This window comes from Bradyrhizobium sp. JR4.1, from assembly GCF_040548605.1.
Lineage (GTDB): Bacteria > Pseudomonadota > Alphaproteobacteria > Rhizobiales > Xanthobacteraceae > Bradyrhizobium > Bradyrhizobium canariense.
Genome location: NZ_JBEPRY010000006.1, coordinates 165,503 through 277,085 on the forward strand (window position 1 = coordinate 165,503; position 111,583 = coordinate 277,085).

Sequence of the window (111,583 nt, forward strand, 5' to 3'; positions counted from 1 at the left end):
CGCTCAATTCTTCATCCCTCCCGTCACCTGCTGTCCCTGCACCAGCTTTCCGTAGACGAGTGCGAGCAGAATAGTGGCGAGCAGCAGCACCGCACCCAGTGCCGAAGCAAGACCCCAATTGGCCGTCTCGGTCGTGTAGAGCGCGATGAAGTAGCTGATCATTTGATCGGCGGCGCCCCCGACGAGGGCCGGGGTGATGTAATAGCCGAGCGCCAGGATGAAGACGAGCAGGCTTCCCGCGCCGATGCCGGGCAGCGTCTGAGGCAGGTAGATCCGCAGAAAGGCGGTGAGCGGCGGCGCGCCGAGCGAGGCGGCGGCGCGCATGTAAGCAGGCGAGATCGCCTTCATGCTGCTGTACAGCGGCAGGATCATGAACGGCAGCAGGACGTGGGTCATGGCCACGCAGACACCGAAGCGGTTGTAGATCAGGCGCAACGGCGCGTCGATGATGCCAAGCCAGAGCAGGCTGTCGTTCACGACGCCTTTGCTCTGCAGCAGCACGATCCAGGCGCAGGTGCGGACCAGCAGAGACGTCCAGAACGGCAGCAGGACGAAGATCATCAGCAGGTTCGACCGGCCGGGCGGCAGCGCCGCCAGCAAGTAAGCGACCGGGAAGCCGAGGATCAGGCACAGCACCGTGACACTGAGGCTGATGAGAAAGGTGCGGACGAAAACGTCGCGGTAGATGGCCTGATCCGGCGGGGCTGCGACGATCGTGCCGTCCGCGTTCCGCGTCAGATCGAGCGCCGACAAAAGATAGAAGCCGGTCATGGGACCACTGGCGTCCTTGATCGTGGTCCAGGTGGCGCGTTCGCGCCAGGCCGGGTTGATCTTGCCCAGCGTCTCCCTCGCCGTGCCGGGGTCGGGCACGGTCTTCAGATTGCGTGCGGTGCTGGTCAGGATCGTACGGAACCCGTTCAGCGCGTAATTGAGCCGCTTGGCCGCAATCGCAATGGTGCCGGAAGCGCGCGCCGCCATGATGTCGCCTGCCAGCGCCGCGTAGGCCTTTTCGTCCGGCAGATCCCTGCCGTCCCAACTGGCGAGAGCCGCGATGGTCTGAGGCAGAACCAGACGCACCTCCCGGTCATCGACGGCACGCCACAGCATGCCGGCGATGGGCCCAGCGAAGGTGAAGAGCAGGAAGACGAGAAGCGGCAGAATGAGTGCCAGCGCCTTGGTCTGGCGCGCGCGCTCCGCCTGCTTCAGCCGGCGCTTGAGCGGCACCTTGGCCAACGCGTCGGCGCCGATTGAGGAGGCTGCCGTCATCGGGAGCCCCATTGTGACTGGACATCTCTCGTCATTTTGGCTGTGGCAATCGCGTGCGGCCTTTCGGAGCGATCTGAGCAAGCGCCTCGTCCCTCGAGACGACCGCGGAGCCTGTCATCGGGCCGCGCTTTGCGCGGACCCGGTGGCGGTCTCCTCAGGATGAGGCTCTCCGAAGTCGCTGCCGCGCACGTCCTCATCCTGAGGAGCCCGCCTAAGGCGGGCGTCTCGAAGGATGGCCGCGACGAAACTGCTGTCAATGCGCGCCGCACGCCGGTTCGGCCGCGCGCTATTTCGCTGCCCATTTGTTGAAGCGCTCGGTCAGGCGGTCGATGTTCTCGAGCCAGAAGGCAACGTTGATTTCGACCGCGTTCTTGATGTTGTCAGGTGCTGTCGGCAAATCCTTCAGAACGGCAGGCGCGAGCAGAGCGGCTGCGTCCTTGTTCGAGGTGCCATAAGCAATGTTCTCCGACAGTTTCGACTGGTTCTCCGCCTTGCCGACGAAGTCCAGGAACTTGTAGGCCGCGTCCTTGTTCGGGCTGCCTTTCAGGATCACCCAGGAGTCGATGGTGAAGAGGGCTCCGTCCCACACCATGCCGAAATTCTTCTTCTCGTTCTTGTTCGCGGTGTCGATGCGGCCATTGTAGACCGAGGTCATCGCCACCTCGCCGGAGGCGAGCAATTGCGGCGGCTGGGCGCCGGCCTTCCACCAGACGATGTCGCCCTTGATGGTGTCCAGCTTCTTGAAGGCGCGCTCGACGCCCTCGTCGGTCGCCAGCACCTTGTAGACGTCCTTTGGCGCGACGCCGTCGGCCATGAGGGCGATCTCGAGCGTGGTCTTCGGGCCCTGACGCAAGGCGCGCTTGCCCGGAATCTTTTTGGTGTCGAAGAAGTCGGTCCAGCCTTTGGGAGCCTCCTTCAGCTTGTCCTTGTCGTAGCCGAGAACGAAATCGTAGAGGATGGCACCGACGCCGCAAGCGTTGACTGACGGTGGGATATAGGCGGCCTCGCCGCCGATCTTCGAATAGTCGAGCTTTTCGAACAGGCCTTCCTCGCAGCCAACCGCCAGTTCGTCGCTCTCGACCTGCACGACGTCCCAGGTGGCGGCACCACCCTGCACCTTGGCGCGCAACACGCCGACCCCGCCGTCCCAGGACTCGTCGTTCATCGCAACACCGGTCGCTTTCTTGAACGGCTCGAAATAGACCTTCTTCTGGGCATCCTGATACGCGCCGCCCCACGACACGACGGTGAGGTCACGCGCCTGCGCGACCGTGGCCAGCGCCGCGCTGGCGGCGAATGCCGCGGCGAACCCCAGTACAATCTTGCGCTTCAGCATGGTCTTTGTTCCTTCTTCTTCACGTGACTTGCGTTGAGCTTGGTCGATGTAGGTCCGCCCGCGTTGGAGCGTTGCTGCATGGTTGGATCAGACGGGATCGAGGGCGAGGCAGTCCTCCGGGCGGAAGGTGATGAACACGTCATCGCCAGGTCTCAGGCTGCCAGCTGTAAGGCTGCCAGCTCTCAGGCTGTCATGCGTCCCCGGCTGAAGCTTGACCATAAACTCCCTGTTGTCGGCGACGTCGAGCACCGCCAGCGCGTGGTCGCCGAGATAGATGGTGTTCTGCACCTTGGCCGGCAGTCGGTTCGGTTCGTCGCTGGAGGTGCCATTCGGGATAATAGCGATCCGCTCCGGCCGCACCGACAGCGAGGTCGATGCGCCCGCGCCTGATACGTTGACCGCTCGTGCGGTCACGGCGCCGCCGCCAGCCAGCGCAACGCGGCAATAATCTTTCTCGACCGTCTCGACGGTGCCGGCCAGCACATTGTTCTCGCCGATGAAATGGGCGACGAAGCTGTTCACCGGATGCTCATACAGCCTGTCGGGCTTGTCGATCTGCTGCACGATGCCGTCGTTGAATACGGCGATGCGGTCCGACATGGTGAGCGCTTCACTTTGATCGTGGGTGACGTAGACGACGGTGATGCCCATCGTCTCGTGCAGTTGCTTGATCTCCAGTTGCATCTGCTCCCGCAGGCGCTTGTCCAGGGCGCCCAGGGGTTCGTCCATCAGCACGAGTTGCGGATTGAAAACCAGGGCGCGGGCCAGCGCCACGCGCTGCTGCTGACCGCCGGACAGCTGCCCGGGCCGGCGCTGTGCCAGGTTTTCCATCTTGATCATGCGCAATGCCGCTTTGACACGATCCTGCGCTTCGGCCTTGTTCGTGCTGCGGACGGATAGCGGGAAGGCGATATTCTCCGCAATCGTCAGGTGCGGAAACAAGGCGTAGTTCTGGAACACCATGCCGATGTCGCGCTTGTGCGGCGGCACATTCTTGATCGGCCGGTCCGCGAGGTAGATCTCGCCATGGGTCGGAACCTCGAAACCCGCCAGCATCATCAGGGTGGTCGTCTTGCCCGAGCCCGACGGACCGAGCAGGGTGACGAACTCGCCCTTCCTGATGTCGAGATCGAGGTTCTTCACCACGAGGTGCTCGCCATCGTAGGTCTTCTGAATGCCGGAAAAGCGCACCAGTGCCGGCGCAGGCGTGACCATGCCGGCTTCCATGTCGTCCTCGCGTTATCAGCCACAGTGCTGTCGGCACCTCGTCCGAGTGTGCGAGGAACAGCTTAGCATCCTCCGACCAGAATGCCAGCGGCGCAAGTAACGACGCGCACGGACCCGTCGAGGAAAGGCGCGCGCTACATTCCCGACAGTTTCGTCACAGACACATTCAGCGATCCGCCAGCTTCCGCGATCACGCGCAGCGTCTTGGAGTCAAAGGCGATGTCGGCCAGCGTCAGGCTGTCGATCTTCGCCTCGACCTTGACGCCGTCCTCGCTCTTCTGGAAATCGGCGATCGCGGCTGCGATCTTCTCGCGTGCATTGGCGGCAATCGGCTTCAGATCGATCGTTGCTTTCTGCACCAGCGCCTGCTGCATCTGCGGCACCACCGCGCGCGCCGCGGCACCCAGCAGGCCGAAGGCCGCCTCGGACTCCACCGCGAGCTGGATGTCGGCGAGCCGCAGCGTCTGCTGCGCCTGGTCGAGCATCGGCCGGCCCCAGATGTGCACGGTCGCTTCGGCGCCGAGACCAAGCCAGCTCTTCTTCTCCTTGGCGCGCACCAGCAGCGAGATCAGGAGGCGCTCGCCCGACGGGATCACGTTGACGCTTTTCACAGTGACGTCCACGGGACCGGAGCCATCCTCGGGATAGGTATGGCCGACCATCTGCGCCGCGATCAGCTTGTTGATCTCGGTGAAGGGCACGTCGATGGGTACGCCGATGTTCACGCCGGTGCCGGTCGGCGGCACGATCGAGATCTTGTCGGGGAACGGGCAGTCGGGCTTGGTCGGCGTGGAGGTGACGCGCGTCTCCGCTTCCAGGCCCATCAGCAGCGTCACGGCCTGCGCGTCGACGCGCGGCTGCGCGGCGATGGCGCGGATCGGCTTCATCTCCAACCAGAGCGGCGGCAGTGCGGCCGAGGAGTCCGAGCCTTGCAGCGGGATCGAGCGGCAGGCCTTGGCCCATTGCAGCTTCGCGTTCTCCCGCAAGGTCGGATCGTTGCGCATCCGTTCGGAGACGGCGTTGATTTGTTCGCCGACGGTCTTGTCGATCAGCGGCTTTACCTGCGCCGGCACGTTGACCTTGGCACCGGAGATGTTGAGGTTGGTGTCGCCAAGGTTGACCTGGGCGCCGAGATTGGGCTCGAGATGCCAGTTGGCCGCGAGCTTCGGTCGCGAGGTGACGACGACGTTGCCCTTGATCTCGGCGCTGGCGTTCAGATTCTTGATGTTGACCGCGCCGATCTGTTTCGCGGCATTGCCGCCGAGCACGCTGCCGAGCGCCTCGCCGAGCGCGCCGGTGGCTTTCGACGACAGCGAGCCCGTCACATTCAGCTTGCCCGTGAGCGGCGTCGAGATCGTCAGCACGTCCTTGTCGCCGACAGCCGACATCGGCCCGCGCACGGCGGACCAGCCGATGTCGCCGTTCTCCAGGATTTGCGAGATCGGGTTCTCGGCCTTGCCGGCGAAATTGCGCGGAGCGGCCTTCTCGGCCTGCTCGCGGATCGCCGACAGCGCGATGGCGACCGGCGCCACCACGATCGAGCTCTTCGAGACCGGCGGCAGCGGCGGCAATTGCGCAACCGGCGGCGCGGAATTCGTCGCCCGCGGCGACAGCCAGTCCATCGCCTTGAGGCTGATGAAAAACGACGCCGCGAGCACCGCGACGGCGATCAGGACAGTTTTCAAGTTCAGCGTCAGTCGCATCAATCCCCCAGGCCGCCCCAGGGCAGAAGTCTACAGGGCAGGCGAGGAGGGCGCTAGAGCCCACCGATGGGGTGGAATTGGGGCAAACATATTAACGGCTGCGAACGCGCAATTGCCGCGCAATCGTCATGGCGCATCTAGCCGCGCTTCGGACGGCGCACCGCTCTCACATTGCCGCGATCTCCGCCACCGCAGAAGAAACGGTCGCCGCCATCGGACTCCAATCCTGACACCATCGTCCCGGCGGGCAGGTCGAGCTGCTCCAGCACCTTGCCCGTATCAGGGTCGATCCGCCTGATGTCGCTGTCCTCGCCTTCCCAAGTGCCGTGCCAGAGCTCGCCCTCGACCCAGGTCACGCCGGTGACGAAGCGCTTGCTTTCGATGGTGCGGAGAATTTTTCCCGTCTGGGGATCGACCTGATGGATCTTGCGTTCCCGATACTGCCCGACCCAGAGCGAGCCCTCGGCCCAGGCCAGTCCGGAATCGCCGCCGCCGCCAGGTGCAGGGATGGTGGCGAGCACCTTGCCGGTCGCAGCGTCAATCTTCTGGATGCGGTCCTCGGCGATCTGGAACAGGTGGCGGCCGTCGAACGCCGTTCCCGCATGCGCAGCGACATCGATGGAGCGGGTGATCTTGCCATCGGCCGGGTCGACTGCGTTCAATTTGTCGCCGGATGCGAACCACATATGGCTGCCGTCATAGGTGACGCCGTGCACGGCTTCGACGCCAGCATAGGGCCCGTATTCCCTGACGATCTCGGCGGCTGAACGTTTCATCTGCTCGGTCCCTGTAGTGTGAATCCCACTTTACGTCTTCAGGAGCGGTCCGGGGAGTAACAAGCCTGTCGGGAAACCCGGCACGGGCGGCGTCATCCAGCGCCGCGCCCGTCCGTGTCCGAAGGACTGTACCTTGTTCGATCGCGCCAGTTCTTCGAGGGCCCGCTGCACGGTGCGCGCGCTCGTTCCCAGCGCCAGCGCGAGCGCCGAGCTCGACCAGGGCTCGCCGTCGGAGAGGAAGGCGAGCACGGCGGCGTGCTTTTCCTCGACGGGCCGTGCCAGCACGAGGACGTCGCGCGTGTTGCGCGGCGTCAGCGCAAAACCTTGCCTGGTCGCGCTGACATCGGCGAGAGGCTTGAGTTTTGCGCGGAGCCGTCCGATTTCGACGCGCAGCCGGGCGCGATGCGATTCGTCGACGTGCCTTGCCTGAAACGCGCCCGTGATCAACGTTTCCCGCGAGACGTCCGCGGGCCAGGCCTGCGCCAGGATGCGGGCCAGCGCGAACAGCACCGGCCGCGTTCCGAGCGGCACGAGGATGCCCTGCCTGCGAACCGCGTGATGGAACGTGTCCACCACGAGCGCCTCCGATGTCGCGAGGTCCTCGACCTCCTCGAGCAGTAACGGCCGTTCGTGCCCGCGCGTGATCAGGCGCGCTGCGGGCGTGTCGAGCACGCGGCTCGTGCTTTCGACCTCGGCTGCAAGCGCTGCAATGCCGGCCTGCCGTGCTGCGCTCGCCGCGCGGCCGAGCGCCGCGCGCGCGTCCTTCGTTCGGAGCCGCCGGATGGCGATGCCGGCGATCACGAGTTCGCGGGCGACCTGCGCGGCCGGGGGCAGCGGCGTGGTGTTGATCTCGGCCAGCGTGCGCTCGGCCTCTTCGAGGCGCCCGAGAAGGAGAAGTCGGCGCGCCTCGATGTGACCCGCATGGGCGGCGTTGGCGAGGTCACCGTGGCTTGCGAGCGTCGCTCGCGCCGCCGCGAGCGTGTTGGCCGGCCAATTCAGGTCGCGCGAGACGAGTGCGATCTCGGCTTCCGCGACCACGCACCTGGCGCGCGCGACCGCCTCTCTCGGGCCGAATGCGCGCGCGGCGCCGCGCAGCAATGTCTTTGCCTTGGCGAGATCGCCGAGCTGCGCCATCGCGATGCCGCGCAGCGCCAGCGACGGTGCGTCGTTGCGCAGCGCAACGCGGTTCAACGCGCCGAGCGGATCGCCGGCTTCGAGCGCGCGCGCCGCGGCGGTGATCAGCGACTCCATTCAAATCCCGCCACACTTGTTACTCCCACCACGCAACCGTCCGGTGCGAGAGATCGTTGACGGCCGACAATGTGCGGCGAGGGGCGAGCGGTTCCGCATCTTGCACAGCGAGATACGGAACGGCCGCCCGGGAAAAGTTGGAGAGCCATGATGACATCAGCTGACAACGCAGGAAATAACGGACAGGCCGCCATGCAAACACCGCCGGTGGTGTCGCCGCAGGACTGGGAGGCTGCCCGTCAGCAACTGCTCGTGAAGGAAAAGGCGCATACCCGTGCCCGCGACGCCCTGGCCGCCGAGCGCCGGCGCATGCCGTGGATGGAAGTCACCAAAACCTATGCGTTCGAGGGGCCCGGCGGCAAGGTCAGTCTGCACGACCTGTTCCAGGGCCGGCGGCAGCTGATCGTCTACCGCGCCTTCTTCGAGCCGGGCGTGTTCGGCTGGCCCGATCATGCCTGCCGGGGTTGCTCCATGGTCGCCGACCAGGTCGCCCATGTCGCGCATCTCAATGCCCGCGACACCACGCTGGTGTTCGCCTCGCGCGCGCCGCAGGGCGATATCATCAGGCTGAAGCAGCGGATGGGCTGGACCATGCCATGGGTCACCGTCACCGACAGTTTCGATGCGGATTTCGGCGTCGACGAATGGCACGGGACCAACGTGTTCTTCCGCGACGGGACGCGCATCTTCCGCACCTATTTCGTCAAGAGCCGGGGCGACGAGCAGATGGGCGGCACCTGGAATTACCTCGACATCACGCCGCTGGGACGGCAGGAGGTCTGGGAGGATTCGCCGAAAGGCTATCCGCAAACGCCGACCTACAAATGGTGGAACTGGCACGACAGCTACACCGAAGGCGCGGCGCCCGACAAGAAATGGGTCGAGATCTCGACCGCCGGCGAGAAGGCGTTTCGCGAGGAGGCGGCTGAAGGACGTGACTAGCCCCGTCAGCGCAACGGCCGGCGCGAGCCGCAATGGTGTGGTGGCCGCGCGTCACCTCGCCAGATGGCTGGCGCTGGCGGCGACGCCGACCTTCGCGATCATGGCCGTGCTGACGGCCATGGTCGATGGCCCGGCGGACATGCTGTGCGGCTCCGGACATGGGGCGATGCTCGGCGGGATGGTGCCGATGTATCTGCTGATGAGCGCGTTTCATTCGGCGGCGTGGCTGAGGCTGATTGCGGAGCGGTGGAGGGCGGTTGGTCGTTAAGACGGCCGCCGCGTCACCGCGGCCGCGTCGCTTCCGTCGAAGAACATGGCCATCAGGGTCTCGTCGTAATATCGGCCATTGTATTTCAGCGCTTTCATCCCGCGGCCGTATTCGACAAATCCTGCGGCCACGTAGAGCCGCAACGCGGCCTCGTTGTCGCTGACGACGACGAGATGAAGCTGCTCGACGCGCTTTGCGGCATGCGCCGCGACCGCGTTGACGAGGAGCCTCCCTGTGCCGGACTTCCGTGCCCGCGACCGCACATACATGCCCCAGAGCACCCCCTTGTGTGCGGTCTTCGCGCCGTCCTCCCGGCGGAAGCCGGCGGTCCCCACGAGCTCGCCCGCGATGAACGCGCCGAACACGTCCGATATCGCGAGGCGCTCCTCGAACCATGCGAGTGGCTTGTCTTGTTCGCGTTCAAGCGTGCTGGTGAAAGCCTCGGGATTGCTCGCGAGCGCCTCCAGCCGGACGGGGCGGTAGAGCGCGGCGTCGGCTGGTGTCAGCAGTCTGATCATGGTTATGCGAGATGTGCCAGCGGCAGGGGTGCGCCGGCCTTGAGCGTCTGGAGTGCGATGCTGCTGCGAACCTCTCGCACGATCGACAGGTTGAGCAGCTTGTCGACGAGAAAGCGCTGGTAGTCCTCGAGCTCGGGCACGACAATTTCGAGGAGGTAGTCAGCTTCACCGGAGACGAGGTGACAGGCAACGACCTCGGGCATGGCAACGACTGTCCTTTCGAAGCTCAGCGCCTGGTCGTTGGCATGGCCGTTGATCTTGACGCCCAGAAAGGCCGAGAAGCCGAGCCCGAGGCGGCCGCGCCGGAGGGAGGCGCGGTAACCGTCGATATAGCCGTCGCGCTCCAGCCGTCGCACCCGTCGCAGGCAGGGTGACGGGGACAATCCGACCTTGTCTGCCAGTTCGATGTTGCTCAGTCGCGCGTTGGTCTGGAGTTCGGTGACGATGCGCCGGTCGATCGCATCCAGCTCGCATTTTGGCATGAACCGCATCCCGTTTGATCAAGAAGGGCGCAATGTTGCGCCGGAGGCTTCGAGATTAGCCTAGTTCGCAAGGACACGCCTCGGCTTTCCGTGGGATGGATTGCTCCGACTTTGCTGCTGATGGAGCGAGCCATGACCGAGAGCCCGAACCTTGCGCCTCTGCTGGAGGCCGTCGAACGCTACTTTGTGCTGATGTACGACAATGACGTTTCGCAATTCGACCGCGTCTTTGCACCGACTGCGCAACTCCATGGATTTCGCGACGCCGAATTGCGGATCCTGCCCGTTCGCGACTACAGGACGATGCTGGCGTCGACTGCGTCGCCCGAATCGAAGAATGCCCCGCGCCTTCAGGAGATATTGCTGGTCGATCTGGCGTCGTCAGCGCAAGCCATGGTGAAAGTTAGCATTCGGATCGATGTGCTCCAATACGTTGACTATCTGGCGTACCACTGCATCAATGGGACCTGGCTGATTACCGCGAAATCGTTCCACGTGGAGCGACGGTATGAGCCGGCGGATACGTAGCGCCACCGCGATCCTATTGGCTGCCCATCGCCTCCAGATAGGCAATCACCTTCGCCGCTTCCTCCGCCGAGACGCCGCCATAGGGCTGCATCTTGTTGCCGGATACGACTTCGTCCGGCTTGACCATGAAGCGGATGAGTTTGTCCTTGTCCCAGACGAAGCCGGCTTCTTTCATCGACGCGGAATAGTTGTAGTTCGGCAGCGAGCCGGCCTTGCGTCCGACGATTTTATTGAGGTTGGGGCCTAGACGATTGTCGCCCTCTTTCACCGAGTGGCAGGTTCGGCAGGAATTGTTGAAGGCCTGCTGGGCTGCGTCGTCGCTCGCCGGCTGTTGTGCGAGCGAAGCGGGCGCGGTCAGCAGCAGTGCCACTGCGCCAGCTCCGACGATCGCGCGCAGCCAAGTGCCTTGCGGCGTTTGCGGATTTGATTGCACTCGCGCCTCCATCGGGGATCGCGTCGCAGCACGCGCGCGCTTGGGGATGCCGAGGGCAAACGAAAACGGCCCCGGTGGGTTCCGGGGCCGTTTGCGTCACAATGTCCTGTCGCTTACCGCGTCGCGGCGCCGAGATCCGCGCGGCGTTCCGTCATCGGCAGCACGATCACCTTGGTGCCGACGTTGACGCGGGAGTAGAGGTCCGCGACATCGTCATTGGTCAGGCGAATGCAGCCGGAGGAGACGTGCTTGCCGATGGTGTCGGGCGCGTTGGTGCCGTGGATGCGGTAGATGGTGCCGCCAAGATACATGGCGCGGGCGCCGAGCGGATTGCCGGGGCCGCCGGCCATGTGGCGCGGCAGATAAGGCTGGCGGGCGATCATCTCCGGCGGCGGGGTCCAATCCGGCCACTCGGCCTTCTTGGTCACCGACTGGGTGCCGGACCAGGTGAAGCGGTCGCGGCCGACGCCGATGCCGTAGCGTATCGCCTGGCCGTTGCCGAGCACCAGATAGAGGTAGGTGTTGGGTGTATCGATGATGATGGTGCCGGGCGCCTCACGCGTTGCGTAGGAGACGGTCTGGCGACGGAAGCGGGCCGGCGTTTCGACGGCGTCCTGATCTTCGGACGGCGCGGCCTGATAGGGTGTGGCTTGATAAGGCTGGTATGGCGCCGCGATCGGCGGCAGCGGCTGGAAGAAGGGGAAGAGCTGCACAGGCGCGGCCTTGGCCGGGCCGGCGAACGCGATCGCGGTGACAGCCACTGCGCCAAACGCAACGGCGCGCGAATAAGTCTTCAACGTCTCCGGATTGATCATTGGTCGCCCCTGTTTGCGCGGTGTTTTTTGGTCACCCGGCACCGTTTCGGTGCTCTGTTGCGGAAATCACTAACGGAAAGAAGTTTCGGGACGTTTGCGCGGAAAACCGAAAACGGCTTCATGGCGGCAAGGATTGTTTCATGACGGTTTCGTGGCTGCGCGGACCCGTTAACGAACAAAACAGCGGGCCGACACTTCCATGACGTCACACGCCTGAAATATCCGTGGTTGATGGTCCAAAGCCGAGAATCATAAAAATCTCGGGATTTCCCCATGCGGGTATTAATCGCGACTGACGCCTGGCATCCGCAGGTCAACGGTGTGGTCCGGACGCTGACCTCGCTGGCTGGCGCGGCCAAGGCATTGGATGTCGAGATCGACTTCCTCACCCCGGACGGTTTTCGGTCGTGGCCGCTACCGACATATCCGGGGCTGCGCATTGCGCTGCCGAGCGGCAAGGAGATTGCGCGGCGGATCGAGAGGGCGGCGCCGGAGGCGCTGCACATCGCGACCGAAGGGCCGATCGGCTGGGCGGCGCGGGCTTATTGCCGTCGCAACCGGCTCGCCTTCACCACCTCCTACACCACGCGCTTTCCCGAGTACGTCTCGGTGCGGACCGGCATCCCCGCGAGCGTCGGCTACGCCGTGCTGCGCCACTTCCACGATGCCGCCGCCATGACCATGGTGGCGACGCCCTCGTTGCGGCAGGAGCTCTCCGAGCGCGGCTTCAAGCGGCTCGGCTTCTGGACCCGCGGCGTCAACACCGAGCTGTTTCATCCCGACTCTCCGGCGAAGCTCGATCTGCCCGAGCCGATCTTCATGACGATGGGCCGCGTGGCGGTGGAGAAGAACCTGGAAGCGTTCCTCTCGCTCGACCTGCCCGGGACCAAGGTCGTCGTCGGCGACGGCCCGCAGAAGGTTGCGCTCGAAAAGAAATATCCGGACGTTGTGTTTCTCGGCGAGAAGAAGGGTGCTGACCTTACCGCGCATCTCGCCGCCGCCGACGTGTTCGTGTTTCCGAGCCTGACCGACACGTTCGGCGTGGTGCAGCTCGAAGCGCTCGCCTGCGGCACGCCGGTTGCGGCGTTTCCGGTGACGGGTCCGAAGGACGTCATCGCGGATCACCCGATCGGCGCGATCGACCACGATTTGCGCGCCGCGTGCCTGCGCGCGCTCACCATGTCGCGCGAGACCTGCCGCAATTTCGCGCTGGAGCGCTCCTGGGAAAACAGCGCGCGCCAGTTCGTCGGCAACCTCACTTCACTTCAGCCCAGCCGTGCCTTGCGCGCCTCGCCGATCATGGCGCGTCGGCCGGTGCGCGGTTGACCCAAAACGTTTCGAACCACAGCGAGAACCTCATCGATGGCTAAGATCATGAACCTTGACGGCACCCAGCAGCTCGACCTCACCCGCGGCACGGTTGAGCAGGCCTATGACCGCTGGGCGCCGGTCTACGACCTGGTGTTCGGAGGCGTGTTCGCCAAGGGCCGGCAGGCTGCGATCGCGGCCACCAACAAGATCGGCGGCCGGGTGCTCGAAGTCGGCGTCGGCACCGGCATCTCGTTGCCGCTCTACGCGCCGCATCTGCGCATCTTCGGCACCGACATCTCGGAGGCGATGCTCGACAAGGCGCGCCAGCGCGTCGCCGAGGGCAAGCTGAACAACGTCGAAGGCCTCGCGGTGATGGATGCCGAGAAGCTCGAATTCCCCGATAATTCCTTCGACGTCGTGATGGCGCAATACGTCGTCACGGCCGTGCCGAATCCGGAAGTCGCGCTGGACGAATTCGCCCGCGTGCTGCGCCCCGGCGGCGAGCTGATCATCCTCACCCGCGTCAGCGCCGATACCGGCATGCGCCGCTTCATCGAGCAGAAGCTGCAGCCGGTGGTGCGTCCGCTCGGCTTCCGCACCGCCGAGTTCGCCTGGTCGCGTTACGCCAAATGGCTCGCCGGCGCCAACGGCATCGAGCTTGCCGAGCGCCGCCTGATCCCGCCGCTCGGTCATTTCTCGCTGGTGCGCTTCCGCAAGGTCGACGTCGCCAAGGCGGCGTAACCCAAGCTCACGCGTCGCATGCGTCACCGCGCCGCTGCACATCGCCACATGACAAAATGATGATGTCACACGGCCTACATCGAATCTCTGTAAATCCTGAACCCGAAAGCATTTGGGGGAGAGCATGATCAAGAATTATCTCGAGCAGCTGCGGATCCAGCGCTGGGACGACCATCGCTACTATCACCACAGCCGCATCAATCAGAGCCTGCACTTCGTCAGCGCGCTGAGCTTCCTGTTCGCCTATGTCTGGCTGTTCGTCGACCCCATGATCTCGGCGCTGGTCGGCTGGCTGGTCTCGATGACCTCGCGCCAGGCGGGTCACTTCTTCTTCGAGCCGCACGGCTACGACCAGATCAACCAGGCGACGCACGAGCACAAGGAAGAGATCAAGGTCGGCTACAATCTTCAGCGCAAGGTGGTGCTGATGTCGATCTGGGCGCTGTCGCCACTGGTGCTGTTGGTCGATCCCACGCTGTTCGGACTGTTCACGCCCTGGGTGGGCGCGACCGACTTCATGCGGCAGGTCGCCAAGATCTGGCTCGTGGTCGGCGGCGGCGGTCTCATGTTCCGCACGGTGCACCTGTTCTTCATCCGCGACGTCGAGACCGGCCTCGTCTGGATGACGAAGATCCTGACCGATCCCTTCCACGATCTGATGCTCTACCGCAACGCGCCGCTGGCGCTGATGCGCGGCGAGCTGATGGACCCCGGCTTGCACCTCAAGCCCGAGCACACGCTGGGCCTGATCGGCGAGCCCACGCTCGAAGAGCAGCACGCCTGAGCGCGCCGTTCTCACCAAGGCCTCCGATGTCTGATGGTTGCGTCATGCCCGGGCTCGTCCCGGGCATCCACGTGTTGGGCCCGGCCGCTGCGTTTTCTTCGCCTCGCCCAGCGTGCGGGGAAGTGGAATTGAGCGCCGCCACAGACGCCGTCATTCCGGGATGGTCCGAAGGACCAGACCCGGAATCTCGAGGTTCCGGGTTCGGCTCTTCGAGCCGCCCCGGAACGACTGTGTGTTGGAGCGGAGAATCGACCTTAGCGTCCGAAGCGCTTGGCCAGCATCTCTTTCAGGATCTGCCGCTTGATGGTCTTGTTGGTGAGGACGCCATCGTGCCACCAGAAGCCGTCGGCCTTCATCTTCTCGGCGGCGCGAACGAAACGTTCGGCGACCTCGGTGAAATCGGCATCGGTGTAGTTCAGGCTGAAGATCAGCCGGCCGGTGCCGACCCAGCTCAAGGACAGGCCTTCGGCGCGCAGATAATATTGCAGCATCCAGTTGTAGCGGGACGGGGTGGTGTATTTTACCGTCCAGATCGACGAGAAGTTGGCAAACCGCACCGGCAGGTCGGCATCGCCCATCATTTGGTTGAGCTTCTGCGCGCGGCCGTTCCAGGTCTCGTCCAATCCGTCATAGATGGCGCGGAAGTTCGGGCTGGCGAGCCGGCTCAGGAACTCGTCCATCGCCGTCATGACGTAGGGGTGCGAGTTGAAGGTGCCGCGGGCGAAGCAGACGTCGGCGGGGCGGTCGTCGCGGAAGCGGCGCATCAACTCCTTCTTGCCGCAGACCACGCCGACCGGCAGGCCACCGGCGAGGCTCTTGCCGTAGGTCACCATGTCGGCCTTGACGCCGAAATACTCCTGGGCGCCGCCTGCCGCGAGACGGAAGCCGACGAAGACCTCGTCGAAGATCAGCACGATGCCGCGCTGGTCGCAGACCTCGCGCAGCGTCTTGAGCCACTCGGTGTAGGCGGTGCGGTCAAAATTGCCGCCGCGAGAGGAATCAACCAGCGAGGAGTCGCCGGGCGCGTTGCCATTCGGATGCAGCCCCTGCAGCGGGTTGACCAGCACGCAGGCGATGTCCTTGCGCGTCCGCAGCACGTGCAGCGTCTTCTCCGACATCTCGGCGAGGGTGTAGGTCTCGTGCGCGGGAATCGGATTGCCGACTCCAGGCTGCACGTCGCCCCACCAGCCATGATAGGCGCCGGCGAAACGAACGAGATGGGTGCGCCTGGTGTGATAGCGCGCGAGCCGCACCGCCTGCATCACGGCCTCGGTGCCGGACATGTGGAAGGAGACTTCGTCGAGGCCCGAGATCTGGCACAGCCGCGCCACGTTCTCGAGGATGACGGGATGGTAGGGGCCGAGCACCGGTCCGAGCGCGTGCGCGCGCTTCTCGGAGCCCTCGATGCATTCCTTGTAGAAGTCGTTGCCGAAGATGTTGACGCCGTAGGACCCCGTGAGGTCGTAGGAGGTGTTGCCGTCGACATCCGTGACGGTGACGCCGCGCGACGACTCCAAGAAGGTCGAGGTGCCCAAATGCTCGCGGACGAGGCGCGAGAACTGGAACGGCACGCGGTAGGTTTCGGTGAAGTGCAGGTCGGAGATCTTTTCCGCCGCGTCCTTCGTCATCGCGCGGCCCTTGGGGTAGCGCTCGGCGTAGAGACGCGCGAGACGGAAGAAGCCGTCCTTGCGCTGGGCTGCGACGTTCGCCGGCGCGCCGTCGCAAGCGAAGTACGCATCGCCTTCGAATTCGTAGAACGGGAGCAGCTTTGCCACCCGCCGGGACATCTTGGAGTGCCCGGCGAGCGAGCGGTGCTTGGCGCGGGACAATTCGATCCGTGCCTTGATTTTCGGGAAGGCGGCGGCAGCGGACGCTGCGGCGGCCACGGACAAAGAAAGAATCGGGAGTGTCGTTTCCATGACAACAAGCGCTAATACTGCGAGCTGACAGATTCATGACAGTCAAAGCCCTGATCGCCTCTTTCACCCAGCAGGAAGACCTCAACTTCCTGCTGACCAACCGCATCCCTCGCGCGGCGCTAACCCGCTTCATGGGCTGGTTCTCGAAGATCGAGAATCCGCTGGTGCGGGACGGCTCCATCGCGCTGTGGAAGCTGTTCTCCGACCTCGATCTGTCGGAGGCGCGGAAAACGCATTTCAAGAGCCTGCACGACTGCTTCACCCGGGAGCTCAAGCCCGGCTTGCGCCCCTTTGATCCGGACCCCTCCATTGTCGCCAGCCCGTCCGACGGCATCGTCGGCGCCCATGGCCGGATCGCGGACACCGAGCTGTTCCAGGTCAAAGGCGCGCCGTACTCGCTGCTCGATCTGCTCGGCGATTCCGCCCTTGTCGATCAGCACCGCAACGGCTCCTTCGTCACCCTGCGGCTGACCTCGAGCATGTATCACCGCTTCCACGCGCCCTTTGACGCGCATATCGAGCGTGTCACGTTGATCCATGGCGACGTCTGGAACGTCAACCCGATCGCGCTGAAACGGGTCGAGCGTCTGTTTTGCAAGAACGAGCGCGCAGTGATCCGCACGCATTTGCCGACGGGCGAAGCCGTGACGCTGGTACCGGTCGCCGCGATCCTGGTCGCGAGCATCCGTCTGCATTTCCTCGACATGGTGCTGAATGCCCAGACGAGAGGGCCGGTCAATTTTCCCTGCGACGTCAACGTGAGCAAGGGCGAGGAGCTCGGCTGGTTCGAGCATGGCTCGACCATCATCATCCTCGCGCCCGGCGATTTCACCTTCTGCGACGACATCGCCGAGGGCACGCGCATTCGCGCAGGTCAAGCGCTGCTGAGAAAAAACTAGCCTTCAATCAGCCGCGTCGGCCGCCTATATCGTCCCTGGGACGTTTCTGCGACGACGGATTTGGTGATGGCACGGGCGCCGGTGATGGCGGCGGGTGGTATTGTGCTGCGGCGAGGTGCGCCGCCGCTGATCGCCGTCGTGCGCCAGCGCAAGCGCAACGAATGGGTTTTGCCCAAGGGCAAGCTCGACGACGGCGAGACGCCGAAGCAAGCCGCGCATCGCGAAGTGCTGGAAGAGACCGGTCACGAGGTCGCCATCCACGAATTTCTGGGCACGCTCGTCTATCAGTCCGGCGGGCGCTCCAAGGTCGTGCATTTCTGGCGCATGGAGGCCGGGGACGGTCCCGTCCGCAAGCTGATGAACGACATCAAGGCGGTCGACTGGTTGACGCTGGAAGACGCGCTCGCGCGCCTGTCGCGCGAGTACGAGCGCGTGTTTCTGACCCAGGTCGGCCCGATCGCGCTCGCGGCGGCAGGGCTTGCGCCGGTGGATACCGACGTCACACCGCCGCTCGCGACCGAGGATGTCGATGCGGCCTTGCAGACGCTGACGCCAGCCGAAGCGGCTTCGGACGAGTTGCGGCATGGTCTGTTGCAGAAGGTGAAGGCTTGGCTGCGCGGCGAGGCGTGAGTTCTCCTCGCGCGCAGCGTGACGGTGCACCCTCGCCCCTTGCGGGAGAGGGTGGCTTTGCGAAACAAAGCCGGGTGAGGGGTCTCTCTCCACGCGTCAAGCTGTCGATGAGTTTTCGCCGATAGAACCCCTCATCCGGCGCTTCGCGCCGCCTTCTCCCGCAAGGCGAGAAGGAAGAAAGTCACCGCCGCTCCTTCTCCTTCGGAACTGGTGCTGGCCTTCGCGGCGCTGCGGGGCGTTGCGCGGCGGGGAGGCGCTGCTGGAATCCGCCCGGGCGTTGCATGCCCGGCTGTCGAGCAGCGGGCGGCTGGCCGGGCTGCATGCCGGTGCGCGGAAGCTGCGGCTGCAGGCCCGGCTGCTGGTGCGTTCCGCCCGGCTGCGGCGGCGCGACTCCGCCGGGCTGCGTCGGAATCTGCCCACCGCGTTGCGGCCGGGTTTGCGGCGTGCCGTCAGGCTGCGTGCCTTGACCGGTGCGCGGTGGGCCTGCCGGACGTCCCGCGCCTTGCTTCTGGCCTTGCTGTTGCTGACCCTGACCCGCGCTCGGCGTACCGGGCTGGACGGCGCCGCCTTGGCCCGGCGCTTGACCCTGTCCTTGGCCCTGCCGCTGGGGCTGGGCGCCTTGGCGGCCTGGCGTGCCGGGCTGCTGCTGGCCTGGACGGTTGTTCTGACCGGGCTGACCGTTCGGCCGCTGCGGCTGTTGCGGCTGTTGTCCTGGCGCCGTATTCGGCCGCAATTGTTGCTGTTGCGGCGGCTGGAACGGCCGCGGAATGCGCGGGCTCGCGGTCGGATTGGCACGGCGGAAGTCGCGCTGCTCGGTGACGATCTGCCGGCCCGTGGTCTGCGCCAGATGCACCTGGCTGACGAAGCCGCGGTCGCGTGCGATCTGCTGTGGTGCGATCGTGATCGGCACCGCGGCAAAGCGCATGACGCCTGCCGCGGCCGCGCCCGGCCGGATCGCAAAACCGCTCGCGCCTTGCGTCAGCGCGCCGAGCCGCGTCCCGCTCGTGCGGTCGTCGACGTCGATGTGTCCGACCCGGCCGTCGGCGTCGGGATAGAGCTTGATGTTGACGTTGTTGGCGTTGTTCGCGGCCGGGCCTTCCGGCACCTCGACGACGCCGGTGGTGCCGCGGATGCCGAGCGTCGCCGTCGGCGTCGTGATCTTCATGTCGCCGGTCTTTGCCACCGCCGCCGCGACGAAGGCGACCGTGCCCTTGCCGATGTCGAAGATTCCTGCGTTCTGTTTGCCGCCGTCCTCATAGACGTAAGTGTCGATGGTGATCTTGGCGCTGGCCGAGAGGTTGAACGTGGTCGCGTCGTTGAAGGTGATGCCGAGCGAGGAGTTCGACGAAGTCTGCACGACGTCGTTGAGATAGATGTCGTCGCGTACCCGCAGCGGATAGGAATTTTTGTCGCGGATCACGGTCGCGATGCCCGTCACCGTCGCGACGTTGCCGATCGGCTCGATGGCGGCGGGCTGCGCCTCGGTCGCGGGAACGGGTGAAGCCGATGGCGTCGGCGAGGGGGCGGGCGACGGCTGCGCTTGTGGCTGCGCCTGCGCAAGCTCGATCGCATCGGATGCGAACGCAACGCTCGCGCCGGCCGGCGGCAACGCCAGCAGCACAAGCGCGAACATGAAGCGGCGCCAGGCCACGATAAATGTCACGAAGAGTCCCGGTGAGAAACGCGAGGCGAGATCGACCGATATCAGCCGGGTACAGCTGAACGGCGGATGAATGTCTATCGCACGGCGGCGGTGAACGTTCAAATCCAACTCTTTCCCCTCATGGTGAGGAGCGCGCCCTTGCGCGCGTCTCGAACCATGCAGGCCCGCTCGCGATCCGGGCCTTTGCCCTTCGAGACGCCTGCTTCGCAGGCTCCTCAGGGTGAGGGGATAAACTGAGACTGTCGCGCATGATCCCGGGTCGATGCTTCGCATCGCCCGGGATGACTATAGAATGGGACGATGGTGGTGCGTCAGCTCACGCGCTTCCAGGTCTGGCCGCCGCAGAACATGCCGCCGAAGGCGCAGCCCTGCACGCGCATTGCATTCGGGCCCTTCATCGCGATCGTCGAGTCGTAGTTGCGGCCGGAGTCGGGATCGTGGATGCGGCCGCTCCACTTCGCGCCGTCGGGCTTCATGTTGATCAGGATACGCTCGTTGGTCTTCGCGGCGTAGCCGCAGAGATTGACGCCACACTGTTCGACGCGGACATTGCCCTTGTTCTCTTCGGTCGCCCAGACGCCGATCGGCGTGTTGGCAACCGCGACAGGCGCGGCGGGCACCGGCGCCGGAGCGGGGGCCGGAGCAACCGCGACGGGCGCGGGAGCCGCAGCGGGCGCGGTCTGCGTCGTGGCGTCGTAGCCAGCGGACGGAGCAGCGGCAACCGTCGTGCTCGGTACCGCGATAGCGGGCGCTGCCGGCGCGGTCGCCTGCACGGGGGCCTGCTGCACGGGCTGCTGCTGCTGCACCGGAGCCGGCGCCGGCTGCGCGGTCGTGGCCGGAGCCGGCGTGGTGTCGACGTCATCATCCTTCGAGCCAAGGCCCTTGAGGTTGATGTTGTTCAGCTTGATCGGCTTGTCGGACAAGCCCGGCGCGACGATGGTCACGCAATTGAGCGAGGCGCAGTTGCGCGGCGTCTCGATGCGGATGTTCTGGCCTTCGATCTGGAACGAGATCGCATTGCCGGCATGCGCGGCGGCGGTGGACGCGAGGAAGAGAGCGGTGGCGGCGATGGTGAGCTTGTTCATGACAACCTCCGAAGAATGTGTGGGTCCCGATGGGACTGAAGTCGCGGGTGGATGAAGCGTGGTTCGACCCTACGCCGGGCCGGTCGGACCTTCTGTGATGGGCGTCACAACGGCTCCCCGGTGCTGGGTGACGCCGCGCACATTCAGCCGCGATTGCATCTGTGTAATGTCGTCGCCACAGAGAGGGAGGCGCCGATGATGCGGCTTGTGACTTCGCTTGGCACATTGATCGCGCTGATGGCGATTGCGCCCGCAGCCGAGGCCGGGTCCTTCGCGTTCTCGATCGGCGGTCATCGATTCCAGGTCGACTCGCCCAGCCATTGCCGATCGGCTTCCTGTGTTTCGGTTTCCTCCCATCGCAGCTTTCGGCCGGACGATGACACGACGCCGGCCCCTGCGCCGGTGCTTCCGCCGCCGCAGCCGCTCTATCCCGCGGCTCCGGTCAGGCCAGCGCAAGCGATTGCGGTAGCGCCTGCGGCGGCGCAGACGGCTCCTGTCCTTGCCTCAACGACGTCGCAGCCAATTGTCCTGCCGCAGGCGCCAAGCTCCAATCCGCCGCGGGTCGAGCTACCGCGGATGGATCCGCCGAAGACCGTCGCGCTCGATCCGCCGCGCATGGAGGCACCTGTCGTCGCGCCAAGGCCGGAGCTCGAGCAACCCGTGACGAGCCCTGAGCGTGGCGACGACGAGCCCGCCTATTTGCCGCTGGGCGAATGGGAGAGCGCAGGCGCCAAGGGCACGGTCCGCATCGAACGCTGTGGACCGGCACTGTGTGGCTTCGCGCTGACTGAAGCGTCGGCCAGGGGCGAGAGCGTGCTCGTCAACATGAAGCCGAAAACGCACGACGTCTGGACCGGCAACATCTACAGCCGCTCCAGCGGCAGTACCTATTACGCGAGGATGACGCTGAAGAGCTCCGGCAAGCTTCACGTCGAAGCCTGCGCACTGGGCCACTTCTGGTGTTCCGGAAACGACTGGACGGGAGCCGAAGAGCGGCCGGAGAAACTGATCACGACGTCGCGGCAGTGGAGCGCGCGGTCGTAAGGGAAGCGTTCGATACCTCCGGCTGAAGCCGCCTAGATCATGCCGAGCACGATGGCACCGACAAAGGCCATGGCGAGGTACGCGGTGATAACGCTCAGTCTCCCGGCGAACGTCATGATGTCGCTCCCGCTGTCGCGCCGCCTTGCGCGAGAGCGTCATGGTTAACAGAAAGTCTCTTTCCGAAAAAGTCAGCCTTGCTGTCACTCGCCACGGGCAGGTGCTCCTGCTGGCGCGAGCCGATATGGTTAAAGAACACTGAAATCAACACGTTGAAGAGTCTTTAAGTAAATTCACCGAACGTGCGTGCATGACGCGCGGAGTTCGTTTGTATCTCGTCGGCTCCATCGTCCTTGTTTCGTTAGCAGGTTGCGGACGCGGCGTCTTCCAGGCCGAACGTGAACCGTGGCGGGCCGAGGCCGAAGCCGCATGCCTGAAATCCGGCGCGGTGAAAGAGGGGCCGGATCTGGTCCGCATCGACCCGATCTCCGGGCCGGGCATGTGCGGCGCAGAGTTTCCGCTCAAGGTCGCCGCCCTCGGCGAAGGCTCGAGCAGCTACGGCTTTGCCGATGAGGAACTGCGTCCGCCCGGGAGCGTGGGCAGCCAGCCGCGCTGGCCGGTGACGCAGCCGCGATCGAATTACCCGCAGAGCCAGAACACTCCGGCATCGTCCTATCCGCAACGCTCGAACTATCCCGAGAGCGCGGTGCGTCAGCCGTCCGGCTATGGCGCTTCCCCTGGTCCAATGCCTCTGAATGCGCCCGGCGTGGCGCAGCAGGAAGACGAGATCGATTTGCCGCCCGAGGGCACCGATGCCGCGGGCGCGTCGCGCTACATGAATGCGCCGAGCTATCCGGCACGGCCGGCGCCCTACTCGCAGGCGCGCGCGCAGCAACCGCTGCCGCGCCTTGGTCCGGCACAGGGCAATCCCGTCACCGCCGTTGGCCCCGTTGCGATCAAGCCGGTTGCGACGCTGGCCTGTCCGATCGTGTCCGAGCTCGATCGTTGGCTCGCCGACACCGTGCAGCCCTCGGCGATGCGGTGGTTCGGCACCCGCGTCGCGGAGATCAAGCAGATCTCCGCTTATTCCTGCCGCGGCATGAACGGCAATTCGCACGCCCATATCTCCGAGCACGCCTTCGGCAACGCGCTCGACATCGCCGCCTTCGTGCTCGCCGACGGCCGCCGCGTCACCGTGAAGGATGGCTGGCGCGGCATGCCGGAAGAGCAGGGGTTCTTGCGCGACGTGCAGTCGGGCGCGTGTGTGCATTTCACCACGGTGCTGGCGCCGGGCTCGAACGTCTATCATTACGATCACATCCACGTCGATCTGATGCGCCGCGCCAGCCGCCGCCTGATCTGCCAGCCCGCTGCCGTCTCCGGCGAAGAGGTCGCCGCGCGGGCGGGCGGGCGCAATCCCTACGCGAATGCGCGTGATCCCTCCGTGACCGGCTCGCTGGGTACGCGCAAGAGCATGGCGCGAAAACACGAAGAGGACGAGTACGCCGACGATTGAGGCTTGCGCGTGATGCGTAGCCCAGGAGGAAAGGGGCCCGATCTCGCTCGGCCGTATCACGCCAGGCCAACTCGCGCGCATGATCGGCGCGACGCGCCTGTCCATCAGCCTGATCCTCAGCCGCCTCCAGGACGACGGCATCGTCTGGACTGGCCGACCAAGACGGCCGTCAACGATCTCGCCGCGTTGAGGAAGCAGGTGACCGACTAGAGCCCGCGCCGTAGAAAAATTTCAGGTCGAGTTCGACGGTGCTGGGACCAGTCCCATGCACAGCTGTACCTCGGCGGGGACATTGTAGGTCCGCATGATGTGGCGGCTGTCGCGCAGGCCGGTTGCCTCACGCTGCACCACGAACATCCAGAGCGCGTGGCCGGCTTCCATCACCAGCTTTCGCCTGGCCGGCTGCATCGCGGCCGGCACTTCCGAGCTTGCGTGAGCGGCGTCGAACTCGCGCAAGCGCGCCAGCGCCCGTTCGAGCGTGCGGCCCATCCGTCCGAGCGCGGAGGCCTGTTCCTGGACAATCTCGTAATGGAGGATATCGACCGGCGGGCGAAGATCACGGGACATGAGCCCCAATATAGGACCGACGGAACGGCCTGCAACGCGTGGCGCTACTTCGCCCGGTACGCCGCCAGGAACATCCGCGTCGCGCTGTCGACGACTTCGCTCATGCGCTCTTCCGACGGCGCGGGCGCGGCCTGGAAGACGAAGGGCAGGAACAGCGAGGCCTTGCACAGTTCCATGAATTGCGACGCCGCCAGATCACAATCGTCGATCGCGAGATCGCCGCAGGCGACATGGGTGTTGAGATAGTCGGAGAGGCGGTTGATGGACTTGTCCAGCACCCGCGCATAATAGCGGCGGCCGAGATCGGGCATGCGCTCGGCGATCGCCATCACGGTGCGGATCGCCGATCCGCCGCCGGGCCGGCACAGCAGACGGTTGTAGGCCCGGCCGAAATCCTTCAGCGTGGTTTCAACATCGCGGGCCGGATCGAAGTTGAACGCGACCTGACCGTGCTGGAGCGCCTCCTGCTCGAGGATGGCTTCGAACAGCGCGCATTTGTCCGCGAAGTAGACGTAAAGCGTGCCCTTCGAGACCTGCGCCGCGCGAGCGATCTCGCCCATGCTGGCACCGTCAAACCCGAGATCCATGAACACCTTGCGGGCCCCGTCCAGGATCTGGCGGCGTTTGGAGCTGTCCTCCTCCTGGATGACGTGCAGATGTTCGCGGTCGGCTACAACCATTGGTTCAGGGTCTCGGAAGGTTTTTGCATCGGTCCAGGATCATGAAACCGAAATAAAGGGTTCGGGCCAGTAGGCTCTGCCCGGGAATATTATCTATATTGACCGAACCGTTCGGTCAATGATATTTGGGATAAGCGAGAGGGACCGGGCCGCACGCGGCTGTCCCTCATCGCGCTTTTTTGTTGGGGGAGGCCTCCATGGCCGTAGTGAGAGACCAGGCTGCGCGCGTCCTTCGCCCGGACGCCGTGGAGACGCCGACGCCCGCGGGTGGTGAGGCTGCCACCGAGACGTCTGTGGCTCTCGCCGAGCAGTTGCGCTCTCATGTGGCCGAGGAAACCAAGCGCCGCCCCAGCGAGGCGCCGGAGCAGCCCGTGACCGACAAGCCGGCCGCAGCCCCAGACGCGCCCGCCGCCGGCGCGCCGAAGTCCGGCAAGCGTAAATTCGTGATGATGGGAGTAGGGTTGGTGCTGGCGCTCGCTGCCGCGAGCTATGCCGGCTATTACACGCTGGTCGGCCGCTTCTACGTCGCGACCGACGATGCCTATGTCCGCGCCAACAACACCATGCTGGGCGCGCGCGTTGCCGGCCACGTCTCCTCGATCCTCGCCGGCGACAACACGACGGTGCGCGCCGGCGACATCGTCTTCCGCATCGACGACGGCGACTACAAGATCGCGGTCGACGCCGCCGCGACCAGGATCGCGACCCAGCAGGCCACCATCGATCGCATCGGCCGCCAGGTCGCGGCGCTCGACAGCCAGGTCGCGCAGGCCAAGGCGCAACTCGTCTCCGCCGAAGCCGGCCTCAAGCGCGCCGACCTCGATTATGAGCGCCAGCAGGCGTTGAGCAACAAGGGGTTTGCCTCGCGCGCCACCTTCGAGAGCTCCGAAGCCGGGCGCGACCAGGGCGCCGCCGCCGTCAAGGCTGCGCAGGCCGCCTACGACGTCGCGCTCAGCAATGTCGACGTCGCCAAGGCGCAGCAGGCCGAAGCGCAGGCGCAACTCGCCGAGCTCAAGACCACGCTGGCCAAGGCCGAGCGCGATCTCGCCTTCACCGCGGTGCGCGCGCCGGTCGACGGCACGTTCTCGAACCGCCTCGTCAGTGCCGGCGATTTCGTCGCGGTTGGCCAGCGGCTCGGCAACGTCGTGCCGCTTGACAACGTCTATATCGACGCCAATTTCAAGGAGACCCAGCTCAAGCGCATCCGCCCCGGCCAACCGGTGACGATCAAGGTCGATGCCTACGGCATGCGCAAATTCTCCGGCGTCGTCGACAGCATCGCGGCGGGCGCGGGCTCGGTGTTCACGCTGCTGCCGCCCGACAACGCCACCGGCAACTTCACCAAGATCGTGCAGCGCGTGCCGGTCCGCATCCGCGTGCCGAAGTCGGTCGCGAAGCAAAACCTGCTCCGCGCCGGCATGTCGGTCACTGCGACCGTCGATACCAACAAGGGCGCGGCCGACGCCGACAGCGAGGTCGATCTCGACGACGCCACCATGATCCATCCGCAGTAGCGCGCCTGCGCCGCGAGGTCAGACGATGGCGAACGCCACGACCGTTTCACCTGCCATGATGGCGGACCCCGCTTCGGAGCGCATCGCGCCGAAGCGGCTGTTCGCCTTCATCATCATGGTGTTCGGGATGTTCATGTCGATCCTGGACATCCAGATCGTCTCGGCGTCCCTGAGTGAAATCCAGGCCGGCCTGTCGGCAAGCTCCAGTGAAGTCTCCTGGGTCCAGACCGCCTATCTGATCGCCGAAGTGATCGCGATTCCGCTGTCGGGATTTCTGTCGCGCGCGTTCGGCACGCGGCTGTTGTTCGCGATCTCGGCGGCCGGCTTTACCGTATCGAGCCTGCTCTGCGGCTTCGCCACCACCATCGAGGAGATGATCGTCTGGCGCGCGCTGCAAGGTTTTCTCGGCGCCGGCATGATCCCGACGGTGTTCGCTTCCGCCTACACCGTTTTCCCGCGCACCAAATTCCACATCGTCGGTCCCATCATCGGGCTCGTCGCAACGCTGGCTCCGACCATCGGGCCGACCGTCGGCGGCTACATCACCGACCTGATGTCCTGGAACTGGCTGTTCTTCATCAACATCGTGCCCGGCATCGGTATCACAATCGGCGTGCTGGCGCTGGTCGATTTCGACGAGCCGCATTTCGAATTGCTCGATCGTTTCGACTGGTGGGGGTTGCTGTTCATGGCCAGCTTCCTGGGCACGCTGGAATACGTGCTGGAGGAAGGCCCGCAATATGAATGGATGCAGGACCCCTCGGTCGCGATCTGCGCCTGGATCTGCGGCATCTCGGCGATCGCCTTCTTCTGGCGCGTCTTCACGGCGGCCGAGCCGATCGTCAATTTGCGCACCTTTTCCAATCGCAATTTCGCGATCGGCTCCGTCCTTCAGTTCTGCATCGGCATCGGCCTCTACGGCCTGACCTACATCTACCCACGTTATCTCGCCGAAGTGCGCGGCTATAGCGCGCTGATGATCGGCGATACCCTGTTCGTCTCGGGCATCACCATGTTCCTGGTTGCGCCGGTGGTCGGCCGCCTCATGGCGAAGTACGATATGCGCTACATGATCGCGTTCGGGCTCGTCGTATTCGCGCTCGGCTCCTACCAGATGACCTGGATCACGCGCGACTACGATTTCTACGAGCTGTTGATTCCGCAGATCCTGCGCGGCGTCGGCATGATGTTCGCTATGGTGCCGACCAACAACATCGCGCTCGGCACGCTCGCGCCCGACCGGGTGAAGAACGCCTCGGGGCTCTTCAACCTGATGCGCAATCTCGGCGGCGCCGTGGGCCTCGCCGTCATCAACACCGTGCTCAACGACCGCACCGACCTGCACATCTCGCGCCTGCAGGAGCGCGTGACCTGGGGCAACGCGACCGCGACCGAAACCCTGACCATGTTCATGCAGAAGTTCCAGGGGCTCGGCGATTCCACGCTGATGGCGATGAAGCAGCTGTCGCAGCTCGTGCATCGCCAGGCCGTGGTGATGGGCTTCGGCGATGCCTTTTTCATCCTGACGGTGTTCTATCTCGGCCTCACCCTGCTCGTCACGCTGTTGAAGAAGCCGGCCTCGCCGTTCGGCGCCAGCGGCGACGCGCACTAATTTGCAACACTCGTGCGTGATCTCGCGCGAGCCCCGTTGCAAATCACCAGTGACACATCTATAAAGCGCAACTCATTCCATCGAACCGGGAGGATTTGCATGATTTCGTCGCATTCGCAGATCGCACGCCCGCGCTCGATGATGTTCTGGCTCGGTATCTGCTCGGCCTCCTAGAGGCCTCTTCCGCCAGCTTCGATTGGGCTTCCAGTCCCGATCGCTCCGCTCCCCAAGTCCAAAGCCAACTTTAAGTGACGCCGTCTCGGCCCTCGCGGCCGGCCTGCGTCCATCAATGGAGCCGGCCCGCGCCAGAAGCGGCCGGATGACGCCATGACCGCTCTGTCAAAAAGGCCCGCGGCGATACGCGTGGTGCTGCCATTCGTGTTCCGGCACTGGCTGAAGCAGCCGGGGCGTACCCTCGTCGTGGCCGGCGGCTTGTTGGGCGCAACCGTCGCCGACCTGTTCATGCCGGTCTTCTCCGGACATCTGGTCGACGCCTTGACGCGCGGCCCATCCGATCCCGCCGCGCGTCACGCGGCGCTGATGGCATTGGGCGGTATCGTGGCGCTCGGCGCTGCCTCCATGGTGCTGCGGCTGACCGGCCTGCAGGCCATCGTGCCGTTCTCGCTGAAGATCATGTCCGAAGTCGCGCAGGAAGCCTTCATGCGCGTGCAACGGTTCTCGACCGACTGGCACGCCAACTCCTTCGCGGGTTCCACGGTGCGCAAGGTCACCCGCGGCATGTGGGCGCTCGACCTGTTGAACGACACCATTCTCATGGCGCTGGCGCCGTCGCTGCTGGTGCTGATCGGGTCGATGATCCTGCTCGGCATGCACTGGGCTTCTCTTGGCGCGGTGATCGCGCTCGGTGCGCTGGCCTATGTCACGATGACGGTGCTGTTCTCGACGCGCTACATCGCGCCAGCCGCGCGCATCTCCAATGCCTGGGATACCAAGGTCGGCGGCACGTTGGCGGACGCGCTGACCTGCAACGCGGTGGTGAAATCCTTCGGCGCGGAAGCGCGCGAGGATGTGCGGCTTGCCCGTGTCGTCAACCGCTGGCGCGTGCGCGTGCGGCGGACCTGGCTGCGCTACAACTACACCAATCTGGCGCAGCTCTCGGTGCTGCTGGCCCTGCGCGCCTCCGTGATCGGCGGCGCCGTGCTGCTGTGGATGTCGGGGCGGGCCTCGCCCGGCGACGTCACCTATGTGCTGACGAGCTACTACGTCATCCATGCCTATTTGCGCGACGTCGGAATGCACATCAATAACCTGCAGCGCTCGGTCAACGACATGGAGGAGCTGGTGGCGATCCACGACGAGCCGATCGGGATTGCGGATGCGCCGGACGCGCGGCCGATCGCGATCGAGCGCGGAGAGCTCCTCTTTGACGACGTCACGTTTCACTATAGCGGTCATCACGCGCCGCTCTATGACGGGTTGTCGGTCACGATCCGTGCCGGCGAGCGCGTCGGTCTCGTCGGCCGCTCCGGCTCCGGCAAGACCACCTTCGTCAAGCTGGTGCAGCGGCTCTACGACGTGACCGGCGGCCGCGTTCTGGTCGATGCGCAAGACATCGCCAAGGCCACCCAGCACTCGCTGCGCAGCCAGATCGCGATCGTGCAGCAGGACCCGATCCTGTTTCACCGCTCGCTCGCCGAGAACATCGCCTATGGCCGGCCCGGTGCCAGCCTGGAGGCGATCGAGCAGGCGGCACGGCTGGCCAACGCGCACGACTTCATCCTGCGCCTGCCCAAGGGTTACGGGACGCTGGTCGGCGAGCGCGGCGTCAAGCTCTCCGGCGGCGAGCGCCAGCGCGTGGCGCTGGCGCGCGCCTTCCTGGCCGATGCGCCGGTGCTGATCCTGGACGAAGCGACCTCGAGCCTCGATTCGGAAGCCGAGGCGCTGATCCAGCAGGCGATGGAGCGGCTGATGCGAGGCCGTACCTCGATCGTGATCGCGCATCGGCTGTCGACGGTGAAGAGCCTCGATCGCATCCTGGTGTTCGACCGCGGCGAGATCGTCGAGCAAGGCACGCATGCCAGGCTCGCGGCTAAGCCCGGCGGCATCTATCGCGGCCTGTTCGAGCGCCAGGTGGTGGAGCTCGGACATATCGCAGCAGCGGAGTGAGTGGCGCGCGGCTGGCGGGACGAAAGTCCCGCCGTCGCGCCGCCAGAGGATGAATGACATGAAAGACCTGACACGCGGCTCCATCGTGGGCCACATCCTGAGCATGGCGCCACCGATCGTGGTCGGCATGATCACGATCATGATCTGCCAGCTCGTCGACCTGTATTTCGTGTCGGAACTGGGCGATGCGGCAATCGCGGGCGTCGCCGCGGCCGGAAATGCCGGCTTTCTCGTCAATGCGCTGATGCAGGTGCTCGGAGTCGGCACCGTGGCGCTGATGGCGCACGCGGTGGGGCGCAAGGATCGCGGCGACGCCAACCTCGTCTTCAACCAGTCGGTCCTCCTGTCGGTGCTGTTCGGGCTCCTGACCTTGGGCGCGGGCTTCGCATTGTCGCGTCCATATATGCGCGCGGTCGCGGCCGATGAGGCCACGGTCGAAGCCGGCGCGATTTATCTGCTCTGGTTCATGCCGGCTTTGGCGCTGCAGTTTGCGTCGCAGGTCATGGCGTCTGCGTTGCGGGCCACGGGAATCGTGCGGCCGAGCATGCTGGTTCAAGCGCTTGCAGTGGCCATCAACATCGCGCTGGCGCCGGTCCTGATCTCGGGTTGGGGCACCGGGCACGCGCTCGGTGTTGCCGGAGCGGGCCTCGCAAGCTCGATTGCCGTCTTCATCGGTGTGCTCATGCTGCTGGTCTATTTCCTGAAACTGGAACGCTATGTCGCCTTTAATCCCGCGCAATGGCGGCCGCAGCTTCGACAGTGGAAGAGGATCCTCAATGTCGGCCTGCCTGCAGGCGGCGAGTTCGCGATGGTCTTCATCATCATGGCCGTGGGCTATTACGTGCTGAGCGTTTTCGGCTCGGCGGCACAGGCCGGATTTGGCATCGGGACGCGTCTCCTCGGCCTGATGCAGATGCCGGCGCTCGCCATCGCTCTTGCCGCAGGGCCGATCGCCGGCCAGAACTTCGGCGCGGGCAATGGCGCGCGCGTGAGGGAGACGTTTGTCAAGGCGGCGCTTGTCGCGACCGCCGTGATGATTGTTTTCTTGATCCCGGCGCAGCTCGTGCCTGGTCTGTTGCTTACCGGCTTCTCGAAGGATCAGGAGACGATGGCGGTTGCGTCGCTTTTTCTGCGCATCGTCTCGCTCAATATGGTGGCGCAGGGGCTGATCTTCACCTGCTCCAGCATGTTTCAGGGGCTCGGCAATACCAAGCCGGTGTTGTTGACCTCGGCAACGCGGGTCCTCACCTATTCCCTGCCGTCGATCTGGCTCTCGACATGGCCGGGCTTCCGGATGGAGCATGTCTGGTACCTGTCGATCGCGACGACCACGCTGCAGGCTGCCTTGAGCTTATGGCTGCTACGGCGTGAATTCAGGAAGCGCCTTGTGGTGCTTCGGCACGAGGAGTCCCCCGAGCAGGCTGCCCCCGAGCCCGTGGCGTCTCCTGTACGCGCACCCGCGTAGCGAGCGCTTGTCCCCGGATCTGGGCGGCGCGCTCTCGCGCGCCAGCCGCTTCGTCGCGCTGATCGCGTTGCTGTTGCCGAGGGCTGGATCTACGTGCTTTCCGTCGGCGTTGCCGGCGGCATAGCGCTCGCCGCGAAGACAATACGGAGTTAGTGCGTGCCCAAACTGTTCCAGACCAGGCCGAGGCCCGACAGGAACAAGAGACCGAGGACGACATCGCCGAAATGCTTGTCGCTCAGCGCGTGATAGACGCGCGCGCCGGCCCATGCGCCGATCAAGGTGCCCGGAAAGGCGACCACCGCGAGCCAGACCACCTTGAACGCGACGAGGCCCGAGGCCGTCTGCAACACCAAAGCGGTGGCGAGCACGGTGAAATTGAAGAGCTGGAAGATGCCGCGCCGCTCGTGCTTGTTCCAGCCGCGGATGTTGGCCCACAGGATCGGCAGCGGCCCCGACAATCCGGCAAGGCCACCAAGAATGCCGCCGGCGAAGCCGATCGTACCGTCGGCGATGCGACCGCCGAAGGTGATGGCGAGCGGCTTCTTGTTGAGGTACAGCGCGGTCGAGAAGATCAGCAGCAGCACGCCGACGCTCAGCTTGAACACTTTTGGATCGGCGGAGGCGACCAGCATGGTGCCCAGCGGCACGCCGATCAGTCCTCCAATCAGGAACGGCCAGACCAGCGAGAGATCAAAACTCTTCCACATCGACGGCAGCGTCGAGCTCTGCGCGATCACCGAGCAGATCAGCACCAGGGGCACCGCGAGCGAGGGCGGCAGCACGTAGAGCCAGATGCCGAGTGCCATCAGCGCGGTGCCGAATCCGGCGAGGCCCGAGACGAAGCCCCCGGCCAGTGCGCCGAGCAGCAGCAGCGCGTAGGTGAGTATTTCCAACAGATTGTCCCTGTCGCCTGGGCGATCCCGAATTGTTGATCCCCATCGCTCGCATAGCACAGCTGCGGCCGTGCAGGTCAATTTCAAAACCGCACGCAAGCGTGATCCCCAGCGGCGGGCGTTCGCGAAAGACAGGTCTAGATGATGCTCGTACTTCCACCTGGGGGCCCGCTCGACGCCATCATGCGGTCCGATCGGCCAGCATCCCGGCTGAGCATATGGAGAAGGACGATGATCCGCACGAAGATTGCCGTCGCGGCCGCGCTGGTGTCGGCGGCGGCCTTGATGCCGACGATGGCGCAGGCGCAGTTTTCCGAGCCCGCGGCCTATCAGGCTGCCCATCCCGACCGCGACGTTCTGAATGGCGGCCAGCTCACACCCGCCGCGCGCGGGGCCCGCGGCGAGTCCGTCGCGCCGAGCGAAGCCTATGCGGCCTATCCGTCCCCCGTCGCACCAGTCGTTCGCTCGCGGCATCGCCGTCAGCATCGATAAGTATTGCTAGACGATCTGTCTGGTGTCGGCGGGGCTGTCCAGCGCGCTCACGAGGATGCGTAGCGCTTCCGTCAATTCCGCCCTGTTGCGCGCCGCGCCAAGCGAGACGCGTGCCGCGTGTGGCGGCGTTCCGTCGACGGTGAAGGCCTCGCCGGCGACGACGGCTAGTCCATTCCGCAGGAGATGCGCCGCGACGTCGGCGCGGCCCTCAGGCAGCCGTAGCCACAGATGGTGAGCGGCGGGTTTGGCCTGGAACTCGAATCCTTTGAGCGCCCGTTGCGCGAGCTGCTGGCGGCCGACCGCCTCGCTCCTGATGGCGGTGATGATGCGGTCGGCGATCCCGGTCTCGATCCAATGCGTCACCAGCGCGACCATCAGCGGTGCCGGCATCTGCACCGTCGCCTGCAAAGAGTTGCGCATCTCCCGCTGCGAGCTGCTGTCGGGCGTCACCAGATAGGCGACCCGTAGCGCGGGCGCGATGCATTTCGACAGCGTGGTCGCGAGATATGTCCGTTCCGGAATGAGATTGGCGATCGGCGATGCCGAGCGATCGAGCAGCCCGTAGGCGTCATCCTCGATCAGAATCGTATCGGCATCGTTGATGATTTTTGCGATGGCGCCGCGGCGCTCGGGAAGAAGCGTCGCGGTGGTCGGATTGTGCAGCGTCGGAATGAGATAGACCGCTTTCGGTCTATGCGTGCGGCAAGCTTCCGCCAGCGCGTCGGGCAGGATGCCGCCGTCATCCATGGCGACGCCGACGAGCTTGACTCCGAGCCGCGCCGCGGCGGCCTTGATGCCGGGGAAGGTGAGGGCCTCCGTCAGCACCACGTCGCCGGGCCGGGCGAGATGGGCGAGCAGGTTGAACAGAATCGTCTGCGCGCCGGGAAAAATCACGAGCCTGTCGGCATGCGCATGCGGCACGCGTGCCCGCATCCACCGCGCCGCGACCTCGCGCTCATGTGCGCTGCCGCCGGGCGGCTGGTAGTTGAGATGCGCCGTCAGACCCGATTGCGCGCGGATGGCGTCCATCCCGGCGATGATGCGCTCGTCGAGCTGCGCTTCGAGAGGCTGCGGCGGCACGTTCATCGAGAGGTCAATCGCGACGGGATGCGGCAGGTCGACCGCGCGGCGCGCGCTGGTCTCCGACACGAACGAGCCCTGGCCGACCCGGGCCTCCATGATGCCGCGGCGCCGCGCCTCGGTGTAGGCGCGCGTCACCGTGGTGAGGTCGACGCCGAGCGCCTTTGCCAGCGCCCGCTGCGTCGGCAATTGTTGGCCGCGCACCAGCCGGCCGGCGGCGATGTCGGCCTCCATGGCCTCGACGATGCGCTGATAGCGCGGCCCGCTCAGCTCCGAGATTGTAGGGGTCCAATCCATGCAATTAAGGCCTATATCCTTTGAATGTATGGATACAAGATATTATTGTATGGATCGTAGAAAAGGAAGAGGTGGGGTCATGGCGACCGGTTCAGTCTCTCTGGCAAAAGCGATGTGGCGCGGATTTCGCGGCAAGTGCCCGAACTGCGGCGAAGGCCATGCGTTCGGCCGTTTCCTGAAGGTGGCGGATACCTGTGACCATTGCGGCGAGGAGCTGTTCCACCAGCGCGCCGACGATTTTCCGGCTTATCTCGTGATGGTCGTCGTCGGCCATCTCGTGGTCCCGGCAATCCTCGCGGTGGAGACCGCCTATGCCCCAGCAGTTTGGCTGCAACTGGCGGTGTGGCTGCCGGTGACCTTGTTCGCTTCGCTCGCGCTGTTGCAGCCGACCAAGGGTGCCATCGTCGGGCTGCAATGGCAGATCGGCATGCACGGTTTTGAGACGGGCAAGCTGCGGCGCGAAGCTGGTCGGCCTGCACCCGCCCTCGTGAAGGTGACCACTCGCGCGGCTTAAGAAGCCATAGCGTTTACATCGCGCGCTCGCCCGCTACACTCCATCGTACAAACAAGAACGATGGAAACGGCGATGGCCGCACGCTCAAAAACCTTCCTGCTCTGTCACGGCGCGTGGTCTGGCGGGTGGGCCTGGAAGAAGATGCATCCGCTGATGGCGCAGGCCGGCCATCGCCTGATTGCGCCGACCTATACCGGGCTCGGCGAGCGCGCGCATCTGGCCAGTCCCGCGATCGATCTCGACACGCATATCCAGGACATTCTCAACGTCATCAGGTTCGAGGATCTCAGCGACATCGTGCTGCTCGGCCACAGCTATGGCGGCATGGTCGCCACCGGCGTCGCCGATCGCGCGCGCGAGCGGGTGACGCAATTGATCTACCTCGACGCCTTCGTGCCGCGTGACGGCCAGTCGCTGTTCGATCTCAACGAGAGCGGGCGCGAGCCGATGCGCAAGGCGGCAAGCTCAGGCGACGGCTACCGCATCCCGCCAAACCCGCCACCGCCCGATACGCCGCAGGCCGATCTCGATTGGCTCAACGCGCGCCGGATCAACATGCCGATCAAATGCTTCGAGACAAAGCTGAAGCTCGAAGGTAGCGAGCCGGCGATGCCGCGCAGCTACATCTATTGCACGCGCATTCCGCCGGGCGACGTGTTCGGGCAATTCGCGAGGCGCACGAGGAGCGAGGACGGCTGGCGTTTTGTCGAGCTCGACGCCAGCCACGCGCCGAACGTGACAGCGCCGGACGCGCTGATGGGCGTATTGCAAGAGATCGTCGGATAGTGAGCGCCCAAATGGTGAGGGGCTCGATGCGGTCAGCATCGAACCCCTCGTTGCAAGATATCAGCCGGCCTGTAAGCCGGGTTCTGTAAGGCACCGTCCGCTTGCGCGAACGATACGTGACGGCCATTCCTCTGGGACCATGTTTGCACATGGCCTCGAGCAACCTACCCGGACGGCGGGCCTGACATCGCCCCGCGGCGTTATCGCTTTCGCGAACAGCCCGCTACGCCGTCCCTATTCGGTTTTGCTCCCGGTGGGGTTTACCATGCCGGCTCCGTTGCCGCAGCCGCGGTGCGCTCTTACCGCACCTTTTCACCCTTACCTGCCTACGCAGCTTGCGCTGCGAAGGCGGGCGGTTCGTTCTCTGTGGCACTTTCCCTGGGGTCGCCCCCGCCGGACGTTATCCGGCACCGTATGTCAAGGGAGCCCGGACTTTCCTCCCCGGCGGCCTTTCGGCACCTGCCGGAGCGGCCGTCCGGCCGACTGACGGGGCAGGCATGGGGCATTTATGACGGTTCCGTCAAGCTGATATCGCCGCGCATGCGGCCTGCAAATAATTTATCCTGAAGATGTCGTTTGGTGTGTGTCCCGTTCGACTGGATGTCGGCGATCCCGCCGAACAACAGGAGTTAAGCGATGCAATATTTGCTGATGATCTACCAGAACGAAGCCGAGTACGCGAATATGCGTCCGGCGGCCGGCCAGCAGATGACGGCGGAATATCAGACCTTCACGCAAGGCATCATTCAGAGCGGCAATTTCAAGGCGGGCGACCGTTTGCAGCCGACCACGACTGCGACGACGGTCCGCGTGCGCGACGGCAAGACTCTGACGACCGACGGCCCGTTTGCCGAAACGCGCGAGCAGCTCGGCGGCTATTACCTCGTGGAGGCCAAGGATCTCGATACCGCGATCGAGATTGCATCGCGGATTCCGTCGGCGCGTATCGGTTCGATCGAGGTGCGGCCGATCTGGGTCTACGACAAGTGACGGCGCAGCCGCGCATCGGCGCATGACACTGTCCGAGATCGACAAGATTTTCCGCGACGAGGCGGGGCGGGCGCTGGCCACGCTGATCCGCCTCGTCGGCGATTTCGATCTTGCCGAGGACGCGCTCCAGGACGCCTTTGCGGTGGCACTGGAGCGCTGGCCGGCGTGCGAGGTCCCCGACAATGCGCGTGCCTGGCTGGTCAATGTCGCCAGGCACAAGGCGATCGACCGTATCAGGCGCCAGGCCGTCTTCCGCGGCAAGGAGCAGGCGCTCGTGCACGAGCTCGAGCTGAACGCGCAAGCGCCCGCCGAGCCGCCGGCGACGCTCGACGACGATATGCTGCGGCTGATCTTCACCTGCTGCCATCCTGCATTTGCGCCCGAAGTCCAGGTCGCGCTGACGCTGCGCACCGTCTGCGGGCTCTCCACGGCGCAGGTCGCGCGCGCCTTTCTCGTCAGCGAGGAGGCGATGGGGCAGCGTCTGGTCCGCGCCAAGCAGAAGATCAGGCTCGCCGGCATTCCCTATGAGGTCCCCGAGCGCGACACGCTGGTGCCGCGGCTCGACGGTGTGCTTGCCGTGATCTATCTGGTCTTCACCGAAGGCTATGTGGCGACGTCGGGTGCGGATTTGATGCGGCCCGATCTTGCGGCCGAGGCGATCCGGCTTGGCCGCTTGCTCGACCGGCTGTTGCCCGATCGCGCCGGGATCAAGGGCCTGCTGGCGCTAATGCTGCTGCACGATGCGCGCCGCGCAGGGCGCCAGACCGCCGCCGGCGACATCGTGCTGCTGGAAGAGCAGGATCGTTCGCGGTGGGACCATGCACAGATCGAGGAGGGTCTGAGCCTGGTCGACGACGCGCTGCGCGTGCCCGGCCGGCCGCAGCCCTACGCAGTACAAGCCGCGATCGCCGCGCTGCATGCGCGTGCGCCGAGCTATGAGCAGACAGACTGGCCGCAGATTGCCGGGCTCTACGAGGTCCTGCTGCGGATCAACCCATCTCCGGTGATCGAGCTTAACCACGCCGCGTCGGTGTCGATGGTCGATGGGCCGGCACTTGCGCTCGATCTCGTGGATGCGACCGCCGCACGCGGCGGGCTTCATGGTTACGAACTGTTGCCAGCGGTGCGGGCGGATTTGTTGCGGCGACTCGGCCGGAATGAGGAGGCGCGCGAGGCTTACCGCGCGGCGACAGACGCGACGCAGTTGGAGCCGCTGCGACGACTTTATGCACGAAGGATGCGGGAGATGGAGTAGTCGCCACATACTCCGTCATTGCGAGGAGCGCTTGCGACGAAGCAATCCAGACTGCTTCCGCGGAGGCAGTCTGGATTGCTTCGCTTCGCTCGCAATGACGGGGTGCGTGGCAGTCGCCGTCACTTCGACGCGACCGTCGTTCCCTCCGCCGGCAAGCTTCCCAACAGTGCCTGCAAGGTCGACAGCGTCGAGTGATCCGCGACCCCATCCAGTCGCGCCGGGCGGAAATGGCGCTGGAACGCGGTGACGACTTCCATGGTCGCGCCGTCGTATTTGCCGGTGAGGGGAACGCCGTAGCCGTATCTGGCGAGCGCCTGCTGCAGGCTCAGCACCTCGTCGCTGATGGTGCCGAGCATCAGGCTCTCGCCGCGTACGACCGGCGCGGGCGTGACCCAGTGGCCGACCCCGGAATTGGCCAGCGAATGCCACGGAAATTTTTCGCCGGGATCTTTCTTGCGCGCAGGCGCCACGTCGGAATGGCCGAGAACCCGGTGCGCGGGCACCTTGCGACGGAGCATGATGCCGCGGCACAGCGCGATCACGGCGGCGATCTGGCGCAGCGGAAACTCCGGATAGCCCCAGTCGTGGCCGCGATTGACGATCTCGATCCCGATCGAGCAGGAATTGATGTCGTCCTCGCCGGCCCAGGCGGACACGCCGGCATGCCAGGCGCGCCTGGCCTCCGGCACGCATTGCACGATGCGGCCGTCTTCCAGCACGACATAATGTGCCGACACCTCGGTGCCTGCGGAGCAGAGCCGCGCCAGCGCACCTTCGACGTCGGGCATGCCGGTGTAGTGCAGCACGATCATATCGGGCTGCCGGCCCTTGTTGCGGTCGCCGTGGTTCGGTGAGGGGATGATGTCGGAGACGGTCGAGGAGTCCGGCTCGAACGTCCGCATGTTCGCGGCGGCCTTGGGAACCGGGAGAACACGTTGACGCTTCGAATCAGATCCAGACGGCGTGGACGAACCGGACGACATAAACAGCTCGAGACAGACAGAGAGTGGGCCAAGCCCTTCTCTTTACTATTCCTTTACCCTCCACCGTGCGCAACCGCGCGACGAGGTTAACGGATGCATTTTGGCGCATGTGTGTGGATGAAGCATCACCGCCGCGTCAGCTTTTCGACTTGTCGCGATCCGATCAACGCTTTCTTAACGCTAAGGGCCGTTACTGAGAGATGAAGAGCCGACCCGCGTCCGGAGGCGGCCAAAGCGTATTTTGGCTCGAAATCCCATGGCTGCCCGACAAATTCCAAAGGGAATACTGGGTTGGTGGCCCGGGACGACCGGGCACGGTAACCATGCTGGACGGGGATTGGGTCGTGGAACCGCCGCGACGCGGAATTATTCGAGGCGTTATGAGCTTGTTCGTCCCCGATCTCACTTGGGAGTCCGGCGGGGCGATCGGCAGGCTTGGCGCATGAGCTCGGCTCCGCACATCCCCGTTCTTGGCCGTGAGGCCATCGACCACCTCGCCCCACGCGAGGGCGGCCTTTACATCGACGCGACCTTTGGCGCGGGCGGCTACAGCCGCGCGATCCTCGACATGCCGGGAACCCGGGTGATTGCCATTGATCGCGACCGTACCGCGATCGCAGGCGGCGCCGAGCTGGTCGAACGCTCGGCGGGCCGGCTGACGCTGGTTGAAGATCGCTTCTCCAACCTCGCCGAAATCTGCGCGGCTCAAGGCGTCGATGGCGTCGACGGCGTCGTGATGGACGTCGGGGTGTCCTCGATGCAGCTCGACCAGGCCGGCCGCGGCTTCTCGTTCCGCCTCGATGGTCCGCTCGACATGCGGATGGGGCAGGCGGGCCCGACGGCGGCCGATGTCGTGGCGCGCGCCTCGGAAGGCGATCTCGCCGACATCATCTATCTCCTCGGCGAAGAGCGGCAGTCGCGTCGCATCGCCCGCGCCGTCGTCGCCGACCGGCAGGAGACGCCGTTCACGACCACACGCGCGCTCGCCGATCTCATCGGCAGGGTGGTTCGTTCCAAGCCTGGCGATATTCACCCGGCGACGCGGACGTTCCAGGCCCTGCGCATCTTCGTCAATGAAGAACTCGAGGAACTCCAGAACGCGCTCATCGCTGCCGAGCGTGTGCTCAAGCCCGGTGGTCGACTCGTGGTCGTCTCGTTCCATTCGCTGGAAGACCGCATCGTCAAGAATTTCTTCGCCGAGCGCAGCAAGACGGGTGGCGGTTCACGCCATCTTCCGGAAGTGTCGCAGGCGGTGCCGAGCTTCCAGCTCCTGACGCGGCGGCCGGTGATCGCGGGCGAGGACGAAGTCGCGCATAACCCGCGGGCGCGGTCGGCAAAGCTGCGCGCCGCCGAGCGCACCTCGGCGCCTGCGCAGGACGATCGCGAGCAATCGTCCTGGCCAAAACTCTCCGACGTCATGAGAGGTGGCTAGCGCATGCGCTTCATCCACCTGCTCGTCATTGGCGCGCTGATCTTCGCGGCGGCCTATGTCTATAGGATCAAGATGGACTCCACGGCGCGCACCGAAAAGGTGCTGCGGCTGCATGCGGAGATCCGCGAGCAGCGCGATGCGATCGCGGCGCTGCGCTCCGAATGGGCGAAGCTCGATGCGCCGCTGCGCCTGCAGGGCCTGTCCGACCGGCATCTGCAGCTCAAGCCGGTCAACGGCACGCAATATGATTCACTGAAGAACTTGCCCGAGCGTCCGCCGCGGATGTTCAGGCCGGGCGAGCCGGATCCGATCGGCGCCATGCTCAATACCATCGAAGCCGCGAGCGATCCCGATAACGTGACGGGCTCCGTGCCTCAGCCCGAGGACAAGCCATGAGTGCTGTGACCCCGGCCAAACCTGTAGGAAAGCCGACCGAGCCCTGGCGGCAACGGCTGATCCGCAGTCTGCTGTACGGGCGCAACGTCGATCGCGCCGCCAAGGCGCGGGCGCGCGTCGGCCTGGCGATGCTCGCCTTCGGCGCGGTCTACGCCCTGATCGGCGGCCGGCTCGTGATGTTCGCGATCGGCGCCGACGCCCACGGCGCGCGCCGCGCCGCGGCACAGGAGGTGGTCGCGACCGCGCGGCCCGACATCGTCGATCGCAACGGCGCGATCCTCGCGACCGACGTCAAGGCGTCGAGCCTGTTCGGCGAGCCGCGCCGCATCATCGACAAGGACGAGGCGATCGAGCTTCTGACCGCCACCGTGCCCGACCTCGATGAGGCCGAGGTGCGCGAGCGCCTGAAGACGCGCAAGGGCTTCGTCTGGCTCAAGCGCGAGATTACGGCGAAGCAGCAGCAGGATATCCACAAGCTCGGCATTCCCGGCATCGGCTTCCTGCGCGAGAACAAGCGCGTCTATCCGACCGGCAACGAGGTGGCCCACCTCATCGGTCTCGTCAACATCGACAACCAGGGCATCGCCGGCATGGAGAAGTGGCTCGACAATCAGGGGCTCGCCGATCTCCACCGCGCGGGCTTTGCCACCGACCGGCTGCAAAAGCCGATCGAGCTCTCGGTCGATCTGCGCGTCGAGCACGCCCTGCGTGACGAGCTCCTGAAGGCCAAGGAGAAATACCACGCCAAGGCCGCCTCCGGCATCGTCTCCAACGTCAAGACCGGAGAGATCGTGGCGATGGTCTCCCTGCCGGACTTCGATCCCAACAATCCGAAGGAAGCGCACGACCCCGACCGCATCAATCGCCTGACCACCGGCGTCTACGAGATGGGCTCGACCTTCAAGGCGTTTACGCTGGCGATGGCGCTCGATTCCGGCAAGATTAATTTGAACTCGATGTGGGATGCACGGGGGAACCTGCACTACGGCAAGTTCACCATCCATGACAGCCACTCGCTCGGACGTTTCATCAACACCAAGGAAGTGTTCTATTACTCCTCCAACATCGGCGCCGCGCGGATCGCGCTCGGCCAGGGAGTCGAGGCGCACAAGGCGTTCCTGGCCAAGATGGGCCAGTTGACGCGGCTGCGCACCGAGCTGCCCGAGAGCGCGGCGCCGCTGGTGCCGCGCCGCTGGAGCGAGCTGAACACGGTCACCATCGCGTTCGGCCAAGGCCTGTCGGTGGCGCCGCTCCAGGCGGTGATGGGCATCAACGCGCTGATGAACGGTGGCTACTTGATTCCCCCGACATTCATGAAGCGAAGCGAAGCTGAAGCGGCGGCGATGGCCAAGCGCGTGATCAAGCAAGAGACCAGCGACAAGATGCGGTATCTGATGCGGCTCAATGCGGAGGTCGGGTCGGCGCGACAAGCGGACGTCAAGGGCTATTATGTTGGCGGCAAGACCGGCACGTCCGAGAAAGTCATCAATGGCCGCTACGCCAAGAAGCGGGTGCTCAACTCCTTCACGGCGATCATGCCCTCCGACAATCCAAAGTATCAGATCCTGGTGATGCTGGACGAGCCACAGGCCCTGCCCGAAACCCATGGTTTCATCACCTCGGGCTGGAACGCGGTGCCGACCGGCGGCAAGGTGATCGAGCGGATCGCGCCGCTTCTGGGTGTCGAGCCGCGGTTTGACCTGCCGCCGTCCGACCGCCTTATTCTTGCAGCATCCAGGACAACCCAGTAATCAACCGGGTGGGCCGTTGCCGCTGCTGAGTCGGGATTTCCCTGGAGATTCGGCGATCCGGTCCGACATGTCGACTGGAAGACCATGAAGCTGCGCGACCTCCTCGATCAGGACGTTCAGGGCAATGACGCCGCAATCGAGCCCGCGGTCGCGGCGCTCGACGTGACCGGCGTTGCCCTCGACAGCCGCGCGGTCAAGGCGGGCGATCTCTTCTTCGCACTTGCGGGCAGCAAGACTGACGGCGCGCGCTTCGTCGATGCCGCGATTGCCGCAGGCGCGGTAGCGGTTGTCGGCGACCATGCGCCTGATGGCTGCAAGGTGCCGTTCATCACAGTCGCCAATCCGCGCCGCGCGCTGGCGCTGGCCGCGGCAAGATTTTTTCCGGCGCAACCCGCCACCATTGCGGCGGTGACCGGCACCAGCGGCAAGACCTCGGTCGCCGCATTCACCCGGCAGATCTGGGAGCGGCTCGGGCACGCCTCCGCCAGCATCGGAACCATCGGCCTGGTCTCGCCCAAACGTACAGTCTACGGCGCGCTGACGACGCCCGACCCGATCGCGCTGCACCGGCAGTTGGACGAGATCGCGCGCGAGGGCGTCACGCATCTCGCGTTCGAGGCCTCTTCGCACGGGCTCGACCAATATCGCCTTGACGGCGTGCGCGTGTCCGCCGGCGGCTTCACAAATCTCTCGCGCGACCACATGGATTACCATCCGACCGTCGCGCATTATCTCGCGGCCAAGCTCAGGCTGTTCCGCGAACTTGTCCCGCCGGGGGGCGCGGCCGTGATCTCGGCCGATCATGATTGCTCGGCGGAGGCAATCGACGCCGCAAAGTCGCGCGGCTTGCGCGTGATGGCGGTCGGTCGCAAGGGCGACGGGGCAGGCGAGGGCATTCGTCTCGCCGGTGCGGAGGTCGAAGGGTTTTCGCAAGTGCTCGCGCTCGAACATCGCGGCAAGCAATATGCGATCCGGCTGCCGCTGGTCGGCGAATTCCAGATCGAGAATGCGCTGGTGTCGGCCGGTCTCGCCATCGGCACCGGCAGCGACGCCGCAAATGTGTTTGCGAGCCTCGAAGGTCTCGAAGGCGCCAAGGGGCGGCTCGAGCGCGTCGGCGAGCGCAACGGCGCGCCGATCTTCGTCGACTACGCGCACAAGCCCGATGCGCTGGCGAAGGCGCTGCAGGCGCTGCGTCCCTACGCGAAGCGCAGGTTGGTCGTCGTGTTCGGTGCCGGCGGCGACCGCGATGCCGGCAAGCGTCCGATCATGGGCGAAATCGCAGCCGGCAACGCCGACGGCATCATCATCACCGACGACAATCCGCGCAGCGAGGAGCCGGAATCGATCCGCGCCGAAATCCTCGCCGCCGCCAAGGGCGCTCGCGAAATCGGCGACCGGGCCGCGGCGATCCGTACCGCGATCGAGGAATTGGAAGATGGCGATGCGCTGCTCATCGCCGGCAAGGGCCACGAGACCGGGCAGATCGTCGGCGGAGAGGTTTTGCCCTTCAGTGATCACGAGGCGGTCGCCGCCGCACTAGCGTCGAGGATTGCATGAGCGCGCCCATATGGACGGTGGCCGAAGTGGCGCGCGCGCTGGGCGCCGCCGGATCGTTCCCGGACACGCCGATCGACTTCGTCACCCAGGACAGCCGGCTGGTGAAACCGGGCAGCCTGTTCGTCGCGCTGAGCGGCACGCCGAGCGGCGGCTTCATCTCAGCCTTCGCCAGCGCGCGTGACGGCTGGGAGTTCGCGGAAAAGGCGGAAACTTCCGGCGCAGTCGCGATGATCGTGCCGCACGAGATCGCGGGCGTCCGCGTTCCCCAGATCGTCGTCAAGGACACGCTGATCGACGGCCTCTGGGGTCTTGCCCGCGCGGCACGTGCGCGCTTCAACGGACCGGTGATCGGGCTCACCGGCAGCGCAGGCAAGACCAGCACCAAGGAATTCCTCGCGGCCTACCCCAATGCCTATGCCAGCCCGTCGAGCTTCAACAATTTCTGGGGCGTGCCGCTGACGCTATGCAATGCGCGGCCCGATGCCAGTCTCTGGGTCGTCGAGATGGGCATGAACCAGGCCGGCGAAATCGCGCGGCTCAGCGAACTGACGCGGCCGACAGTCGCGCTCGTCGTCAACGTCCAGCCGGTGCATCTGGAGAAGCTCGGCTCGCTCGAAGCCATCCGTCGCGAGAAGGTGTCGATTGCACTCGGTCTGCCCGCGGAAGGCGTGCTGGTGCTGCCCGCCGGGATCAAGGCGCCGGACTGGAAGGGCAAGGTCATACGCTTCGGCGACAAAGCCGAGGTGCACGAGGTCGCGCACGCGCCGCATGGCGACAGCTGGCAGGTCGTGGCCGCGCTCGGCAAGAAGGAGATCGCGTTCAGCCTGACGCCGGGCGCGCCGCACCGCGTGCAGAATGCGCTCGCCGCGCTCGCATCGATCCGTGCGGCGAACCTCGATGCGGCGACGCTTGCGATCAAGCTCGACCGGGTCGGCATCATGACCGGCCGTGGCGTCGAGCAGGCGGTCGGCGGTATCACCGTGATCGACGACAGCTTCAACGGCAATCCGGCCAGCGTGGCTGCCGCGCTGCAAAGCCTTCAAGCGCGCAACACGACCGGCGGCCGCCGCATTGCGGTACTCGGCGACATGCTGGAGCTGGGCGATGGCGCGCCCGGCTATCACACCGGCCTCGCCAAGCATCTCGACGGCATCGACGGCGTCTATTGCGTCGGACCCCTGATGCGTCACCTGTTCGAGGTGCTTCCAGCAGGCAAGGGTCTCGGCTGGCACGACGACCCCGTCACGCTGAAGCCGGGCGAGGTCGCAAATCTGCTGAGGGCAGGCGATGTCGTGGTTGTCAAGGGCAGCAAGAAGATGTTCTGGGTCAACAAGTTTGTGCCGGGCCTAGTGGCCGCCTTGCAGGCAAGGGCGTAAACTGCTTGGAAGGCGCTGTTCCCGAATCCCACTCTTTCCGGCGCGAAGCCGTCCGGTTTTCTTTAGAGGTCGCCCGACCCCAGGATGAAGACCAGCGAATGCGCGTGAGGCAGGTTGATGAGGCCAAGATCAAGGCGCGTGCAAAGGCGCCATAGGACCGTCTGAATGTTTTACTGGCTGATCGAGCTCTCCAACACATTTCCGGGCTTCGGTGCCGTTCGCACCTTCCTGAACGTCTTCCGCTACATCACCTTCCGCACCGGCGGAGCCGTTGTCACCGGCGCGCTGTTCGTGTTCCTGTTCGGCCCCTGGATCATCGACCATCTGCGGATCCGGCAGGGCAAGGGGCAGCCGATCCGGGCCGATGGTCCGCAATCGCATCTCGCCAAGAAAGGCACGCCCACCATGGGCGGGCTGATGATCCTGTCCGGCCTCACGGTCGGCACGGTGCTGTGGGCCAATCCGCTCAACCCTTACGTCTGGATCGTACTGGCGGTGACGCTCGGTTTCGGCTTCGTCGGCTTCTATGACGATTATCTCAAGGTGACCAAGCAGACCACGACCGGCTTCGGCAGCAAGCTTCGCCTGCTGATCGAGGCGGCGATCGCGCTGGTTGCCTGCTACGCGCTGGTACGGCTGAACCGCGATCCCGCGTCGACCGCGCTGACGATTCCGTTCCTGAAGGACACCGTGCTGCATTTCGGCTGGTTCTTCGTCGTGTTCGGTGCCTTCGTCATCGTCGGCGCCGGCAACGCGGTGAACCTGACCGACGGTCTCGACGGCCTTGCCATTGTGCCCGTGATGATCGCGACGGCGAGCTTTGCGATGATCGCCTATCTCGCCGGCAACGCGGTGTTCGCCGACTATCTCCAGATCAAATATGTCGCGGGCACCGGCGAGCTCGCCGTGCTCTGCGGCGCGCTGCTGGGCGCGGGCCTCGGCTTCCTCTGGTTCAACGCGCCGCCGGCCTCGATCTTCATGGGCGATACCGGCTCGCTCGCGCTCGGCGGCATGCTGGGCGCGATCGCGGTGGCGGTGAAGCACGAGATCGTGCTCGCGGTGATCGGTGGCCTGTTCGTGCTGGAGGCGGTCTCCGTCATCGTGCAGGTGGTGTCGTTCAAGATGACGGGAAAGCGCATCTTCCGGATGGCGCCGATTCATCACCATTTCGAGCAGCTCGGCTGGACCGAGCCGCAGATCGTGATCCGTTTCTGGATCATCTCGGTGATGCTGGCGCTCGCCGGCTTGTCGACGCTGAAGCTGCGGTGACCGGCCGATGATCCCGGTCACGTCCTTTGCCGGCAAGACGGTCGCGGTGTTCGGCCTCGGCGGTTCGGGGCTCGCCTCCTGTCACGCGTTGAAGGCGGGCGGCGCCGAGGTGATCGCCGCCGACGACAATGCCGACAACGTCGCCAAGGCCGCGCAAGCGGGCTTCATCACGGCTGATCTACGCAACGTCTCCTGGGCGAATTTCGCCGCGCTGGTGCTCGCGCCCGGCGTGCCCCTGACCCACCCTGTGCCGCATTGGAGCGTGCTGAAGGCGCGCGAGGCCGCTATCGAGGTGATCGGCGACATCGAGCTGTTCTGCCGCGAACGGCGCCGCCACGCACCGGATGCGCCGTTCGTCGCCATCACCGGCACCAATGGCAAATCGACCACGACAGCGCTGATCGCGCACCTGACGAAAGTCGCCGGCTACGACACCCAGATGGGCGGCAATATCGGCACCGCGATCCTGTCGCTGGAGCCGCCGCGCATGGGCCGCGTCCACGTCATCGAGATGTCGTCCTACCAGATCGACCTCACGCCCTCGCTCGATCCCTCCGTCGGCATTCTGCTCAATGTCAGCGAGGATCACATCGATCGCCACGGCACCATCGCGCATTACGCTGCGGTGAAGGAACGCCTCGTTGCCGGTGTGCAGGCCGGCGGCACCGCGATCGTCGGCGTCGACGACGGTTTTTGCCGCGATATCGCCGACCGGCTCGATCGCGCCGGCAAGAACGTGGTGCGCATCTCGGTCAGGAATCCGCTGGCCAGCGGCATCCATGTCGAGCATGGCACTATCATGCGCAATTCGGGCGGTGCCCGCAGCGAAGTCGCCAAGCTCGGCGGCATCGGTTCTCTGCGCGGCCTGCACAATGCACAGAACGCGGCGTGCGCGGCCGCTGCCGCGCTCGCGATGGGCATCGGCCTCGATGTCTTGCAAAGCGGCCTGCGCAGCTTTCCCGGCCTTGCACATCGCATGGAGCAGGTCGGCCGCCGCGGCAACGTGCTGTTCGTCAACGACTCCAAGGGCACCAATGCAGACGCCACCGCGCACGCGCTGTCGTCCTTTTCGGACATCTTCTGGATCGCGGGCGGCAAGCCGAAGGCCGGCGGAATCACTGGCCTCACCGGCTACTTCCCGCGCATCCGAAAAGCCTATCTGATCGGCGAGGCCGCGCAGGAATTTTCCGGCACGCTCGGCACGCAGGTGCCGCACGAGATCAGCCAGACGCTCGACGTCGCCGTCGAGCAAGCCGCACGCGACGCGGAGGCGTCAGGCATCACCGACTCGGTCGTTCTGCTGTCGCCCGCCTGCGCCTCCTTCGACCAGTACCGCAATTTCGAGATCCGCGGCACCAGGTTCCGCGATCTGGCGCAGGCGCTGCCGGGTGTGAAGCCGGTGGTGTGAGGCGCGCTGCTGGTTCTTGCTCCGCTGTCGTCGTCCGGCTTGACCGGGCGACCCAGTATTCCAGAGGCGGCGCTTGAGCCGAGGGGCTGCGGCGTACTGGATGCCCCGGTCAAGCCGGGGCATGACAGGTGTTTTGCGGCGACGGCTGAGATCATCTCCAGTCATCCGCGTTTCCTTAACCCTGCGGTAACCAACCTCGGCGACCAATGGACCGACCTCTGTCCGAAAGCGGCCGCCATGCTCTCCCGTGAAGAACGCACCCCCTTTTCCGAGTGGTGGTGGACCGTCGACAAGCCGCTGATGGGGGCCATCCTGGCGCTGATGCTGACCGGTGTGATCCTGTCGCTGGCGGCGAGCCCGCCCGTTGCGACCCGCATCGGGCTCGATCCCTTCCACTTCTTCAGCCGCCACGTGCTGTTCCTGGTGCCGTCCTGCATCGTGCTGCTCGGGGTCTCCTTCCTGTCGCCGCGCGCGATCCGCCGCAGCGCGCTGATCATCTTCGCGGTCAGCATCGTCCTGATCGTGCTGACGCTCGCGATCGGCCCCGAAGTAAAGGGCTCGCGGCGCTGGATCACGCTGCTTGGCCTCAACATCCAGGCCTCCGAAATCGCAAAACCGTCGTTCGTCGTCATGGCCGCCTGGCTGTTCGCGGAATCCACCAGGCGGCCAGAAATGCCGGCAACCTCGATGGCGCTGGTGCTGCTCTTGATGCTGGTTTCGCTTCTGGTGATGGAACCGGATTTCGGCCAGACCATGCTGATCTTGATGGTGTGGGGCTCGCTGTTCTTCATCGCGGGCATGCGGATGATCTGGGTGTTCGGGCTCGCCGGCCTCGGCGCCGCCGGACTGTTCAGCGCCTACCTTTTTGTTCCTCACGTCGCCGGCCGCATCAAGCGCTTCATGAATCCGGCCTCGGGCGACACCTTCCAGGTCGATACCGCGATGGAAGCCTTCTACAACGGCGGCTGGTTCGGGCTCGGGCCGGGCGAGGGCATCGCCAAGCGCAGCCTGCCGGACAGCCACACCGACTTCGTGTTCGCGGTTGCCGCCGAAGAGTTCGGCATCATCCTGTGCCTCGCAATGCTGGCACTGTTTGCTTTCGTCGTCATCCGCACGCTGTCGCGCGCCTATGCCAACGAAGACATGTTCTCGCGCTTCGCGGCCTCGGGGCTTGCGATCCTGTTCGGCGTGCAGGCCGCGATCAACATGTCGGTCAATCTCCAGCTCATCCCCGCCAAGGGCATGACGCTGCCCTTCATCTCCTATGGCGGCTCCTCGATCGTGTCGCTGGCCTATGGTGTCGGCATGATGCTGGCGCTGACGCGGCTGCGCCCGCGCACCGAGGTCGAGGCAAGCGGCCACGCCGAGGCGATGCGCAGCTACGCGTGATTGCTCTCGTGTCCCTGACAAGCGAAGCGCAGATCCGGGACCCAGAATGCCGCAGCCATGGGCCCCGGTTCAGCAGCGCACCACGCCGCGAAGGGCGGCGCGCTGCGCTGCGCCCGGGGCACGAGCACCGGCTCGCAATGGCGGGAAAGTCCCTGTAAAACTCCTCTCCATGGACACCTCCCCCCTGATTCTTCTCGCCGCGGGCGGCACCGGCGGCCATCTGTTTCCGGCCGAGGCGCTCGGCGTCGAGCTGATCCGGCGCGGATTCCGTGTCCGCCTCGTCACCGACGAGCGCGCGCTGCGCTACAGTGGGCTGTTCACCAAGGACATGATCGACGTCGTCTCGAGCGAGACTGCGCGTGGACGCAATCCGCTGCAGCTCGCCTATGCCGGCCTGACGCTCGCGGCCGGCACGCTGTCCGCCTACAGCTTGATCAAGCGATTGAAGCCGGTCGCTGTCGTCGGCTTCGGTGGCTATCCGACGCTGCCGCCGCTGGTCGCGGCAAAATTCGCGGGCGTGCCCGGCATCATCCATGACGCCAATGCGGTGCTCGGCCGCGCCAACCGGTTCCTGTCGAGCCGCGTCCGCGCCATCGCCACTTCATTGCCTGGCGTGCTCGATCGCGATCCGGCGCTATCAGGCAAGACCACGACGGTCGGCACGCCGATGCGTCCGGCGATTCTCGCCGCAGCTGGCGTGCCATACGCTGCGCCTGAAGTGAACGGCCCGCTGCGGCTGCTCGTCGTTGGGGGCAGCCAGGGCGCGCGCATCATGGCCGACATCGTTCCGGGCGCGATCGAGCGCCTCGAGCCCGCACTGTGGGGCCGGCTCGTCCTCACCCAGCAGGTGCGTGACGAGGACATGGCGCGCGTGCGTGCGGTCTACGACAGGCTGAAGATCAAGGCCGAGCTTGCGCCGTTTTTCACCGATCTACCGGCACGGCTGGCCTCCAACCATCTGGTGGTGTCGCGCTCAGGCGCGGGCACCGTGGCCGAACTCGCCGCGATCGGGCGGCCCTCGATCCTGGTGCCGCTACCGGGCGCGATCGACCAGGACCAGTTCGCCAATGCCGGCGTGCTGGCCAAAGTCGACGGTGCGATCCGCATTCCGCAGACCGAGTTTTCCTCCGATCGCCTCGCCGCCGAGATCTCCGCCTTCGCCGCCGAGCCCGCGCGCCTTGCCACCATGGCGCAGGCCGCCCGCGGCGCCGGCCGGCTCGATGCGGCTGAGCGGCTGGCCGATCTGGTGGCCAAAATCGCGGGAATCTGACGCGAAAAAGCCCTTGTCTTCGCCTTCTAAAGCGGGGCATCCAGTAGGAAAGGCGCGCGGCTGATTTGCCGTGACCTTCGCCAGATGCCGCCTTCTCCGGCGGCGAGGTCAGGGAATAGAGCATGAGACTGCCGCGCGAGATCGGACCCATCCACTTCGTCGGGATCGGCGGGATCGGCATGAGCGGCATCGCCGAAGTGCTGCTCAATCTCGGCTATTCCGTGCAGGGGTCCGACGCCTCCGACAATTACAATCTTGACCGCCTGCGCAAGAACGGCGCGAGGGTCTCGGTCGGCCACAAGGCGGAGAACGTCGACGGCGCCGAGGTCGTCGTGGTCTCCACCGCGATCAAGCGCGACAATCCGGAACTGACCGCGGCGCGCGAACGGCGTATCCCTGTGGTGCGCCGCGCCGAGATGCTGGCCGAGCTGATGCGGCTGAAGAGCTGCGTTGCCATCGCCGGCACCCACGGCAAGACCACCACGACCACGATGGTCGCGACGCTGCTCGACGCCGGCGGCCTCGATCCCACCGTGATCAACGGGGGCATCATCAACGCCTACGGCTCCAACGCACGTCTCGGTGCGGGCGACTGGATGGTAGTCGAAGCCGACGAGAGCGACGGCACGTTCCTGAAGCTGCCGACCGAGGTCGCGATCGTCACCAATGTCGATCCCGAGCATCTCGATCACTTCAAGACCTTCGAGGCGGTGCAGGACGCATTCCGCCATTTCGTCGAGAACCTGCCATTCTACGGCTTTGCCGTGATGTGCATCGATCATCCCGTGGTGCAGACTCTCGTCGGCAAGATCGAGGATCGGCGCATCATCAGCTATGGCGAGAATCCGCAGGCCGATGTGCGCTTCGTCGACCTCACCCCGATGGGCGGCGGATCGAAGTTCAAGGTTGCCTTCCGCGATCGCAAGACGGGCGCCGTGCACGAGATCTCCGATCTCATGCTGCCGATGCCGGGACGCCACAACGCCTCCAACGCGACGGCCGCGATTGCGGTCGCGCGCGAGCTCGGCGTGTCGGACGAGGCAATCCGCAAGGCGATCGCCGGCTTCGGCGGCGTCAAGCGCCGCTTCACCAAGACCGGAGAATGGAACGGCGTCACCGTCATCGACGATTACGGCCATCATCCGGTCGAGATCGCGGCGGTGCTGAAGGCGGCGCGGGAATCCACCAACGGCAAGATCGTCGCCGTCGTGCAGCCGCATCGCTATACCCGCCTGCAGTCGCTGTTCGAGGAATTCTGCACCTGTTTCAACGACGCGGATGTGGTGATCGTCGCCGAGGTCTATGCCGCAGGCGAGACGCCGATCGAGGGCATCGATCGCGACCATTTCGCCGCGGGCCTGCGTGCCCACGGCCACCGCGAGGTGATCCCGCTGCCGGCAGCGTCCGATCTCGCCGGCATCGTCAAGGGCGTGGCGAAGTCCGGCGATCTCGTCGTGTGCTTAGGAGCCGGCAACATCACGCAATGGGCATATGCGCTGCCCGGCGAATTGAAGGCGCTGGGGTAGGGCAGTGAGCTTCCCCGACATCACACCCGACCTCAAAGCCACGATGCCCGATCTTCGCGGCCGGCTGCTGGCGAACCAGTCGCTCGCCGAGCTCACCTGGTTTCGCGTCGGCGGTCCGGCGCAGGTGCTGTTCACGCCGGCGGACGAGGACGACCTCGCCTACTTCCTCGCGCATCTCGCAAGGGACATTCCCGTCTACGTCGTCGGCGTCGGCTCCAACCTGATCGTGCGCGACGGCGGCATTGCGGGCGTGGTGATCCGGCTGGCGCCGCGTGCCTTCGGCGAGGCGAGCGCGGGCGGCGATGTCGTCACTGCGGGCGCGGCCGCGCTCGACAAGCGCGTGGCGGAAGTCGCCGCGTCGGCCAACATCGGTGGGCTCGAATTCTACTTCGGCATTCCCGGCACGATCGGCGGCGCGTTGCGCATGAACGCGGGCGCTAATGGCGGCGAGACCAGGGACGTGTTGATCGAGGCGCGAGGCGTCGGGCGCGACGGCACCAAGCACGTCTTCTCCAATGCCGACATGAAGTTCGTCTACCGCAACAGCGGCGTCGATCCCTCCATCATCTTCACCTCCGCGCGTTTCCGCGGCGAGATCAGGGATGCCGACGCGATCCGCGCACGCATGGCGGAAGTGCAAACCCATCGCGAGACCGCGCAGCCGATCCGCGAAAAGACCGGCGGCTCGACCTTCAAGAATCCGCCCGGCCATTCCGCCTGGAAGCTGGTCGATGCTGCCGGCTGCCGCGGCCTGCGCGTCGGCGGTGCCGAGGTCTCCGAGATGCATTGCAATTTCCTGATCAACACGGGTGACGCCACCGCGCACGACATCGAGACGTTGGGCGAGACCGTGCGTGAACGGGTGAAGGCAAATTCCGGAATTGAGCTACACTGGGAAATCAAGCGGATCGGAATTCCCGCGTGAGTGTCATTCCGGGGCTCGCGAAGCGAGAGCCCGGAATCTCGAGATTCCGGGTTCGATGCTTCGCATCGCCCCCGGAATGACGAACACAGACAGGTGACGGACCAAAGAACATGCGCATCACCATCCTCTTCGGCGGCTCCAACCGCGAACGTCTGGTTTCCGTCGCGTCAGCCCAGGCGCTGCATCAGGCGCTGCCCGAGGCCGATCTCTGGTGGTGGGACGTTGAGGACAAGGTGCATGTCGTGCAGTCCAGACAGCTGCTCGAACATACCCGTCCGTTCGAGGACGAGTTCAAGCCGGGCACGTCAGGCATTCCGCTGGAGCAGGCGCTCGACCAGGCCAGGGCGGAGAACCGCGTGCTGGTGCTCAGCCTGCATGGCGGGCGTGCCGAGAACGGCGAATTGCAGGTGATGTGCGAAGCGCGCGGCGTGCCTTTCACCGGTTCGGGCTCGGCCTCCTCGCATCTCGCGTTCGACAAGTTCGCGGCCAAGCATTTCGCCACGCTTAGCGGCGTGACGCCGCCGGCCAACATTGCGCTGGACCAGATCGACGAGGCCTTCGCCGAGTACGGCCGGCTGATCGCAAAGCCTGCGAGGGATGGCTCGAGCTACGGCCTGATCTTCGTCAACGCCAGGCAGGATCTCGTCGCCGTCCGCAATGCCGCGAAGCACGAAGAGTACGTGATCGAACCTTACATCGCCGGCGTCGAGGCGACCTGCGGCGTGCTGGAGCGGCCGGACGGCACGATCATGTCGCTGCCGCCGATCGAGATCATTCCGGGCGAGGGCAGTTTCGACTACGCGGCGAAATATCTTTTGAAGTCGACCCAGGAGATCTGTCCCGGCCGCTTCGCACCCGAAATCACCGCCGCACTGAAGCAGCAGGCGATGCTGGCGCACCGGGCGATGTCGTGTACCGGCTATTCCCGTTCGGATTTCATCGTCTCGGACAAGGGGCTGATCTATCTCGAAACCAACACGCTGCCCGGGCTGACCAAGTCCTCGCTCTACCCCAAGGCGCTGAAGGCCGAGGGCATCGCGTTCGTCGACTTCCTGCGCGGCCTGGTCGAGCTCGCTGTGGCCGGTGTGCGAAAATAATTAGGACTGGTTAACGGCCGAACCGGCGAAACGGCCGGTTTTGGAACCCAAAACCGGTAAAATGCCGGATATTGCGGCATAAATGCCTCACAGGCCTGGGCAAAAAGCTCACGTCGTTAACGAACTTTACCTTTTGTTTACCAGGACGTCCGAAGGTTAACGCTGGCGGCGTATATGACGCTTTGGCTGCCGGCGCGTGGACCGTTGCGGGTGTTGTCACCTCCGGCGAACGCTCTGAAGGGGAGAGGTTTTCTTCTGCTGAAGACCAGCACCCGGCCCGGCAAGTCCGAGACGTCATGTTCGCCAGGACCCGCGCGATGTCGCGGGCAAACTGTTGACGAGCTCGTGCAATGGATGGAGCAGGAAGCCTCACTCGGTCGCTTTTCAGATCGCTGAGGCCCCAAGCTGACCTGAAGGCGGCCGCTATCGGAGCGGTCGTGCTTCTGCGCGAATGGGTGCAGGACAAGCGTCTGGAACGAGTTCACGGCGCGCGTGCTGCAGCCGAGGAAAAGATTAAAACCAAAGCCCGGGCCAAAGCCGTCATCGAACGCGAGCCTCCGCCGCGGTTGGTCGCGCTGGTCGAGCGCTATCTGCCGCGCCGGGTCGGGATCAGCATGACGGTGCTGCTCCTGATCGGAAGCTGCGGCTTCGGTATCGTCAAAGGCGGCCATCTCCAGGATTTCATCACGGCGGTCAACGACACCCGTAACGCGCTGGCCAATTCCGCCGGCTTCCGCATCACCTCCGTCGTGATCAACGGCCGCAAGCAGCTCAGCCAGGACGAGATCCTTGCGATCGGCGGCGTCAGCGGCCGATCCTCGCTGCTGTTCCTCGACGCCGACGCCGTGCGCGACAAGCTCAAGGCCAATCCCTGGATCGCGGATGCGACCGTGCTGAAGCTGTATCCCGGCCAGCTCATGATCGAGCTCACCGAGCGCAAGGCGTTCGCACTGTGGCAGGAGGCCGGCCGGCTCTCCGTCATCGCCGATGACGGCGCCGTGCTCGAACCCTATGTCTCGCGCCGCTTCCTGTCGCTGCCGCTCGTGGTCGGCAAGGGTGCCGAGACGCAGGCTCGCGATTTCCTCGCTTTGCTGGCGCGCTATCCGCAGGTCAATTCCATCACCAAGGCCGCGATCTTCGTCGGGGAGCGGCGCTGGAACCTGAGGCTTAAGGACGGCCTGGACATCCGCCTGCCCGAACAAGACGTCGGCAACGCGCTTGCGATGCTGTCCAGGCTCGACAAGGAGGACAAGCTGTTCTCCCGCGACATCGTCGCGGTCGACCTGCGCCTGCCCGATCGGCTGGTGGTGCAGCTGTCCGAGGACGCCGCCAAGGCGCGCGACGATTTGTTCAAGGACAAGAAGAAGAAAAAGGCCGGGGACGCTGCATGACCGGTCTTGATCGCACCCAGACACCGAAGACACGCCCGATGCCGCACAAGCGCGGCGGCCTCGTCGCCTGCCTCGACATCGGCACCAGCAAAATCGCCTGCATGATCGCGCGGCTGAAGCCGTCGGCGCCGAGCGAAGCCCTGCGCGACCGGACCCATGCGGTGGAGCTGATCGGCTACAGCCAGATCCAGTCCCGCGGCATGAAGGCCGGCGCCGTGATCGATCTCGGCGAATGCGAGCAGGCGGTGCGACAGGCCGTCGGGCTTGCGGAGAAAATGGCCAAGGTGCGGGTCGAGTCCGTGCTGCTGTCGGTGTCCGGCGGCCGGCTCTCCGGTCAGCTGGTCGAAGCTGCGGCCGACATCCGCGGCGGCGCCGTGACGCCGGCCGATGTCAGCCGGGTCACCTCCACCGGCATGCGCCACGCCACCGGCGAAGGCCGCACCGTGCTGCACGCGCTGCCGATCGGCTACACGCTCGACGGCGTCAAGGGCATCCGCGATCCCCGCGGGATGGTCGCGCATCAGTTCGGCATCGACATGAATGTCGTCACCTGCGACGCCACGGTGGCGCGGAACCTGATGCTGGCGGTGGAACGCTGCCACATCAACGTCGAAGCCATGGCGGCAAGTCCCTATGTGGCAGGCTTGTCGGTGCTGACCGACGACGAGGCCGACCTCGGCGCTGCCGTCGTCGAGATGGGCGCGGGCACCACCACGATCGCGGTCTTTTCCGGCGGCCGCTTCGTGCATGCCGCGGGTTTTGCGGTCGGCGGGCAACACATCACGATGGATCTGGCGCGCGGACTCTCCGCGACCATTGCCGATGCCGAGCGAATCAAGACGTTATACGGGACCGTCATCACCGGCGGATCGGACTCGCGTGAGCTGATGTCTGTACCGACAGCCGGTGACGAGCAGGATCTGCCGCAGATCGTCTCCCGCGCTACCATCGCCAACATCGTCAAGCATCGTGCCGAGGAAGTCTTCGAAATGGTTCGGGACAAGCTGAAGGATTCGCCCTTCGCCTCGGAGCCCAACGGTCGCGTCGTGCTCTCAGGCGGGGCCTCGCAGCTCACCGGTCTCGTTGAGCTCGGAACGCAGATTCTCGGCCGGCCCGTGCGGGTCGGACGTCCGCTCGGTTTCGGCCGGCTGCCCAACGAGGCGAAGAACGCCGCCTTCGCGGTGCCGGCCGGACTGCTCGTCTACCCGCAATATGTTCACCACGAACATGTCGAACCGCGGCATACGCGGCAGCAGGTCAGGACGGGGACCGGCGGGTATTTCGGAAAGGTCGGACGATGGCTACGCGAGGGCTTCTGATGACTCCTTCCCGCAATATTCGATTTTCACCAACTCCCGCGGCCGCCGGCCGGGGCGAACCCACGCGCGCGTGATCGAGAGGCAAACATGACCATCAGCATCAATGTTCCTGATATTCACGAACTGAAGCCCCGCATCACCGTGTTCGGCGTCGGCGGCGCCGGTGGTAACGCCGTCAACAATATGATCACGGCGGGCCTCCAGGGCGTCGACTTCGTGGTCGCCAACACCGACGCGCAGGCGCTGACGATGTCGAAGGCGCAGCGCATCGTGCAGATGGGCACGGCGGCCACGCAAGGGTTGGGCGCAGGTTCGCAGCCGGTCGTCGGCGCGGCCGCAGCCGAAGAGGTGATGGACGAGCTCCGCGACCATCTCTCGGGCGCCAACATGGTGTTCGTCACCGCCGGCATGGGCGGCGGCACCGGCACCGGTGCGGCTCCCGTGATCGCCAAGATCGCGCGCGAGATGGGCATCCTCACCGTCGGCGTCGTGACCAAGCCCTTCCACTTCGAGGGCGGCCGCCGCATGCGCACCGCGGAAGCGGGCATCAACGAGCTGCACAAGGTCGTCGATACGCTGCTGATCATCCCGAACCAGAACCTGTTCCGGGTCGCCAACGAGAAGACCACCTTCGCCGACGCCTTCGCGATGGCCGACCAGGTGCTCTATTCGGGCGTTGCCTGCATCACCGACCTCATGGTGAAGGAAGGCCTGATCAATCTCGACTTCGCCGACGTCCGCGCCGTCATGCGCGAGATGGGCAAGGCGATGATGGGCACGGGCGAAGCCTCCGGCGACAAGCGCGCGCTGACCGCCGCCGAAGCCGCGATCGCCAACCCGCTGATCGACGATAGCTCGATGAAGGGCGCCAAGGGCCTCCTGATCTCCATCACCGGCGGCAAGGATCTCACTTTGTTCGAGGTCGACGAAGCTGCGACCCGCATCCGCGAGGAAGTCGACCAGGACGCCAACATCATCGTCGGCGCCACCTTCGACGAAGCCCTCGACGGCCTGATCCGCGTCTCGGTCGTCGCGACCGGCATCGAACAGGCCGCGATCGCGCGCAACAGCCAGGCGACCAGCGCTCCCGTCGCGAATCCTGCTCCGCAGGCGCAGCAGGCTCCCGCTGCTCCGGCCGCGGCTGCCGAGAGCCGTCTTGCCGATCTGACCGCACGGCTGCGCGCCGACAATCAGCGCATGGCCGAGCGCGCCCAGAAGTTCGAAGCGCAGACCCCGGCCGCCGGAACGGGTCAGTTTGCCGCCGCTCCCACGGCTCCGCGTCCGAACGTGGAGCGCGCTGCGCTTGCCGCCATCGCCGCCGCCGTTGCCGACGTACCGCAGGCTCCCGCGCCGATGCAGACCTATGGCGACGTCACCGTGCGGCCGATCGCGCAGAAGCCCACGCTGTTCCCGGAGCCCGAGCAGGCGCCGATGGCCATGCATGAGCCGATGACGCCGGAAACCTTCATCCCGCCGCAGGCCGAGCGTGCGCCGGTCCGCACACCGCGGATGCCGCGGATCGAGGAACTTCCGATGCCCGCCCAGGCCGAGCTTCGCCAGGCCCGCGGCGAGGTCGAGGAAGAGACCCCGCAGAAGACCCGGCTGTCGCTGCTGCAGCGCCTCGCCAATGTCGGCCTCGGCCGTCGTGACGAAGAGAGCGAAGCGCCGATCGCGGCCCGCACCGCCGGTCCCGCGATGCCGCCGTTGCCCGATCGCCGCCCCCAGAAGACCGTGGCGCAACAAATCGCTTCCGCCGAGCCGGTGTCCGAGTATGCCCGTCGTCCCGCGCCGCAGGGCCTGGACATGCACGGCCGTCCTGCGCCTGTTGCCCCGGCGCCACAGGGAGACGACCATCTTGATATCCCGGCCTTCCTGCGGCGGCAGGCGACCTGAGGATTGTTACAATAAGGCAGACGAAAAAAGGTCCCGGCGGGAAGCTTGCCGGGACCTTTTCTTTTGCCCCGTGCATACCCGGATTGCGTAGCCAAGCAACTGATTTTAAATAATTAATTACATATTCGATGGTTCAGTAAAACTACCGAAAACGGTCCCGAACTCCGGTCCAATTTGGTTAAGCCTTGGCGCGAATACGGCGGGTTTGGGGTAACAATCGGTAAAAAAGCGTGAGTTGGCGCTGTTTGAGGCAGTGACTATGGTTTGCCGTGACTTGGGGATACGGATTCGGAAGCGAGCGGTCTCAGCCGCTCAGTCGGGTTCAGTATAAGTCGCGGTGGTCGTAGTGGGGCGGTTCCTGATGAAATTTAGCCGGCAAACAACGCTTCGTGCGCAAGCCAGTGTGGCGGGTGTCGGCGTTCATTCCGGTCTTCCCGTCACGCTCACGCTTGGACCCGCGCCTGTCGACGCGGGCTTTGTTTTTATCCGCACCGGGCTTGAGGGAAGCGACCGCGAAGTTCAGGCCACCGCCGAGCAGGTGATCGCGACCGATTTCGCCACCGTCCTCGGTGATCGCGACGGTCCGCTGGTTTCCACCGCCGAGCATGTGCTTGCTGCACTGCGGGGCATGGGCGTCGACAACGCCATCATCGAGATCGACGGGCCGGAAGTGCCGATCATGGACGGCAGCGCCGCGGCCTTCGTTGCGGCGATCGACCAGGCCGGCATCGTGACCCAGCCGGCACAGCGCCGCTTCGTTCAGGTTTTGAAGCCGATCTCGGTCAAGATCGGCGACTCCTTCGGCGAGATCCGGCCCTATGCCGACGGGTTCCGCGCCGAGGTCGAGATTAACTTCACGAATCCTGTCATCGGCCAGCAGAGCTACGCCTTCGACCTCAACCCGGAGCGTTTCCGCCGCGAAGTCGGCCGGGCCCGGACTTTCGGTCTGATGTGCGACGTTGCGCGGCTCTGGAGCGCCGGCTATGCGCTCGGCGCCTCCTTCGACAATACCGTCGTGTTCGACGAGGAGCGGCTGCTCAACACCGAAGGCCTGCGCTACGCCGACGAATGCGCCCGCCACAAGGTGCTGGACGTGATTGGTGACCTTGCTCTGGCGGGTCTGCCGCTGCTCGGCGCCTACCGCTCGGTTCGTGGCGGCCACAAGCTCAATCACGCCGTCCTGACCGCGCTGCTCGCCGACCGCACCGCCTGGCGGGTGGTCGAGGGCGAAGCAGCCCGCCGCACCACGCGTCCGGTGGCCGAAACCGGTCGCGGCATCGTCGGTGGCCGGGTCGCCGCGGTCTACGGGCCAGACGTTTCCTAAAAGAGAGACGGATCCTGAAGCGAACGTTTCCTAAAAGAGAGACGGGTCCTGAACAGACCCGTCGCCACAGGCGTTTGGCGGCGGCTTTCCCCGGGAAACTCCTGGTAACGATGATCGGCTAGGATTGCGGCGCGTTCGCCTTAATCCGGGCGGAATGCCTGCCTATCCGGGTTGGTTGAAGATCGTTTTTCGGTTACACCGGCGTGGTCGCACGGCAGGCACCACGGCTATATTTCGCGCCCAGGACGGGGTTCATGGGCTGGCGGACACCGCACCACAGGGCGTCAGGGCAATACTCATGTCGGCACAGCGTATGACGCGCGGATATCTTCAAGTCCCGTCTCGAGAAGTCTCGTCTCGAGTCCGCGGGCTGCTTCAGGTTGTCGCCCTCTTCGTGCTCGCGCTGCCGCTGGCCGGCTGCGGCACCGGCGCGCTTTGGGACAAGTTCACCGCCAAGGACGACACCTTCGTCGAGGAGCCCGCTGACAAGATCTACAATGAGGGCCTGTACCTCATGAACGAGAAGAAGGACATGAAGGCGGCGAACAAGAAGTTCGAAGAGGTCGACCGCCAGCATCCTTATTCCGACTGGGCCCGCAAATCGTTGTTGATGTCGGCCTACGCGTCCTACCAGGGCGGCGATTATGACAGTTGCATCGGCGCCGCCACCCGCTACGTCACGCTGCATCCCGGCAGCCCGGATGCGGCCTACGCGCAATATCTGATTGCCGCCTCGCATTACGACCAGATTCCGGACATCAGCCGCGACCAGACCCGCACAGAGAAGGCGATCGCCTCGCTGGAAGAGGTGGTGCGCAAATATCCGACCTCCGAATATGCGACCTCGGCCAAGGCCAAGATCGAAGGTGCGCGCGACCAGCTCGCCGGCAAGGAAATGAACGTCGGTCGTTACTACGCGCAGAAGCGCGACTACACGGCGGCGATCAACCGCTACAAGGCCGTGGTGACGCAGTACCAGACCACCCGCCATGTCGAGGAGGCGCTGTACCGCCTGACCGAGGCCTATATGGCGATCGGCATCGTCGGCGAGGCCCAGACGGCTGCCGCCGTGCTCGGGCACAATTTTCCTGACAGTCGCTGGTACAAGGACGCCTATAATCTTGTAAAATCAGGCGGTCTCGAACCGAGCGAGAATCAGGGGTCCTGGATTAGCAAGACCTTCAAGAAAATGGGTCTCGGCTAGGAAATAGAATTCCATGCTGGCGCGTCTGTCGATCCGTGACATCGTCCTGATCGAACGGCTCGATATCGAATTCGCAACCGGCCTCGCGGTTTTGACCGGCGAGACCGGTGCGGGCAAATCCATCCTGCTCGATGCCTTTGCGTTGGCGCTCGGCGGCCGCGGCGATGCCGGCCTCGTGCGCCACGGCGCCGAGCAGGGGCAGGTCACTGCCGTATTCGATATCCCCAAGAATCACCCTGCAGCGAAGATCCTCGCGGAGAACGGGCTGGAGGATACCGGCGAGATGATTCTCCGCCGGGTCCAGCTCGCCGACGGCCGCACCCGCGCCTTCATCAACGACCAGGCGATCAGCGTGCAGACGCTGAAGGCGGTCGGGGCCGCCCTGGTCGAGATCCACGGCCAGCACGACGAGCGCGCGCTGGTCGATGCCGCCACCCACCGCCGCCTGCTCGATGCCTTCGCCGGTCTCGAAAAGGACGTCTCGGCGGTCGAGGCGCTCTGGGACGCCCGCCGCACCGCCAACAATGCGCTGGAGGAGCATCGCGCCGGCATGGAGCGCGCTGCGCGCGAAGCCGATTACCTCCGTCACGCCTCCGACGAATTGAAGCAGCTCGCGCCCAGGGATGGCGAGGAGACCTCGCTGGCCTCCCGTCGGACCACGATGATGCAGGGCGAGAAGATCGCCTCCGACCTGCGCGAGGCGCAGGAGGCGGTCGGCGGCCACCATTCGCCGGTCGCCTCGCTGTCGGCGGCTGTGCGCCGGCTGGAGCGCCGCGGCGTCAACTCGCCGGCGCTGGTCGAGCCGGCGGTGAGGGCGATCGACATCGCGATCAACGCGCTGGAGGAAGCCGACCAGCATCTCCAGGCGGCGCTTGCCGCGACCGATTTCGATCCCTCAGAGCTCGAACGCATCGAGGAGCGGCTGTTCGCGTTGCGCGCCGCCTCGCGCAAATATTCGACTCCGGTCGACGGGCTCGCCGCGCTTGCCGCAAAATACGCCGCCGATGTCGTTCTGATCGATGCCGGCGCCTCACGGCTGAAGAAGCTGGAGCAGGCCGCGATCGAGGCCGATGCGCGCTATGCGGCGGCCGCCAAGAAGCTGTCGATGGCGCGGCAGAAATCGGCGGAGAAGCTCAACAAGGCGGTCAATGCCGAGCTTGCGCCGCTCAAGCTCGAACGTGCCAAGTTCATGACCCAGGTCCAGACCGACGAGGCAGCTCCAGGCCCGCAAGGGTTCGACCGCGTCGAGTTTTGGGTGCAGACCAACCCGGGCACCAAGCCAGGGCCGATGATGAAAGTCGCCTCCGGCGGCGAGCTGTCGCGTTTCCTGCTGGCGCTGAAGGTCGTGCTGTCCGATCGCGGCTCGGCGCCGACTTTGGTGTTCGACGAGATCGACACGGGCGTCGGCGGCGCGGTCGCGGACGCGATCGGCGGACGGCTGGCGCGGCTCGCCGGCAAGGTCCAGGTGATGGCCGTGACGCACGCCCCGCAGGTCGCCGCCCGTGCCGACCAGCATCTGCTGATCTCCAAGGACGCGCTGGACAAGGGTAAGCGCGTCGCCACCCGCGTCAATGCGCTCGCCGCCGACCACCGCCGCGAGGAGATCGCGCGGATGCTCGCCGGCGCCGAGATCACCGCCGAAGCCAGGGCTGCCGCGGACCGGCTGCTCAAGGCAGCGACGGCTTGATTTCGTGTCCCGGACGCGCGTAGCGCGAGCCGGGACCCAGAATGTCGCCCCGATGGGCCCCGGCTCTGCAGCGCACCGCCAAAGAAGCGCTGCGCTGCGTCCGGGGCGCGAGACCTCAACCCACCTTTACCCTCCCGCCCGCTCCATCGTATCCAAGCACCATGGCCAGAGCAGCAAAATCGAAACCAGCACCGCTTCGCGACGTCGCCGACCTCACCAAGGCGCAGGCCAAGGTCGAGCACATGCGGCTCGCGCTCGAGATCGAGGGGCATAACGAACGCTACTACCAGGACGACGCGCCCACCGTCACCGATGCCGAGTACGACGCGCTGCGCCAGCGCTTCAATGCGATCGAGAAGCGCTTTCCGGAATTCGTCAGTGCGGACTCGCCGTCGCAGAAAGTCGGTGCTGCACCGTCAGGCCGCTTTAAGAAGGTGCGGCATGCCGTCCCCATGCTGTCGCTCGACAACGCCTTTGCGGAAGAGGATCTGCGCGACTTCGTCGGCCGCATCGTGCGCTTCCTGAAGCTCGACGACGAGAAGATCGATTTCTCCGCCGAGCCGAAGATCGACGGCCTCTCGATGTCGCTGCGCTACGAGGGTGGTGAGCTCGTCACCGCCGCGACGCGCGGCGACGGCGCGGTCGGCGAGGACGTCACCGCCAACATCCGCACCCTCGAAGATGTGCCGCAAAAGCTGAAGGGCCGCAACGTGCCCGATATCTGCGAAGTGCGCGGCGAGGTCTACATGACCAAGAAGGCGTTCCTCGCGCTCAACGAGCGGCAGAAGGCGGAAGGCGGCACCATCTTCGCTAATCCGCGCAATTCGGCCGCGGGCTCGCTCCGGCAGAAGGATCCGACCATCACCGCCTCGCGCCCCCTCGGCTTCTTCGCCTATGCCTGGGGCGAGATGAGCGCGATGCCGGAGGCCACGCAGAGCGGCATGATCGGCTGGTTCGAGCGCTGCGGCTTCAAGACCAACCCGCTGACCAAGCTCTGTCACTCCGTCGAGGAGCTGCTGGCGTTTCATCGTGCGATCGAGGAGCAGCGCGCAAAACTCGACTACGACATCGACGGGGTCGTCTACAAGGTCGATCGCATCGACTGGCAGGAACGGCTCGGCTTCGTCTCGCGCACGCCGCGCTGGGGCATCGCCCACAAATTCCCGGCCGAACGCGCCATGACGGTGCTGCGCGACATCGAGATCCAGGTCGGTCGCACCGGTTCGTTCACGCCGGTCGGCAAGCTCGAACCCGTCGGCGTCGGCGGCGTGATCGTGCAGAATGTCACGCTGCACAACGAGGACTACATCAAGGGCATCGGCAACAAGGGCGAGGTGCTGCGCGAGGGCCGCGACATCAGGATCGGCGACACCGTCGTGATCCAGCGCGCCGGCGACGTCATCCCGCAGGTGGTCGACGTCGTTCTCGACAAGCGGCCGAAGGCTGCCAAGGAATTCCAGTTTCCGAAGAAGTGCCCGTGCCCGTTGCACACCGACGTCACGCGCGAGGAGACGGCGGCAGGCGAAGAGGGCTCACGCGCTCGCTGCACCGGCGAGTTCGCCTGCCCCTACCAGAAGATCGAGCATCTGAAGCTGTTCGTGTCGCGGCGCGCCTTCGACATCGACGGTCTTGGCGAGAAGCAGCTCCAGTACTTCTTCGACGAGGGTTTTGTGAAGGAGCCAGCCGACATCTTCACGCTGGAAAAGCGCAATTCGAAACTCAAGCTGGAGGACATCGAGGGTTACGGCGCAACCTCTGTGCGCAATCTGTTCGGCGCGATCGAGAGCCGTCGGAAGATTGCATTGGAGCGCTTTATCTACGCGCTCGGCATGCGCCATATCGGCGAGACCACGGCGCTGGCGTTGGCACGCGGCTACGGCTCCTGGCACGCCTTCCACGATGCCAGCCTCAAGGTCGCCAAGGGCGACGAGGAGGCGATGGCCGAGATGGACGCGCTCGACCAGATCGGCGAGACCGTGATCAAGAGCATCGCCGACTATTTCGGCGAGAGCCATAATCGCGGCATCGTCGAGCGGCTCACCAAGGAGGTCGAGATCATCGACGCCGAGAAGCCGAAGAGCAACTCCGCCGTCGCCGGCAAGACCGTGGTGTTCACGGGCTCGCTGGAGAAGATGACGCGCGACGAGGCCAAGGCCACCGCTGAGCGGCTAGGTGCAAAGGTGTCCGGATCGGTGTCCAAGAAAACCGATCTCGTCGTCGCCGGTCCAGGCGCGGGTTCGAAGCTCGCGGAAGCCAACAAGCATGGCGTCAAGGTGCTGACCGAGGACGAGTGGCTGACGCTGATCGGGGAGTGAGGGGGCGCGCTGGCGCGTCTCGCTCCGCCGTCATTCCCCGCGAAGGCGGGGAATCCAGTACTCCAGAGACAAGGGTACGGAGAAGCCGCGGCGTACTGGATCCCCGCCTTCGCGGGGATGACACCGAGAGTGTTGGAACGGCCGTCGCTCGCCATCCCTCACATCATCCCGCTCTCTTCCTCTTCCGCCTGCTCGATCAGCGTCTCGCTCACCATGACCTCGCGGCGGGGTACGACGAAGATCATCGTGCAGGCGCAGAGCAGGGAGATCGCCAGCACCGCGGCGGTGAGCGGCAGCGTGGTCGCGGAATGGCCGCCGAGATAGGCGCCGAATTGCGACATGAGCGCGCCGATGCCCTGCTGGAGAAAGCCCATCGCACCTGATGCGGTGCCGGCGGCCTCGGGACGGACGCTGATCGCGCCGGCGGCCGAGTTCGCCATCACGAAAGCATTGCCGACCATCACGATCATCTGCGTGCCGAACAGCCAGGCGGGTGCCTCGTTCCAGCCGGTGAAACTCCACAGCAGGTTCAACAGGCTGCCGCAAAGCTGGAGCGCGAGGCCGAACCAGATCAACTTCTCCAACGAGTGCCTGGGCGCGAAGCGCACGCAGAGCAGATTGCCGACGAGATAGGCAAAACCCGTCGTCGCGAACCACGCGCCGTATTCAGCGCTGGTCCTGCCCATCTGCGTCACCACGATATAGGGGCCGCCGCCGGCGAAGGTGAAGATGATCTGCGAGGCCAGCACCTGGCACATCACGTAGCCGACGAAGGCGCGGTTGCGCATCAGGATGCCGACGTCGCCGCGAAAGCCGCTGCCGGCGGCGCGGTCTCGGCGGGTCTCGGGCAGCGCGAATGCGATGCCGACGGCGACAATGATCGCGGCGACGGTGATGGCGTAGAAGATCGCGCGCCAGCCGAATGCGGTCTCGATCAGGCCGCCGGTGAGCGGGGAGACCATCTGCCCGATCATCAGCGCCGCGATGACGAGGCTGATCATCGAGGCGACGCGATCGCGCTCGTAGATGTCGCGGATGATGGCGCGGCTCACCACCATGCCGGCTGCGCCGCCCAGCGCCTGGAAAAAGCGCGCGGCGATCAGCTGCGGCAGGGTTTCCGCGAAGATGCAGGCGACGCTGGCGACCACCATCAGCGCCAGTCCTCCGAGCAGCACCGGTCGTCGCCCGAAACGGTCCGACAGCGGGCCCATGATCAGTTGCGACAGCGCGATGCCGACCATGTACAGCGAGACTGTCATCTGCGCGGCCGAGATGTCGCTGCCAAATGTCGTCGCCAGCACCGGCAGCGCCGGAACCAGCATGTAAAGCGAGATCGGCGCGATGCCGGTCATGACGACGAGCAGCAGCAAAACCACGCGCGAGGTCGCGAGGTTGTGTTGCGCCGTTTCCGGCGGCTTGCTGATCATGCCGTGCATGCGTGTCCGTCTCGCAGAAATTCGAATCGGACTGTAGCGCGCTCGCGCAAGACGCATATCGGCGTTTCGGAATGCGGCTATACGGATTCCGGGACGGTTATAATGGCGGCGCGATGAGGACGGATTTGGCGCGCTGCTCGCGTCAAAAACTCGGTATCATCGCCCGGCTTGACCGGGCGATCCAGTACGCCGCGGCGTCTCCGCATACGTTTGCTGTCTCTGGAATACTGGATTCCCCGCCTTCGCGGGGAACGACAGCGGGGGTGGAAATGAGCATTGCGCAAATCGCGTGGTGCTATGCGTCGAGACCGTGAACGACGCGCTTACGCCTTCAACTCCGCCGTGGCCTGGTCCAGCCAGGCCTTCGTCGTCGCGTCCAGCGCCGGCCGCACCTCGGTCCTGACGCGCGCGTGGTAGGCGTTGAGCCAGTCGAGTTCGTCCTTGCCCAGCATGCCGACATCGATCAGCCGGCGGTCGATCGGCGCCAGGGTCAGCGTCTCGAACGCGTTCATCGATTTTTCCGCGCCCTTGATGTCGGCAGCGACCACCAGTTCGAGGTTCTCGATGCGGATGCCGAAACCGTCGGTCTTGTAGTAGCCGGGCTCGTTGGACAGGATCATGCCGCGCTTCAGCGGCGTGGTACCGAGCTTCGATATCCGCGCCGGTCCTTCGTGCACCGAGAGATAGCTGCCGACGCCGTGGCCGGTGCCATGCTCGAAATCGACGCCGGCGGCCCAGAGATATTGCCGTGCCAGCGTGTCGAGCTGCGCACCGGTGGCGCCGTCGGGAAATATCGCCCGCGCGATCGCGATGTGACCGCGCAGCACACGCGTGAAGCGGTCGCGCATCTCGTCGGTCGGCTCGCCCACGGCCATGGTCCGGGTGACGTCGGTGGTGCCGTCTTCGTATTGTGCACCTGAATCGATCAGCAGCAGATCGCCGGGTACGATCCGCCGGTTGCTCTTGCGGGTGACGCGGTAGTGCACGATCGCGCCATTCGGGCCGGTGCCCGATATGGTCGGGAACGACACGTCCTTCAGTGCGCCGGTATCGCGGCGGAACGTCTCCAGCGCCTCGACCGCGTCGATCTCGGTGAGCTTGCCGCTTGCCGCCTCGCGGTCGATGAACGCGAGGAAGCGTGCCAGCGCTACGGCGTCGCGCCGGTGCGCCGTTTGCGTGCCCTTGATTTCGGTCGTGTTCTTGACCGCCTTGAGCAGCGCGATCGGATCGCTGCCGCGCACCGGCTTGCCGCCGGCACCCGTGATCAACCGGCTGAGGGCGTCGGCCGCGGTCGCATTGTCGAGCGCGATCGATCCACCGCTCTTGGCGAGCGCCATCAGGGTCGGCGCCATCGCATCGGGCTCGCGCACGTCGGCGGACTGTTCGAGATGGTCGCGGGTCAAATTTGAGAGCTTGCGGTGATCGATGAAGATGGTGGGACGACCGTCCTTCGGCACCAGCGCATAGGACAGCGGCAGCGGCGTATGCGCGACGTCGGCGCCGCGGATGTTGAAGGTCCAGGCCACGGCATGGCTGTCGGACAGCACCAACGCATCGACGCCAAGCTTGCCGATCTCGCTTCTGATCTGCGTCAGCTTCTCGGCTTCAGTCACGCCGGCATGTTGCATCCCGTGCACCGTGACCGGCGCAATCGGCGGCTGTGGCCGGTCCTGCCAGATCGCATCGACCGGATTGCTGTCGACGGCGACCAATTCGGCACCGGCCTTGGCGCAGGCGGCGGACAAACGCTCGGCTGCCGCAAAAGTGTGCAGCCACGGATCAAATCCTAGGCGGTCGCCGGCCTTCAGGTGTGCCGATATCCAGCTTTCCGGCGGGGGATCGATCAGAGATTCCACGGCCCACGCCCTTGAATCGACCTGCTTGGCCGCCTGGATCGTGTAGCGGCCATCGACGAACAATGCGGCCTCGTGCGTCAGCACCACCGCCAGTCCCGCCGAGCCCGTAAAACCGGTCAGCCAGGCCAAACGCTCTTCCGACGGCGGCACGTACTCATTCTGCTGCTGATCGGCGCGTGGAATCACGAAACCGGTCAGCTTGCGGCGGGCGAGTTCTTCACGGAGCGCGGCCAGCCGCGCCGTCAATGCGACGCCGGCCTCGGGCTCCTCGAATGTCTGGAAGTGCGCTTCGAACATGGTGGATCACTTTAGGATCATGCGGATCAGTCCGCAATGTAGACGCATTTGAGGTCGCATCTGGCATGGACTGTGCTTGAACAAGTTCCATTCGAATTGAGTGGAGTACAGGATGCGGCAGTTGCGCTTCGTCCGGATAACAGGGAAATTCGAGCAAGTTGTTCATCTCAACGACGAGGGGACACTCAATGCCAGCGTTCACGTTTGAGAAGATTACGCCGCCGGTGCGCCGCGCCCCGGCTCCGGCAGCACCGAAGAAACCGCGCGGCCTCATCAACCAGATGATCGACCGTTTCGCTGAACGCCGCGCGAGGCGCGCCTCGCAGGCCGAGCGCGCGATGCGCCGGGACGAGAAGGCCGCAAAGTAGCGGCACCTACGGCAGCCCCCCCGACTCACCCCATCTTCCGCAGCAACAGGCTGCTCCACCCCTCGATCCGCAAGTGCTTCAGAGGCACGAGGCCGCGCGCGCGGTAGGCGGCGATCACGGCGGGGACCTGGGGCGTCAACAGGCCGGAGAGGATGACGCGCCCGCCAGGTGCGAGGTGCCGCGTCAACGGGCCCGCCAATTGCCGTAACGGATTGGCAAGGATGTTGGCCAGCACCAGGTCGAACGGGCCGCATCTGCCGAAATCAGCCGCCGCGAAGCCGGTGGCGCGGATTGCTCGCACATGGTGACCGACCTCGTTCAACGCGGCGTTCTCGGCTGCCACCTTGACCGAGGCCGGGTCGATGTCGGAGGCCAGCACCGCGCGATGCAGCGCCTTCGCCGCCGCTATCCCGAGCACGCCGGTCCCGGTGCCGAGGTCGAGCACCCGGCCGGGCCGCGTGCTTTTCAGGACATGGTCAAGCAGGAGTAAACAGCCGCGCGTGGTACCGTGATGGCCGGTGCCGAAGGCGAGAGCCGCCTCGATCTCGATGGCGACCTTGTTCGGCGCCACGCGGTCGCGATCATGGCTGCCGTGGACGACGAAGCGTCCGGCCGGCACCGGGACGAGATCTTCCAGGCTCGCCTTGACCCAGTCCCTGGCTTCGACGGTGTCGAAGGCCAGCGTGTCCGCGATCTCATTTCCTGCTGCGGTTGCAACGAGTTCGCGCAGCCAAGCCCGGTCCGGCGCGTTCGCGAAATGCAGCGCAACGTCCCACTGTCCGTTCGGCTGCTCGAAGGCGGCGACCGCCGCATCGTCCTCGAAGAACATTTCGGTGAGGACGTCGACAATGCGCCTGGCGGCGATCTCGCCGCCGATCGAAAAACTGGCGCGATGGGTGGGGGAAGGCTGCATTCTCTGGGTTCCGTCCGGTTCAATTTTTGGAACTTTTGTTCCCGATTTTTCGCATAACTTGCAATCACGAGGTTAACCCGACCGCAGGTTGTGCCACGTAGATTTGCGGGTGTTGGGCAACCCACACAGTTCGAAATGGAATAGGAGGCGAGACTTGAAGCGCATGATTTTGAAGTTCTGGACCGACGATTCAGGTGCAACCGCAATCGAGTACGGCCTGATCGCAGCCGGTATCGCGCTGGCGATCATCACCGTGGTGAACGGCCTGGGCACCACCCTGAACGACAAGTTCACTTCGATTAGCAGCTCCTTGAAGTAATTTCCGCCTTCCATTTCCCGGCGGGGCCAATTCTCCATACGACTGCTTCCGAGCCGCGCCCGTCGGGGGAATTGCCTCCTGGCGGGCGAAGTCGTTTTTGGGAATTGGCTTGCACAGAATGCCCACAGGCTCTCCGCTGGTTTTTCCGGGCTTTGTCCACGGATTGTCCCGCCGTTCATCCCCGGCTTTTCCACCAATTTGTACCAGGCTTGGAGGGGGCGTAACCCACCGCTCCTTCACAGCTTTGCCAACAGTCTGTCCACAGCCCATCCGCAGGCTTATCCACGGCTTCCGAACAACGACCGGTGATCCCTCAGGATTGCCTGCGCGGCGTTGTGACCGGGCGCGCCGGTGACGCCGCCGCCGGGGTGGGCGCCGGAGCCGCAATGATAGAGGCCCCTCACGGGCCCGCGATAATCGGCGTGGCCCAGCATCGGCCGGGCCGAGAACAGCTGGTTCAGCGTCAGCGCTCCGTGGAAGATGTCGCCGCCGAGCAGGCCGAACTGCCGTTCGAGATCGAGCGGTGACAGGATTTGGCGGCCGAGCACGCTGGTCGCAAAACCCGGCGCGTATTTGTCCACCGTCGCGATCATGAGGTCGGCGACCTCGTCGCGATGGTCGTCCCACGACTTTCCATCGGGAAGCTCCGGCGCGACATGCTGGCAGAACAGGCTCGCGACATGTTGTCCTGCGGGCGCGAGCGTATCGTCGAGCGTCGAGGGGATCAGCATTTCCACGACGGGCTCTCGGCTCCAGCCGTGCGCGCGGGCATCGAGAAAGGCGCGGTCCATGTAGCCGAGACTGGGAGCCAGGATGATGCCGGAGGTGAGATGATCGCCGACGCCCGGCAGTGCCGTGAAGGAGGGCAGGCGGTCCAGTGCCACGTTCATGCGGAAGGTGCCGGAGCCGTTCTTCCAGTGCCGGATGCGGTCGAGAAAGTTTTGGGGAAGCGCATCGGCGGCGACCAGCCGCGTATAGAGCAGCTTCGGATTGACGTTGGATGCGACATAGCTCGCGCGGATGGTCGTGCCGTTCTCCAGCGCTACGCCGACCGCGCGGTCGCGCTCGAGGATGACCTCGCGCACGCCTGCATCGGTGTCGATCACGACGCCGCGGTCGCGTGCGGCGCGCGCCATGGCCTGCGTGATCGCGCCCATGCCGCCGATGGCGTGACCCCAGACGCCCTTCTTGCCGTTCACCTCGCCAAACGCGTGATGCAGCATCACATAGGCCGAGCCCGCGGCGTAAGGGCTGGCATAATTGCCGACGATGGCATCGAAGCCGAACAGCGCCTTGATCAGATCGTGCTCGAAACGTTCGTCCAGCATCTCGCCAGCCGAGCGGGTGAAGAGATCGAGCAGGCTGCGGCTCTGCTCCAGCGACAGCCCGCGCAGGATATTGGCGCTCTGGAATGCGTTCACGGCCTCGCGGATCGATGCCGTGCCGAAACCATCGAGCAGGTTGGGCGGCGCGCGCAGCACGAACTGCCGAAGCACGTCGGCGATATCTTCCAGCTCGCGCGAAAACCCGTCGAGCGCGTTTGCGTCGCGCGCGCTCAGCCGTGCGACGGACGCCTGCGTCCGCCCCTCGCCGGTGAGAAGATAGCTGCCGTCTGCCGCGGGCAGAAAATTCTGCGCGCGCCGTTCGACGATCCTGAGGCCCTGTTCGGCCAGCTTCAAGTCGCGGATCACCTGCGGATTGAGCAGGCTCACAGTGTAGGCCGCGACCGAATTGCGGAAGCCCGGATGAAATTCCTCCGTGACCGCGGCCCCGCCGACCACCTTGCGGCGCTCGACCACGCGCACGCGCAAGCCGGCCATCGCGAGATAGGCCGCGCAGGTGAGGCCGTTATGGCCAGCGCCGATGATGATGACGTCGGTTTCGATCATGCGGCCCTAGTGGTGTCATTCCGGGGTGCGCGAAGCCCGAACTGTGATGCGGGCTCCGCATCGGAGAATCTCGAGGTTCCGGGTTCGATGCTCCGGGCCGCGCTTCGCGGTCCCGTCGCATCGCCCCGGCACGACCGTCTTATATCAAGCATTTCCCGCTGCAACATCACGAGACCCTTTATTGCCCGTTCAGGCGCCTTGTGCTCCATTGCGCGCGCCCGGCACCCGCCGGAGTTATGCCGGAGCTTCCATGGATTCGATCGTGCAACCCGCCGCCACGGAGCAGCCGTCCTCGTCACGCAACCGGCTGCTGCTGACGGTCTACACCGCAGCGATCTTCGTCAGCGCGCTGTTGCTGTTCTCGGTGCAGCCGCTGTTCACCAAGATGGTCCTGCCGCGGCTCGGCGGCTCGCCGGCGGTGTGGTCGGTGGCGATGGTGTTCTTCCAGTCGTTGCTGCTGGCGGGCTACGCCTATGCGCATGTGTTGATGCAGGTGAGGAATCGCATCGTTCCGGTGGTGGTGCATCTCCTGCTGCTGATCGCGGCCTTCGCCACGCTGCCGCTCGGCATCGCGTCCGCCTATGGCGATCCGCCCGCTTCGGGCTACGCGATCTGGCTGCTTGGCCTGTTCGTGATCTCGATCGGACTGCCGTTCTTCGCGCTCGCCGCCAACAATCCGTTGCTGCAGGCCTGGTTCGTCCGCACCGGGCATCCTGCCGGACATGATCCCTATTTCCTCTATGCGTCCTCCAACATCGGCAGCTTCCTCGCCCTGCTGTCCTATCCATTCCTGCTGGAGCCGATGTTCACGCTGCACACGCAGAACCGGCTCTGGACCGGCGGTTACGGCATTCTGATCGTCCTGATCGCCGCCTGCGGCGTGCTGCTGTTGCGCTCGCCGAAGCTCGCCATGGTCGATGTGCGAACCGAGGATTTGAATGCGCCGGCGCCCGGTTTCGTGACGCGGCTGCGCTGGATATTCCTCGCCGGAGTGCCGTCCGGCCTGCTCATCGCCGTCACCGCGCACATCTCGACCGACGTTGCGGCAGCGCCCCTGCTGTGGGTGCTGCCGCTGTCGCTGTATCTCTTGACCTGGGTGGTGGTGTTCCAGTCGCGGCCGCTGCTGCCGCACAAATGGATGCTGATGCTCCAGCCGGTCGCGATCGCGGGCGTCGTCTTCCTGCTGGCGTTCGGCGGCGAACAGAACCTGCTGCTGACGCTCGGCGGCCATCAATTGTGCTTCTTCGTCATCGCGATGGCCTGCCACGGCGAATTGGCGCGGACCCGGCCGGCCGCGAAATATCTCACCGGATTCTATGTCGCGCTGTCGTTCGGCGGCATGGTCGGCGGCCTGTTCGCAGGGCTCGTTGCGCCGTTCACATTCTCCTGGATCGCCGAATATCCGATCCTGGTCGCGCTTGCCGCGCTGTGCCGGCCGCCCGCGAACGAGCGGCTGGCGGGCATCATCAAATGGTACTGGCTGGCGCTTGCCGCGCTCGCCGTCGTGCTCGTTGCGCCGTCCATGACGACGGGCGGGCTGTCGACCTGGTTCGAGGATCATCGCGTCTGGGTGGCCGGCGGCGTTGGCGTGCTCGCCGCCCTGCTGGCGCTGGCGGTCAACGCCGGCCGCTGGAAGATATTCGCCACCGTCGCGCTCGCGCTGGCGTTGATCCGGGTTTATCCGGCGGATGAAGGCCGCGTCACCACGGTGCGCAGCTTCTTCGGCGTGCACAAGATCGTGGTGACGCCCGGCGGCTATTTCCACGTGCTGATGCACGGCACCACGATCCACGGCGCCGAGCGCTTCCTCAACAATGACGGCACGCCGGTCACCGGACGGCCCGAGCCGATCACCTACTACCACAAGGATGGCGGCATCGGTCAGGCCGTGACCGCGATCCGGGAGCGCAAGGGCGCGCCCTTGAAGGTCGCGGCGATCGGCGTCGGATCGGGCACGCTCGCCTGCGCCGCCGAGCCTAGCGAGAGCTGGACCTTCTTCGAGATCGATCAGTCCATGGTCGACGCGGCAAGCGATCCGAAGAATTTCCGCTATATCTCGAGTTGCATGCCGGGCCTGAAGCCGGTGATCGGCGATGCTCGCCTCACCTTCGCGAAGGAGCCGGACGGCGCCTATGATCTCATCATCGTCGATGCCTATTCGTCGGATGCGATCCCGATCCATCTTGCGACCGAAGAGGCGATGAAGATCTACAAGGACAAGCTCGCTCCGCACGGCGCCGTGGTGATGCACGTGTCCAACCGCCACCTCGATCTCGAGACCGTCGTGGTCGGCATCGCCGATTCCAACGATCTCAAAAGCTGGGTCTACAACGAGGATTCGGGGCGCGATGGCGACTACATCTTCTCGACCGACGTCGTCATCTCCGCCCGCGAGGATGCCGACGTCGGCAGGCTCGCATCGTCGAAATCATGGGAGCAGACCGAAGCCGACGACCGGGTGCGGGTCTGGACCGACGATTACTCCAACATTCTGGGCGCGCTGTACCGGCGCTTGAGGGACGGGGAGTAGGCTTCGCGCCACTCATGGTCTCGTGCCCCGGGCGCTGCGCAGCACGAAGTGATGCGCTGCAGAGCCGGGGCCCATCGCAGCTTCTGGGTCCCGGCTCTGCGGAGCAGCGTTGCACGCTGCACCGCGTCCGGGACACCAAATCGAGCCTCACGGCGTCACCGGTGTCCCCGCGGGCAACGCAATTGCCTTCTCGCCCGCGACTTGCCGCAACAAATCGGGCCTGTCGGAGATGATCCCGTCGACGCCGATCTCGATCATGCGCGCCATGTCCTCAGGCTTGTTGACCGTCCAGACCACGACGTGCAGCCCGAGCGCGTGTGCCTCGGCGATCAGCGCCGCGGTCACATCGCCGAAATAGGGCGACCAGATCGCGCCGCCCGCAGCCTTGATGGTTCGCGGCAGGGAGCCGCCGTGATCGGCCGGGCTGAACCCGGCTGTCCAGCTGGTCGCCTTGTCCAGCGCCACCGTCTGGCTCGAGCCGCGCTGGAGCGTCAGGTACACCGTCGGCATCTTCGGTGCCTGCTGCTGGACGAGCAGCAGGGTCCGCCAGTCGAACGACTGTATCATGACGCGGTCGGAGAATTTTTCGGCTTCGATCAGCGCGAGCAGCCTGATGACGAAAGCTTGCGGATCGAGCGTCTCGTCCGGATGGTTCGGATCGATCTTGGTCTCGATGTTGAAGCGCACCCGATTGTTGCCGGATTTGCGCACCAGCGCGAAAAGTTCGCTCAAGGTCGGAATGCAAGTCCCGGGCACGGCGCGCTGATCGGGAAATTGCTTCGCGTATGGACTGTCCGGACGTATCTGGCCGACGTCGTAGCTCCTGACCTGCTCGAGCCGCAGCTTCGCGAAGGGCGTGCCGGGAGCCGCCACATAGGCGCCGCTCGCATCCCGCGTGATATCAGGGTTGAGCCCGCGCTCATGCGAGACGACGACTTCGCCGTCGGCAGTGATGCCGACGTCGAGCTCCAGCGTGTCCACGCCCATCGACAGCGCGTTGGCGAAGGCCGGAAGCGTGTTTTCCGGCAGCAGTGCCCGCCCGCCGCGATGGGCCTCGAGGTCGAAAGCCGAATCAGCCCCCATGGCCGGTCCCGCAATGAGAAGTGACAGTACGGTCAAGATCGTCGCAGCACGTGACGGCATGGCGGCTCGTGGGGCAAGCGGAAAGGGATATTTGAACGCATTTGGGCATGTCCGGCTCATAGTATAGGCTTTCGTGGCTGTTGAAACCTTGGGCGGTGGCTTGGGTTGCGGCCGCCGCGGGGGTATGTACTCATGGTCGGCGCCCTGGAATCCCGCCCGTGCAGCAGCAACGCGATCATCGAATTATCCGTAGCCGGCATTTTCGCCGGATGCAGCGCCGGCATTTCATCATCTTCGACGTTTTGCCCTTCGTCGGCACGCTGCTGGCGCTGGTGCTTCTGCTCTACCGCCCGATCGGCGCGGCGGAGCTTGGCCTGTTCGTCGGCTTTTGGCTGGTCACCGGCCTCGGCCTCACCGTCGGCTATCACCGGCTCTTCACCCACCGCGCCTTTGCGACCTCCACGGTGATGAGTGCGATCCTGGTCGTGATGGGATCGATGGCCGGCCGCGGTCCCATGCTGTCCTGGGCGGCAATGCACCGCCGGCACCACGAATTGTCCGATCACGACGGCGATCTGCATTCGCCGCGGCTGCACGGCGAGGGCCCGTTCGGCCGCCTGCGCGGCTTCCTGCACGCGCATTTGACCTGGATGATCGAGCACGATTATCCCAACGTTGCGCACTATGTCCCGGATCTGATGGCGGATCGCAGGCTGGTTGCCGTCAACAGCTACTACTACACTTGGGTCGGTCTCGGCCTGGTGCTGCCGGCCGCGATCGGCGGCGTCGCCACCATGAGCCTGTGGGGCGCGCTGACCGGCTTGCTCTGGGGCGGCGTGGTGCGCATGTTCGTGGTCGAGCAGACCATGTCGGCCATCAACTCCGTGATGCACAGCTTTGGCGCGCAGCCCTTCGTCACCCGCGACGACAATAGCCGCAATCTCGGTGTGATGGCCTGGCTTGCCTGGGGCGAGGGCTGGCACAACAATCACCACGCCTTTCCCTATTCCGCGGCCTTCGGCCTGCGCTGGTTCGAATTCGATCCCGGCTTCATCTTCATCCGCGCCCTGGAAGCGCTCGGATTGGCCTGGGACGTCAAGGTGCCGAGCGAGGAGAAGATTGCGCGACGCATGCTGCGGCAGCCGGGCGACGCTGCGCCCGACCTCGAAACGGGCTGAGCATCATCCGCCGGCTCACGCCGGCGATGGCGCAGCTTTGAACCGATGCTGTTCAACGACTATCCCTTCCTCCTGGTCTTCCTGCCCGCGGCGCTGCTGATCTATCGCTTGGCCGATCCTATCCGCATCTGCGCATCGGCGTGCAGGTCGCGCTTTCGCTCGCCTTCTATGCCTGGGGCAGCCCGTCCTTCATCCTGCTCCTGATCGGCTTGATCGTGATCAACTGGCTTGCCTCGGTCGCCTATGGGCGCGTGAAGTGGCCGGCGGTGCTGACGCTGGTGCTCATGCTCGATCTCGCGGTGCTGGCGTTGTTCAAATACGCCAACTTCCTTCTCGCCAATCTCGGTCTGGTGTTGGGTACGACGTTGCCGGTGCTCGATGTCGGACTGCCGCTCGGCATCTCCTTCTTCACCTTCCACCACATCATGTATCTGGTCGACTTGAAGCGCGGGAGGGCGCCGCTCTATGCACTCGACCGCTACGCGCTCTACATCACCTTCTTCCCGCAGGCGATCGCCGGCCCGCTGGCGCGCTGGTCGGAGGTGATGCATCAGTTCGGCAGGCAGATCTACGTTCCGGGCTGGCAGCGCCAGTTCTGCGTCGCGACCTGCTTCATCGCGATCGGCCTGTTCGAAAAAATCGTGATCGCCGACGGCCTTGCGCACCTGGTCGATCCCATCTACGCGCAGGCAGCGAACGGGCCGCTCGCGAGCGGTGACGCTTGGCTCGCCTTCTGCTTCTCCTTCCAGATCCTGTTCGATTTCTCCGGCTATTCCGACATCGCGATCGGCCTCGGCCTCCTGTTCGGCGTACAGCTGCCGTACAATTTCGATGCGCCGCTGCGCTCGACCAATATCCAGGATTTCTGGCAGCGCTGGCACATCACCCTGTTGCTGTTCCTGCGCGACTACGTCTTTTACCCCCTGGTCAATCTCCGCCTGCTGCCGCGGCACTGGCTACCGATCCAGTTCTTCGGCGCGATGATGATCACGATGGCGCTGTGCGGCCTCTGGCACGGCGCGAGCTGGACCTTCGTGCTGTGGGGCGTGCTGCACGGCCTTGCTTTGGTCGCCTGCACGCTGTGGCGTCGCTATGGCCCGAATTTCCCGTCATCGCTCGGCTGGGCGCTTACCGTGCTGTTCGTGCTCGCGACCGGCGTGGTCTTCCGCGCGGGGTCGGTGGAGGCGGCATGGCATGTCTTCGCCGGACTGGTTTCGCCGCTGCCGCTCGAGCGCGGAAAGCATTTGTGGCCGCTGATTGTAGCGCCGCTGTTCGCCTTCCTGCTGCCGGCGAGCCAGGACATCGTGGCGGTGCTCACGCGCCGTCCCAATCCGTGGCTCGCGGGCCTGCTCGGTCTTGGGCTGTTCGCACTGCTGCTCCACATGGGTGGTCGGGATCTGCATGACTTCGTCTACTTCAAGTTCTGAGACCGACCCCGGCTGGGGCCGGAGCTTGCTCGCGTGTCTGGGCACGCTGATCGGCGCTGCGCTGCTGGTGCTCGCACTGATGGTGGCGGTCGATCCCTATGACAGCGGCAAGCTCGGTCTGTTCGGCATCGAGGGCGTCGACAATCGTCTGACCCAGATCACGGCCGCGAGCCGCGCGAGGAATCCGGATTTCAATGCCGCGATCCTGGGTAATTCGACGGCGCAGATGATCGAGCCGGCGGAATTGTCGCGCGCGACCGGCCTGCGCTTCGTGCAGCTCTACATGACCGGTGCTTTTCCCCGCCAGGAGCTCGCAGTGCTGGACTTCTTCCTGCGGAATCACCGGGAGGTCGGCGCACTGGTGATCGTGACCGACCCTGGCTGGTGCACGCATGCACGGGCGAAGGAGGAGGGCGGCGTCCCGTTTCCCGACTGGCTCTATGACAGAAGCGTCGTCACCTACGCCGCACGGCTGATCTCCTGGCAGGCGATCGAGCACGCCTTTCAACGCATCAGCATCGGCCTTGGCCGGCGACCACGGATGAATCCTGACGGCTTTGTCAGCTACGAGGACATCTGGCCGCCGGGCCAATTCAAGGAAGTCGGCTGGCCCAGGGATCCGGTGCCGTCCTTGTCCGCGGAGATGCGGGCGACATTCCCCGAGATCGCAGCGATGGCAGATATTGTCAGGGCATTGCCGGCCGATGTGCCCGTCGTCATCATCGTGCCGCCGACCTTAGCGACCACCGTGCCGAAGTCCGGCACGGAAGCCGCCTTGGAGCGCCGCGCCTGCGACGCCGCGCTGAAGAAAGTGGTCGCGGGCCGACCGCGCAGCAATTTCATCAGCTATCGCGTCGACAACGATCTCACGCGCGACCGCACCAATTTTGCCGACTTTATCCATTATCGCCCCATCCTCGCGCGCAAGATCGAGCAGGGGATCGCTGCGAGCCTGCGCGATGGGGAGAGCGCGAAGATCGATTTCTGAACCGTCTCAGCCGAGCTGCTCGAATCCCCCATCGAGCCAGAGCTTGCGTGCCAGCTTGCGCTGGATCTTGCCGCTGGTGGTCTTCGGCAGGGTGCCGGGCCGGATCAGCGCGATGTGGCGCGCGGAGAGTTCGTGGTTGTCGGCGATGGCCTCGCGAATCCGGCCCTTGATCGCTTCGGTGTCGATTGAGTGACGCGCGGTGCGCTCGATTTCCTGGACGATGACGAGTGCCTCTTCGCCGGTCTCGTCCGGCACCGAGAACGCCGCGCCGCAATTTTCGCGCAACGCTCCATCAAGCGATTGCACGGTGCGCTCGACGTCCTGGGGATAATGGTTGATGCCGCGGACGATGATGAGGTCCTTGATCCGGCCCGTGACGAACAATTCGCCTGTCACGTCGATGAAGCCGAGGTCGCCGGTGCGCAGCCACGCCCCGGCTTCGCCGGCAATCTGCGCATTGAGCCCCTCGCGTGTCGCCTCGTCGTTGCGCCAATAGGCGCGGGCAATATTGGCCCCGTTCACCCATATCTCACCGACGCGGTCCGCGGGCAGGCGCGTCCGATTGTCCGGGTCCACGATCGCGATCCGTTCGCCGGTGAGCGCGCGCCCGCAGCCGACGGCGATCTGCGTGTCTTCGGCGCTGGAAGGCGCTTCCGCCGCATGCGCCTGAAGCGCCGTGCGGCTCAGGCTGCGTGTGACATGACCTCCGCCGCGGCGTCCGCCGGAAATCAGGAGTGTCGCTTCCGCCATTCCGTAGGCGGGATACATCGCGCGCGGATCGAAGCCGTGGGGCGCGAATGTCTGGACGAACCGCTCGATGGTTTCCGCACGCACCGGCTCTGCGCCGTTCAGCGCGATCCTGAGCGAGGACAGGTCGACGCCCTCCATCTGGTCGGCGCGATAGCGGCTGACGCAGAGATCGAAGCCGAAATTCGGGCTGCACGCCACTTCCGCGCGAAAATGCGAGATCGCGCGCAGCCAGCCGAGTGGCCGCTGCATGAACGCATTCGGTGCCATCAGCACGCAGGTCGCCCCAACATAGAGCGCCTGCAGTGCGTTCAGGATCAGCCCCATGTCGTGATAGAGCGGCACCCAATTGACGTAAGTCGATTGCCGGGTGTTGCCGAGCGCGAGCCGGATCATCTCGAGATTGGCGAGCAGATTGGCGTGGCTCACCATCACGCCTTTGGGCGCGGACGTCGAGCCGGAGGTGTATTGCAGGAAGGCGATGTCGTCCGGCGCCGGCTCGGGTAGTTCGATTGTCTCACCATCGTCCGCGGCGAGATCGACCTCGATCCAGCGAATGTTCTCATGCGCGAAGCGTGCCCGCAGATCACCACGGAGCGCGACGGCCGAATTGGTCAGCGCCACCGCCGGCGTGCAATTGGCGAGGATCGCGGCGCTGGCATCGCGCGCGCTGTTTCGCCGCGGCATCATCATCGGCACGGCGATGATGCCGGCCATCAGACAGCCGAAGAACGCCACCATGAACTCGATGCCGGGCGGAAACACCAGGATGGCGCGGTCGCCGGGACGCGCGGCCACGGTCAGTCGCAACGCGAGCGCGCCCGCGGCATCGTGCAGCTGTCGAAAGCTGAGGGCAGCTTCCTCCATCCCGCGATCGGAGACGAAGACATAGACGCGGTCGTCGGCCTGCTCCGCCGCACGCCGGGCCAGCAGTGCCACGAGCGAGCGGAAGGTTTCCATGGGTTGCGCCGGCTTCAGCCGCCTTCAGGCGGCGGGGCGGATTGCGCGCTTGTCGGCGAGAAATCGCGACAGCGCCTCAACGGTCGGATGGTCGTAGAAGTCGTCCGTCGATAGTTCGAGGTCGAGCTTCTCCTCGAGTTCCATCATCAGGTAGACCAGCATCGCCGAATCGAGCCCGAGGCGGCTGAATTTCGTGCCGATGTCGACGCGGTCGCTCGAAATTCGCAGGATATTTGCCAGGGCGGTAACGCAGAAATCCGAAATCTGCTCGCGTGTCATGTCATGTCCCAGAAACAATGGGAACGACAATACGGGCGACCCCCTGGTTGTCAATTTGGCCGGAACGCCGCCGCGTCGAAGGTTGTGGACTGTTGCTTCCTTGCGTCGGCCGGTGCCCAATCCGTGCACAGGCCGGCGCTATTTCCTGCGGTCGACTGCGGCAAGCGCCCGTCGCGGCAGCGGCTTTCTGATTTGATTGCCCGGCAACGCCGCGTCCAGATAGCGTCAGTTCTGGTAGTAATAGCCACGCGGTTGGTAAACCTGCCGGGGCTGCGGCTGATAATAGGTGCCGTTGCCCTGATTGTAATATTGCTGCGGCTGCTGCTGGTAGACCTGCGCGTCATAGAGCGGGCGGCTGCCACGCGGCGCCGGGTAGCGCGTGCCGGTGTCGCTGCCATCGGCTGGATAGATGTAATTGTCGTCCTGGGGCATGTAGCGGCGGGCGGGCTGGGCCGTCGGTGCGAGATTCACGGGGTCGCCTGATGTGGCGTACTGCTCCTCGGTCGGCTGCGGTGCGCGGGCGACAGCCGTGGGGTTGCGGCCGCGCGGGTTGCGGGCGAGCGCCACCTGCGACGAGCCGGTCAGCGTCACCGTGGTGTTGAGCACGCCCTGCTGCTGCACCAGCGCGTAGAGCGTCGAGGCGTTCTGCCGCGACAGCCGCACGCAGCCATGAGACGCCGGTGTGCCGAGCCGGCCGACCGAGTCTGTGCCGTGGATGGCGTGCCCGATCTTGGTGAAGAAGATCGAATGCGGCATCGGCGCGTCGTCGAATTCCTTGGAGTAGTGGTCCTCTTCCATGCGGAAGGCACGGAACGCGCCGTTCGGCGTCTCGCGGGAGGGGATGCCTGTCGACACCGGCCAGTGATAGCGCGCGATGCCGTCGACGGCGACGGTCATCTGCTGATTGTCCTTGTCGACGGTGATCTCGACCTTGGCCTGCGCGGCGCCCGCGCTCAAAAGCATCAGGGAGGTGAAAGCAATAAAAAACGAACGCATCTGAGTTCTGGCCTCCGGCCTGTTCACGCTAGGCGCCGCGGCTCTCCGTCCCCCGGCGTGCAATATGCCTGCAATCCGGCTTTCGTTCCAGCGGCCTGCCCGGCCATCGTTAACGTGACGGCGGGCGTTAGCAAGGCCGCTTTGTGCCGCGCCGCCCGTGGCGATGCTGACATTTTCGCGAGCGGGCACGCGTTCACAACGCCGACAATTCGTCACAAAGGCGCAACCATTTGGCCGCGCCCGGCGTTGAAGATGCCTGCCTCGACAGGCGGCGTTCGCCGCCAATTGCCCCTTACACCGTCCCTGGGACCGAAAATGAACAAAGCCCGTATCACCGCCGCGTCATTGCCGGCCGGTTTGCCCGTCCGCCTGCTGTTTGCAGCCGCCGCCATGGCGCTGGCGCTGTTGTCGCTGCCACATGCCGGGCACGCGCAGGGCATCGTGCGCGGCGCCCAGGAAGGTTCTTATGAAGGCAACCGTATCGCCGGTCCTGTCGGCGGCGTGGTCGGTGGCGCGGTCGGCGCCGGCGTTGGCGGGGCCGTGGGAGCAGTCGAGGGTGTGTTCGGCATTCCCCATCGCGGCCACCGCCGCTGCCGCGGCTATTACGACGGATACAACCGCTTCCACTGCTATCGGTAACCCCTGGCGATTCCGGGGCGCGCGCGTGCCCCCGGAATGACGGCCGGGGTCAGTTCTTCAACCGATACCCCGTGCGGAAAATCCACCAGATCACGACCAGACAGATCACCAGGAACGCCGTCGTCATGCCGATGCTCACGGATACGCTGACGTCCGCGATCTCGTAGAAGCTCCAGCGGAAGCCGGAGATCAGATAGACGACCGGATTGAGCAGCGCCACCGTGCGCCAGGCGGGCGGCAGCATATCGATGGAATAGAAGCTGCCACCGAGGAAGGTCAGCGGCGTCACCACCAGCATCGGGATCATCTGCAGCTTTTCGAACCCGTCGGCCCAGATGCCGATGATGAAGCCGAACAGGCTGAACGTCACCGCCGTCAGCACCAGGAAGGCCAGCATCCAGACCGGATGATGGATGTGCAGCGGCACGAACAGGCCGGCCGTGGCGAGGATGATCAGGCCGAGGATGATCGATTTGGTCGCAGCCGCGCCGACATAGCCGAGCACGATCTCGAAATAGGAGATCGGCGCCGACAGGATCTCGTAGATCGTGCCGGTGAATTTCGGGAAGTAGATGCCGAACGAGGCGTTGGCGATGCTCTGCGTCAGCACCGAGAGCATGATCAGGCCCGGCACGATGAAGGTGCCGTAGCTGACGCCCTCGACCTGGCTGATGCGCGAGCCGATCGCGGCGCCGAACACCACGAAATACAGCGAGGTCGAGACCACCGGCGAGACGATGCTTTGCAGCAGCGTGCGCCAGGTGCGCGCCATTTCGAACAGATAGATGGCGCGGACAGCCCGGTAGTTCATGACGCCCTCACGAGGTCGACGAAGATATCCTCGAGCGACGATTGCGTCGTGTCGAGATCGTTGAAACGGATGCCGGCGGTGCGGAGGTCGCCGAGCAGGCTGGTGATGCCGGTGCGCTCGCCCTTGGTGTCGTAGTCGTAGACCAGCGTCGCGCCGCCGTCGCAGAGGTCGAGTTCGTAATGCCTGAGGCTCTCCGGCAGCGCATCGAGCTTGCCTTGCAGATGCAGCGTCAGCCGCTTCTTGCCGAGCTTCTGCATCAAGGTCGCCTTGTCCTCGACCAGCACGATCTCGCCCTTGTTGATGACGCCGATGCGGTCGGCCATCTCCTCGGCTTCCTCGATGTAGTGCGTGGTCAGGATGATGGTGACGCCGGATTGCTGGAGCGTGCGCACCACCTCCCACATGCCCTTGCGCAGCTCGACGTCGACGCCGGCGGTGGGCTCGTCCAGGAACAGGATCTGCGGCTCGTGCGACAGCGCTTTGGCGATCATCACGCGACGCTTCATGCCACCGGAAAGCGTGATGATCTTGCTGTCCTTCTTGTCCCACAGCGAGAGGTCCTTCAGCACCTTCTCGATATGATCGGGGTTCTTCGGCTTGCCGAACAGCCCGCGGGAGAAGCTCACCGTCGCCCACACGCTCTCGAAGGCATCGGTGTGCAATTCCTGCGGCACCAGCCCGATCAGCGAGCGCGCTTTGCGATAGGAGGTCTGGATGTTCTCGCCGCCGACCAGGACCTTGCCTTCGCTCGGATTGGCGATGCCGCAGATGATCGAGATCAGCGTGGTCTTGCCGGCGCCGTTGGGGCCGAGCAACGCGAAGATTTCGCCGCGCTTGATGTCGAGATTGACGTTCTTGAGCGCCTTGAAGCCGGACCCATAGGTCTTCGACAAATTGGCGACGGAAATGATGGAGGACATGATGGCCGCAAGTCTGAGGGGGGCGAAGGCTGGGGAGGGGAGGCTGGAACCTGCCGGGAGGACGGGTCAGCGGAGCCCTGAGATAGGAATGCCCTTGCCCGGCTGCAATTAGCCGGAGAAAAATGGCCTCAAAACAGGCCCTTCCGTGGCCGGTTTCGAGCAAGTGTTGCGCGATGGTCACGGCTTGCTGCTAAGATCGTCGTTCACGCGGCTCTTTGTTGCGTCTGCGAGCAGGCCATGGCTACGATTCCGGCCGAAGCATATTCCCAGGGAAAAGATCGATGAGACCGAACGGCCGTCACACCGCCGGCACCAGCCAGTTGTCCGCCCTCCGTGCATGGGCGATGGGCCTGCTTCTGCTGTCAGCTGTTGCCATCAGCCCGACCACCGTCAAGGCGGCGCCGAGCCAGGCTGCGGTCGCGACCACGCATGTCTACCTCCTCCGCGGCGTGCTCAACATCTTCTCGCTCGGGCTCGACACGATCGGCGCCCGGCTCCAGGCGCAGGGCATCCCGGTGACCGTCGCGAATTTCGTGTCGTGGTCCTCGCTCGCGGATGAGGCCGCCACCGCCTACAAGGCCGGCCGGATCAAGACCATTGTGCTGGTCGGGCACTCCTCCGGCGCAACCGCGCTGCCGGACATGATCGCCAAGCTCAACCGTCTTGGCGTGCCCGTGAAGCTCGCGATCGGGCTCGACTCCGTGTTCAAGACCAAACTGTCGACCGGCGCCGAACGCTACATCAACATCTATATTGGCGACGGCCCCGGCGAGCCGGTGAAGCGCGCGGACGGTTTTCGCGGCAAGCTCGACAATGTCGACGTCCGCGGCTCCGGTGTCGGCCACATCTCGATCGACAAGAACGAAGCGATCCAGCGCCGCGTGATCGCCGAGATCGACGCCGCAATCATGCGCTCGCGCGCACCGGCTCCGGTTGCCGAACCCGGCGCGCCCAGGCCGGCGCGGTCGGCGGCGGCAACGGCTCCCCGGAACTAAGCCTTCGCCGCAAGCCGCTGAATTGACAATGCCGCCGTCATGCAGACGGCGGCATTGTCGTATCTGCAGAGCCAAACTCGATCACCTGCCGCGTCGGAGGAAGGGAACTCGGCACCCGATCTGGTGTTGTCACACTATGACAAGGAAACGAAACGTCGGCCCCATGGCGGTTCAGCCCGAGCGGGCGTGGGCCGGTCGCCCTGTTTCCGAAAACGTCCTTGAGAAAAAGCCGCAGCCTCAATCGAGCCAGTTGAGCGCGACGCGAGCTGGCCTGTTGAGACAGCACGCGCTGCGAACGCAGCGGGCGTTGCTCGCCGGCAACCGCGATGGTCGCAAGAGTTAAGAGTTCCTCGAACTGACAGGCCGGTGTTCCGGTGTGCCGTCTGTCTGGGGCCAGTCCACGTGAAGTTTTTTCAGTGCCCGTCATGCCGCCATCCTGTCTCGTTCGAGCACGTCGCGTGCGCGAATTGCAGCACCGAGCTGGCGTTCGATTCCTCGCGTATCGAGATGACGAAACTTGCATCCCATCAAGCTTGCCGTAACCGCGAGATCATCGGCTGCAACCGGTGTGTCGAGGGCGCGGACTGGTATTGCGGCTCGTGTCGCCTCACGCGCACGATTCCGAACCTCGGCAGCACCAGAAACGTCATGCTCTGGCGCCGCATGGAGGAAGCCAAGCGCCGTCTTCTCTATGATCTCAGCCGCCTCAGGCTTCCGCTCGCATCGCGCAGCGGCGAACCATTGGCTTTCGACATTCTCTCGGACGAGGTCAGTCCGATCCTGACCGGGCATCTCTCGGGCCTGATCACGCTCAACCTTGCCGAGGCCGACGATGTCGAACGAGAATCTCGCCGCGTGGCATTCCGGGAGCCGTACCGCACGCTGCTCGGACATTTCCGGCACGAGATCGGTCACTTCTATTGGGACCTGCTCGTTGACGGCACGACATTCCAGGCCCCGTTCAAGCTGATCTTCGGTGACCAGGCGCAGGACTATCAGGCCGCGATCAACTCCTATTACAGCCGCGCCGACCGTTCATACGACCGGAGCGGCTTCATCAGCGAGTACGCCACGTCCCACCCCTGGGAGGATTGGGCGGAAACGTTCGCGCATTTCCTGCACATTGTGTCGACGCTCGACTCGCTGGCAGGTTTGCCGTTGTCGCTGGACGAGCGCGCCCGCCAGACCCTGACGGATCCCTATCTCGAGAGCGACTTCGGGGCACTCCTGGCCCTGTGGATGCCGCTTGCCCGCAGCATCAACGAACTCAACCGCTCGCTTGGGATGAGCGACGCATATCCCTTCGACATATCGCCGGCGGTCAAGGGCAAGCTGCATCTCGTCCACATGGCGATCAGCGCATTCCGCGATCAGCAGAGCTTGGCGGCGTAAACATCGCGCAGGACGGCCCCCGTTACGTCAGGAACGCGCGAATGCTGTCCGCGATCTCCTTCGCATGCGTCTCCAGCGCGAAATGACCGGTGTCAAAGAACTGCACCACGGCATTCGGATTGTCGCGTTTGAACGCTTCGGCGCCGGGCGGAATGAAGAACGGATCGTTCTTGCCCCAGACCGCCAGGAACGGCGGCTTGTGCTTGCGGAAATAGTCCTGGAAGGCGGGGTAGAGCGCGACGTTGCTCTTGTAGTCGCCGAACAGGTCGAGCTGCACGTCGTCCGAGCCCGGGCGCGCAAGGTAGAAATTGTCGAGGTTCTGGCCATCCGGTGACACGGTCATCGGATCGGAAACACCATGCGTGTACTGCCAGCGCGTGGCTTCCGGCGTGAGGAGCGCGCGCAGCGCGTCGCGATTGGCCGGCGAGGGATCCTGCCAATAGGCCTTGAGCGGAGTCCAGTTGTCGCTAAGGCCATCCTCATAGGCATTGCCGTTCTGCGAGATGATCGCCGTGATCCGCTCGGGGTGGCTGAGCGCAAGCCGGAAACCAGTCGGCGCGCCGTAGTCGAAGACGTAGACCGCGAACCGGTCGAAGCCGATCACCTCGGTGAAGCGTTCGATCACGCGTGCGACGCTATCGAACGTGTAACGGAAGCTTTCGCGCGAAGGCATGCCGGATTGGCCGAAGCCGGGAAGGTCGGGCGCCACGATATGAAACCTGTCCGCAAGCAGCGGAATGAGGTCGCGAAACATGTGGCCTGCGCTGGGGAAGCCGTGAAGCAGCATGAGTTTTGGCGCTCCGACAGTGCCGGCCTCGCGATAGGCCACCCTGAATCCGTCGACATCCGCGCTGCGGTACGTGATTGACATGACCTTCTCCATTGGTAGTAACCCTATTAAAGCTAGCTAAGAGGTTACGTCCAATCGTCGTAACTTGTCAATGGCGCCTTAACCGGTTATGTAGGTCCATGTTCTCCCGACCGGCCAAGGACCGCTCATGGATCGCGCGCCCGCCATGTTCATCGCCGACTCGCTCGGCCTCGACTTTCTCAACTCGGTGGCGACACCGGTCGATACGCCGGTGGACTGGATCGACGGTGGTCATGGCCTGATCGACTGGCTGGCGCAGGCAAAGCTGGTGCCGCCGGATGATCTGCACGCGCTGACGGCCCGCGCCACGCCGGACGAGCTGGACAAGGTCGCGGATCAGGCGCGCGCCTTGCGCGAATGGTTCAGGGGATTCGTGCGCAAGCATGCGGGCCGGCCGCTCACGAGGGATGCATTGCGCGAGCTCGGTCCATTGAACAGCCTGCTGGAGCGCGACGAAGCCTTCAGCCGGATCGAGCCCGGGCCTCACGATGGCGGCGCTCTCGCATTGCGAATGAAACGGCGCTGGCGCTCGCCGGAAGCGCTATTGCTGCCGGTTGGCGAAGCCATGGCGAAGTTCGTATGCGACGAGGACTTTTCCAACGTCAAGGCGTGCGAGGGGCACAACTGCACCATGCTGTTCGCCGACCACACGCGCAGGCGCGCGCGGCGATGGTGCATCATGGCGGTCTGCGGCAACCGCGCGAAACAGGCTGCCCACCGCAGCAGGCTCAAGAGCGTGCAGTGATTGGGTGTCGAGATGCTGGAATGAGCGCGGATCGAGCCCCGGTTCCGTGCCCCAAATTCCACCCAATCGGCCGTCACTAAGCGCCTTTGGGGGAGGCTGCAGCCTCCCGGAGTGGGACTGCTGGACTGATGATCGATTTGAGGCGACTTCTCGCGCTGGCAGCCGTTGCGCTGCTCGCCTTAAGCACCGGGACGGCCGTTGCCTCACCTGCCAAGACGAAGCCCGCCGCGGCCGCACCCGCCGCACCACCGCCCGTACCGTTTGAGCCATTGCCGCCGCCGAAAATCTACCTGTTTCGGGGCGCCATGGGGCCGTTCTTCTCCACCGGCATGGACCGGCTCGAAGAGAAGCTGACGCAGGCCGGCTTTTCGGCCAACGTCTATGAATTCACCATCTGCCGATGGATCGGCGACCGCGCCATCTCCAGCTACAAGGAAACGCCGGCGCCGATCGTGCTGATCGGGCATTCGATGGGCGGGCTTTGCTCGATCGTCATCTCGGAGATGGCGGCCAAGGAGAACATCCCGATCAGCCTCGTCATCACCATCGATCCCGCGCACGCGACCGGCGACGTGCCGCTCAATGTCGAGCGCTTCATCAACATCTATCTCTCCGACAGCGTGCTCGGCGGCGGCAACGTGGTCGCGGTGCCGGGCTATCGCGGTCACTATGCGAGCTATGACCTGAAGGAGAACGCGCGGGTCAGCCACATCAACATCGAGAAGTCCGACGACATCCACCGTCAGATCGTCGATATGGTCACGCAGTTGCCGCGCATCCCGCCCCAGACGCAGGTGGATGCCGTGCCGCTACGCTATCTCGTGCCGGCGAATACGCTGGTCGAATTGTGGGACAGTGGCGTGCGACTACCGGTGCGCCGGGGCGACACCATGGAGAGCATCGCGGCAGCCAATCGCGTGCCGTTGTGGTCGCTGGCGCAGAGCAATTCGTTGCCGGAGAACGCAACGCTTACCCCCGGCCAGTCCATCATCGTCCCGCGCCACCTGACGCCGCCGGACCCGACAGCCGCCATGGCGACGCCACCGCCGGGACGGCGGTAAGCGGTCAGCAACGGAGTTGGCCGGGATGGAGCTTGGCTGCTGCCAGGCACCATCCCTCGCGGCCTCTGTCATTCACGCATCTTGTGCCGCGGCAGCCATCTTGATGCGGATGTCGCCAAGGAGGAGCGAGCCGTGGTGGAAGCCCGGCCCGCCGGGCGATAGGGCGCGGCGAGAAGCATCAGAAACAATGCTCTTTCAGCCGCATATTTGGCAGCGGGTCGGCCATTTTCGAAGCCGTGCATGACCAGGCGCCCTTCCGTCGTGCAGACACGCCACCGCCACGTCCTGCGACCGCATTTCTTCAGGAACGCTTCGAATGTCGGGAGCTGTTCGGGCATGTCGATTAGCCGTGGCTGCTCGCCGTCGGGCGCGTGATTGCGTTCCCCATTGCCCGGTTCGGAGCCTGAAAGGTGAGCGGAAAGGCGGAGACCGCGAGCTTCTCGATCGCCGAGCGCTCCTCGGACACACGTCTCTCGATGAACCGCCGTTCGAACTCGGTCAGCTCGGTCTTGAGCAGCCGCTGATAGCGGCTGATGTTGCTGCGGTGGCCGCGCAACAAGGCCAGCTCTTCATCAACCCTCATCGCAATCCCCGTCGAGCTGTCGTTGCCTAGGCTGCGAGGCCGGTTCGTTCGACCGATCGCGTGCGGACCGGCTTGCCACCCGGAGGTCCTTTCGGATGGTGGTCGAGGCTCGCGAGCGCTTCCAGAATTTCGTCGATGGTGACGGCTTTGCCCGAGCCGGGCAGTTCGCGCAATGCCGGACTCGAGGCGATACTGGCTGCGTCCGAAGCCCAGGACGCGAGGATTGCACGCTTCTCGCCGATCGACAGACTTGGATCGGCTAGGACGTCGCGGGGATGATCATAGACAGAGCCAGGGTGCAATATCGCATTCAGATCGATGATGTTGTCGACATGATCGAGCATGAGAGGTCCTCCTCCTTTCTTTAAACCTCTGACTTGCATTCGGGTGCGCGGTCGAAGGCCATGGTCGATCCCGCCCGACGATCGGGCGGAATCACCGGGTCTCCGACAGACCAAATTCAGGCGGCTTTGCCCTCGAGTTGATGCACGTTGCCGGACGGCGCGGCATTGATGGCAATTCGCCGCGGCTTCATGGCTTCAGGGATTTCCCGGACCAGTTCGATCTTGAGCAGGCCGTTCTCGAACGAGGCGCTGTGCACCTGAACATAATCGGCCAGGTTAAACTGCCGCTTGAACGGCCGCGCGGAAATGCCCCGGTAGAGATATTCGCGTTCGGTCCTGTCCGGCTTGTTTCCCTCGACGGTCACCGCGTTCTGCTCGGCCGTCACCGCGACCTCGTTGGGTGCAAAGCCCGCAATCGCAAGCGAAATCTGGTAGCGATCCTCGCCGATGCGTTCGATGTTGTAGGGGGGATAGTTGTCCTCGCCGGCACGCTGTGCCGTTTCAACGAGGTCGAAAAGGCGGTCGAAACCAACGGTCGAACGCCACAAGGGAGAGAAGTCGTAAGTGCGCATAGCCAGATCCTCCAAGGAGCAAAATGGATACGAACGACACCGGACACGACCGGTGCCCGTCTCAGCTTCCCGACCCACCAGGCGTCGGGAACGCCACCTCTCGGCGGCAGCGGAAAAATAAAAAAAGCCTGTTTTGGTTTCAAGAGGGGGTCCAAAATTTTTTGGAATCCCCCGCGCCTCCCTAACCCTCTCGCCGCAAGAACGGGCGGGGAGGGAGACGCACCTCGGACTACGCGTTCGATCCGTGGATCGCCTCGATCACGGCGTCCGTCACGTCCTTCGTCGTCGCCGTGCCACCGACATCGGGCGTCAGCACGCCGGCTGCACATACTTTCTCCACCGCCGCCATCAACCGCACCGCCGCGTCCTTCTCGCCGAGATGCTCCAGCATCTGCGCGCCGGTCCAGAACGTCGCGACCGGATTGGCGATGCCCTTGCCGGTGATGTCGAAGGCCGAGCCGTGGATCGGCTCGAACATCGAGGGGAAGCGGCGCTGCGGATCGATATTGGCGGTCGGCGCGACGCCGAGGCTGCCCGCCAGCGCCCCGGCGAGGTCGGAGAGGATGTCGGCGTGCAAATTCGTCGCGACAATGGTGTCGAGGCTCTTCGGATGCAGCGTCATGCGCACCGTCATGGCGTCGACCAGCATCTTGTCCCAGGTCACATCAGGGAATTCGGCCGCGACCTCGGCGGCGATCTCGTCCCACATCACCATGCCATGGCGCTGCGCGTTCGACTTGGTCACCACGGTCAGGAATTTGCGCGGACGCGACCGGGCGAGCTCGAATGCATAGCGCATGATCCGCGTCACGCCGACGCGGGTGAACACCGCGACCTCGGTGCCGACCTCTTCCGGGAGACCCCTGTGGGCGCGGCCGCCCATGCCGGCATACTCGCCCTCCGAATTCTCGCGCACGATCACCCAGTCGAGGTGGCCGACGCCGACATTGCGCAGCGGCGAGGCGACGCCCGGCAAGATCTTGGTCGGCCGCACATTGGCGTATTGGTCAAAGCCCTGGCAGATCGGTAGCCGCAGGCCCCACAGCGTGATGTGATCGGGCACGTCGGGCGCACCGACCGCGCCGAAATAGATCGCGTCGAATTTCTTGAGCTCCGCGAGGCCGTCGGCCGGCATCATGACGCCGTGCTTCTTGTAATAGTCCGAACCCCAGTCGAACGTCTTGATGTTGAAGGCGAGATCGCCGCTACGTTTGGCCAGCGCCTCCAGCACGCGAACGCCGGCGGAGATGACCTCGGGGCCGATGCCGTCGGCGGGGATCGCTGCAATCGAATGGGTGCGCATGAAGTGCTCCGTCCAGATGTCGGTGGGATTGCGTGACGCTACGGAACCTAGGCGGGGAGGGGCAGGGACTCAATCGACACTGGTTTATACAAAAAAATGATATAATTCCGTCACAGGATCAGAGGACCGGTGAATGGAATTGCATCAGTTGCGATGCTTCGTGGCGGCGGCCGAGCAGTTGCATTTCGGCCGCGCGGCGCAGCATCTCCAGATGCTGCCCTCCGCACTCGGCCGCCAGATTAAGCTGCTGGAGCAGGATCTGGATACGCGGCTGTTCGCGCGGACGACGCGGGCGGTGTCGCTGACGGAAGATGGCGCAATGCTGCTGCGCGATGCCCGTGCCATCCTCGCCCGCGTCGAGGCGGTCGAGAGCAATCTGCGCAATCGCACGCGCGCAGGGGCTGCTCGAAAACTCCGGGTCGGCGCCATCGACAGTGCTGCGGCCGGGTTGTTGCCGGCGCTCTTGCGCGACTTCCGTGCAAAACATCCTGACATTGCGGTGCAGCTTCTCGAGGACAAGACCGTCCGGCTGCTGCCAAAGATCCTGACCGGTGCGCTCGATCTCGCTTTCGTGCGTCCGCCGGCCCAGCCGGACAAGCGGCTTGAATTCCGCGATCTGCTGCAGGAAACAGCCATCGTGGCATTCCCGCAGCGCCACGCGCTGGCCAAACGCAAGTCGATCACGCTGGCTGAGATTGCCGAGGAGGCGATGCTGGTGCCTGATCGCCGCTCGCGGCCGCACAGCCACGACCTCACCATGAAACTGTTCGAGCAGGCTGGCCTCACGCCGCGCATCGTGCAGGTCGCCGACGAGAAGCAGACCATCATCAATCTCGTCGCAACCAGGCTCGGTGTCGCAATCGTGCCGCGTTGGTCCACCCGGATGGCGGTATCCGGCGTGCGCTTCGTGCCGCTGCGGCCAAAGCAGATCGGACCCGTCGGCCGGCTGCCGCTCGCTGCCGCATGGCTGCGCGGCTCGCGTGACCCGGCCCGCGACGCGATGCTGTCCGTGCTCGAGGCGCGCCTGCGCAGCTATGCGCGGGACGCCTGAGGCGCTATGACATCGGCTGGGCGAGAAGGGTGATGCGATGACGGAACGGAGAGCTTCGAACGAATTGCGGGTTGCCATCGCGGGGCTCGGCTCGATCGGCACCAAGATCGCGACCGCGCTCGATCAGGGCATCGAAGGATTGACGCTCTCTGCCGTGGCGGTGCGCGATCCCGCAAAGCATCAGACGTTCCTCGCCAGCCTGCGTCGTCCGCCATCCGTCCTGCCGCTCGACCAACTCGGCGACGCCGCCGACATCGTGGTCGAATGCGCGCCGAGCAGCCAACTGCGTGCGATCGTCGAGCCCGCGGTGAAACGCGGCAGGGCCGCGGTCGTCGTCAGTGTCGGCGGGCTGCTCGACAATTTCGATCTTGTCGATCTCGCCCGCGCCAATGGCGGCCGCATCCTCGTGCCGACCGGCGCGCTGATCGGACTCGACGCCGTCAACGCGGCTGCGATCGGCACCATTCATTCGGTGAGGATGGTGACGCGCAAGCCGATCGACGGCTTGAAGGGCGCGCCGTTCATCGTCCAGAACAACATCGATATCGACAATCTGCGCGAGCCGCTGAAGCTGTTCGAAGGCACGGCGCGCGAGGCCGCAAAAGGCTTTCCGGCCAATCTCAACGTCGCGGTCGCGCTGTCGCTCGCGGGCGTCGGGCCGGATCGCACCCAGGTGCAAATCTGGGCCGACCCGACCGTGACGCGCAATGTTCACCGCATCGAGGTCGAGGCGGATTCGGCGCGCTTCTCGATGTCAATCGAGAATATCCCGTCCGAGAATCCCAAGACCGGGTTGATTACGGCGCTGTCCGTGATCGCCCTGCTCCGCAAGCAGCGCGCCACGCTCAGTGTTGGAACATAACCTTCAAGCGCCGGTGACACGCCAGATCACATTGCCGACGTCGTCGGCCATCAGCAGCGACTTCTTGTCAGGACCGATCACGACGCCGACCGGGCGGCCGTAGGATTCCTTTTCGTCGGGTGCCAGGAAGCCGGACAGGATGTCGCGTGCGGGACCCGAAGGCTTTCCGTTCTCGAACGGGATGAACACCAGTTTGTAGCCAGACAGCGTGCTGCGATTCCACGAGCCGTGCTGGCCGATCGCCATGCCGTCGGGGAAGCCAGGCAGCGTGCCCGCCGGCATCCAGCACAGGCCGAGCGAAGCGGTGTGGCCGCCGAGCGCGTAGTCCGGCGTGAGCGCCTTGGCGACCATCGCCGGATCCTGCGGCACGCGCTCGTCAACCGTCTTGCCCCAGTAGCAATAGGGCCAGCCGTAGAAGCCGCCGTCGCGCACCGAGGTCAGATAGTCCGGCGGCGTTTCGTCGCCGAGGCCGTCGCGCTCGTTGACGACGGTCCAAAGCACACCGGTCGTCGGCTCCCAGGCAAGACCAACGGGATTGCGCAGGCCGGCGCCGAAGATGCGGTGCGTGCCGGCGACGAGGTCGAGTTCGTAGACCGCGGCGCGGCCTTCCTCGACCTCCATGCCCATCTCGGCGATGTTGCTGAGCGAGCCGACGCCGGCATAGAGTTTTTTGCCGTCGGGGCTTGCGAGCAGGCTGCGGGTCCAGTGGCCGCTTGGCTTGAAATTGGTGAGGCGCTTGCCCGGCGCGGTAATGCGATCGGCGTTCGCCACGTACGGGAAGGCCATCACGCCGTCGGTGTTGCCGACATAGAAGGTGTCGCCGACCAGCGCCATGCCGAACGGCTGGCTGAGATTTTCCATGAACGCGCCGCGATACTCCGCGACGCCGTCGCCATCCTTGTCGCGCAGCAGCGTGATGCGGTTGGCACTGACGCCGAGCGCGGCGGCGCGCCGCATCGTTGCCTGCATCGCGTAATGAAACACGGACCGCGGCGCCCCCGCGATCTGCGTCGCCTCCGCGATCAGCACATCGCCATTGGGCAGCACCTCGATCCAGCGCGGATGGTCGAGGCCGGTCGCGAACGCATTGACCTTGAGCCCGGGTGCGACCGTCGGCTTCTGTCCTTCGCTCCAGCCCCGCGCCGTCGGCATCTTCAGTGTCGGGATGGCGCCCTGCGGCTTGGCTTCGGGAATAGCGGGCGACTGGCCCCAGGCCGGCGCAGGCACGGTGCCCGACAGCTTCCGCCATTGCAGGGCGATGCCGCCGAGAAGCGCAACGAACTGCGCAAAGATGCTGGAAAACGTCATGAGAGGCCCCTATTTGCGCGCGCATCCAACGGGCTGACGGGCCAGACGTCAACCTGTGTGGAGCGCCGCGGGGCTCTATTCCCGTGGAATGGCAGCCGTTCGAATTTGCATGGGACGAATCCCGGCAGGCTGCCCGGGGATCAGCGGCCGATCTGTTGCTCTAGCCGTCGCGCCGTGCGGAAATCATCCAGATGATGAACGTTCGGCGCCAGCGCGGCCTCCCTGGACAGGAGATGATAGACGCGCGCCACCGTGCGCTGCTTCTGCTTCGGCCGCCCGGGCGGCAGCGCCCGCGCCTTGCGGACGGCGGCGATCGCGTGCTCGCGAAAATAATCGTAGGCGTCGGACATGGCTCGATGCTCTGCGAGTGGTGGCAGGTATCGAGGGGCTAACGGGCGCAGGCAGCAGGGGTTCCTGGCAGCAGGGGGCCGATGTGTTGCGCACACAGCTTCCTCAACGTCGTCCTGGCGAAAGCCAGGACCCATACCGCGGAATCCATCGATTGCGTGCGACCTCAGTTCCGGGCAATCCTCGCCAAACCGCTCCCTGGGGTAATGGGTCCTGGCTTTCGCCAGGACGACTCCGGAGGTGCAGCTGCGCTACGCTTGCGATGACAGCGTTGAAGCGATACCCGCTCTTACCGCGGCGACAGGAACGGGATGATCATCGGCACGCGGCGGCAATAAGCGCCGTAGGCGTCTTCGCCGAGCTCCTTGGACAGGAACACTTCTTCCATTCGGCCCTTCTGCCACATGCCGAGCGAGATCAGGATCGCGCCGAGCATCGCAGTGACCGTGCCGACCGCGATGCCGGTCACCAGCATGCCGAGGATCAGGCCGGTGTAGATCGGATGGCGCACGATGCCGTACGGGCCGGTGTCGATGACGCGGTGGTCTTGCTTGTGGGTGATGGTGTTGGACCAGAACTGTCCGAGATGCAGCCGTCCCCACCATGTGAAGGAGATGCCGGCCAGCACGATCAGCGCCACGACGTAGACGGCGCTATTGCTGAACACCCAGAGCGGCTTCTCACCGAGCACCTCGGCGGTCCAGGGCGTGAACAGGATGCCGCCGACCAGGATCGGGATGCGATAGCGGCCGGACTCCAGCGTCATCACCTGCTTCTGGGTACGGCCCTGCCAGAACGAGGCGCCGACCCAGCTTGCGAGCCAGGCGAGCCAGATCAGGGCGAGCAGTTGCGTCGGCCAGGTCGTGGTCCAACCACCCCAGGCGACCGAGAGAAGCTTGCTGAAATCGAAGGACATGCGGAAAGGTTCTTTGGGTTGGGCGGCAGCTCAGCTGGCGCGCGAGGAGAGCGCGTGATGCTCGATGGCGCCGGAGGCAAGCGCGCCGCCGCGGGCGAGAAGATGGGTGATGGTTTCGCGCAGGACCGGCTCGATCGGGCGCGGCGCGTAGCCGAGCTCGGTGCGCGCCTTGCCGATCGAGAGGTCGCTAGCGGCGAGCGCGATGCGCACGCCCTCGGCAGTGCCGTTGGGCGGCCGGCGCGTGATACGATCGGAGAGATATTCGAGCATGATGCCCGACAGCTCGGCCATCTTGCCGGGAACGACGACCGGGAATTGCCGGCGGCCGCTCATCGCGGACATCATCCGCAGAATCTGGCCGAGCCTGACGCAGTCGCCGCCGAGGATGTAGCGCTGGCCGTTACGCCCGCGTTCCATGGTCAGCACGAGGCCCATGGCGACGTCGCGGACGTCGACGAGATTGACCGGGAAGTCGAGATGCGGCTGCACTTTCTTCTGCAGGAAGTACCACAGCATCGCGGTCGGCGGCGTCAGATTATGATCGGCGGCACCGATCGGCATGGTCGGGGTGCCGATCACCAGCGGGAAGCCTGCGGCTGCGGCTTTCGCGGCGCAATGCTCGGCCAGCGATTTCGACCGCGTGTAGGCGCCCGGCATCGCATCGGCCGGCTGCAGCGCCTCTTCGGCGGGAACACCGTTGAGGTCGGAATAGGGGAACAGGATCGATTCCGTCGAGCAGTGCAGGAAGCGCGAGACCCCGCGCTTCATCGCGGCCGCGAGCATGATCTCGGTGCCGCGGCAATTGACATCGTGAAAGGCCTGCTTGTCGGCGACCCACATGCCGGGCAGGCCGGCGAGGTGATAGACCTGATCCACACCCGCCATCGCGGCACCGACCGCGGCGCCGTCCAGCACCGAGCCACGGGCATATTCAACGTCGGCATACGGCGTGGCCGGCGCACGAACATCGAGAACACGCACCCGCTGCCCACGGGCGCGGAGCGCTTCTACGAGATGATGTCCGATGAAGCCGCTGCCACCGGTAACCAGTACGAGAGCCATGCAGAAGGTTTGCTGTTTCGCGTCTAGAACTATCGGGTTGAAAGGGAATTGGTCGGAACAGGCGCCAGAATCGCGGCAAGGTCGCGACGGAAGCCCAATGCAATGAATAATTTTGCCATGACAAACATCGGTCCAAGCAGGAAATGCGTGGGGTGGTCGACCATCGACGGCTGCCGCTCCTCGAAAACCTTGTGGCCGACGATCTGCGCAGTGACGCCAAGTCCGATCAGCACCGCAAAAATCGACCACATCATGACGATCGAGACCTGATTGCCGATCGCGGTTGCGACCAAAAGCAGCATGATCATCGCGGCGAGGATGCCGAGCCCGATCCCGGCGTCCAGCATCAGCCAGTAGACCAGCACCGGCAGGGCAAGAATTACGGCCAGGCTGACCTCGATCCCGAACAGCGGGAAATGCACCTGCGTCAGCGGCAGCACAGCACCGGTGAAGAGCAAGAGGATGCCGACCACGTGCATCGCGCAGTTCCAGGGATCGCGATGATATTCGACGTAGTCGGCCAGTTGGTGTTGAAAATAACTGGCCATCTCGGTCTCGTGCAGCATGGGGTCGGGGAGGACGAAAAAAGCGTATAGCACCTGATAGGGCGGTGCACAAACCGGCGCGATTGTCGCGCGAAGCCGCGCTGTCGCGCTGTGAGACAGGTCACAAAACGATCGGGACTTCAAAGGGTTCCGTCGGGCGCCGTGGCGCGTCCGCTCAGTGCTTCCTAGCGGGCTTTTTCGCCGCAGGCGCAGGTGTCGCAGCCGGATGCGCAGGCGCTTCCTCCGGTACCTTGGCATAGGTCAGGATTTGCAACTGGCCGTTGACGACTGAGCTTGGCTTGGCGCGGTCGAGAAACTGCTCCTCGCCGAGGCCGATCGGATGCAGCCGCTTGGTCGAGATCTTGAACGTGTTCACCAGCACGTCGCGAATCGCGTCCGCCCGGCGCTGGCTCAGGATCGCGTTGGCCTCGCGCGTCTTCGCGTTGGATTCCACGTGGCCGACGATCAGGAACGTGTAGGGCAGCAGCGCGGCATGGACCAGCGCGTCGGCGAGGCGGCCGACGGTCTGGTAGGACGCCGGCTGGATGATCGGAGTGTCGGCGTCGAACTGGATCTGCGCGGTGAACGTCGGCAAACTGGCCAGATCAGGCGCGATCAACGGCCGGTTCACCGGACCCGGATCGTTCTTGATCCTGGCCTTGGCCCGCTCCATCACCTGCAGCTTCAGCGCGGGGATATCGATCTCGGCGGGCTGTTCGAAATGGTTGAGCTTGCCGACGATGTCGTCGCGGGTCGGCGGCGCCGTCTGCGCCTCGGCTGTGCCCGCGAGCAAAGCGAGGCCAAGCGCGATGCATATTCCGGCGGTGGTAAGCCTGTTCGCTGGCATCACCGATACCCCGCGTCGTCGACGGCCTTCAGGCAGTTGTTGCTGATGCCCTTGGGCGTCGAGATCAGGCAGGGGACCGCCTTGCTGGTCTCCTTGGTCGAGCCGCCGCAGACCTTGACGATCTCGCGCTGGCAGGCGTTCGCCACCGTGACGCGGGCAGCGACGCGCTTCTGGATCGCATCGAAGGCGCCGAGATAGTCGCTCTGGCACTGCTGCGAGAGCACGTCGCGGTTGCGCGACAGGCACTCCTTCAGGCGGGTCGAATCCGGGTTGACGCCGCGGCAATTGGCGACGATTTCCGCGCCGCAACTTTTCGCCAGCAGCCCGATCGCATCGCCAAAGCTCATGGTCTCCGCCGCCGCAAGCGACGGCATACCCAATGCCAGCAAGATCAGTGTGATGGAGCCCCGGACCATGGCCGCATCTGATACGGGGAAGTTCGCGGGGGTCAAGAGGCGTTCGGGCGAGAAGTGTCGAGAGTCCGACCAGTGCGGCGAACAGTCCTCACTCCGTGGCCTCAGTGAGGGGCGGCCATTCGATCAGGGCGACCGTGTGCTTCGCGAGGTCGTCGGCCACATCAGGGTCGGCCTTGAGCTCGTCCAATGTCCGCGGCGGGGGAAGCTGGCGGCCGTCCGCGATCAGTTCCTGTGCATAGAACGCGAGTGCCTCGGGCGCATTCTCCAGGGCCTCATCGACGTCGTCGCCGCCGGAAATGCAGCCGGGCAGGTCGGGAAACCACACGCCGACGGCTTCGTCCGGGCCGGCGTCCTCGATGATGGCAATGTAGTGCGGCATGCAGGCCTCACGCCCGCTGCACAAAACTGTCCACGACCTTCTTTTCCCCCGCCTTGTCGAAGGCGATGGTGAGCTTGTTGCCGTCGATCTTGGTGACGCGGCCATAGCCGAATTTCTGGTGGAAGACGCGGTCGGAGAGCGAGAATTCCGAGGTCGTGCCGGTGGATTTGGCCACCAGCTCGCCCTCGATCGTCAGGGGCCCCCGACGGCGCGAGGAGAAGCTGCCGAAATCGGGCGAGGACGACTGGGACGAAAACGACGAGGCCTGTTCCTCGAAGCTGCCGCGGCCGCCATTGCCGCCCCCGCCGCCGCCGCGATTGCGATTGGCCTGGGCGCGCTGCCAGCCGGGGGTCGAATAGGTGGAGCCGAACGCTTCCATGTCGTCGAAGCGGGAGGCGCCGTAGCCGCCAGTGCCGCCCCAGGCCGAGCCGCCCTTGGATTCCGTGATCTCGACATTGGCCGCGGGCAATTCGTCGAGGAAGCGCGAGGGGATCGTGGTCGACCAGGTGCCATGGATCCGCCGATTGGTGGCAAAATAGATTTTGGCGCGGCGGCGGGCCCGGGTCAGGCCGACATGACCGAGCCGGCGCTCTTCCTCAAGGCCGGCGCGGCCCTGTTCGTCCAGCGTCCGTTGGCTCGGAAACAAGCCTTCTTCCCAACCCGGCAGGAACACGTTGTCGAATTCCAGCCCCTTGGCCGAATGCAACGTCATCAGCGACACCGCGTCCTCATCGGCGCCGCTGTCGCGGTCCATCACCAGCGAGATGTGCTCCAAAAACCCTTGCAGGTTCTCGAACTCCTCCATCGAGCGCACCAGCTCCTTGAGGTTTTCGAGCCGGCCCGCGGCGTCGGCCGAACGGTCCTTCTGCCACATCTCGGTGTAGCCGCTCTCGTCGAGCACGATCTGGGCGAGATCCGTGTGCGACGTGACCTCGCGCTGGGCGCGCCAGCGGTCGAACTGGGCGACGACGTCGCGCAACGAGCCGCGCGCCTTCGGCTTCAGCTCGTCGGTCTCGACCACCGCGCGCGCCGCTTCGAACAGCGGAATGCGGCGCTTGCGGGCGTGATCGTGCAGCATCTGCACGGTGGCATCGCCAAGGCCGCGCTTGGGCGTGTTGACGATGCGCTCGAAGGCGAGATCGTCGGCCGGTGAATTGATGACGCGCAGATAGGCCAACGCATCGCGGATTTCGGCGCGCTCGTAGAAGCGCGGGCCGCCGATGACGCGATAGGGCAGGCCGAGCGTGACGAAGCGGTCCTCGAACTCGCGCATCTGGTAGGAGGCGCGAACGAGAATCGCGATCTCGTTGAGCTTGTCGCCCTGGCGCTGGATCTGCTCGATCTCCTCGCCGATGCCGCGGGCTTCCTCTTCCGAATCCCACGAGCCCGTCACCGTGACCTTCTCGCCGTCATGGTCCTCGGTGCGCAGCGTCTTGCCGAGCCGGCCCTCGTTGTGGGCGATCAGGTGCGAGGCGGCGGCGAGGATGTGGCCGGTCGAGCGGTAGTTGCGCTCGAGGCGGATGACCTTGGCGCCGGGAAAATCATGGTCGAAGCGCAGGATGTTGTCGACCTCCGCGCCGCGCCAGCCATAGATCGACTGGTCGTCATCGCCGACGCAGCAGATGTTCTTGACGTGGGGGGCAGCGAGTTCCGTCATTCCGGGGCGATGCGTAGCATCGAACTCCGGTGCGCGATCGCGCACCTGAGAATCTCGAACGGCAGACTCATCTCCGGATTCCGGGTTCGGCTCTTCGAGCCGCCCCGGAATGACAGTGGGCGAGGTTGGCTTCGTCGGTGCCTGCGACAATAGCCGCAGCCACAGATACTGCGCGACGTTGGTGTCTTGATACTCATCGACCAGGATGAATTTGAAGCGCTGCTGATACTGCCGCAGGATATCCGGATGCTCGCGGAAGATGCGGATGTCCTCGAGCAGCAGATCGCCGAAATCGGCGGCGTTCAAAATCTTCAACCGCTCCTGGTAGCTCGCATAGAGCTTGCCGCCCTTGCCGTTGGCGAACACGGCGGCTTCGCCCGACGGCACCTGCGACGGTGTCAGGCCGCGGTTCTTCCAGCCGTCGATCAGGCCGGCGAGCATGCGCGCGGGCCAGCGCTTGTCGTCGATGTGGTCGGCTTGCAGCAGCTGCTTCAAGAGCCGCACCTGATCGTCGACGTCGAGCACGGTGAAGTTCGACTTGAGCTGCGCCAGTTCGGCGTGGGTGCGCAGGATGCGTCCGCCGATGGAGTGGAAGGTGCCGAGCCACGGCATCCCTTCCACCGCATGGCCGAGCATCTGGCCGAGCCGATGCTTCATCTCGCGCGCGGCCTTGTTGGTGAAGGTCACCGACAGGATTTCGGAGGGGCGGGCGCGGCCCTGGCTCAGGATATGGGCGATGCGCGTGGTCAGCACGCGGGTCTTGCCGGTGCCGGCGCCGGCCAGCACCAGAACCGGGCCGTCCAGCGTCTCCACCGCCTCGCGCTGCTCCGGATTGAGCCCGGACAGGTATTGCGGGCCCACCGAGGCGCGCGCACGCGCGGCGATGCCGCCGGCTGCGGGCTGGTGGTCGGGGACGCTCTGGGACGTGATCTTGCTCGGCTCGGTCATGCGAATCATTTGCCCCACGTTGGCACCGCGGGGTGGTGAAAGGGCAGCCTTCTTAACAGGGATTGGTCCCTATATGGGGCCGCGGACGGGGGTTTTCCACGTGCGCGGAAAGCCAATTTGTTCCTGCGGGTCAGGCGAATTTCCGGCCCCAGCGGCCCGGAACCATTGTTCCGAGTTGGCGATTGGTTCTGCAAGTGAGGCGCGTCAGCCGCGCCGATCGCAGACAGACATCGAAACAGAGGTTCGGATCATGCTTAGCTGGGTTGTGACGTTTCTGGTTATCGCCTTGATCGCCGGTATCCTGGGCTTTGGCGGCCTCGCCGGCGCGTCGATCGAAATCGCCAAGATCATCTTCTTCATCGCGGTCGTGCTGTTCCTGGTCTCGGCCGTTGTCGGTCTGGCACGGGGTCGTAACAGGGTTTAGCCATGTGATCCTCATGGTGAGGAGCGCGGAACGCGCGTCTCGAACCATGAAGGCCCGGCTGTGGCCTTGCATCCTTCGAGACGCCCGCTTTGCGGGCTCCTCAGGATGAGGAGGTTAGACCCTTACCGCTTCGAGGGCATCGCCACGTTCCGTCCGATGCCCTCGGGCCGCGGCATGGCGCTATGAGCCTTGACCACCGCCGCAATGCGCTCGCGAATGTCTGGCGGAAACGCCGCCACCTTTCGTGAGCCCATGTCGATGTGCAGCGACATGTTTTCGGAGGTTGCCGACAACCAGCCTTCGGTCGCGTGCCGCAGCTCCTGGAAGGTGTGAAGCCGCTTGTCGTCGGCTTCCAGCAGCCAGACCGAGACCTGCACGGGATCACCGAGGTGGATTTCGCGCAAATACCGCACATGGCATTCCGCGGTGAAGGTCGAGCCGCCGCGCTCCTTCATGTAGCCCGGCCCGATCCCAAGCGTCAGCCACATCTGGTCGATCGCGCGGTCGAACATCACGTTGTAATAGGCCATGTTGAGGTGGCCGTTGTAGTCGATCCATTGCGGCTCGATCTGCATGATCAAGGCGCGGAACGGCGCGCCCTCGATCGTTGTGGCAGCAGTCTCCGGCATGTGTCCTTCCCCAGCTATGCGTCCGGTCGCTTGACTTGACCGGTGAGATGTCCTTTGCCACGGTTCGTCTCGTCGGGAGGAACGTCCGTGGGTACGACCATCACCAATAATCCGCCGCGGCCGGCGCCGAAAGCCCTCGCGAACGCGCTGGAGCAGCTTGCCGCGCAGTTCGGCAACCGCCTCATCACCTCGCAGGCCGTCCGCGAGCAGCACGGCCACACCACCACCTGGCTCGTGAACCAGCCGCCGGACGGCGTGGTGATGGCGCAGGAGACCGCCGACATCCAGGACGTGGTGCGGATCTGCGCGACAAACGGCGTGCCCGTCATCGCCTTCGGCACCGGCACCTCGCTCGAGGGCCAGGTCAACGCACCCGCCGGCGGAATCTGCATCGACCTGCGCGACATGAACAAGGTGCTCGCGGTGCATGCCGAGGACCTCGACTGCGTGATCCAGCCCGGCGTCACCCGCAAGGCGCTCAACGAGCATCTGCGCGACCAGGGCCTGTTCTTCCCGATCGACCCCGGCGCCGACGCCTCGCTCGGCGGCATGGCCTCGACGCGCGCCTCCGGCACCAACGCGGTGCGCTACGGCACAATGCGCGACAGTGTGCTGGCGCTGAAGGTGGTCCGAGGCGACGGCGAGATCATCACGACCGGCACGCGCGCGAAGAAATCATCCGCCGGCTACGACCTAACGCATCTGTTCGTCGGCGCCGAGGGCACGCTCGGCATCATCTCCGAACTGACCATCCGCCTGCGCGGCATCCCCGATACGATCGCGGCCGGCGCGGTGTCGTTCGAGACCGTGGACGGGGCGTGTCAGGCCGTGATCCTGGCGATCCAGACCGGCATTCCCGTGGCGCGCATCGAGCTGCTCAACGCCGCGCAGGTGCGGGCCTGCAACGCCTATTCGAAGCTGACGCTGCCGGAAACGCCGCTGCTGCTGATGGAATTCCACGGCAGCGAGATCGAGGTCGGCGAACAGTCCAAGGCCTTCGGCGAGATCGCAAAAGACTGCGGCGGCGGCGACTTCTCCTGGACCACCAAGCCGGAGGATCGCACAAAACTGTGGCAGGCGCGGCACGACGCCTATTGGTCGGTGAAGGCGCTACGGCCGGGCGACAGCATCGGTGTGGTCGCGACCGACGTCTGCGTGCCGATCTCGCGGCTTGCCGAATGCGTTGGCGAGACCGAGGAAGATCTCAAGCGTCTCAACCTGTTGTCGCCGATCGTCGGCCATGTCGGCGACGGCAATTTCCACTGCTCGCTGGTCTGCGACACCAACGATGCCGACGAGATGGCCCGCGGCGAGGAGTTCATGCATCGGCTGGTCGAGCGCGCGCAGGCGATGGACGGCACCTGCACCGGCGAGCACGGCATCGGCCAGGGCAAGCAGAAATATCTCAAGGCGGAGCTCGGCCCCGAGGCGATCGACGCGATGCGGGCGCTGAAAAAGGCGCTCGATCCGCAAAACATCTTCAACCCCGGCAAGATTGTTCCGGAGGCGTAGAGTCTGCGCAGCTAACGACCGGGAACTTTCGGCAGTCCTGCCGGTTCCAATTCCCGCCAGTTCCGACGCCTTATGGCCGGGTCCTGCGCGGGAGGGTACAATGGTGCGACCGGTCATTCGAATTGCCGCGGTGGCATTTGCCTGCATGCTGGCGGGAGCGGTACTGGCGAAAGGCGGCCATGGCGGTGGGCACGGGGGCGGGCATGGCGGTGGGCACGGGGGTGGCCATCATGGCGGCGGTCATTTCGGCGGTCACGGTTTCGGGCACGCGCATGGCGGCGGCGGGCATCCTGGCGGGACGCGGTTCGCAGCCGGAGCCCGACATGGTTCCTCGAAATTAGGTCAGATCCGCAATGCGGGTATCCGTCCCGCGCATTTTCGCAATGCCCTGAACGCGCACTCCAGCGCGTTTCGCAATGGCCGGCTGATCAGCAATCCGGCGGCGCGGGCCCAGATCGCAGCTGCGGCCGCCCTTGCCGGCTGGCATGGCGCAAGCAGCGGTTGGTGGCAACATGCCGGGGGCGGCTATGGCTGGGTCGGGCCGCTGTTCTGGCCGTTCGCCTACAACGACCTCTACGACTACGCGATCTGGGGCGACGGTCTCGGCTTCTGGGGCTACGGCTATCCCGACATCTATGCCGGCATGTTCGGCCCCTATGGCTATGATCGCCTCTCGGCCTATCTGCCGCAACGACCGCAGGGACGACGGCAAGCGCGAGGCGTTGCGCTCGATCAGCTTTGCGGCAGCGACCGTCGCGAAATCGTCGGTCTGCCGATCGACCAGATCGTCGCGGCGGTGCAGCCGACCGAGGCGCAAGGCGCAAGCCTCGACGAACTCGGCAATGTCTCGATCCAGGCAGCAGAGCTCATCCGCGCGGCCTGTCCAACGCAAGTCGCGGCGACGGCGCCCGGTCGGTTGGCGGCGATGCAGCAGCGCATCGAGGCGATGGAGAAGGCCGTCGAGCTGGTGCAACCGGCGCTCGACAAATTCTATGGGGCCCTCACCGACGAGCAGAAGGCCCGTTTCAATGCGTTGGCCGAGGATCAGCGCCGGACAGCGGCTTCCCGCGACGCCAGCGCATCGCTGGTTCAGAATTGCGGTGCGCCTGTTGGGCTCGATTGGCCAGCCGGCGAGATCGGCGCGCGGCTCCATCCCAGTGAGACTCAGCGTGCTGCTCTGCAAGTGCTTCAGGATACCAGCGCCAGGGTCAAAGATTCGCTCAAGGACGCGTGCCAGCCCAGCGACGTGATGACACCACCGGCGCGCATGGCCGCGGTTCACAAGCGGCTCGAAATGATGCTGGACGGCGTGAAATCAGTGCGCGCTGCGCTCGAGGATTTCTATGGCACGTTGAGCGACGAGCAGAAGGCGCAGTTCGAGGCGATCGGGCCGCGTCGGACGTCCTGAGTGCGTCGCAAAAAGCCGTGGCGGAAAACCGCCTCGCCGATCGCACTGCGGTTCTCTATGCTGGGTGGCGCTGAAGCAGAAACAATGCGGTGGCCGGAAGACCACGGGTGGCGGGGTGATGGAGTGGTTCGCAAGGAAGAAGGCGGGCGACGTCTGGGATGAGACGGTCGAAGGACCGCTCGGCGACATCGACGCCGCCGAGCGCATCCGTGCGATCTGTGACGCGGCTGCGGCCAGCGCGGCAGGCAGCGCGCGCAACGACAAGCGCGACAGCGCGCGCTACGAGCGCGCGGCGAAAGTCGCGATGGGAATCGCGATGAAGATCTCGGATGGGCTGATGCGCGACGACGCAGTCCATCGCATCGTCGATCTCTGCATGACAGCGAACGACCTCAAGACGGCGCAGATCCTGTTTCGCGCGATCCATGCCAGCTGGATCCGCGAAACGGTCCAGCGGGATCATCCGACATTGGCGCAGTGAAGGCGGTGCGCTCCCTCCCCCGCTTGCGGGAGAGGGTCGGGGAGAGGGTGTCTCCGCAACGGGACAATCCCCAAGAGGACAAAGTCCTCACCCGGCGCGCGGGACGATGCTTCGCATCGCCCGGGACGCGCCGACCTCTCCCGCAGGCGGGAGAGGTTACAGCGAGTTCGCGGCTCGACCTGCGCGAACCAAAGCTGTTCCTATTTCGCCAACTTCCGCACGGCCTCGTCCACACTGTGGAAGACGTTCTCCCGGGGCAGGGCCTCGAACAGCCTGAACCGCTCGAACGCGTCCTGCGCGCGCACCGATTCCAGCCGGGCCAGCGCGACCGTCACCCCCTGTTCGCTGCACGCCCTGAACACATCGAGCAGGATCTGTGCGGCGGTGAAGTCGATCTCGACCATGCCGCTCGCCTCCAGCACCAGCAGCTGCGGCGGCGTCGCGCCGAGCACCCTGGACACGTCGCTGCGAAAGCCGGGCGCATTGAGGAACGACAGCGGCGCCTGCAACCCGATCACGGCGACGCCGGCGATGCGCTCGCCCGCGATGTGCGGATGCGCCGGCCACCAGATCGTGGTGCCCGGCACGCGCTCGAACTCGACGAGCCGCGCGCGCGTCGTGCTCCAGATGCCGTGCAGCAGCGACAGCACGATGCCGAGGAACGCGCCTTGCTGGATCGGCAGCACGATGATCAGCGCGGCGGTGGCGGCGATCAGGAGGAATTCGCTCGGGGATTGGCGATAGATCGTGGCGATCTGCTTCACGCGGATGATGCGCAACGCGACGAACAGCAGGATGCCGCCGAGGGCTGCGTCCGGAACGTGCTGCAGCAATCCCGTTCCAAACGCGAGCAGCGCCAGCACGATCGCAGCGGCGGCGAGGCCCGCGAGCTGCGATTGTCCGCCGGTCTCGGCGACAATGCCCGTCCGCGGCGGGCTGGCATTGACCGGAAACGCGCCGAACAGCCCCGACAGCACGCTGCCGGCGCCTGCGCCGAGAAAATCGCGATCGACATCGGCCGGCTTGTCGGGATCGGACGGGAACGAGCGCGTCGTCGCCGCAGTCTGCACCATCACCACGACCGTGATGACAAAGGCGAGCGGCACGAGGCGGACCCATTGCTCCGGTGCAAGCTCGGGGAAGGTCGGCCGCGGCAGCGTCCCCGGCACGAGGCCTACGACATTGACGCCCTTGCTCTCGAGGCCGAGTGCGATCGTGGCCAGGGTCGCGGCGACGAGCCCGATCAGCGCGCCCGGAATTTTTGCGCTGACCTTCTCGGAGACGAAGACCACGGCCAGCACACCGAAGCCGATGCACAGCGTGAAGGGATTGGTGCGGCCGAGCTCGCTTGCGAGCACACCGATGCGATCGAGCGTCGGCCCGCCCGGCGAGTCCAGACCCAGCACGCCCGGCAATTGCGAGACGATGATGTGGACGGAGATGCCGGCGAGGAAGCCGACCATGACGGGCACGGACAAGAGATTGGCGATGCCGCCGAGGCGGAAAGCGCCGCCGGCCAGCATCATCGCGCCGACCATCAGTGCCAGCGCGATCGCGAGTCCCTGATACTCAGGCGAGCCGGTGGCGGCCAGCGCCGCCAGTCCGCCGGCGAAGATCGGCGTGATCGTGGAATCGGCGCCGCAGGACAGGAAGCGGTTGCCGCCGAGCATCGCAAAGCCGAGCGAGCCCGCCATAAAGGCGAAGAAGCCGATCTGCGGCGCGAAGCCGCCGAGCCGCGCCGTGGCCATCTGCTCGGGAATCGCGATCGCCGCGAGCGTCAGCCCCGCCATCAGGTCGCCCGGGAGGGAATAGGACGCGAGTGAGCGAAACAGCGGCCAAGCTGGCTTGGCGTGAGCGTCGTGCGGCATCGATGTGGAGTCCCCGGAAAGCCCTGGCGTTAGTCGGTTAGACTACAGCATTTCCGTATCGGGAAGCAGAAGACGCAGTTTATCTCCATCCGTCGTCATTGCGAGCCACCGGGTCCGCGCGAAGCGCGGCCCCGGTGGCTCGCAATGACGGAGGACAGATCTGTCCTCCGTATCTCGCGAGTGGTCTCAGTACCGGCCGCGGTCGTTGTGATAGTCGCCGCCGCGGCCGCCGCCCATACCCATGCCGATCCCGACACCAATTCCGATGCCTTGCATGATGGCGCCGGGCGGCGGGCCGCGATCCGGTGGCGGCGCGCGCTCGTAGATCACTTCATCAGGCGGCGGTCGGCGCGGCCTGGGTGGCGTGTCGACCACCTTGCGCTTCGGCGGCGTGTCGTCGACGCGCTTCTTGATCACAGGCGCGATTGTCGGGTTGATCGGCGTTGCCGGTGTCGAAGGTGTCGAGCAGGGGCAGGTCGGGGCCATTGCGACGGCGACCGGGGCAGGAGCGGCCGCGACCGCGGCAGGCAAGACGTAGTTGCGGTTCTGCACGCGAAGCAGCAGCCTGCGTGCGGTCGCAGCGAGGTCGCTGTTGTCCCAGTTCGCCAGATAAGCCTCGAACGAGGCGCGGGTGTTGATCGCGGTGGCGCGCTCCCACGCCAGCATCTGGCGCCGGCGCTCCACAATCGTGCGCAGCCGCGGCGTACGGGTATCCTGCGCATACAACTCGATATAGGCCTGATACGCCGGCACGGTGTCGTCGGTGATCACCATCTCGTAGGCGACCATGGCCGGCTTGCCCTGCAAATCCTTGCGCCAATCCTCGAGGCTGCGCGTGCCGCTCGCAAGTGCCATGGAGGATGCGCCAGGAAGCGCAGTCTGACTGCCGCTGCTGTCGCCGCCGAAAAACTTGAAGTCGGTCGTCAGCGACGAGCTTTCCCAGGGGATCTGGCGTCCGTCGGTCGATTGCGCCACGGCGACGCGAATGCGCTTGAACACTTCCTCGATCGGCAGATTGGGCTGCTTGGCGACGGTCAGCGCCGCGGTGGTGTAGGGGCTGTCGATGCCGCTGCCGTCCTCGGCTTCGGAGCCCGGCGAGGTCGAATAGGAAATGAAGGAGCCCGGCGCGCCGGCCTTGGTGTCGACGATTGCGAGCCCGTGTCCGGCGCCGCTGAGCGCCGGGAACGGATTGTTGCGGCAGGCATCGAGCATGAAGATTCGGGCTCGTGTCGGCAGCGCGCCGAGCGTGTTGAGCAAATCGTTGAGCCGCACACCCTGCAGCGGAATGTCCGCTTCGCGCTTGGGGTCGAGATCGACGGGAACGAGATAGTTCTCGCCGTCGATCTGGAGGCCGTGGCCGGCATAGAACACCAGCGCGACGGTGTCGGCGCCGCTGGCGCTGACCTTGCCGGCGAAATCCGAGATCGCCTGACGCATATCGTTCTGCGCCAGATTGGATGCCGTGGTGACGGTGAAGCCGGCATTGCCGAGCAGCTCCGTCATGCCCTTGGCATCGTTGGCTGCGTTGGGCAGTTCCGGCACGGTGCGATAGGCCGATTGACCGATCACGAGTGCGAGCCGCGCTTCGGCCGCCGCCTCCGTGGGCGTCGTCAATTGCGTGAGCGCGAGAAGACCGGATGCAAGAAACAAATTGCGAAGAACTGGACGGCGCATGGTGTCACCTCCATCGGCAATGCGCACGATGATGTCACCTTTTCTAGGTGGCCGCCATGCGTCTGTCTGTGCACTGGATCACGTTGAGCTGCGGCAAAATGGGGCAGAAGGTCTGCCGGAGCTGGTGCAGCATCGTTCTGGCGGCATCCATGTGAATTGCGCATTGATCCATGCGCCAATTGGATCGATGCCCAATGCTACGCGAAAGCATCTTCTCGCGCATCGGCCCCATGCCGATCTGATCGAGAATCCCGCAAAAACATGGCTGTTTCGCCGCGCGCTGATGCCGGCGATCTTCGCGATCCGCCGCTTTGCAGCGGTCGGCCGCAAGTCTTGCCTGCACCGCCGCTTTGGCCATACAGTCCGCGAAACGGGCTGCGGCAACGACCGTGGCGCGAAAAATAATAATTGGGGAGAGACCGCACCATGTCCATCGTGCCCGTGAACCGTCGCGCGTTCATCAAGTCGTCGACGGGACTTGCCGCCGGCCTCGTGTTCTCCCCCGCACTCATCGGCCGCGCCGAAGCCGCGACGCTGAAGCTGAAATGCTCCTCCTCGCTGCCGAACGATCCCAAATTCGCCAACGGCCGCGTCTATTACGACAATCTCGTGAAGAACCTGAAGGCGAACGGCCTCGGTGAGCAGGTCGAGGTCGCGTTCTTTCCCGACAACCAATTGGGTCAGGAAATCGACGTTATCAACTCGGTGAAGCTCGGCGTCATCGACCTCATGGTGTCGGGCTCTTCGATCTCGGCCAATCTGGTGCCGCTGGTCGGCACCTACGACCTCGGTTTTCTGTTCTCGAGCTTTCCGCAGCAGACCAAGGCG

General features: G+C 65.1%; 104 protein-coding genes and 1 other RNA gene (2 of these 105 cut by a window edge). 58 read left to right on the forward strand and 47 right to left on the reverse strand.

Annotated features, from left to right (window positions below):
- The 7 genes from ABIB90_RS15945 to ABIB90_RS15975 all read right to left on the reverse strand — a co-directional run.
- Nucleotides 1-7 carry the beginning of an ABC transporter permease gene (locus ABIB90_RS15945; RefSeq protein ID WP_354201098.1) on the reverse strand. 821 nt of this gene lie to the left of the window's left edge, so 7 of the gene's 828 nt are visible here — the first part of the coding sequence; the start codon lies at nucleotides 5-7; its stop codon lies beyond the left edge, outside the window.
- Nucleotides 4-1,266 carry an ABC transporter permease gene (locus tag ABIB90_RS15950; RefSeq protein ID WP_354170882.1) on the reverse strand — a complete coding sequence of 421 codons (1,263 nt, stop codon included), beginning with the start codon at nucleotides 1,264-1,266 and terminating at the stop codon, nucleotides 4-6. The genes ABIB90_RS15945 and ABIB90_RS15950 overlap by 4 nt, the downstream gene beginning before the upstream one ends.
- Nucleotides 1,267-1,552: 286 nt before the next feature.
- Entirely contained in the window at nucleotides 1,553-2,602 is a 1,050-nt protein-coding gene (locus ABIB90_RS15955; RefSeq protein ID WP_354201099.1) for an ABC transporter substrate-binding protein, read from the reverse strand.
- An 87-nt stretch (nucleotides 2,603-2,689) separates the two neighbouring features.
- On the reverse strand, nucleotides 2,690-3,829 hold the full coding sequence (locus ABIB90_RS15960; protein WP_007600793.1) for an ABC transporter ATP-binding protein: 1,140 nt from the start codon (nucleotides 3,827-3,829) through the stop codon (nucleotides 2,690-2,692).
- 134 nt (nucleotides 3,830-3,963) lie between these two features.
- On the reverse strand, nucleotides 3,964-5,532 hold the full coding sequence (locus ABIB90_RS15965; RefSeq protein WP_354201100.1) for a DUF4403 family protein: 1,569 nt from the start codon (nucleotides 5,530-5,532) through the stop codon (nucleotides 3,964-3,966).
- A 137-nt stretch (nucleotides 5,533-5,669) separates the two neighbouring features.
- A complete protein-coding gene (locus tag ABIB90_RS15970; RefSeq protein WP_354201101.1) occupies nucleotides 5,670-6,308 on the reverse strand; it encodes a Vgb family protein in 639 nt (212 codons plus the stop codon).
- 30 nt (nucleotides 6,309-6,338) lie between these two features.
- Nucleotides 6,339-7,559 (reverse strand): winged helix-turn-helix domain-containing protein, encoded by a 1,221-nt coding sequence (locus ABIB90_RS15975; RefSeq protein WP_354201102.1) that lies wholly within the window; start codon nucleotides 7,557-7,559, stop codon nucleotides 6,339-6,341.
- A 147-nt stretch (nucleotides 7,560-7,706) separates the two neighbouring features.
- Between ABIB90_RS15975 and ABIB90_RS15980 the strand changes: the two genes are divergently transcribed.
- Together ABIB90_RS15980 and ABIB90_RS15985 are read left to right on the forward strand one after the other, a co-directional pair.
- Nucleotides 7,707-8,501, forward strand: coding sequence for a DUF899 domain-containing protein (locus ABIB90_RS15980; protein ID WP_354201103.1), 795 nt, complete (start codon nucleotides 7,707-7,709; stop codon nucleotides 8,499-8,501).
- Nucleotides 8,494-8,769: a hypothetical protein gene (locus tag ABIB90_RS15985; protein ID WP_007600798.1), complete on the forward strand. Its 276-nt coding sequence runs from the start codon at nucleotides 8,494-8,496 to the stop codon at nucleotides 8,767-8,769. Before ABIB90_RS15980 ends, ABIB90_RS15985 begins: the two co-directional genes overlap by 8 nt.
- Here the strand turns inward: ABIB90_RS15985 and ABIB90_RS15990 are convergent.
- Together ABIB90_RS15990 and ABIB90_RS15995 are read right to left on the reverse strand one after the other, a co-directional pair.
- Complete coding sequence (locus tag ABIB90_RS15990) at nucleotides 8,766-9,287, reverse strand: GNAT family N-acetyltransferase (protein ID WP_007600799.1); 522 nt, start codon at nucleotides 9,285-9,287, stop codon at nucleotides 8,766-8,768. The genes ABIB90_RS15985 and ABIB90_RS15990 overlap by 4 nt on opposite strands.
- A gap of 2 nt (nucleotides 9,288-9,289) precedes the next feature.
- Nucleotides 9,290-9,769, reverse strand: coding sequence for an Lrp/AsnC family transcriptional regulator (locus ABIB90_RS15995; protein ID WP_354170863.1), 480 nt, complete (start codon nucleotides 9,767-9,769; stop codon nucleotides 9,290-9,292).
- Nucleotides 9,770-9,901: 132 nt separating this feature from the next.
- On the opposite strand from ABIB90_RS15995, the gene ABIB90_RS16000 reads away from it, so the two are divergent.
- Nucleotides 9,902-10,297: a nuclear transport factor 2 family protein gene (locus ABIB90_RS16000; RefSeq protein ID WP_354201104.1), complete on the forward strand. Its 396-nt coding sequence runs from the start codon at nucleotides 9,902-9,904 to the stop codon at nucleotides 10,295-10,297.
- Nucleotides 10,298-10,310: 13 nt separating this feature from the next.
- On the opposite strand, the gene ABIB90_RS16005 is transcribed toward ABIB90_RS16000, so the two are convergent.
- Nucleotides 10,311-10,742, reverse strand: a complete 432-nt coding sequence (locus ABIB90_RS16005) for a c-type cytochrome (protein WP_354201105.1) — start codon at nucleotides 10,740-10,742, stop codon at nucleotides 10,311-10,313.
- A 101-nt stretch (nucleotides 10,743-10,843) separates the two neighbouring features.
- Nucleotides 10,844-11,545, reverse strand: coding sequence for a L,D-transpeptidase (locus ABIB90_RS16010; RefSeq protein WP_354201106.1), 702 nt, complete (start codon nucleotides 11,543-11,545; stop codon nucleotides 10,844-10,846).
- Nucleotides 11,546-11,818: 273 nt separating this feature from the next.
- Between ABIB90_RS16010 and ABIB90_RS16015 the strand changes: the two genes are divergently transcribed.
- The 3 genes from ABIB90_RS16015 (at nucleotide 11,819) to ABIB90_RS16025 (ending at nucleotide 14,381) form a co-directional block, all read left to right on the forward strand.
- Entirely contained in the window at nucleotides 11,819-12,871 is a 1,053-nt protein-coding gene (locus ABIB90_RS16015) for a glycosyltransferase family 4 protein (RefSeq protein WP_354201107.1), read from the forward strand.
- A 36-nt stretch (nucleotides 12,872-12,907) separates the two neighbouring features.
- Complete coding sequence (locus tag ABIB90_RS16020) at nucleotides 12,908-13,597, forward strand: class I SAM-dependent methyltransferase (RefSeq protein ID WP_007600811.1); 690 nt, start codon at nucleotides 12,908-12,910, stop codon at nucleotides 13,595-13,597.
- A 124-nt stretch (nucleotides 13,598-13,721) separates the two neighbouring features.
- A complete protein-coding gene (locus ABIB90_RS16025) occupies nucleotides 13,722-14,381 on the forward strand; it encodes a hypothetical protein (protein WP_354170853.1) in 660 nt (219 codons plus the stop codon).
- A gap of 254 nt (nucleotides 14,382-14,635) precedes the next feature.
- On the opposite strand, the gene ABIB90_RS16030 is transcribed toward ABIB90_RS16025, so the two are convergent.
- Nucleotides 14,636-16,300, reverse strand: coding sequence for an aminotransferase class III-fold pyridoxal phosphate-dependent enzyme (locus tag ABIB90_RS16030; protein WP_219683406.1), 1,665 nt, complete (start codon nucleotides 16,298-16,300; stop codon nucleotides 14,636-14,638).
- Nucleotides 16,301-16,335: 35 nt separating this feature from the next.
- Between ABIB90_RS16030 and asd the strand changes: the two genes are divergently transcribed.
- Both asd and ABIB90_RS16040 read left to right on the forward strand, forming a co-directional pair.
- Nucleotides 16,336-17,199 (forward strand): archaetidylserine decarboxylase, encoded by an 864-nt coding sequence (asd, locus tag ABIB90_RS16035; protein WP_007600814.1) that lies wholly within the window; start codon nucleotides 16,336-16,338, stop codon nucleotides 17,197-17,199.
- Between the two features lie 66 nt (nucleotides 17,200-17,265).
- Nucleotides 17,266-17,829, forward strand: coding sequence for an NUDIX hydrolase (locus ABIB90_RS16040; protein WP_219683407.1), 564 nt, complete (start codon nucleotides 17,266-17,268; stop codon nucleotides 17,827-17,829).
- A gap of 181 nt (nucleotides 17,830-18,010) precedes the next feature.
- On the opposite strand, the gene ABIB90_RS16045 is transcribed toward ABIB90_RS16040, so the two are convergent.
- Entirely contained in the window at nucleotides 18,011-19,483 is a 1,473-nt protein-coding gene (locus ABIB90_RS16045) for a FecR domain-containing protein (protein ID WP_354201163.1), read from the reverse strand.
- Nucleotides 19,484-19,803: 320 nt separating this feature from the next.
- Nucleotides 19,804-20,577, reverse strand: coding sequence for a DUF2147 domain-containing protein (locus ABIB90_RS16050; RefSeq protein ID WP_354128962.1), 774 nt, complete (start codon nucleotides 20,575-20,577; stop codon nucleotides 19,804-19,806).
- A 195-nt stretch (nucleotides 20,578-20,772) separates the two neighbouring features.
- Here ABIB90_RS16050 and ABIB90_RS16055 point away from each other — a divergent pair, with 195 nt between their 5' ends.
- From ABIB90_RS16055 to ABIB90_RS16065, 3 genes are all read left to right on the forward strand, one after another.
- The gene (locus ABIB90_RS16055; RefSeq protein WP_354201108.1) at nucleotides 20,773-21,621 is read left to right on the forward strand and encodes a DUF2147 domain-containing protein; all 849 of its coding nucleotides are present in this window, start codon (nucleotides 20,773-20,775) and stop codon (nucleotides 21,619-21,621) included.
- A gap of 307 nt (nucleotides 21,622-21,928) precedes the next feature.
- Nucleotides 21,929-23,134, forward strand: coding sequence for an extensin-like domain-containing protein (locus tag ABIB90_RS16060; protein ID WP_354201109.1), 1,206 nt, complete (start codon nucleotides 21,929-21,931; stop codon nucleotides 23,132-23,134).
- A 79-nt stretch (nucleotides 23,135-23,213) separates the two neighbouring features.
- The gene (locus ABIB90_RS16065; RefSeq protein WP_245285996.1) at nucleotides 23,214-23,324 is read left to right on the forward strand and encodes a hypothetical protein; all 111 of its coding nucleotides are present in this window, start codon (nucleotides 23,214-23,216) and stop codon (nucleotides 23,322-23,324) included.
- Between the two features lie 41 nt (nucleotides 23,325-23,365).
- On the opposite strand, the gene ABIB90_RS16070 is transcribed toward ABIB90_RS16065, so the two are convergent.
- A complete protein-coding gene (locus ABIB90_RS16070) occupies nucleotides 23,366-23,701 on the reverse strand; it encodes a DUF6665 family protein (RefSeq protein ID WP_354201111.1) in 336 nt (111 codons plus the stop codon).
- Between the two features lie 44 nt (nucleotides 23,702-23,745).
- Nucleotides 23,746-24,381 carry a TetR/AcrR family transcriptional regulator gene (locus ABIB90_RS16075; protein ID WP_219683411.1) on the reverse strand — a complete coding sequence of 212 codons (636 nt, stop codon included), beginning with the start codon at nucleotides 24,379-24,381 and terminating at the stop codon, nucleotides 23,746-23,748.
- 197 nt (nucleotides 24,382-24,578) lie between these two features.
- On the opposite strand from ABIB90_RS16075, the gene ABIB90_RS16080 reads away from it, so the two are divergent.
- The 4 genes from ABIB90_RS16080 (at nucleotide 24,579) to ABIB90_RS16095 (ending at nucleotide 31,099) form a co-directional block, all read left to right on the forward strand.
- Nucleotides 24,579-25,895: an HlyD family secretion protein gene (locus ABIB90_RS16080; protein ID WP_219683412.1), complete on the forward strand. Its 1,317-nt coding sequence runs from the start codon at nucleotides 24,579-24,581 to the stop codon at nucleotides 25,893-25,895.
- 25 nt (nucleotides 25,896-25,920) lie between these two features.
- A complete protein-coding gene (locus tag ABIB90_RS16085; protein ID WP_219683413.1) occupies nucleotides 25,921-27,507 on the forward strand; it encodes a DHA2 family efflux MFS transporter permease subunit in 1,587 nt (528 codons plus the stop codon).
- Nucleotides 27,508-27,834: 327 nt separating this feature from the next.
- Entirely contained in the window at nucleotides 27,835-29,634 is a 1,800-nt protein-coding gene (locus ABIB90_RS16090; RefSeq protein ID WP_354201112.1) for an ABC transporter ATP-binding protein, read from the forward strand.
- 58 nt (nucleotides 29,635-29,692) lie between these two features.
- Nucleotides 29,693-31,099 carry an MATE family efflux transporter gene (locus tag ABIB90_RS16095; protein ID WP_354201113.1) on the forward strand — a complete coding sequence of 469 codons (1,407 nt, stop codon included), beginning with the start codon at nucleotides 29,693-29,695 and terminating at the stop codon, nucleotides 31,097-31,099.
- 149 nt (nucleotides 31,100-31,248) lie between these two features.
- On the opposite strand, the gene ABIB90_RS16100 is transcribed toward ABIB90_RS16095, so the two are convergent.
- On the reverse strand, nucleotides 31,249-31,992 hold the full coding sequence (locus ABIB90_RS16100; protein ID WP_219683416.1) for a sulfite exporter TauE/SafE family protein: 744 nt from the start codon (nucleotides 31,990-31,992) through the stop codon (nucleotides 31,249-31,251).
- Nucleotides 31,993-32,223: 231 nt separating this feature from the next.
- Here ABIB90_RS16100 and ABIB90_RS16105 point away from each other — a divergent pair, with 231 nt between their 5' ends.
- Nucleotides 32,224-32,484 carry a hypothetical protein gene (locus tag ABIB90_RS16105; protein WP_007600831.1) on the forward strand — a complete coding sequence of 87 codons (261 nt, stop codon included), beginning with the start codon at nucleotides 32,224-32,226 and terminating at the stop codon, nucleotides 32,482-32,484.
- Between the two features lie 6 nt (nucleotides 32,485-32,490).
- Here ABIB90_RS16105 and ABIB90_RS16110 read toward each other — a convergent pair whose 3' ends face one another.
- Entirely contained in the window at nucleotides 32,491-33,861 is a 1,371-nt protein-coding gene (locus ABIB90_RS16110; RefSeq protein WP_354201114.1) for an aminotransferase-like domain-containing protein, read from the reverse strand.
- 49 nt (nucleotides 33,862-33,910) lie between these two features.
- Here ABIB90_RS16110 and ABIB90_RS16115 point away from each other — a divergent pair, with 49 nt between their 5' ends.
- A complete protein-coding gene (locus ABIB90_RS16115) occupies nucleotides 33,911-34,375 on the forward strand; it encodes a DUF983 domain-containing protein (RefSeq protein ID WP_083869967.1) in 465 nt (154 codons plus the stop codon).
- A 72-nt stretch (nucleotides 34,376-34,447) separates the two neighbouring features.
- The gene (locus ABIB90_RS16120) at nucleotides 34,448-35,161 is read left to right on the forward strand and encodes an alpha/beta fold hydrolase (protein ID WP_354201115.1); all 714 of its coding nucleotides are present in this window, start codon (nucleotides 34,448-34,450) and stop codon (nucleotides 35,159-35,161) included.
- Nucleotides 35,162-35,217: 56 nt separating this feature from the next.
- Here the strand turns inward: ABIB90_RS16120 and rnpB are convergent.
- Nucleotides 35,218-35,648, reverse strand: an RNA gene (gene rnpB / locus ABIB90_RS16125) — RNase P RNA component class A.
- A gap of 149 nt (nucleotides 35,649-35,797) precedes the next feature.
- Between rnpB and ABIB90_RS16130 the strand changes: the two genes are divergently transcribed.
- Entirely contained in the window at nucleotides 35,798-36,151 is a 354-nt protein-coding gene (locus ABIB90_RS16130) for a YciI family protein (RefSeq protein ID WP_007600836.1), read from the forward strand.
- Between the two features lie 22 nt (nucleotides 36,152-36,173).
- Nucleotides 36,174-37,406: an RNA polymerase sigma factor gene (locus tag ABIB90_RS16135; RefSeq protein ID WP_354201116.1), complete on the forward strand. Its 1,233-nt coding sequence runs from the start codon at nucleotides 36,174-36,176 to the stop codon at nucleotides 37,404-37,406.
- Between the two features lie 119 nt (nucleotides 37,407-37,525).
- Here the strand turns inward: ABIB90_RS16135 and ABIB90_RS16140 are convergent, their stop codons facing one another.
- On the reverse strand, nucleotides 37,526-38,308 hold the full coding sequence (locus ABIB90_RS16140; RefSeq protein ID WP_354201117.1) for an N-acetylmuramoyl-L-alanine amidase: 783 nt from the start codon (nucleotides 38,306-38,308) through the stop codon (nucleotides 37,526-37,528).
- Nucleotides 38,309-38,831: 523 nt separating this feature from the next.
- On the opposite strand from ABIB90_RS16140, the gene rsmH reads away from it, so the two are divergent.
- From rsmH to ligA, 19 genes are all read left to right on the forward strand, one after another.
- Nucleotides 38,832-39,821 carry a 16S rRNA (cytosine(1402)-N(4))-methyltransferase RsmH gene (rsmH, locus tag ABIB90_RS16145; RefSeq protein ID WP_354201118.1) on the forward strand — a complete coding sequence of 330 codons (990 nt, stop codon included), beginning with the start codon at nucleotides 38,832-38,834 and terminating at the stop codon, nucleotides 39,819-39,821.
- 3 nt (nucleotides 39,822-39,824) lie between these two features.
- A complete protein-coding gene (gene ftsL, locus ABIB90_RS16150) occupies nucleotides 39,825-40,217 on the forward strand; it encodes a cell division protein FtsL (RefSeq protein WP_007600843.1) in 393 nt (130 codons plus the stop codon).
- Nucleotides 40,214-41,968, forward strand: a complete 1,755-nt coding sequence (locus tag ABIB90_RS16155; RefSeq protein ID WP_219683421.1) for a peptidoglycan D,D-transpeptidase FtsI family protein — start codon at nucleotides 40,214-40,216, stop codon at nucleotides 41,966-41,968. Before ftsL ends, ABIB90_RS16155 begins: the two co-directional genes overlap by 4 nt.
- A gap of 84 nt (nucleotides 41,969-42,052) precedes the next feature.
- Entirely contained in the window at nucleotides 42,053-43,525 is a 1,473-nt protein-coding gene (locus ABIB90_RS16160; RefSeq protein WP_354201119.1) for a UDP-N-acetylmuramoyl-L-alanyl-D-glutamate--2,6-diaminopimelate ligase, read from the forward strand.
- Nucleotides 43,522-44,901: a UDP-N-acetylmuramoyl-tripeptide--D-alanyl-D-alanine ligase gene (locus ABIB90_RS16165; protein WP_007600846.1), complete on the forward strand. Its 1,380-nt coding sequence runs from the start codon at nucleotides 43,522-43,524 to the stop codon at nucleotides 44,899-44,901. The genes ABIB90_RS16160 and ABIB90_RS16165 overlap by 4 nt, the downstream gene beginning before the upstream one ends.
- 165 nt (nucleotides 44,902-45,066) lie before the next feature.
- Nucleotides 45,067-46,170, forward strand: coding sequence for a phospho-N-acetylmuramoyl-pentapeptide-transferase (mraY, locus tag ABIB90_RS16170; RefSeq protein ID WP_007600847.1), 1,104 nt, complete (start codon nucleotides 45,067-45,069; stop codon nucleotides 46,168-46,170).
- A gap of 7 nt (nucleotides 46,171-46,177) precedes the next feature.
- Complete coding sequence (gene murD, locus ABIB90_RS16175) at nucleotides 46,178-47,578, forward strand: UDP-N-acetylmuramoyl-L-alanine--D-glutamate ligase (RefSeq protein WP_354201120.1); 1,401 nt, start codon at nucleotides 46,178-46,180, stop codon at nucleotides 47,576-47,578.
- Nucleotides 47,579-47,815: 237 nt separating this feature from the next.
- On the forward strand, nucleotides 47,816-48,967 hold the full coding sequence (gene ftsW / locus ABIB90_RS16180) for a putative lipid II flippase FtsW (protein WP_018454238.1): 1,152 nt from the start codon (nucleotides 47,816-47,818) through the stop codon (nucleotides 48,965-48,967).
- Nucleotides 48,968-49,136: 169 nt separating this feature from the next.
- Entirely contained in the window at nucleotides 49,137-50,237 is a 1,101-nt protein-coding gene (gene murG, locus ABIB90_RS16185) for an undecaprenyldiphospho-muramoylpentapeptide beta-N-acetylglucosaminyltransferase (protein ID WP_007600853.1), read from the forward strand.
- Nucleotides 50,238-50,359: 122 nt separating this feature from the next.
- Complete coding sequence (gene murC, locus ABIB90_RS16190; protein WP_354201121.1) at nucleotides 50,360-51,763, forward strand: UDP-N-acetylmuramate--L-alanine ligase; 1,404 nt, start codon at nucleotides 50,360-50,362, stop codon at nucleotides 51,761-51,763.
- Between the two features lie 4 nt (nucleotides 51,764-51,767).
- Nucleotides 51,768-52,688, forward strand: a complete 921-nt coding sequence (murB, locus tag ABIB90_RS16195) for a UDP-N-acetylmuramate dehydrogenase (protein ID WP_354201122.1) — start codon at nucleotides 51,768-51,770, stop codon at nucleotides 52,686-52,688.
- Between the two features lie 110 nt (nucleotides 52,689-52,798).
- Nucleotides 52,799-53,785, forward strand: coding sequence for a D-alanine--D-alanine ligase family protein (locus ABIB90_RS16200; protein WP_354201123.1), 987 nt, complete (start codon nucleotides 52,799-52,801; stop codon nucleotides 53,783-53,785).
- A gap of 350 nt (nucleotides 53,786-54,135) precedes the next feature.
- On the forward strand, nucleotides 54,136-55,176 hold the full coding sequence (locus tag ABIB90_RS16205) for a cell division protein FtsQ/DivIB (protein ID WP_219683429.1): 1,041 nt from the start codon (nucleotides 54,136-54,138) through the stop codon (nucleotides 55,174-55,176).
- A complete protein-coding gene (ftsA, locus tag ABIB90_RS16210; protein WP_007600863.1) occupies nucleotides 55,173-56,495 on the forward strand; it encodes a cell division protein FtsA in 1,323 nt (440 codons plus the stop codon). Before ABIB90_RS16205 ends, ftsA begins: the two co-directional genes overlap by 4 nt.
- 87 nt (nucleotides 56,496-56,582) lie before the next feature.
- Nucleotides 56,583-58,388, forward strand: coding sequence for a cell division protein FtsZ (gene ftsZ / locus ABIB90_RS16215; RefSeq protein WP_007600865.1), 1,806 nt, complete (start codon nucleotides 56,583-56,585; stop codon nucleotides 58,386-58,388).
- Between the two features lie 361 nt (nucleotides 58,389-58,749).
- The gene (gene lpxC, locus ABIB90_RS16220) at nucleotides 58,750-59,712 is read left to right on the forward strand and encodes a UDP-3-O-acyl-N-acetylglucosamine deacetylase (protein WP_007600866.1); all 963 of its coding nucleotides are present in this window, start codon (nucleotides 58,750-58,752) and stop codon (nucleotides 59,710-59,712) included.
- Nucleotides 59,713-60,010: 298 nt separating this feature from the next.
- Nucleotides 60,011-60,916 carry an outer membrane protein assembly factor BamD gene (locus ABIB90_RS16225; protein WP_354172752.1) on the forward strand — a complete coding sequence of 302 codons (906 nt, stop codon included), beginning with the start codon at nucleotides 60,011-60,013 and terminating at the stop codon, nucleotides 60,914-60,916.
- A 13-nt stretch (nucleotides 60,917-60,929) separates the two neighbouring features.
- Nucleotides 60,930-62,603 carry a DNA repair protein RecN gene (gene recN / locus ABIB90_RS16230; protein ID WP_354172754.1) on the forward strand — a complete coding sequence of 558 codons (1,674 nt, stop codon included), beginning with the start codon at nucleotides 60,930-60,932 and terminating at the stop codon, nucleotides 62,601-62,603.
- Nucleotides 62,604-62,764: 161 nt separating this feature from the next.
- Nucleotides 62,765-64,918, forward strand: a complete 2,154-nt coding sequence (gene ligA / locus ABIB90_RS16235) for an NAD-dependent DNA ligase LigA (RefSeq protein WP_354201124.1) — start codon at nucleotides 62,765-62,767, stop codon at nucleotides 64,916-64,918.
- Nucleotides 64,919-65,076: 158 nt separating this feature from the next.
- Here ligA and ABIB90_RS16240 read toward each other — a convergent pair whose 3' ends face one another.
- Together ABIB90_RS16240 and ABIB90_RS16245 are read right to left on the reverse strand one after the other, a co-directional pair.
- On the reverse strand, nucleotides 65,077-66,354 hold the full coding sequence (locus tag ABIB90_RS16240) for a multidrug effflux MFS transporter (protein WP_354201125.1): 1,278 nt from the start codon (nucleotides 66,352-66,354) through the stop codon (nucleotides 65,077-65,079).
- 323 nt (nucleotides 66,355-66,677) lie between these two features.
- Nucleotides 66,678-68,507 carry an aminopeptidase P family protein gene (locus ABIB90_RS16245; RefSeq protein WP_354171147.1) on the reverse strand — a complete coding sequence of 610 codons (1,830 nt, stop codon included), beginning with the start codon at nucleotides 68,505-68,507 and terminating at the stop codon, nucleotides 66,678-66,680.
- Nucleotides 68,508-68,695: 188 nt separating this feature from the next.
- On the opposite strand from ABIB90_RS16245, the gene ABIB90_RS16250 reads away from it, so the two are divergent.
- On the forward strand, nucleotides 68,696-68,875 hold the full coding sequence (locus ABIB90_RS16250; RefSeq protein ID WP_007600875.1) for a hypothetical protein: 180 nt from the start codon (nucleotides 68,696-68,698) through the stop codon (nucleotides 68,873-68,875).
- Between the two features lie 25 nt (nucleotides 68,876-68,900).
- Here ABIB90_RS16250 and ABIB90_RS16255 read toward each other — a convergent pair whose 3' ends face one another.
- Nucleotides 68,901-69,788: a 50S ribosomal protein L11 methyltransferase gene (locus ABIB90_RS16255; protein ID WP_354201126.1), complete on the reverse strand. Its 888-nt coding sequence runs from the start codon at nucleotides 69,786-69,788 to the stop codon at nucleotides 68,901-68,903.
- Between the two features lie 163 nt (nucleotides 69,789-69,951).
- Here ABIB90_RS16255 and ABIB90_RS16260 point away from each other — a divergent pair, with 163 nt between their 5' ends.
- On the forward strand, nucleotides 69,952-70,107 hold the full coding sequence (locus ABIB90_RS16260) for a Flp family type IVb pilin (RefSeq protein ID WP_007600877.1): 156 nt from the start codon (nucleotides 69,952-69,954) through the stop codon (nucleotides 70,105-70,107).
- Between the two features lie 278 nt (nucleotides 70,108-70,385).
- Here the strand turns inward: ABIB90_RS16260 and ABIB90_RS16265 are convergent, their stop codons facing one another.
- Nucleotides 70,386-71,996, reverse strand: a complete 1,611-nt coding sequence (locus ABIB90_RS16265) for a phytoene desaturase family protein (protein ID WP_354171152.1) — start codon at nucleotides 71,994-71,996, stop codon at nucleotides 70,386-70,388.
- Between the two features lie 250 nt (nucleotides 71,997-72,246).
- On the opposite strand from ABIB90_RS16265, the gene ABIB90_RS16270 reads away from it, so the two are divergent.
- On the forward strand, nucleotides 72,247-74,526 hold the full coding sequence (locus tag ABIB90_RS16270) for a spermidine synthase (RefSeq protein WP_354201127.1): 2,280 nt from the start codon (nucleotides 72,247-72,249) through the stop codon (nucleotides 74,524-74,526).
- Nucleotides 74,527-74,673: 147 nt separating this feature from the next.
- Here the strand turns inward: ABIB90_RS16270 and ABIB90_RS16275 are convergent, their stop codons facing one another.
- Nucleotides 74,674-75,669 (reverse strand): glycerophosphodiester phosphodiesterase, encoded by a 996-nt coding sequence (locus ABIB90_RS16275; RefSeq protein WP_502918238.1) that lies wholly within the window; start codon nucleotides 75,667-75,669, stop codon nucleotides 74,674-74,676.
- Between the two features lie 158 nt (nucleotides 75,670-75,827).
- On the opposite strand from ABIB90_RS16275, the gene ABIB90_RS16280 reads away from it, so the two are divergent.
- From ABIB90_RS16280 to ABIB90_RS16290, 3 genes are all read left to right on the forward strand, one after another.
- Nucleotides 75,828-76,787 carry an acyl-CoA desaturase gene (locus ABIB90_RS16280; RefSeq protein ID WP_311985886.1) on the forward strand — a complete coding sequence of 320 codons (960 nt, stop codon included), beginning with the start codon at nucleotides 75,828-75,830 and terminating at the stop codon, nucleotides 76,785-76,787.
- Between the two features lie 140 nt (nucleotides 76,788-76,927).
- On the forward strand, nucleotides 76,928-78,214 hold the full coding sequence (locus ABIB90_RS16285) for an MBOAT family O-acyltransferase (protein WP_354201129.1): 1,287 nt from the start codon (nucleotides 76,928-76,930) through the stop codon (nucleotides 78,212-78,214).
- Between the two features lie 25 nt (nucleotides 78,215-78,239).
- A complete protein-coding gene (locus ABIB90_RS16290; protein WP_354201130.1) occupies nucleotides 78,240-79,202 on the forward strand; it encodes a hypothetical protein in 963 nt (320 codons plus the stop codon).
- Between the two features lie 6 nt (nucleotides 79,203-79,208).
- On the opposite strand, the gene ABIB90_RS16295 is transcribed toward ABIB90_RS16290, so the two are convergent.
- The 3 genes from ABIB90_RS16295 to ABIB90_RS16305 all read right to left on the reverse strand — a co-directional run bounded on the left by ABIB90_RS16295 (nucleotide 79,209) and on the right by ABIB90_RS16305 (nucleotide 82,184).
- The gene (locus ABIB90_RS16295) at nucleotides 79,209-80,909 is read right to left on the reverse strand and encodes a fatty acyl-AMP ligase (protein ID WP_354201131.1); all 1,701 of its coding nucleotides are present in this window, start codon (nucleotides 80,907-80,909) and stop codon (nucleotides 79,209-79,211) included.
- Between the two features lie 24 nt (nucleotides 80,910-80,933).
- Entirely contained in the window at nucleotides 80,934-81,188 is a 255-nt protein-coding gene (locus ABIB90_RS16300; RefSeq protein ID WP_018454262.1) for an acyl carrier protein, read from the reverse strand.
- A gap of 225 nt (nucleotides 81,189-81,413) precedes the next feature.
- Nucleotides 81,414-82,184: a L,D-transpeptidase gene (locus ABIB90_RS16305; protein WP_007600886.1), complete on the reverse strand. Its 771-nt coding sequence runs from the start codon at nucleotides 82,182-82,184 to the stop codon at nucleotides 81,414-81,416.
- Nucleotides 82,185-82,499: 315 nt separating this feature from the next.
- Here ABIB90_RS16305 and ABIB90_RS16310 point away from each other — a divergent pair, with 315 nt between their 5' ends.
- Complete coding sequence (locus ABIB90_RS16310) at nucleotides 82,500-82,823, forward strand: hypothetical protein (protein WP_007600887.1); 324 nt, start codon at nucleotides 82,500-82,502, stop codon at nucleotides 82,821-82,823.
- Nucleotides 82,824-82,872: 49 nt separating this feature from the next.
- On the opposite strand, the gene ABIB90_RS16315 is transcribed toward ABIB90_RS16310, so the two are convergent.
- Both ABIB90_RS16315 and ABIB90_RS16320 read right to left on the reverse strand, forming a co-directional pair.
- Complete coding sequence (locus tag ABIB90_RS16315) at nucleotides 82,873-83,634, reverse strand: ABC transporter permease (RefSeq protein WP_007600888.1); 762 nt, start codon at nucleotides 83,632-83,634, stop codon at nucleotides 82,873-82,875.
- Nucleotides 83,631-84,554 (reverse strand): ABC transporter ATP-binding protein, encoded by a 924-nt coding sequence (locus ABIB90_RS16320; RefSeq protein WP_027570727.1) that lies wholly within the window; start codon nucleotides 84,552-84,554, stop codon nucleotides 83,631-83,633. The genes ABIB90_RS16315 and ABIB90_RS16320 overlap by 4 nt, the downstream gene beginning before the upstream one ends.
- 281 nt (nucleotides 84,555-84,835) lie before the next feature.
- Between ABIB90_RS16320 and ABIB90_RS16325 the strand changes: the two genes are divergently transcribed.
- Together ABIB90_RS16325 and ABIB90_RS16330 are read left to right on the forward strand one after the other, a co-directional pair.
- Nucleotides 84,836-85,549, forward strand: coding sequence for a hypothetical protein (locus tag ABIB90_RS16325; protein ID WP_354171167.1), 714 nt, complete (start codon nucleotides 84,836-84,838; stop codon nucleotides 85,547-85,549).
- 402 nt (nucleotides 85,550-85,951) lie between these two features.
- The gene (locus ABIB90_RS16330) at nucleotides 85,952-86,941 is read left to right on the forward strand and encodes a zinc-binding metallopeptidase family protein (RefSeq protein ID WP_354201132.1); all 990 of its coding nucleotides are present in this window, start codon (nucleotides 85,952-85,954) and stop codon (nucleotides 86,939-86,941) included.
- 22 nt (nucleotides 86,942-86,963) lie between these two features.
- Here the strand turns inward: ABIB90_RS16330 and ABIB90_RS16335 are convergent, their stop codons facing one another.
- Complete coding sequence (locus ABIB90_RS16335) at nucleotides 86,964-87,812, reverse strand: alpha/beta fold hydrolase (RefSeq protein WP_354201133.1); 849 nt, start codon at nucleotides 87,810-87,812, stop codon at nucleotides 86,964-86,966.
- Between the two features lie 127 nt (nucleotides 87,813-87,939).
- On the opposite strand from ABIB90_RS16335, the gene ABIB90_RS16340 reads away from it, so the two are divergent.
- Nucleotides 87,940-88,557, forward strand: coding sequence for a CGNR zinc finger domain-containing protein (locus tag ABIB90_RS16340; protein ID WP_354171173.1), 618 nt, complete (start codon nucleotides 87,940-87,942; stop codon nucleotides 88,555-88,557).
- Between the two features lie 128 nt (nucleotides 88,558-88,685).
- Nucleotides 88,686-89,618, forward strand: coding sequence for a LysM peptidoglycan-binding domain-containing protein (locus tag ABIB90_RS16345; protein WP_354201134.1), 933 nt, complete (start codon nucleotides 88,686-88,688; stop codon nucleotides 89,616-89,618).
- A gap of 343 nt (nucleotides 89,619-89,961) precedes the next feature.
- Here ABIB90_RS16345 and ABIB90_RS16350 read toward each other — a convergent pair whose 3' ends face one another.
- The 4 genes from ABIB90_RS16350 to ABIB90_RS16365 form a co-directional block, all read right to left on the reverse strand.
- On the reverse strand, nucleotides 89,962-90,201 hold the full coding sequence (locus tag ABIB90_RS16350; RefSeq protein ID WP_354171178.1) for a hypothetical protein: 240 nt from the start codon (nucleotides 90,199-90,201) through the stop codon (nucleotides 89,962-89,964).
- 26 nt (nucleotides 90,202-90,227) lie between these two features.
- Complete coding sequence (locus tag ABIB90_RS16355) at nucleotides 90,228-90,545, reverse strand: hypothetical protein (RefSeq protein ID WP_354201135.1); 318 nt, start codon at nucleotides 90,543-90,545, stop codon at nucleotides 90,228-90,230.
- A 116-nt stretch (nucleotides 90,546-90,661) separates the two neighbouring features.
- The gene (gene hspD, locus ABIB90_RS16360; protein ID WP_035994254.1) at nucleotides 90,662-91,117 is read right to left on the reverse strand and encodes a small heat shock protein HspD; all 456 of its coding nucleotides are present in this window, start codon (nucleotides 91,115-91,117) and stop codon (nucleotides 90,662-90,664) included.
- Between the two features lie 229 nt (nucleotides 91,118-91,346).
- A complete protein-coding gene (locus ABIB90_RS16365) occupies nucleotides 91,347-92,420 on the reverse strand; it encodes a tartrate dehydrogenase (RefSeq protein ID WP_354201136.1) in 1,074 nt (357 codons plus the stop codon).
- A gap of 133 nt (nucleotides 92,421-92,553) precedes the next feature.
- Here ABIB90_RS16365 and ABIB90_RS16370 point away from each other — a divergent pair, with 133 nt between their 5' ends.
- Both ABIB90_RS16370 and ABIB90_RS16375 read left to right on the forward strand, forming a co-directional pair.
- Nucleotides 92,554-93,471, forward strand: coding sequence for a LysR substrate-binding domain-containing protein (locus ABIB90_RS16370; protein ID WP_354201137.1), 918 nt, complete (start codon nucleotides 92,554-92,556; stop codon nucleotides 93,469-93,471).
- Nucleotides 93,472-93,508: 37 nt separating this feature from the next.
- Complete coding sequence (locus ABIB90_RS16375; protein WP_219683446.1) at nucleotides 93,509-94,333, forward strand: aspartate dehydrogenase; 825 nt, start codon at nucleotides 93,509-93,511, stop codon at nucleotides 94,331-94,333.
- A gap of 3 nt (nucleotides 94,334-94,336) precedes the next feature.
- Here ABIB90_RS16375 and ABIB90_RS16380 read toward each other — a convergent pair whose 3' ends face one another.
- The 9 genes from ABIB90_RS16380 to ABIB90_RS16420 all read right to left on the reverse strand — a co-directional run bounded on the left by ABIB90_RS16380 (nucleotide 94,337) and on the right by ABIB90_RS16420 (nucleotide 102,768).
- Entirely contained in the window at nucleotides 94,337-95,641 is a 1,305-nt protein-coding gene (locus ABIB90_RS16380) for a PQQ-dependent sugar dehydrogenase (RefSeq protein WP_007600905.1), read from the reverse strand.
- A 140-nt stretch (nucleotides 95,642-95,781) separates the two neighbouring features.
- Nucleotides 95,782-95,991 carry a hypothetical protein gene (locus tag ABIB90_RS16385; RefSeq protein WP_007600906.1) on the reverse strand — a complete coding sequence of 70 codons (210 nt, stop codon included), beginning with the start codon at nucleotides 95,989-95,991 and terminating at the stop codon, nucleotides 95,782-95,784.
- Between the two features lie 287 nt (nucleotides 95,992-96,278).
- Nucleotides 96,279-96,905: a methyltransferase family protein gene (locus ABIB90_RS16390; protein ID WP_354171185.1), complete on the reverse strand. Its 627-nt coding sequence runs from the start codon at nucleotides 96,903-96,905 to the stop codon at nucleotides 96,279-96,281.
- Between the two features lie 30 nt (nucleotides 96,906-96,935).
- Entirely contained in the window at nucleotides 96,936-97,967 is a 1,032-nt protein-coding gene (locus tag ABIB90_RS16395) for an NAD-dependent epimerase/dehydratase family protein (RefSeq protein WP_219683448.1), read from the reverse strand.
- Nucleotides 97,968-97,996: 29 nt separating this feature from the next.
- Entirely contained in the window at nucleotides 97,997-98,533 is a 537-nt protein-coding gene (locus tag ABIB90_RS16400; protein ID WP_354201138.1) for an Mpo1 family 2-hydroxy fatty acid dioxygenase, read from the reverse strand.
- Nucleotides 98,534-98,687: 154 nt separating this feature from the next.
- Nucleotides 98,688-99,359 (reverse strand): OmpA family protein, encoded by a 672-nt coding sequence (locus ABIB90_RS16405; RefSeq protein ID WP_007600910.1) that lies wholly within the window; start codon nucleotides 99,357-99,359, stop codon nucleotides 98,688-98,690.
- Nucleotides 99,359-99,775: a hypothetical protein gene (locus ABIB90_RS16410; protein ID WP_007600911.1), complete on the reverse strand. Its 417-nt coding sequence runs from the start codon at nucleotides 99,773-99,775 to the stop codon at nucleotides 99,359-99,361. Before ABIB90_RS16410 ends, ABIB90_RS16405 begins: the two co-directional genes overlap by 1 nt.
- 88 nt (nucleotides 99,776-99,863) lie before the next feature.
- Nucleotides 99,864-100,154: a type II toxin-antitoxin system HicB family antitoxin gene (locus ABIB90_RS16415; protein ID WP_007600912.1), complete on the reverse strand. Its 291-nt coding sequence runs from the start codon at nucleotides 100,152-100,154 to the stop codon at nucleotides 99,864-99,866.
- A gap of 7 nt (nucleotides 100,155-100,161) precedes the next feature.
- A complete protein-coding gene (locus tag ABIB90_RS16420; protein ID WP_354201139.1) occupies nucleotides 100,162-102,768 on the reverse strand; it encodes an ATP-dependent helicase in 2,607 nt (868 codons plus the stop codon).
- A 241-nt stretch (nucleotides 102,769-103,009) separates the two neighbouring features.
- Here ABIB90_RS16420 and ABIB90_RS16425 point away from each other — a divergent pair, with 241 nt between their 5' ends.
- A complete protein-coding gene (locus ABIB90_RS16425) occupies nucleotides 103,010-103,183 on the forward strand; it encodes a DUF1328 domain-containing protein (protein WP_007600914.1) in 174 nt (57 codons plus the stop codon).
- Between the two features lie 122 nt (nucleotides 103,184-103,305).
- On the opposite strand, the gene ABIB90_RS16430 is transcribed toward ABIB90_RS16425, so the two are convergent.
- Nucleotides 103,306-103,812 carry a thioesterase family protein gene (locus ABIB90_RS16430; protein ID WP_354201140.1) on the reverse strand — a complete coding sequence of 169 codons (507 nt, stop codon included), beginning with the start codon at nucleotides 103,810-103,812 and terminating at the stop codon, nucleotides 103,306-103,308.
- Between the two features lie 87 nt (nucleotides 103,813-103,899).
- Here ABIB90_RS16430 and ABIB90_RS16435 point away from each other — a divergent pair, with 87 nt between their 5' ends.
- The 3 genes from ABIB90_RS16435 to ABIB90_RS16445 all read left to right on the forward strand — a co-directional run bounded on the left by ABIB90_RS16435 (nucleotide 103,900) and on the right by ABIB90_RS16445 (nucleotide 107,213).
- Nucleotides 103,900-105,324, forward strand: a complete 1,425-nt coding sequence (locus ABIB90_RS16435; RefSeq protein WP_354171197.1) for an FAD-binding oxidoreductase — start codon at nucleotides 103,900-103,902, stop codon at nucleotides 105,322-105,324.
- Nucleotides 105,325-105,424: 100 nt separating this feature from the next.
- Entirely contained in the window at nucleotides 105,425-106,732 is a 1,308-nt protein-coding gene (locus ABIB90_RS16440; protein ID WP_354201141.1) for a Spy/CpxP family protein refolding chaperone, read from the forward strand.
- 118 nt (nucleotides 106,733-106,850) lie between these two features.
- Complete coding sequence (locus tag ABIB90_RS16445) at nucleotides 106,851-107,213, forward strand: hypothetical protein (RefSeq protein ID WP_354201142.1); 363 nt, start codon at nucleotides 106,851-106,853, stop codon at nucleotides 107,211-107,213.
- 200 nt (nucleotides 107,214-107,413) lie between these two features.
- Here the strand turns inward: ABIB90_RS16445 and ABIB90_RS16450 are convergent, their stop codons facing one another.
- Entirely contained in the window at nucleotides 107,414-109,081 is a 1,668-nt protein-coding gene (locus ABIB90_RS16450; protein WP_354201143.1) for a SulP family inorganic anion transporter, read from the reverse strand.
- 186 nt (nucleotides 109,082-109,267) lie between these two features.
- Nucleotides 109,268-110,755, reverse strand: a complete 1,488-nt coding sequence (locus tag ABIB90_RS16455; RefSeq protein WP_354171205.1) for a caspase family protein — start codon at nucleotides 110,753-110,755, stop codon at nucleotides 109,268-109,270.
- On the opposite strand from ABIB90_RS16455, the gene ABIB90_RS16460 reads away from it, so the two are divergent.
- Together ABIB90_RS16460 and ABIB90_RS16465 are read left to right on the forward strand one after the other, a co-directional pair.
- Nucleotides 110,754-111,200 (forward strand): hypothetical protein, encoded by a 447-nt coding sequence (locus ABIB90_RS16460; RefSeq protein ID WP_354201144.1) that lies wholly within the window; start codon nucleotides 110,754-110,756, stop codon nucleotides 111,198-111,200. The two genes, ABIB90_RS16455 and ABIB90_RS16460, sit on opposite strands and share 2 nt — an antisense overlap.
- Nucleotides 111,182-111,583, forward strand: the beginning of a protein-coding gene (locus ABIB90_RS16465; protein WP_354201145.1) for a TRAP transporter substrate-binding protein. It continues 630 nt past the right edge of the window; the window shows 402 of its 1,032 coding nt (coding positions 1-402); its start codon is at nucleotides 111,182-111,184; its stop codon lies beyond the right edge, outside the window. Before ABIB90_RS16460 ends, ABIB90_RS16465 begins: the two co-directional genes overlap by 19 nt.

Excerpts from the sequence above, each read along its gene's own strand:
- ABIB90_RS15950 (WP_354170882.1), bottom strand. The coding sequence starts at position 1,266 with ATGACGGCAGCCTCCTCAATCGGCGCCGACGCGTTGGCCAAGGTGCCG.
- ABIB90_RS15955 (WP_354201099.1), bottom strand. The coding sequence starts at position 2,602 with ATGCTGAAGCGCAAGATTGTACTGGGGTTCGCCGCGGCATTCGCCGCC.
- ABIB90_RS15960 (WP_007600793.1), bottom strand. The coding sequence starts at position 3,829 with ATGGAAGCCGGCATGGTCACGCCTGCGCCGGCACTGGTGCGCTTTTCC.
- ABIB90_RS15965 (WP_354201100.1), bottom strand. The coding sequence starts at position 5,532 with ATGCGACTGACGCTGAACTTGAAAACTGTCCTGATCGCCGTCGCGGTG.
- ABIB90_RS15970 (WP_354201101.1), bottom strand. The coding sequence starts at position 6,308 with ATGAAACGTTCAGCCGCCGAGATCGTCAGGGAATACGGGCCCTATGCT.
- ABIB90_RS15975 (WP_354201102.1), bottom strand. The coding sequence starts at position 7,559 with ATGGAGTCGCTGATCACCGCCGCGGCGCGCGCGCTCGAAGCCGGCGAT.
- ABIB90_RS15980 (WP_354201103.1), top strand. The coding sequence starts at position 7,707 with ATGATGACATCAGCTGACAACGCAGGAAATAACGGACAGGCCGCCATG.
- ABIB90_RS15990 (WP_007600799.1), bottom strand. The coding sequence starts at position 9,287 with ATGATCAGACTGCTGACACCAGCCGACGCCGCGCTCTACCGCCCCGTC.
- ABIB90_RS15995 (WP_354170863.1), bottom strand. The coding sequence starts at position 9,769 with ATGCCAAAATGCGAGCTGGATGCGATCGACCGGCGCATCGTCACCGAA.
- ABIB90_RS16000 (WP_354201104.1), top strand. The coding sequence starts at position 9,902 with ATGACCGAGAGCCCGAACCTTGCGCCTCTGCTGGAGGCCGTCGAACGC.
- ABIB90_RS16005 (WP_354201105.1), bottom strand. The coding sequence starts at position 10,742 with ATGGAGGCGCGAGTGCAATCAAATCCGCAAACGCCGCAAGGCACTTGG.
- ABIB90_RS16010 (WP_354201106.1), bottom strand. The coding sequence starts at position 11,545 with ATGATCAATCCGGAGACGTTGAAGACTTATTCGCGCGCCGTTGCGTTT.
- ABIB90_RS16015 (WP_354201107.1), top strand. The coding sequence starts at position 11,819 with ATGCGGGTATTAATCGCGACTGACGCCTGGCATCCGCAGGTCAACGGT.
- ABIB90_RS16020 (WP_007600811.1), top strand. The coding sequence starts at position 12,908 with ATGGCTAAGATCATGAACCTTGACGGCACCCAGCAGCTCGACCTCACC.
- ABIB90_RS16025 (WP_354170853.1), top strand. The coding sequence starts at position 13,722 with ATGATCAAGAATTATCTCGAGCAGCTGCGGATCCAGCGCTGGGACGAC.
- ABIB90_RS16030 (WP_219683406.1), bottom strand. The coding sequence starts at position 16,300 with ATGGAAACGACACTCCCGATTCTTTCTTTGTCCGTGGCCGCCGCAGCG.
- asd (WP_007600814.1), top strand. The coding sequence starts at position 16,336 with ATGACAGTCAAAGCCCTGATCGCCTCTTTCACCCAGCAGGAAGACCTC.
- ABIB90_RS16040 (WP_219683407.1), top strand. The coding sequence starts at position 17,266 with ATGGCACGGGCGCCGGTGATGGCGGCGGGTGGTATTGTGCTGCGGCGA.
- ABIB90_RS16050 (WP_354128962.1), bottom strand. The coding sequence starts at position 20,577 with ATGAACAAGCTCACCATCGCCGCCACCGCTCTCTTCCTCGCGTCCACC.
- ABIB90_RS16055 (WP_354201108.1), top strand. The coding sequence starts at position 20,773 with ATGATGCGGCTTGTGACTTCGCTTGGCACATTGATCGCGCTGATGGCG.
- ABIB90_RS16060 (WP_354201109.1), top strand. The coding sequence starts at position 21,929 with ATGACGCGCGGAGTTCGTTTGTATCTCGTCGGCTCCATCGTCCTTGTT.
- ABIB90_RS16065 (WP_245285996.1), top strand. The coding sequence starts at position 23,214 with ATGATCGGCGCGACGCGCCTGTCCATCAGCCTGATCCTCAGCCGCCTC.
- ABIB90_RS16070 (WP_354201111.1), bottom strand. The coding sequence starts at position 23,701 with ATGTCCCGTGATCTTCGCCCGCCGGTCGATATCCTCCATTACGAGATT.
- ABIB90_RS16075 (WP_219683411.1), bottom strand. The coding sequence starts at position 24,381 with ATGGTTGTAGCCGACCGCGAACATCTGCACGTCATCCAGGAGGAGGAC.
- ABIB90_RS16080 (WP_219683412.1), top strand. The coding sequence starts at position 24,579 with ATGGCCGTAGTGAGAGACCAGGCTGCGCGCGTCCTTCGCCCGGACGCC.
- ABIB90_RS16085 (WP_219683413.1), top strand. The coding sequence starts at position 25,921 with ATGGCGAACGCCACGACCGTTTCACCTGCCATGATGGCGGACCCCGCT.
- ABIB90_RS16090 (WP_354201112.1), top strand. The coding sequence starts at position 27,835 with ATGACCGCTCTGTCAAAAAGGCCCGCGGCGATACGCGTGGTGCTGCCA.
- ABIB90_RS16095 (WP_354201113.1), top strand. The coding sequence starts at position 29,693 with ATGAAAGACCTGACACGCGGCTCCATCGTGGGCCACATCCTGAGCATG.
- ABIB90_RS16105 (WP_007600831.1), top strand. The coding sequence starts at position 32,224 with ATGATCCGCACGAAGATTGCCGTCGCGGCCGCGCTGGTGTCGGCGGCG.
- ABIB90_RS16110 (WP_354201114.1), bottom strand. The coding sequence starts at position 33,861 with ATGGATTGGACCCCTACAATCTCGGAGCTGAGCGGGCCGCGCTATCAG.
- ABIB90_RS16115 (WP_083869967.1), top strand. The coding sequence starts at position 33,911 with ATGGATCGTAGAAAAGGAAGAGGTGGGGTCATGGCGACCGGTTCAGTC.
- ABIB90_RS16120 (WP_354201115.1), top strand. The coding sequence starts at position 34,448 with ATGGCCGCACGCTCAAAAACCTTCCTGCTCTGTCACGGCGCGTGGTCT.
- ABIB90_RS16130 (WP_007600836.1), top strand. The coding sequence starts at position 35,798 with ATGCAATATTTGCTGATGATCTACCAGAACGAAGCCGAGTACGCGAAT.
- ABIB90_RS16135 (WP_354201116.1), top strand. The coding sequence starts at position 36,174 with ATGACACTGTCCGAGATCGACAAGATTTTCCGCGACGAGGCGGGGCGG.
- ABIB90_RS16140 (WP_354201117.1), bottom strand. The coding sequence starts at position 38,308 with ATGCGGACGTTCGAGCCGGACTCCTCGACCGTCTCCGACATCATCCCC.
- rsmH (WP_354201118.1), top strand. The coding sequence starts at position 38,832 with ATGAGCTCGGCTCCGCACATCCCCGTTCTTGGCCGTGAGGCCATCGAC.
- ftsL (WP_007600843.1), top strand. The coding sequence starts at position 39,825 with ATGCGCTTCATCCACCTGCTCGTCATTGGCGCGCTGATCTTCGCGGCG.
- ABIB90_RS16155 (WP_219683421.1), top strand. The coding sequence starts at position 40,214 with ATGAGTGCTGTGACCCCGGCCAAACCTGTAGGAAAGCCGACCGAGCCC.
- ABIB90_RS16160 (WP_354201119.1), top strand. The coding sequence starts at position 42,053 with ATGAAGCTGCGCGACCTCCTCGATCAGGACGTTCAGGGCAATGACGCC.
- ABIB90_RS16165 (WP_007600846.1), top strand. The coding sequence starts at position 43,522 with ATGAGCGCGCCCATATGGACGGTGGCCGAAGTGGCGCGCGCGCTGGGC.
- mraY (WP_007600847.1), top strand. The coding sequence starts at position 45,067 with ATGTTTTACTGGCTGATCGAGCTCTCCAACACATTTCCGGGCTTCGGT.
- murD (WP_354201120.1), top strand. The coding sequence starts at position 46,178 with ATGATCCCGGTCACGTCCTTTGCCGGCAAGACGGTCGCGGTGTTCGGC.
- ftsW (WP_018454238.1), top strand. The coding sequence starts at position 47,816 with ATGCTCTCCCGTGAAGAACGCACCCCCTTTTCCGAGTGGTGGTGGACC.
- murG (WP_007600853.1), top strand. The coding sequence starts at position 49,137 with ATGGACACCTCCCCCCTGATTCTTCTCGCCGCGGGCGGCACCGGCGGC.
- murC (WP_354201121.1), top strand. The coding sequence starts at position 50,360 with ATGAGACTGCCGCGCGAGATCGGACCCATCCACTTCGTCGGGATCGGC.
- ABIB90_RS16200 (WP_354201123.1), top strand. The coding sequence starts at position 52,799 with ATGCGCATCACCATCCTCTTCGGCGGCTCCAACCGCGAACGTCTGGTT.
- ABIB90_RS16205 (WP_219683429.1), top strand. The coding sequence starts at position 54,136 with ATGGATGGAGCAGGAAGCCTCACTCGGTCGCTTTTCAGATCGCTGAGG.
- ftsA (WP_007600863.1), top strand. The coding sequence starts at position 55,173 with ATGACCGGTCTTGATCGCACCCAGACACCGAAGACACGCCCGATGCCG.
- ftsZ (WP_007600865.1), top strand. The coding sequence starts at position 56,583 with ATGACCATCAGCATCAATGTTCCTGATATTCACGAACTGAAGCCCCGC.
- lpxC (WP_007600866.1), top strand. The coding sequence starts at position 58,750 with ATGAAATTTAGCCGGCAAACAACGCTTCGTGCGCAAGCCAGTGTGGCG.
- ABIB90_RS16225 (WP_354172752.1), top strand. The coding sequence starts at position 60,011 with ATGTCGGCACAGCGTATGACGCGCGGATATCTTCAAGTCCCGTCTCGA.
- recN (WP_354172754.1), top strand. The coding sequence starts at position 60,930 with ATGCTGGCGCGTCTGTCGATCCGTGACATCGTCCTGATCGAACGGCTC.
- ligA (WP_354201124.1), top strand. The coding sequence starts at position 62,765 with ATGGCCAGAGCAGCAAAATCGAAACCAGCACCGCTTCGCGACGTCGCC.
- ABIB90_RS16240 (WP_354201125.1), bottom strand. The coding sequence starts at position 66,354 with ATGCACGGCATGATCAGCAAGCCGCCGGAAACGGCGCAACACAACCTC.
- ABIB90_RS16245 (WP_354171147.1), bottom strand. The coding sequence starts at position 68,507 with ATGTTCGAAGCGCACTTCCAGACATTCGAGGAGCCCGAGGCCGGCGTC.
- ABIB90_RS16250 (WP_007600875.1), top strand. The coding sequence starts at position 68,696 with ATGCCAGCGTTCACGTTTGAGAAGATTACGCCGCCGGTGCGCCGCGCC.
- ABIB90_RS16255 (WP_354201126.1), bottom strand. The coding sequence starts at position 69,788 with ATGCAGCCTTCCCCCACCCATCGCGCCAGTTTTTCGATCGGCGGCGAG.
- ABIB90_RS16260 (WP_007600877.1), top strand. The coding sequence starts at position 69,952 with ATGATTTTGAAGTTCTGGACCGACGATTCAGGTGCAACCGCAATCGAG.
- ABIB90_RS16265 (WP_354171152.1), bottom strand. The coding sequence starts at position 71,996 with ATGATCGAAACCGACGTCATCATCATCGGCGCTGGCCATAACGGCCTC.
- ABIB90_RS16270 (WP_354201127.1), top strand. The coding sequence starts at position 72,247 with ATGGATTCGATCGTGCAACCCGCCGCCACGGAGCAGCCGTCCTCGTCA.
- ABIB90_RS16275 (WP_502918238.1), bottom strand. The coding sequence starts at position 75,669 with ATGCCGTCACGTGCTGCGACGATCTTGACCGTACTGTCACTTCTCATT.
- ABIB90_RS16295 (WP_354201131.1), bottom strand. The coding sequence starts at position 80,909 with ATGGAAACCTTCCGCTCGCTCGTGGCACTGCTGGCCCGGCGTGCGGCG.
- ABIB90_RS16300 (WP_018454262.1), bottom strand. The coding sequence starts at position 81,188 with ATGACACGCGAGCAGATTTCGGATTTCTGCGTTACCGCCCTGGCAAAT.
- ABIB90_RS16305 (WP_007600886.1), bottom strand. The coding sequence starts at position 82,184 with ATGCGTTCGTTTTTTATTGCTTTCACCTCCCTGATGCTTTTGAGCGCG.
- ABIB90_RS16310 (WP_007600887.1), top strand. The coding sequence starts at position 82,500 with ATGAACAAAGCCCGTATCACCGCCGCGTCATTGCCGGCCGGTTTGCCC.
- ABIB90_RS16315 (WP_007600888.1), bottom strand. The coding sequence starts at position 83,634 with ATGAACTACCGGGCTGTCCGCGCCATCTATCTGTTCGAAATGGCGCGC.
- ABIB90_RS16320 (WP_027570727.1), bottom strand. The coding sequence starts at position 84,554 with ATGTCCTCCATCATTTCCGTCGCCAATTTGTCGAAGACCTATGGGTCC.
- ABIB90_RS16325 (WP_354171167.1), top strand. The coding sequence starts at position 84,836 with ATGAGACCGAACGGCCGTCACACCGCCGGCACCAGCCAGTTGTCCGCC.
- ABIB90_RS16335 (WP_354201133.1), bottom strand. The coding sequence starts at position 87,812 with ATGTCAATCACGTACCGCAGCGCGGATGTCGACGGATTCAGGGTGGCC.
- ABIB90_RS16340 (WP_354171173.1), top strand. The coding sequence starts at position 87,940 with ATGGATCGCGCGCCCGCCATGTTCATCGCCGACTCGCTCGGCCTCGAC.
- ABIB90_RS16345 (WP_354201134.1), top strand. The coding sequence starts at position 88,686 with ATGATCGATTTGAGGCGACTTCTCGCGCTGGCAGCCGTTGCGCTGCTC.
- ABIB90_RS16350 (WP_354171178.1), bottom strand. The coding sequence starts at position 90,201 with ATGAGGGTTGATGAAGAGCTGGCCTTGTTGCGCGGCCACCGCAGCAAC.
- ABIB90_RS16355 (WP_354201135.1), bottom strand. The coding sequence starts at position 90,545 with ATGCTCGATCATGTCGACAACATCATCGATCTGAATGCGATATTGCAC.
- hspD (WP_035994254.1), bottom strand. The coding sequence starts at position 91,117 with ATGCGCACTTACGACTTCTCTCCCTTGTGGCGTTCGACCGTTGGTTTC.
- ABIB90_RS16365 (WP_354201136.1), bottom strand. The coding sequence starts at position 92,420 with ATGCGCACCCATTCGATTGCAGCGATCCCCGCCGACGGCATCGGCCCC.
- ABIB90_RS16370 (WP_354201137.1), top strand. The coding sequence starts at position 92,554 with ATGGAATTGCATCAGTTGCGATGCTTCGTGGCGGCGGCCGAGCAGTTG.
- ABIB90_RS16375 (WP_219683446.1), top strand. The coding sequence starts at position 93,509 with ATGACGGAACGGAGAGCTTCGAACGAATTGCGGGTTGCCATCGCGGGG.
- ABIB90_RS16380 (WP_007600905.1), bottom strand. The coding sequence starts at position 95,641 with ATGACGTTTTCCAGCATCTTTGCGCAGTTCGTTGCGCTTCTCGGCGGC.
- ABIB90_RS16385 (WP_007600906.1), bottom strand. The coding sequence starts at position 95,991 with ATGTCCGACGCCTACGATTATTTTCGCGAGCACGCGATCGCCGCCGTC.
- ABIB90_RS16390 (WP_354171185.1), bottom strand. The coding sequence starts at position 96,905 with ATGTCCTTCGATTTCAGCAAGCTTCTCTCGGTCGCCTGGGGTGGTTGG.
- ABIB90_RS16395 (WP_219683448.1), bottom strand. The coding sequence starts at position 97,967 with ATGGCTCTCGTACTGGTTACCGGTGGCAGCGGCTTCATCGGACATCAT.
- ABIB90_RS16400 (WP_354201138.1), bottom strand. The coding sequence starts at position 98,533 with ATGCTGCACGAGACCGAGATGGCCAGTTATTTTCAACACCAACTGGCC.
- ABIB90_RS16405 (WP_007600910.1), bottom strand. The coding sequence starts at position 99,359 with ATGCCAGCGAACAGGCTTACCACCGCCGGAATATGCATCGCGCTTGGC.
- ABIB90_RS16410 (WP_007600911.1), bottom strand. The coding sequence starts at position 99,775 with ATGGTCCGGGGCTCCATCACACTGATCTTGCTGGCATTGGGTATGCCG.
- ABIB90_RS16415 (WP_007600912.1), bottom strand. The coding sequence starts at position 100,154 with ATGCCGCACTACATTGCCATCATCGAGGACGCCGGCCCGGACGAAGCC.
- ABIB90_RS16420 (WP_354201139.1), bottom strand. The coding sequence starts at position 102,768 with ATGATTCGCATGACCGAGCCGAGCAAGATCACGTCCCAGAGCGTCCCC.
- ABIB90_RS16425 (WP_007600914.1), top strand. The coding sequence starts at position 103,010 with ATGCTTAGCTGGGTTGTGACGTTTCTGGTTATCGCCTTGATCGCCGGT.
- ABIB90_RS16430 (WP_354201140.1), bottom strand. The coding sequence starts at position 103,812 with ATGCCGGAGACTGCTGCCACAACGATCGAGGGCGCGCCGTTCCGCGCC.
- ABIB90_RS16440 (WP_354201141.1), top strand. The coding sequence starts at position 105,425 with ATGGTGCGACCGGTCATTCGAATTGCCGCGGTGGCATTTGCCTGCATG.
- ABIB90_RS16445 (WP_354201142.1), top strand. The coding sequence starts at position 106,851 with ATGGAGTGGTTCGCAAGGAAGAAGGCGGGCGACGTCTGGGATGAGACG.
- ABIB90_RS16450 (WP_354201143.1), bottom strand. The coding sequence starts at position 109,081 with ATGCCGCACGACGCTCACGCCAAGCCAGCTTGGCCGCTGTTTCGCTCA.
- ABIB90_RS16460 (WP_354201144.1), top strand. The coding sequence starts at position 110,754 with ATGGTGTCACCTCCATCGGCAATGCGCACGATGATGTCACCTTTTCTA.
- ABIB90_RS16455 (WP_354171205.1), bottom strand. The coding sequence starts at position 110,755 with ATGCGCCGTCCAGTTCTTCGCAATTTGTTTCTTGCATCCGGTCTTCTC.